Origin of the sequence: Shewanella aestuarii (assembly GCF_014647215.1) — a bacterium.
Classification (GTDB): domain Bacteria; phylum Pseudomonadota; class Gammaproteobacteria; order Enterobacterales; family Shewanellaceae; genus Shewanella; species Shewanella aestuarii.
In genome coordinates, this window is the sequence record NZ_BMOT01000007.1 from 57,672 (window position 1) to 173,014 (window position 115,343).

General features: G+C 41.8%; 95 protein-coding genes, 1 pseudogene and 1 riboswitch (2 of these 97 cut by a window edge). Of the genes and pseudogenes, 55 read left to right on the top strand and 41 right to left on the bottom strand.

The window, feature by feature from the left end; genetic code table 11:
- On the bottom strand, positions 1-148 hold the start of the coding sequence (locus IEY03_RS11375; RefSeq protein ID WP_188841702.1) for a 3-deoxy-D-manno-octulosonic acid kinase. The gene continues 587 nt to the left of window position 1, outside the view; 148 of the gene's 735 nt are visible here — the first part of the coding sequence; its start codon is at positions 146-148; the stop codon falls past the left edge of the window.
- Positions 149-250: 102 nt separating this feature from the next.
- Here IEY03_RS11375 and IEY03_RS11380 point away from each other — a divergent pair, with 102 nt between their 5' ends.
- From IEY03_RS11380 to IEY03_RS11390, 3 genes are all read left to right on the top strand, one after another.
- On the top strand, positions 251-1,303 hold the full coding sequence (locus tag IEY03_RS11380) for a glycosyltransferase family 9 protein (RefSeq protein WP_188841704.1): 1,053 nt from the start codon (positions 251-253) through the stop codon (positions 1,301-1,303).
- 114 nt (positions 1,304-1,417) lie between these two features.
- A complete protein-coding gene (locus tag IEY03_RS11385; protein WP_188841706.1) occupies positions 1,418-2,497 on the top strand; it encodes a glycosyltransferase family 9 protein in 1,080 nt (359 codons plus the stop codon).
- Positions 2,490-3,581 carry a glycosyltransferase gene (locus tag IEY03_RS11390; RefSeq protein WP_188841708.1) on the top strand — a complete coding sequence of 364 codons (1,092 nt, stop codon included), beginning with the start codon at positions 2,490-2,492 and terminating at the stop codon, positions 3,579-3,581. Before IEY03_RS11385 ends, IEY03_RS11390 begins: the two co-directional genes overlap by 8 nt.
- A 16-nt stretch (positions 3,582-3,597) precedes the next feature.
- On the opposite strand, the gene IEY03_RS11395 is transcribed toward IEY03_RS11390, so the two are convergent.
- Positions 3,598-4,404: a glycosyltransferase family 2 protein gene (locus IEY03_RS11395; RefSeq protein WP_188841710.1), complete on the bottom strand. Its 807-nt coding sequence runs from the start codon at positions 4,402-4,404 to the stop codon at positions 3,598-3,600.
- A 310-nt stretch (positions 4,405-4,714) separates the two neighbouring features.
- On the opposite strand from IEY03_RS11395, the gene coaD reads away from it, so the two are divergent.
- On the top strand, positions 4,715-5,221 hold the full coding sequence (gene coaD / locus IEY03_RS11400; RefSeq protein ID WP_188842048.1) for a pantetheine-phosphate adenylyltransferase: 507 nt from the start codon (positions 4,715-4,717) through the stop codon (positions 5,219-5,221).
- Between the two features lie 4 nt (positions 5,222-5,225).
- Positions 5,226-6,734, top strand: a complete 1,509-nt coding sequence (locus tag IEY03_RS11405) for a capsule assembly Wzi family protein (protein ID WP_188841712.1) — start codon at positions 5,226-5,228, stop codon at positions 6,732-6,734.
- 123 nt (positions 6,735-6,857) lie between these two features.
- Here IEY03_RS11405 and mutM read toward each other — a convergent pair whose 3' ends face one another.
- From mutM to IEY03_RS11445, 8 genes are all read right to left on the bottom strand, one after another.
- On the bottom strand, positions 6,858-7,673 hold the full coding sequence (mutM, locus tag IEY03_RS11410; protein WP_188841714.1) for a bifunctional DNA-formamidopyrimidine glycosylase/DNA-(apurinic or apyrimidinic site) lyase: 816 nt from the start codon (positions 7,671-7,673) through the stop codon (positions 6,858-6,860).
- Positions 7,674-7,745: 72 nt separating this feature from the next.
- On the bottom strand, positions 7,746-8,195 hold the full coding sequence (locus tag IEY03_RS11415; RefSeq protein WP_188841716.1) for a hypothetical protein: 450 nt from the start codon (positions 8,193-8,195) through the stop codon (positions 7,746-7,748).
- 59 nt (positions 8,196-8,254) lie between these two features.
- Positions 8,255-9,238, bottom strand: coding sequence for a GTP 3',8-cyclase MoaA (gene moaA / locus IEY03_RS11420; protein WP_188841718.1), 984 nt, complete (start codon positions 9,236-9,238; stop codon positions 8,255-8,257).
- 77 nt (positions 9,239-9,315) lie between these two features.
- On the bottom strand, positions 9,316-11,145 hold the full coding sequence (locus IEY03_RS11425; RefSeq protein WP_188841720.1) for a bifunctional molybdopterin-guanine dinucleotide biosynthesis adaptor protein MobB/molybdopterin molybdotransferase MoeA: 1,830 nt from the start codon (positions 11,143-11,145) through the stop codon (positions 9,316-9,318).
- Positions 11,146-11,164: 19 nt separating this feature from the next.
- Entirely contained in the window at positions 11,165-11,773 is a 609-nt protein-coding gene (gene mobA, locus IEY03_RS11430; protein ID WP_188841721.1) for a molybdenum cofactor guanylyltransferase MobA, read from the bottom strand.
- A complete protein-coding gene (locus tag IEY03_RS11435; protein ID WP_188841722.1) occupies positions 11,757-12,509 on the bottom strand; it encodes an ABC transporter ATP-binding protein in 753 nt (250 codons plus the stop codon). Before IEY03_RS11435 ends, mobA begins: the two co-directional genes overlap by 17 nt.
- Entirely contained in the window at positions 12,509-13,216 is a 708-nt protein-coding gene (locus IEY03_RS11440; protein WP_188841724.1) for an ABC transporter permease, read from the bottom strand. Before IEY03_RS11440 ends, IEY03_RS11435 begins: the two co-directional genes overlap by 1 nt.
- Positions 13,213-14,046, bottom strand: coding sequence for an ABC transporter substrate-binding protein (locus tag IEY03_RS11445; protein WP_188841726.1), 834 nt, complete (start codon positions 14,044-14,046; stop codon positions 13,213-13,215). Before IEY03_RS11445 ends, IEY03_RS11440 begins: the two co-directional genes overlap by 4 nt.
- Positions 14,047-14,338: 292 nt before the next feature.
- Here IEY03_RS11445 and IEY03_RS11450 point away from each other — a divergent pair, with 292 nt between their 5' ends.
- Positions 14,339-15,715 (top strand): sigma-54-dependent transcriptional regulator, encoded by a 1,377-nt coding sequence (locus IEY03_RS11450; RefSeq protein WP_188841728.1) that lies wholly within the window; start codon positions 14,339-14,341, stop codon positions 15,713-15,715.
- A gap of 44 nt (positions 15,716-15,759) precedes the next feature.
- On the top strand, positions 15,760-17,847 hold the full coding sequence (locus tag IEY03_RS11455) for a cache domain-containing protein (protein WP_283103399.1): 2,088 nt from the start codon (positions 15,760-15,762) through the stop codon (positions 17,845-17,847).
- 228 nt (positions 17,848-18,075) lie between these two features.
- Here the strand turns inward: IEY03_RS11455 and IEY03_RS11460 are convergent, their stop codons facing one another.
- From IEY03_RS11460 to IEY03_RS11475, 4 genes are all read right to left on the bottom strand, one after another.
- The gene (locus IEY03_RS11460) at positions 18,076-18,552 is read right to left on the bottom strand and encodes a GNAT family N-acetyltransferase (protein ID WP_188841732.1); all 477 of its coding nucleotides are present in this window, start codon (positions 18,550-18,552) and stop codon (positions 18,076-18,078) included.
- A gap of 301 nt (positions 18,553-18,853) precedes the next feature.
- Complete coding sequence (locus tag IEY03_RS11465; protein ID WP_188841734.1) at positions 18,854-19,516, bottom strand: 7-cyano-7-deazaguanine/7-aminomethyl-7-deazaguanine transporter; 663 nt, start codon at positions 19,514-19,516, stop codon at positions 18,854-18,856.
- Positions 19,517-19,748: 232 nt separating this feature from the next.
- The gene (locus IEY03_RS11470) at positions 19,749-22,916 is read right to left on the bottom strand and encodes an efflux RND transporter permease subunit (RefSeq protein WP_188841736.1); all 3,168 of its coding nucleotides are present in this window, start codon (positions 22,914-22,916) and stop codon (positions 19,749-19,751) included.
- A gap of 9 nt (positions 22,917-22,925) precedes the next feature.
- Positions 22,926-24,074, bottom strand: a complete 1,149-nt coding sequence (locus IEY03_RS11475; RefSeq protein ID WP_188841737.1) for an efflux RND transporter periplasmic adaptor subunit — start codon at positions 24,072-24,074, stop codon at positions 22,926-22,928.
- Positions 24,075-24,783: 709 nt separating this feature from the next.
- On the opposite strand from IEY03_RS11475, the gene IEY03_RS11480 reads away from it, so the two are divergent.
- A complete protein-coding gene (locus tag IEY03_RS11480) occupies positions 24,784-25,389 on the top strand; it encodes a TetR/AcrR family transcriptional regulator (protein ID WP_229778291.1) in 606 nt (201 codons plus the stop codon).
- A gap of 16 nt (positions 25,390-25,405) precedes the next feature.
- Here IEY03_RS11480 and IEY03_RS11485 read toward each other — a convergent pair whose 3' ends face one another.
- Positions 25,406-26,095, bottom strand: a complete 690-nt coding sequence (locus tag IEY03_RS11485; RefSeq protein WP_188841741.1) for a DNA-3-methyladenine glycosylase I — start codon at positions 26,093-26,095, stop codon at positions 25,406-25,408.
- Positions 26,096-26,631: 536 nt separating this feature from the next.
- The gene (locus tag IEY03_RS11490; protein ID WP_188841743.1) at positions 26,632-27,162 is read right to left on the bottom strand and encodes a thioesterase family protein; all 531 of its coding nucleotides are present in this window, start codon (positions 27,160-27,162) and stop codon (positions 26,632-26,634) included.
- A 148-nt stretch (positions 27,163-27,310) separates the two neighbouring features.
- A riboswitch (FMN riboswitch) is annotated at positions 27,311-27,509 on the top strand.
- A 93-nt stretch (positions 27,510-27,602) separates the two neighbouring features.
- Here IEY03_RS11490 and ribB point away from each other — a divergent pair.
- The gene (ribB, locus tag IEY03_RS11495) at positions 27,603-28,259 is read left to right on the top strand and encodes a 3,4-dihydroxy-2-butanone-4-phosphate synthase (RefSeq protein ID WP_188841745.1); all 657 of its coding nucleotides are present in this window, start codon (positions 27,603-27,605) and stop codon (positions 28,257-28,259) included.
- Between the two features lie 126 nt (positions 28,260-28,385).
- On the opposite strand, the gene IEY03_RS11500 is transcribed toward ribB, so the two are convergent.
- Positions 28,386-29,048 (bottom strand): PilZ domain-containing protein, encoded by a 663-nt coding sequence (locus IEY03_RS11500; RefSeq protein ID WP_188841747.1) that lies wholly within the window; start codon positions 29,046-29,048, stop codon positions 28,386-28,388.
- Positions 29,049-29,320: 272 nt separating this feature from the next.
- A complete protein-coding gene (gene prlC, locus IEY03_RS11505; protein WP_188841749.1) occupies positions 29,321-31,360 on the bottom strand; it encodes an oligopeptidase A in 2,040 nt (679 codons plus the stop codon).
- Positions 31,361-31,657: 297 nt separating this feature from the next.
- Between prlC and IEY03_RS11510 the strand changes: the two genes are divergently transcribed.
- The 4 genes and pseudogenes from IEY03_RS11510 to IEY03_RS11525 all read left to right on the top strand — a co-directional run bounded on the left by IEY03_RS11510 (position 31,658) and on the right by IEY03_RS11525 (position 35,709).
- Positions 31,658-32,422: a hypothetical protein gene (locus IEY03_RS11510; protein ID WP_188841751.1), complete on the top strand. Its 765-nt coding sequence runs from the start codon at positions 31,658-31,660 to the stop codon at positions 32,420-32,422.
- 100 nt (positions 32,423-32,522) lie between these two features.
- Positions 32,523-33,044, top strand: coding sequence for a hypothetical protein (locus tag IEY03_RS11515; RefSeq protein WP_188841753.1), 522 nt, complete (start codon positions 32,523-32,525; stop codon positions 33,042-33,044).
- A gap of 78 nt (positions 33,045-33,122) precedes the next feature.
- Positions 33,123-34,478 (top strand): glutathione-disulfide reductase, encoded by a 1,356-nt coding sequence (gorA, locus tag IEY03_RS11520; RefSeq protein ID WP_188841755.1) that lies wholly within the window; start codon positions 33,123-33,125, stop codon positions 34,476-34,478.
- A 592-nt stretch (positions 34,479-35,070) separates the two neighbouring features.
- Positions 35,071-35,709, top strand: a pseudogene (locus IEY03_RS11525) (DUF6445 family protein).
- Between the two features lie 55 nt (positions 35,710-35,764).
- Here IEY03_RS11525 and IEY03_RS11535 read toward each other — a convergent pair.
- Positions 35,765-36,259: a hypothetical protein gene (locus IEY03_RS11535; RefSeq protein WP_188841761.1), complete on the bottom strand. Its 495-nt coding sequence runs from the start codon at positions 36,257-36,259 to the stop codon at positions 35,765-35,767.
- 17 nt (positions 36,260-36,276) lie between these two features.
- Positions 36,277-37,086: a cytochrome c3 family protein gene (locus tag IEY03_RS11540; RefSeq protein ID WP_188841763.1), complete on the bottom strand. Its 810-nt coding sequence runs from the start codon at positions 37,084-37,086 to the stop codon at positions 36,277-36,279.
- Positions 37,087-37,616: 530 nt separating this feature from the next.
- Here IEY03_RS11540 and IEY03_RS11545 point away from each other — a divergent pair.
- From IEY03_RS11545 to IEY03_RS11555, 3 genes are all read left to right on the top strand, one after another.
- Positions 37,617-38,366, top strand: coding sequence for a winged helix-turn-helix domain-containing protein (locus tag IEY03_RS11545; RefSeq protein ID WP_188841765.1), 750 nt, complete (start codon positions 37,617-37,619; stop codon positions 38,364-38,366).
- On the top strand, positions 38,359-38,883 hold the full coding sequence (locus tag IEY03_RS11550) for a hypothetical protein (RefSeq protein WP_188841767.1): 525 nt from the start codon (positions 38,359-38,361) through the stop codon (positions 38,881-38,883). The genes IEY03_RS11545 and IEY03_RS11550 overlap by 8 nt, the downstream gene beginning before the upstream one ends.
- 233 nt (positions 38,884-39,116) lie before the next feature.
- Positions 39,117-39,593, top strand: coding sequence for a CYTH domain-containing protein (locus IEY03_RS11555; protein ID WP_229778292.1), 477 nt, complete (start codon positions 39,117-39,119; stop codon positions 39,591-39,593).
- 404 nt (positions 39,594-39,997) lie between these two features.
- Here the strand turns inward: IEY03_RS11555 and IEY03_RS11560 are convergent, their stop codons facing one another.
- On the bottom strand, positions 39,998-41,668 hold the full coding sequence (locus IEY03_RS11560) for a GGDEF domain-containing protein (protein WP_188841769.1): 1,671 nt from the start codon (positions 41,666-41,668) through the stop codon (positions 39,998-40,000).
- Between the two features lie 261 nt (positions 41,669-41,929).
- A complete protein-coding gene (locus IEY03_RS11565; protein WP_188841770.1) occupies positions 41,930-43,459 on the bottom strand; it encodes a DUF3612 domain-containing protein in 1,530 nt (509 codons plus the stop codon).
- 156 nt (positions 43,460-43,615) lie between these two features.
- On the opposite strand from IEY03_RS11565, the gene IEY03_RS11570 reads away from it, so the two are divergent.
- Positions 43,616-44,134 carry an aldolase/citrate lyase/malate synthase family protein gene (locus tag IEY03_RS11570; protein ID WP_188841772.1) on the top strand — a complete coding sequence of 173 codons (519 nt, stop codon included), beginning with the start codon at positions 43,616-43,618 and terminating at the stop codon, positions 44,132-44,134.
- Between the two features lie 448 nt (positions 44,135-44,582).
- Entirely contained in the window at positions 44,583-45,518 is a 936-nt protein-coding gene (locus IEY03_RS11575) for a YeiH family protein (RefSeq protein WP_373290861.1), read from the top strand.
- Between the two features lie 21 nt (positions 45,519-45,539).
- On the opposite strand, the gene IEY03_RS11580 is transcribed toward IEY03_RS11575, so the two are convergent.
- Positions 45,540-45,737 (bottom strand): hypothetical protein, encoded by a 198-nt coding sequence (locus tag IEY03_RS11580; RefSeq protein WP_188841792.1) that lies wholly within the window; start codon positions 45,735-45,737, stop codon positions 45,540-45,542.
- Positions 45,738-46,284: 547 nt separating this feature from the next.
- Here IEY03_RS11580 and IEY03_RS11585 point away from each other — a divergent pair.
- The 4 genes from IEY03_RS11585 to IEY03_RS11600 are packed head-to-tail and all read left to right on the top strand — an operon-like array spanning position 46,285 to position 50,554.
- Positions 46,285-46,962 carry a methylamine utilization protein gene (locus IEY03_RS11585; RefSeq protein ID WP_188841794.1) on the top strand — a complete coding sequence of 226 codons (678 nt, stop codon included), beginning with the start codon at positions 46,285-46,287 and terminating at the stop codon, positions 46,960-46,962.
- A complete protein-coding gene (locus tag IEY03_RS11590; protein WP_188841796.1) occupies positions 46,952-49,258 on the top strand; it encodes a putative bifunctional diguanylate cyclase/phosphodiesterase in 2,307 nt (768 codons plus the stop codon). The genes IEY03_RS11585 and IEY03_RS11590 overlap by 11 nt, the downstream gene beginning before the upstream one ends.
- 49 nt (positions 49,259-49,307) lie before the next feature.
- Positions 49,308-50,123: a DUF3034 family protein gene (locus tag IEY03_RS11595; RefSeq protein WP_373290864.1), complete on the top strand. Its 816-nt coding sequence runs from the start codon at positions 49,308-49,310 to the stop codon at positions 50,121-50,123.
- On the top strand, positions 50,120-50,554 hold the full coding sequence (locus IEY03_RS11600; protein WP_188841800.1) for a group I truncated hemoglobin: 435 nt from the start codon (positions 50,120-50,122) through the stop codon (positions 50,552-50,554). Before IEY03_RS11595 ends, IEY03_RS11600 begins: the two co-directional genes overlap by 4 nt.
- A gap of 11 nt (positions 50,555-50,565) precedes the next feature.
- On the opposite strand, the gene IEY03_RS11605 is transcribed toward IEY03_RS11600, so the two are convergent.
- Positions 50,566-51,759, bottom strand: a complete 1,194-nt coding sequence (locus tag IEY03_RS11605; RefSeq protein WP_188841802.1) for a cyclic di-GMP phosphodiesterase — start codon at positions 51,757-51,759, stop codon at positions 50,566-50,568.
- 281 nt (positions 51,760-52,040) lie between these two features.
- On the opposite strand from IEY03_RS11605, the gene IEY03_RS11610 reads away from it, so the two are divergent.
- Positions 52,041-53,399, top strand: a complete 1,359-nt coding sequence (locus IEY03_RS11610; protein ID WP_346056342.1) for an isochorismate synthase — start codon at positions 52,041-52,043, stop codon at positions 53,397-53,399.
- An 85-nt stretch (positions 53,400-53,484) separates the two neighbouring features.
- On the opposite strand, the gene IEY03_RS11615 is transcribed toward IEY03_RS11610, so the two are convergent.
- Complete coding sequence (locus IEY03_RS11615) at positions 53,485-55,086, bottom strand: AbgT family transporter (protein ID WP_188841804.1); 1,602 nt, start codon at positions 55,084-55,086, stop codon at positions 53,485-53,487.
- A 526-nt stretch (positions 55,087-55,612) separates the two neighbouring features.
- On the opposite strand from IEY03_RS11615, the gene IEY03_RS11620 reads away from it, so the two are divergent.
- The 3 genes from IEY03_RS11620 (at position 55,613) to IEY03_RS11630 (ending at position 58,707) form a co-directional block, all read left to right on the top strand.
- Entirely contained in the window at positions 55,613-56,131 is a 519-nt protein-coding gene (locus IEY03_RS11620) for a LemA family protein (protein ID WP_188841806.1), read from the top strand.
- A 265-nt stretch (positions 56,132-56,396) separates the two neighbouring features.
- Entirely contained in the window at positions 56,397-57,050 is a 654-nt protein-coding gene (locus IEY03_RS11625; RefSeq protein ID WP_373290865.1) for a lytic transglycosylase domain-containing protein, read from the top strand.
- A 268-nt stretch (positions 57,051-57,318) separates the two neighbouring features.
- On the top strand, positions 57,319-58,707 hold the full coding sequence (locus IEY03_RS11630) for a M28 family peptidase (RefSeq protein WP_188841810.1): 1,389 nt from the start codon (positions 57,319-57,321) through the stop codon (positions 58,705-58,707).
- 196 nt (positions 58,708-58,903) lie between these two features.
- Here IEY03_RS11630 and IEY03_RS11635 read toward each other — a convergent pair whose 3' ends face one another.
- On the bottom strand, positions 58,904-59,746 hold the full coding sequence (locus IEY03_RS11635; RefSeq protein WP_188841812.1) for a 23S rRNA (adenine(2030)-N(6))-methyltransferase RlmJ: 843 nt from the start codon (positions 59,744-59,746) through the stop codon (positions 58,904-58,906).
- Positions 59,747-59,879: 133 nt separating this feature from the next.
- Here IEY03_RS11635 and IEY03_RS11640 point away from each other — a divergent pair, with 133 nt between their 5' ends.
- The gene (locus IEY03_RS11640) at positions 59,880-60,641 is read left to right on the top strand and encodes a class I SAM-dependent methyltransferase (protein ID WP_188841814.1); all 762 of its coding nucleotides are present in this window, start codon (positions 59,880-59,882) and stop codon (positions 60,639-60,641) included.
- 100 nt (positions 60,642-60,741) lie between these two features.
- Here IEY03_RS11640 and IEY03_RS11645 read toward each other — a convergent pair whose 3' ends face one another.
- The gene (locus IEY03_RS11645; RefSeq protein WP_188841816.1) at positions 60,742-61,338 is read right to left on the bottom strand and encodes a HutD/Ves family protein; all 597 of its coding nucleotides are present in this window, start codon (positions 61,336-61,338) and stop codon (positions 60,742-60,744) included.
- Between the two features lie 228 nt (positions 61,339-61,566).
- Here IEY03_RS11645 and IEY03_RS11650 point away from each other — a divergent pair, with 228 nt between their 5' ends.
- Positions 61,567-62,079: a DUF2937 family protein gene (locus IEY03_RS11650; RefSeq protein ID WP_188841818.1), complete on the top strand. Its 513-nt coding sequence runs from the start codon at positions 61,567-61,569 to the stop codon at positions 62,077-62,079.
- 511 nt (positions 62,080-62,590) lie between these two features.
- Entirely contained in the window at positions 62,591-64,624 is a 2,034-nt protein-coding gene (locus IEY03_RS11655) for an EAL domain-containing protein (protein WP_188841820.1), read from the top strand.
- Positions 64,625-64,853: 229 nt separating this feature from the next.
- Here IEY03_RS11655 and IEY03_RS11660 read toward each other — a convergent pair whose 3' ends face one another.
- A complete protein-coding gene (locus tag IEY03_RS11660; protein ID WP_188841822.1) occupies positions 64,854-66,806 on the bottom strand; it encodes a methyl-accepting chemotaxis protein in 1,953 nt (650 codons plus the stop codon).
- Between the two features lie 947 nt (positions 66,807-67,753).
- On the opposite strand from IEY03_RS11660, the gene IEY03_RS11665 reads away from it, so the two are divergent.
- Positions 67,754-68,227: a MarR family winged helix-turn-helix transcriptional regulator gene (locus tag IEY03_RS11665; protein ID WP_188841823.1), complete on the top strand. Its 474-nt coding sequence runs from the start codon at positions 67,754-67,756 to the stop codon at positions 68,225-68,227.
- A gap of 62 nt (positions 68,228-68,289) precedes the next feature.
- Here IEY03_RS11665 and iadA read toward each other — a convergent pair whose 3' ends face one another.
- Positions 68,290-69,453 (bottom strand): beta-aspartyl-peptidase, encoded by a 1,164-nt coding sequence (gene iadA, locus IEY03_RS11670; RefSeq protein WP_188841825.1) that lies wholly within the window; start codon positions 69,451-69,453, stop codon positions 68,290-68,292.
- Positions 69,454-69,461: 8 nt separating this feature from the next.
- On the bottom strand, positions 69,462-70,910 hold the full coding sequence (gene yfcC / locus IEY03_RS11675; protein ID WP_188841827.1) for a putative basic amino acid antiporter YfcC: 1,449 nt from the start codon (positions 70,908-70,910) through the stop codon (positions 69,462-69,464).
- 119 nt (positions 70,911-71,029) lie between these two features.
- Between yfcC and IEY03_RS11680 the strand changes: the two genes are divergently transcribed.
- The 6 genes from IEY03_RS11680 (at position 71,030) to IEY03_RS11705 (ending at position 78,363) form a co-directional block, all read left to right on the top strand.
- Positions 71,030-71,311 (top strand): hypothetical protein, encoded by a 282-nt coding sequence (locus tag IEY03_RS11680; RefSeq protein ID WP_188841829.1) that lies wholly within the window; start codon positions 71,030-71,032, stop codon positions 71,309-71,311.
- A 79-nt stretch (positions 71,312-71,390) separates the two neighbouring features.
- A complete protein-coding gene (locus IEY03_RS11685) occupies positions 71,391-72,131 on the top strand; it encodes a PepSY domain-containing protein (protein ID WP_188841831.1) in 741 nt (246 codons plus the stop codon).
- Positions 72,131-72,856, top strand: a complete 726-nt coding sequence (locus tag IEY03_RS11690) for a PepSY-associated transmembrane domain-containing protein (protein ID WP_188841833.1) — start codon at positions 72,131-72,133, stop codon at positions 72,854-72,856. The genes IEY03_RS11685 and IEY03_RS11690 overlap by 1 nt, the downstream gene beginning before the upstream one ends.
- A 285-nt stretch (positions 72,857-73,141) precedes the next feature.
- Positions 73,142-73,579 carry a hypothetical protein gene (locus tag IEY03_RS11695; RefSeq protein WP_188841835.1) on the top strand — a complete coding sequence of 146 codons (438 nt, stop codon included), beginning with the start codon at positions 73,142-73,144 and terminating at the stop codon, positions 73,577-73,579.
- Positions 73,580-73,671: 92 nt separating this feature from the next.
- Entirely contained in the window at positions 73,672-75,216 is a 1,545-nt protein-coding gene (locus tag IEY03_RS11700) for an efflux RND transporter periplasmic adaptor subunit (RefSeq protein WP_188841837.1), read from the top strand.
- A 12-nt stretch (positions 75,217-75,228) separates the two neighbouring features.
- A complete protein-coding gene (locus IEY03_RS11705) occupies positions 75,229-78,363 on the top strand; it encodes an efflux RND transporter permease subunit (RefSeq protein WP_188841839.1) in 3,135 nt (1,044 codons plus the stop codon).
- A 75-nt stretch (positions 78,364-78,438) separates the two neighbouring features.
- On the opposite strand, the gene IEY03_RS11710 is transcribed toward IEY03_RS11705, so the two are convergent.
- The gene (locus IEY03_RS11710; RefSeq protein WP_188841840.1) at positions 78,439-79,422 is read right to left on the bottom strand and encodes a TerC family protein; all 984 of its coding nucleotides are present in this window, start codon (positions 79,420-79,422) and stop codon (positions 78,439-78,441) included.
- A 375-nt stretch (positions 79,423-79,797) separates the two neighbouring features.
- On the opposite strand from IEY03_RS11710, the gene IEY03_RS11715 reads away from it, so the two are divergent.
- On the top strand, positions 79,798-82,266 hold the full coding sequence (locus IEY03_RS11715) for an alpha/beta hydrolase family protein (protein ID WP_188841842.1): 2,469 nt from the start codon (positions 79,798-79,800) through the stop codon (positions 82,264-82,266).
- A 120-nt stretch (positions 82,267-82,386) separates the two neighbouring features.
- On the opposite strand, the gene IEY03_RS11720 is transcribed toward IEY03_RS11715, so the two are convergent.
- A complete protein-coding gene (locus IEY03_RS11720; protein WP_188841843.1) occupies positions 82,387-83,301 on the bottom strand; it encodes a LysR family transcriptional regulator in 915 nt (304 codons plus the stop codon).
- A gap of 170 nt (positions 83,302-83,471) precedes the next feature.
- Between IEY03_RS11720 and IEY03_RS11725 the strand changes: the two genes are divergently transcribed.
- Entirely contained in the window at positions 83,472-85,583 is a 2,112-nt protein-coding gene (locus IEY03_RS11725; protein ID WP_188841845.1) for an alkyl/aryl-sulfatase, read from the top strand.
- A 58-nt stretch (positions 85,584-85,641) separates the two neighbouring features.
- Here the strand turns inward: IEY03_RS11725 and IEY03_RS11730 are convergent, their stop codons facing one another.
- The gene (locus IEY03_RS11730; protein WP_188841847.1) at positions 85,642-86,535 is read right to left on the bottom strand and encodes a LysR substrate-binding domain-containing protein; all 894 of its coding nucleotides are present in this window, start codon (positions 86,533-86,535) and stop codon (positions 85,642-85,644) included.
- 198 nt (positions 86,536-86,733) lie between these two features.
- On the opposite strand from IEY03_RS11730, the gene IEY03_RS11735 reads away from it, so the two are divergent.
- Positions 86,734-87,702: a TDT family transporter gene (locus tag IEY03_RS11735; RefSeq protein WP_188841849.1), complete on the top strand. Its 969-nt coding sequence runs from the start codon at positions 86,734-86,736 to the stop codon at positions 87,700-87,702.
- A gap of 291 nt (positions 87,703-87,993) precedes the next feature.
- Complete coding sequence (locus tag IEY03_RS11740) at positions 87,994-89,022, top strand: substrate-binding domain-containing protein (RefSeq protein ID WP_188841851.1); 1,029 nt, start codon at positions 87,994-87,996, stop codon at positions 89,020-89,022.
- A 753-nt stretch (positions 89,023-89,775) separates the two neighbouring features.
- On the opposite strand, the gene ppiC is transcribed toward IEY03_RS11740, so the two are convergent.
- Positions 89,776-90,054 carry a peptidylprolyl isomerase PpiC gene (gene ppiC / locus IEY03_RS11745; RefSeq protein WP_188841853.1) on the bottom strand — a complete coding sequence of 93 codons (279 nt, stop codon included), beginning with the start codon at positions 90,052-90,054 and terminating at the stop codon, positions 89,776-89,778.
- A gap of 242 nt (positions 90,055-90,296) precedes the next feature.
- Between ppiC and IEY03_RS11750 the strand changes: the two genes are divergently transcribed.
- The 7 genes from IEY03_RS11750 to IEY03_RS11780 all read left to right on the top strand — a co-directional run bounded on the left by IEY03_RS11750 (position 90,297) and on the right by IEY03_RS11780 (position 96,236).
- Positions 90,297-90,827: a TlpA family protein disulfide reductase gene (locus tag IEY03_RS11750; protein ID WP_188841855.1), complete on the top strand. Its 531-nt coding sequence runs from the start codon at positions 90,297-90,299 to the stop codon at positions 90,825-90,827.
- A gap of 54 nt (positions 90,828-90,881) precedes the next feature.
- Complete coding sequence (locus tag IEY03_RS11755; RefSeq protein ID WP_188842053.1) at positions 90,882-91,070, top strand: DUF4266 domain-containing protein; 189 nt, start codon at positions 90,882-90,884, stop codon at positions 91,068-91,070.
- Entirely contained in the window at positions 91,061-92,365 is a 1,305-nt protein-coding gene (locus IEY03_RS11760; RefSeq protein WP_188841857.1) for a DUF3570 domain-containing protein, read from the top strand. Before IEY03_RS11755 ends, IEY03_RS11760 begins: the two co-directional genes overlap by 10 nt.
- A 35-nt stretch (positions 92,366-92,400) precedes the next feature.
- On the top strand, positions 92,401-93,315 hold the full coding sequence (locus IEY03_RS11765; protein ID WP_188841859.1) for an FAD:protein FMN transferase: 915 nt from the start codon (positions 92,401-92,403) through the stop codon (positions 93,313-93,315).
- Positions 93,316-93,339: 24 nt separating this feature from the next.
- Positions 93,340-93,999 carry a response regulator transcription factor gene (locus IEY03_RS11770; RefSeq protein WP_188841861.1) on the top strand — a complete coding sequence of 220 codons (660 nt, stop codon included), beginning with the start codon at positions 93,340-93,342 and terminating at the stop codon, positions 93,997-93,999.
- Entirely contained in the window at positions 93,999-95,459 is a 1,461-nt protein-coding gene (locus tag IEY03_RS11775) for an ATP-binding protein (RefSeq protein ID WP_229778296.1), read from the top strand. Before IEY03_RS11770 ends, IEY03_RS11775 begins: the two co-directional genes overlap by 1 nt.
- Before the next feature lie 303 nt (positions 95,460-95,762).
- On the top strand, positions 95,763-96,236 hold the full coding sequence (locus IEY03_RS11780) for a peroxiredoxin (RefSeq protein WP_188841863.1): 474 nt from the start codon (positions 95,763-95,765) through the stop codon (positions 96,234-96,236).
- Positions 96,237-96,294: 58 nt separating this feature from the next.
- Here IEY03_RS11780 and envZ read toward each other — a convergent pair whose 3' ends face one another.
- The 3 genes from envZ to IEY03_RS11795 form a co-directional block, all read right to left on the bottom strand.
- The gene (envZ, locus tag IEY03_RS11785) at positions 96,295-97,629 is read right to left on the bottom strand and encodes a two-component system sensor histidine kinase EnvZ (protein WP_188841872.1); all 1,335 of its coding nucleotides are present in this window, start codon (positions 97,627-97,629) and stop codon (positions 96,295-96,297) included.
- Positions 97,630-97,631: 2 nt separating this feature from the next.
- Positions 97,632-98,357, bottom strand: a complete 726-nt coding sequence (ompR, locus tag IEY03_RS11790) for an osmolarity response regulator transcription factor OmpR (RefSeq protein ID WP_188841882.1) — start codon at positions 98,355-98,357, stop codon at positions 97,632-97,634.
- 244 nt (positions 98,358-98,601) lie between these two features.
- Positions 98,602-99,255, bottom strand: a complete 654-nt coding sequence (locus tag IEY03_RS11795) for a hypothetical protein (protein ID WP_188841884.1) — start codon at positions 99,253-99,255, stop codon at positions 98,602-98,604.
- A 182-nt stretch (positions 99,256-99,437) separates the two neighbouring features.
- On the opposite strand from IEY03_RS11795, the gene greB reads away from it, so the two are divergent.
- Positions 99,438-99,917 (top strand): transcription elongation factor GreB, encoded by a 480-nt coding sequence (gene greB, locus IEY03_RS11800; protein ID WP_188841886.1) that lies wholly within the window; start codon positions 99,438-99,440, stop codon positions 99,915-99,917.
- 310 nt (positions 99,918-100,227) lie between these two features.
- Positions 100,228-100,797 carry a cytochrome b/b6 domain-containing protein gene (locus IEY03_RS11805; protein ID WP_188841888.1) on the top strand — a complete coding sequence of 190 codons (570 nt, stop codon included), beginning with the start codon at positions 100,228-100,230 and terminating at the stop codon, positions 100,795-100,797.
- A gap of 54 nt (positions 100,798-100,851) precedes the next feature.
- Here IEY03_RS11805 and IEY03_RS11810 read toward each other — a convergent pair whose 3' ends face one another.
- Positions 100,852-103,884 carry a bacteriohemerythrin gene (locus tag IEY03_RS11810; RefSeq protein ID WP_188841898.1) on the bottom strand — a complete coding sequence of 1,011 codons (3,033 nt, stop codon included), beginning with the start codon at positions 103,882-103,884 and terminating at the stop codon, positions 100,852-100,854.
- Between the two features lie 191 nt (positions 103,885-104,075).
- On the opposite strand from IEY03_RS11810, the gene IEY03_RS11815 reads away from it, so the two are divergent.
- The 5 genes from IEY03_RS11815 to IEY03_RS11835 all read left to right on the top strand — a co-directional run bounded on the left by IEY03_RS11815 (position 104,076) and on the right by IEY03_RS11835 (position 112,862).
- Positions 104,076-106,436, top strand: coding sequence for a Tex family protein (locus IEY03_RS11815; RefSeq protein ID WP_188841900.1), 2,361 nt, complete (start codon positions 104,076-104,078; stop codon positions 106,434-106,436).
- A gap of 169 nt (positions 106,437-106,605) precedes the next feature.
- Positions 106,606-108,267: a phosphoethanolamine transferase gene (locus tag IEY03_RS11820; RefSeq protein WP_229778298.1), complete on the top strand. Its 1,662-nt coding sequence runs from the start codon at positions 106,606-106,608 to the stop codon at positions 108,265-108,267.
- 85 nt (positions 108,268-108,352) lie between these two features.
- Positions 108,353-109,027 carry a response regulator transcription factor gene (locus tag IEY03_RS11825; RefSeq protein ID WP_188841902.1) on the top strand — a complete coding sequence of 225 codons (675 nt, stop codon included), beginning with the start codon at positions 108,353-108,355 and terminating at the stop codon, positions 109,025-109,027.
- Positions 109,027-110,478: a sensor histidine kinase gene (locus tag IEY03_RS11830; protein WP_188841904.1), complete on the top strand. Its 1,452-nt coding sequence runs from the start codon at positions 109,027-109,029 to the stop codon at positions 110,476-110,478. Before IEY03_RS11825 ends, IEY03_RS11830 begins: the two co-directional genes overlap by 1 nt.
- Before the next feature lie 374 nt (positions 110,479-110,852).
- Entirely contained in the window at positions 110,853-112,862 is a 2,010-nt protein-coding gene (locus IEY03_RS11835; RefSeq protein ID WP_188841906.1) for an LTA synthase family protein, read from the top strand.
- Between the two features lie 43 nt (positions 112,863-112,905).
- Here the strand turns inward: IEY03_RS11835 and IEY03_RS11840 are convergent, their stop codons facing one another.
- Together IEY03_RS11840 and bioH are read right to left on the bottom strand one after the other, a co-directional pair.
- Positions 112,906-113,352, bottom strand: a complete 447-nt coding sequence (locus IEY03_RS11840; RefSeq protein ID WP_188841908.1) for a hypothetical protein — start codon at positions 113,350-113,352, stop codon at positions 112,906-112,908.
- A 129-nt stretch (positions 113,353-113,481) separates the two neighbouring features.
- Positions 113,482-114,267 (bottom strand): pimeloyl-ACP methyl ester esterase BioH, encoded by a 786-nt coding sequence (gene bioH, locus IEY03_RS11845; protein ID WP_188841910.1) that lies wholly within the window; start codon positions 114,265-114,267, stop codon positions 113,482-113,484.
- Between the two features lie 36 nt (positions 114,268-114,303).
- On the opposite strand from bioH, the gene IEY03_RS11850 reads away from it, so the two are divergent.
- Positions 114,304-115,164: a ComF family protein gene (locus IEY03_RS11850; protein ID WP_229778310.1), complete on the top strand. Its 861-nt coding sequence runs from the start codon at positions 114,304-114,306 to the stop codon at positions 115,162-115,164.
- Positions 115,165-115,173: 9 nt separating this feature from the next.
- On the opposite strand, the gene IEY03_RS11855 is transcribed toward IEY03_RS11850, so the two are convergent.
- Positions 115,174-115,343, bottom strand: partial view of a M14 family zinc carboxypeptidase gene (locus tag IEY03_RS11855; RefSeq protein ID WP_229778300.1) — the end only. The gene runs 2,446 nt beyond the window's last position; the window shows 170 of its 2,616 coding nt (coding positions 2,447-2,616); the start codon falls outside the window, past its right edge — the gene reads right to left on this strand; the stop codon is at positions 115,174-115,176.

Sequence of the window (115,343 nt, forward strand, 5' to 3'; positions counted from 1 at the left end):
CAAACCAAGTGGTATAACGTCCCTTTGATTGACCTACAACGGCATTTTGGCTTTGCCAATATTCAACCGTGAAGCTATCGGCAGTTAATTGTTTGGCCGATGGTGGGCACCAAGCGATGACGCCATTGGAGATAAATTTTACCTGCATGAATACTTGATAACCCTGCTAGATCAAAAACACATTATACCTTAAGATCGCAGACTTGCATTCACTGGCAACGTAGCTTGCTTAACCTAATGTTGGATACCGATGACGTTTGACCCTAAGAACATGAAATCCTTATGCCTTTTAAGGTTGTCTGCCATTGGGGACGTGTGCCATGCCGTGGCTATGGTTCAGGCTATTCAGCGTGAATATCCTCAGTTACCCATTACCTGGGTGATAGGTAAAGTTGAATACCAGTTACTAAAACATCTGCCAGGGATTACTTTTGTTATTTTCGATAAATCAAAAGGCTGGCGAAGTTATACCGCTTTGCGCAAAGCATTGGCTGGGCAAAATTTTGATGTGTTACTGCATATGCAGGTAGCATTAAGGGCAACAATCGCCTCATTAATGATTAAGGCTAAAGTGCGCATTGGTTTTGATAAAAAACGCGCCAAAGAAGGCCAGTGGTTAGTAACAAACCATGCCATTTCTGCGCAGGAAAAACCCCATGTTTTAGATGGTTTTATGGGTTTTGCCAAACGTATTGGCGTGAAGGATATTACCCCTCGTTGGCATATTCCGGTACCACAAGCTGACCAGGATTATGCTCAAGCAATGATCGCCGATAACGAAAACGTTTTAGTTATCTGTCCTGCAGCCAGTAAAGCTGAGCGTAATTGGTTACCTGAACGGTATGCTGCAATGGCTGAGCACGCCGTACTTAAGGGATACCGTGTGATCTTGTGTGGTGGACCTAGTGAGTTAGAGCGCAATTTAGCGGCAAGTATTATTGAACATGCACAATGTAATATTGATAATATTATAGGTAAAACCACCTTAACCCAGCTACTTGCGGTATTAAAGCGCGCAAAAATTGTCGTGGCTCCTGATACTGGCCCCTTGCATATGGCAGTTACCCAGGGCACTGCCGTGATTGGCTTGTATGCTCACTCTAACCCTGGCAGAACCGGCCCCTATTTTTATCGTGAAAACACCGTCAGTGTTTACCCGCAAGCGATAGCTCCGCAAGTTCAGGGTGATATTCCTTGGGGAAAAAGGGCAAAAGGGGAAAATTTAATGGAAATGATAGCGCTAGATAGCGTTATTCAAGCGTTCGATCGCATTTCATCTTCAGCATATAAATGGTATAAATAGCCTCTTCGTTTGTTTATCTTAGTGCATTAATACTCGCTTTATGGATGAGTATCGAGTTGTGTTAATTATGGAAAATTGTAATTGCCTACTTTATGTAGCAATGGGAAATGTTTAATGCCAAAAGCGCCTGTAATTTTGTTTGTGCCAGTTTCTTCAGAAGAAGGAATTGGGGAATATATGCGCTCAAAAATTGTGGCTGATGCAATTGTTGCGCGCTGGCCAGATGCCCATATTGAGTTTGTGCTAAACAGTTTTGCACCGTATGCCAATGCTTGCCCTTATCCCGCTCACTTAGTCAATGACACACCGACAAAGCGTATCAAAGAAGTTAATCAACTTGTCACGCGTCTTAAACCAGATTTAGTTATTTTTGATGCTGCGGGGAGAAAAGCACAATTAAAACATGCGTATAACTGTGGTGCTAAAGTGGTTTTTGTCAGTCAGCATAGACGCAAGCGTGCTCGCGGAATGAAAATTGAGCGAGCTTTAGTGACCCATAGTCACTGGGTGGTACAGCCTGAATTTGTTATCGGTGACATTACCGCATTTGATAAATTTAAACTCAACCTTATCAAGCGACCTTTACCTATTTTTACCGGTTCTATTTTTGCTAAGCCTGATCAACAACGTTTGCAGCAATTACAAACACACTATGGCATTAAGCCTGGGCAGTATTTAGTGTATAGCTCGGGATCAGGAGGCCATAAAGTGGGAGGCGATTATGCTGCTGATATTTTTGCTCACACCGCAGCCAATGTTTTCAAGCTAACCGGTATACCCAGTTTAATGGTTTTTGGGCCTAACTATCCTAAAGCGTTACCTGAAATGGAAGGCGTGATTGCGATCCCGGCATTATCGAGCATCGACTTTATCAGTTTACTGAGTCAAGCTCAGGCGGCGGTGCTCAGTGGTGGTGATACGCTATTACAGGCGATTGCCTTAAATATCCCCACGCTTGCGGTTGCAGTATCAAAGGATCAACCCAGCCGAATCAAACAGTGTGTCCAGCATCAATTAGTGTTGGGCTGCGATATCAATGTAAAAGATATGAGCCTCACGGCAAGCTTATTAGTCGACGTCGGAACTAGACAAAAACTGATTGATGAAATGCAGCAACAGGGTGATGCTGAGGGGTTGGATATTTGCATGGCTGAGATCACTCGTTTATTAGGCGAGACAGTTAACAATGTCTAAAAGAATTGCACTGGCCATTGATAGTTTGGCGGGTGGTGGCGCTGAAAAAATTGTTCTCACGCTTGCCCGCGAATTTAAACGCCTAGGACATGAGCCGCATATTTTAGTGTTAAGCCCGCATTGTGATTACGCTTTGCCTGCTGATATTCCGGTGCACTTTTGTTTTGATAAAGGCCAACGTCATATTGATGGGCTGTTGACACAACATCTAGCGGTGAAAAAGGTTAAACAATGGATAGCCAGTTTATCGAGCCTGTTAGGAGCGTTTGATGTTTTTTTCTCCAACCTAGATAGAACAAATTTATTATTGACCAAAGCTCAAGTACAGCCACTGTATTGCGTTATTCACAATGCCATTGAAGAAGAGCTCAAGCGTGAGTTAAAACTCGGACCTTTGGCATATTTGGCAATGTGGCGCGCAAAAAAAGCATTAAATCACCAGCAGTTAATTACAGTGTCAAAAGGCATTGAAAACGACATTATCCAGCGAAAGCGTATTCAACCAGCATCGATTCAAACCATATATAACCCGTTCGATATTGATGCTATTCGTCACAGTGCTGAATTACCGAATATTGAGATCCCAGACGGAGATTACATTATTCATGTGGGCCGGGTGGCCAAGCAAAAGCGCCACGATGTGCTTTTAAGTGCATTTGCTAAGATGCAGACTCAATTACCCTTAGTCTTGTTATGTAATAAGCCTCGTAAAGCTTTGGCGTTAGCCAAAAAATACGGCGTTGCAGACAGGGTAATTTGTCCAGGATTTCAGGATAATCCATTTCCGTGGATTAAAAATGCGCGTTTATTAGTATTAAGCTCTGATTATGAAGGCTTTGGCAATGTCATTATGGAAAGCTTGATCTGTAATACACCAGTTGTCAGTACCGATTGTCCGTTCGGCCCCAATGAAATACTCACCCAGGCCTTTGCGCAGTTTTTAGTGCCTAGGCGTGAGCCTGCTACTTTAGCGGATAAAATGGAACAAGCATTAGTGGCTTATCCTCCTATTGGTGACACAGACATATTCAGAAAGATTGATATTGAATATAGCGCCACTCAGTACTTAAAACTGATTCCCTAACTCATTTCAAGTCAGCTTATTTTTGCACAAACTCATTCAGACCTAAGGTGCAGGCAATGCTTTTACTCATCTGAATATGTTTGAGTCGCTTTTCATTTCGACCGAGATTTTTTCGGCAGTTTTCTTGGTGGGCTAAATGATAGGCTACAGCATAAAACTTCGCTGTTTTACGACGCCTGCCTAAATTGATAAGGCGTTGAGCAAACTCTTGGTCTTCTGGTCCCCAGCCTTCAAATTCTGCATTAAAGCCATTAATATCAATAGCATCTTGTCGCCAAAAAGCCATGTTACACCCATGAATACCTGTTATTGAATCAGGCGATTTCATGCTAAGCTTTTTATGCAACCATAAACATCGAATGCTGAGTTCTCTGCCACGCGTTATACCTTGGCTAAAAAATGATAGTGGTTTTGAGGTTGTTTTGTGAGTCTGTAAAAGTTGCTCGCTAAGAGGGTAACCCAGTTTGACCCTTTTCCCGGTAACGAAATAACCCGGTTGAGCAATCTTAAGATGATCGGCGATAAAATGTTTATCTAGTACCATGTCACCATCGATTAAAATAAGGTAGTCATGACTCGCTAAGGCAATGGCTTTGTTTCGACTACGGGAGAGTCTGAAACCTATATCTTCTTGCCAGCTATGAATTATTGGTATTGAAAACTGAGGACGCAATAAGGCAATTAATATGGCGGTTTCTTCAGTTGAACCATCATCGGCAATGATAATTTCATCGGGCAAGTGTTGCTGGGTTAATACGCTAAGTAATACGGTTTTTAATGCAGCAGTCCAATTATAAGTCGTTATGATTAAGGTTGTTTTCATGTTTAAACTGGCTCGTTTTTGGGTACTGTGTGCAGAATAATTTGTTTTAATGATTTGGCAATTTTTTCACCATTTAGGGTTAATAGGCTGTTGCTCGATGCCTTTTTTATGTTCAAAAGTGAATAAAATTCGTTAAAAAGTAGCTTAAATGTTGTGCAAATAACAGGCTGCGACAAAGAGGCTGAACGCTGCTTTAACGTGCAAGTTATACGTTAATCATTATTGAAAATATGCTATGTTACGCTTATTAAAAATGGCAGATGCTATTGTCGGTTTATTTCCACATCTATTGCTTAATAGCAGAGGATTTATGCACAGAAGAGCGATTTACCCTGGGACGTTTGATCCTGTCACTAATGGACACGCTGATTTAATTGAGCGCGCGGCTCGTTTGTTCAAACATGTGATTATTGGCATCGCATCTAATCCCTCTAAACAGCCCAGATTCACCCTAGAAGAACGAGTCCAGCAAGTTAATTTAGTCACAGCGCACCTAGATAATGTTGAAGTGGTGGGTTTTACTGGATTGCTGGTGGATTTTGCCAAGGAGCAAAAAGCCAGTGTTTTAGTGCGTGGGTTAAGAGCTGTGTCTGACTTTGAGTATGAATTTCAACTCGCCAATATGAATCGTCGTCTGAGCCCTAATTTAGAAAGTGTATTTTTAACCCCGGCAGAAGAAAACTCTTTTATCTCTTCTACGCTGGTTAAAGAAGTGGCTTTACATGGTGGTGATGTTTCTCAATTTGTTCATCCACAGGTGGCAACTGCACTTGCGGCTAAAATTGCGCAAATAAAAGCGCAGCAACAAGGTAAATAACGTTATGTTAAATGGATTTAAACCCTCTTTATTGGCGATGGCTTTATCAATGTTAGCCGTATCCCAAAGTGATCAAGTACAAGCCGCCCCTTGGGTTGATACGTCAGATATTTATTTAAGAGCCGATATTCAAGCATTGGCTGATGCAGGTGTGATCACTGTGCCTGTGAACACTTATCCACTAATGTGGTCTGGGATTGGTGCTGATTTAAACAAAGCTGAACCGTCATTGATGTCAGCTGATCTTGTTGATGCTTTTGCGCGAGTGAATTTTTATTACCAAAATGCCATGAATAATCGTGGTAATACCAAGGTAAAAGCGATTGCTGCGACCGACTCTGCACGTTTTCAACATTTTGGTTCTGATTACCGTGAAAAAGGTGAGTTAATCGGTAGCCATGAATATATGGGCGAACGCTTCGCTTATAAGGTCAGTGCCTCTGCGAATTACGATCCATTAGACGATAAAGAAGTCCGTTTAGACGACTCTTATTTTGCCATGGTAATGGGAAACTGGATTGTAACTGCTGGTACCTTGAACCAGTGGTGGGGACCTGGATTTGATTCAGGGCTCATTAAGTCAAATAATGCCCGACCTACACCGTCTTTGATGCTCAGTCGTAATAATGCTGCAGCATTCGAAACGCCGTGGTTATCTTGGGTGGGCCCTTGGACATTAACCGCAGGTTTAAGTTTGCTTGAAAAAGAGCGTGCTGTGCCTAAGCCATTATTGTGGAATTTTCGCGGTACTATCAGACCTCTTAAACAGCTAGAATTAGGTGTGTCATGGACCACTATGTTTTGTGGTGAAGGCGAAGAGTGTGGTTTTTCAACCTTCTTTGATGCTATCAGTGGCGGTACTGAATGTGCTACCGGCGATGCAACCTGTGATCCATCGCTTGATACGAAAATTGGTAATCAGATGGCGGGTTTTGATGCACGTTATTCAGATACTTGGTTTAATGTTCCAGTTGGTTTGTACTTGGAGCGTACCTGTGAAGATTCAAGTGGTCCAGCACCATGGGATCTCGCTGACTGCGCTATGATGATTGGCGCAGATACTCGTTTTGCATTTGACAGCCAGCAATACAAATTATTTTTTGAATATACTGATACTATGGTGGCGTGTGGTACAGATCAAAACGCATTTAATTGTTTTTACGAGCACGGCACTTATCAAAGTGGTTCACGTTATTATGGGCGAGCGTTAGGCAGTACCTATGACAGCGATGCCAAAGTGTATGCGTTAGGATTAGTAGGTCAGTTTAAAGACAGCCACGGCTTGAGCTCTATTTTACGCTACGCACAGTTAAATAATGACGGCCAAAACAGAGGGGGTGAGTGGACGCCGCAACCCCCTAAAGAAGATTTATTGATGCTTGAAGTGTCTTATCGTATGCCGATGTTATCGGGAATGGTGACCTTTGGTGGCACAGTTTCTAATTCGAAGTTTGAAGTGGAAGACAATAAAACCGATGGTTCGGTATTTGGTAGTTATGAATATCGTTTTTAAAGGCCAAACAGCTTAGCGATAGGTTATTTGATAAAAGGGAGCTGTGGCTCCCTTTTTTAATAATCACCACAACTAAGGTGCTATTGGTTCATCAGGATCGTGTTTAATGTCATCAGATTAACTTTAGCGAGTTTGGCATAGGCCACAAAAAACCGTAGTCCGTTGACCTAATTTTATTTCAGATAACAAGTTGCCACAGGTTGTACAGGTTTCGCCGCCACGACCATATACATGCAGTTTTTGGGCAAAATAACCGGGTTTGCCATCAGCGTTAGTAAAATCTTTTAGCGTAGTACCACCTTGAGTGATCGCGTTTGCTAAAATGGTTTTCACTTCACTTACCAACACAGTTAATTTTTCTATATCAATGCTACCAGCCGCTGCTTGGGGGTGGATACCTGCAGCAAATAGCGCTTCATTAGCATAAATATTGCCCACACCGACCACAATATGATTATCCATCAAGCATAGCTTTACGGCCTTTTTTTTCCCAGATAACGCGGCTTGTAATTGATTCGGGTTAAAGGCATCGGTCAGTGGCTCTGGGCCTAACTTTGACAGTAATGGATGAGCCTCTTCAGGAAGTTCATACCATAACCACGCACCGAAACGACGTGGGTCGTTATAACGAAGAATGCGGCCATTTTGCAGCACTAAATCAATATGATCATGTTTCTCTGCTGGAGTGCCACGCGGCAAAATTCGTAAACTGCCCGACATCCCTAAATGCACGATAGTGATGCCTGCATCAGTGTCTATCAGTAAATATTTGGCTCTGCGGCGGACACATTTGATCGTTTGCCCGACAATGTTTTGCGCCACATCGGGAACAGGCCAGCGGAGTGAAGCATTGCGAACTATCAACTGTTCAACGGTTTGGTCAACAAGATAAGGGGCAACGCCTTGGCGGGTAACTTCAACTTCTGGTAATTCAGGCATGGGTTATTGTTTCACTGTTGGGTTGATGAATTATCTTGGACGATTGATGTTGAGTGTTTTTCAATGGCAACACTAAGGTTGTACGTTAACTATGGGTAATAGATCAGTACGTAAGCTCGGGGGGATTTGGTACCAATTAAAGCTAGGTGACTGCAGTAAGCCTTCTTCCGCAAACAATAACCATACCTGGGCTTGATCGATGTTTTCTATGGATAAGATGATTTTTATTGCCGAAGATGTATGATCAGGCTCTGTTTTCAAAGCAGATATGGCGATGTTTTCCCAGGCAGCAACCCATTGCTTACAGTTAAGCACGTCATCTGAACATTGCCATAGGCCTTGGTTATTGACAAAAGATTGGGTATTAATTTGCAATTGCTTTAATGGTAATTCGCTATCAAATAGTGGCATAGCCTCAGCTGGCAGTTGTGTGGTTTTACTATCTATAAAGGTTAATACTGCAATCATCATTGCGCTGGCAAGAATAATAATCGTATTCCATTTTTTACGTGATAAAGCCATAGACTCAACTTAGTGATTGATGATAAGTGAAGTTTATCATCGATCACGAAAAATACGAATTACCCCCCTGTTGCATTCATAAACCGTAGAATTTGCACGCCTTGCTGATCGAAATGATGCGACTGAGGTTTAAATTTGATACCCGATAAAATGGCGGTTTTTAAGCGTTCAATATCAGCGGGAAACGCTCTTACTATGGCTTTTAAATCAATAGAGTTCTCATTGCCTAAACATAACAATAATCGACCTTCTACCGTCACCCTGACACGATTACACTCATGGCAAAAATTATTACTGTGTGGCGAAATAAAGCCAATATGAATGTGACTGTCAGCCATTTTAAAATATTTTGCCGGTCCACCGGTACGTTTGCTGGAGGGCACTAAAGCATAATGTTGCTCAATCAATTGACGCACTTCAGCGCTTGAACAATGTCTGCTGCGTTTACGCTCATCCATTACACCCAGAGGCATTTCTTCAATAAAGGCGATGTCTAAATGCCGTTCTCGGCAGAAGTTGACTAAATCAATGACCTCATGGTCATTTTGACCACGCAAGATAACCGCATTGATTTTTATGTTGTTAAATCCCGCAGCAATAGCGGCATCGATACCCGCGATCACTCGGTCTAACTTGCCATTTCGCGTCAGTTGGGTAAATAACCTTGGGTTAAGCGTGTCTAAACTGATATTTAAACGAGATAAGCCATTGTCATGTAATGGTTTTGCTAGTTTAGATAAGCGAGATCCGTTGGTGGTCATCGACAAGTCTTCTAAGCCGGGTAATTTACCGAGTAATTTCACCAGTTGGTCGCAATCGGTTCGCATTAACGGCTCGCCACCGGTTAAGCGGATTTTTTTCACACCTAATTCAGTAAATGCTTGTGCCACCCATGAAAGCTCTTCTAAAGAGAGCACTTGTTCGCGTGGTAAAAACTCGGGGTCTTCACTCATGCAATATACACAGCGAAAATCACAGCGATCGGTTACCGATAATCGCAGGTATTCAACCTGCCGATTAAACCCATCTACAATTTGGCTCATATTTTACCTACTTCGTTTGCCTATACGTTCGGCTGTGTTGACAATATTTAAACATGTTCACCACCGCTTAAATCGTGTTAAAGCACATCGGCAAAGGGTTGAATGAACACTGGCTGACCTTGAACGATATGATCATCCTTTTCAGCAATCACGATGAGGCAATTTCCCGATACCATAGAGCTCAACATGCCAGAGCCTTGCGCTCCCGTTGAACGCACATGCACTTGTCCATCGGCTGCAATATGATAGATGCCACGTAAAAACTCAGAGCGACCGGTTTTACTGCGCAAAAACTCATCCGCAATGGCGGGGATGTAACGTGGTTGCCATGGTTGCTCGCCTGTTGGTGATTGCTCGCCTGCCATTTTACGTAAAGCAGGTTGCACAAACTGTAAAAAAGACACCATTACAGCAACAGGATTTCCAGGTAATCCAAAAAACAGGCTGTCATTAATTTTGCCTACAGCCAGGGGCCTGCCAGGGCGCATATTGATCCGCCAAAAGTTTATTTGGCCGATCTTAGCTAACACCGCTTTGATGTAGTCGGCATTGCCAACAGACACTCCGCCTGAGCTAATGACAATATCGGCTTGCGCAGATGCTTGAAGTAAAGCGGCGGTTAAGGCAGCCTCATTATCTTCAATAATACCTAAATCGATAATGTTACAGCCTAATTTACGAGCCATGGCTTTGATGGTGTAGCGGTTTGAATCATAAATACAGTTAGGTTTTAAAGTCTCGCCAGGCTGGCTGACCTCATCACCGGTAGAGAACACCGCCACGGTTGGCGCATTAACCACTTCGGCTTGGTAACAGCCTAATGAAGCCAATAAGCCTAACTCTGCAGCGCCTAAACGGGTCCCTTTACTTAAAGCAACATCATTTACGGCAATGTCTTCACCGGCTAGACGTACATGCTGTCCTAGTTTAATGCTGGCAGTGTCTAATAGGGTAACCTGATTATTTTGAGTGTCGCATAACTCGCGCGGCTGAATAGTATCAACGCCTTGCGGCACAGGTGCGCCCGTCATAATGCGAACGGCTTCACCAGGTTGTACGACTTTGTCATAACCGTGTCCCGCTAATACTTCTGCAACTACATAAAATGGCGTAGCTGCGGCAACATCGCTATATGCAAAACCGTAACCATCCATCGCTGAGTTGGTGTGTTGCGGGACATTAACCGGAGAAATACAATCACGGGCTAATACACGATTATCGAGTAGATCTAAGTCAACCATTTCAGTTTCTGTGATCGCAGAAACTTGATTTAAAATATGATTGATACCCTGGGCCACAGATAAACCTTGTTGGCCAGGCTGTGGTGTTTCTGCTGATGCTAAATCAATGGGTAATGTCACCTTAGGTGCTTGCCAACTTTGTTGATATTGCACCACGAAATCGGCAATTTGACCGACATTGTTAAGGTCTAATCGAGTAAGCTCAGCAGGTGTTTGGGTTTCATCACAGCAGGCTATTGCTACAATATTGTCATCATGGGTATGAATAAAAGGTTTACCGTGTGAGGCGCGATGAAGTTCAATTTTAGGTAATGCTAACTTTTTAAAGCCTTCCACTAATACAATATCAACCTTGTCGGCTTCAATTTGTTTTAGCAAATGTGGCAAGCTGGGATCCGAATCTAACGCATCTTCAGTCATTAATGCCCAACGAACATGCGAGGCTACCAACATTTGTTTGGCACCTGCTTTACGCATTTCATAGCTATCTTTGCCGGGAATATCGACATCAAAATTATGGTGAGCATGTTTTATCACCGCTAGGCGAAGGCCGCGACGATTGAGCTCTGGAATGAGTTGCTTTAATAATGTGGTTTTGCCTGTGCCACTGTATGCACAAAAGCCAAGAACGGGGATCGACAGTGGATTGTTAAACACACAAGACATAATTACCTCTATTTTTTAATTACTGCGCTATTTGATCGGCGAGTTGTTGTTTTTGTTCTGGTGTATTGACGTTAATAAATGCGTTGGGTTGATCGGCAAAACTGGTCACTTCATAGTGATGTTTAGCATACCAAAAATCGATTTTGCGCTCGCCTGCATCTAAAAATGCTTTCATTGAGTCACGTAAACTCGGTTTAAGTAATAACACCACAGGTTGCTCGCGTTTACCGTCGCTAGCCACCACCAGTTCAGCACCTGTTTGCTGCATAGTGGCAAGCATTCTGCTGGCTAGATCATGGGGCAGCAGTGGACAGTCGCAGGGTACTACCAGCAAGAGCTCTGCTTGAGTGTGTCCCATGGCGGTGATCATGCCCGCTAGTGGGCCTAAGTAACCGGAATCAATATCACTCATTACTTGATAACCAAACTCGCTATAACGCTGTTGATTACGATTAGCGTTAATCATGATGCGCTGCACTTGAGGTGCTAAGCGGTTAATTGTATGACTGATCATAGGTTGGTTATTTAGCTCGACTAAACCTTTATCTTCACCACCCATACGTCTGGCCATACCGCCTGCAAGAATAACGGCTTCAATTGTTGGTGAGTGTTCATTTGGCGATGACATAGCGAGATTCCATTACTGAGTTATCTTGTTGGGTATCTAAATTAGGGACATGTTGACTGGGATGAATGACCTGATCTTTGATATGCCAATGCTGCAGGCATAAAGCGGTTAAACCACAGGTTTGATGGCTGCTGATCAATAAACCTGTACCTTCAATTTTAAGTTGATTAATCATTGCAAGCACCAGTCGTTGTGAATGCTTGTCCATGTTAGAAATGGGCTCATCCAACATCAGCAGCTTTGGCTGACAAATCCATGCCCTTGCAATGGCAAGGCGTTGGCGTTCACCGCCGGATAAGTCAGTGGCTGAGTGTTGAAGTAAATCTGATAATTGTGCCATGTTGATGGCCTGCTCAAGACGTTGCTTTAGCGCCTTGGTGCGGATTTTTCTTGCCGACAATCCATAGGTTAGATTGTATTTTACCGTGCCATCAAAAAGATAAGGATGTTGATGTAAATAGACTGCTTTACCTAATAACGAAGCAGACTGCCACCATGCAGGCTGGCTAAAACCTTGGCAGATCACATGACCTTGCGAGGGTTTGATTAATCCGGCCAATATTTTCATTAGGGTAGATTTACCAGAGCCATTATCACCCTGTAAATAGATTACATCGCCTTCTTCAAAACGCAGTTTTTTAGCACTGAATAGCCTACGTGCGTCAAATTGCATCACTAAATCAGTGGCTTCTATCGCTGCTTTTATCTGAGTTGGTATTAGTGCCGATTGGCTCATTAGTGGCTCCTTGGCAGGGCTTTACCCCGTAATGAGCCCAGTGCGAAATTAAGCACTAATGCTAAAATCAACAATACCAACCCCAGTGCAATCGCCTGAGCAAAATCACCCTTGCTGGTTTCTAATGCAATCGCGGTAGGAATATTGCGGGTCACATTCATGATATTCCCGCCAACCATCATAGAGCAACCGACCTCGGTTAAAATACGGCTGAATGCGGCAACAATGGCCAGTAATAAGGCGACCCGTAATTCGCGACAGACGGTCCAAATAGCCATTAACCAGTTGGCGCCTAAGGTACGCGATGTTTCCCATGCACGGCGATCAACACTGGCAAATGCCGCTTGTGATAAGGCTACTAACACTGGCGCGCAAATTAACATTTGCCCGAATATCATGCCATTTTGGCTAAATAGCCACTTTAAATCACCCATAGCACCATTACGGGTGAGCAATAAATACACCAGTAAACCAATCACCACAGTAGGGATGGATTGTAAGGTTTGAATTAAATTGGTGATGATCCAGCGGCCAGGGAAATGGGTAAATGCCAGAAAAAAACCCAACATAATTGAAGGAATTAAGGTGATAAAAAGTGCCGCAAACGAGACGGAGAAAGACACATTAATGATTGACCATACATCGGGGTCAAAGGATAGCAGCAAGCGAAAAGCTTGCTGCAATAGGGCTAACCAGCCTTCACTCATTTTTGATAAGTTGCCTTAAACAATTGCTCTCCTTGCACTGTGAATTGGTTAATCATTTTTTGTGCTTTGGGACTGATTAACCAGTCGCTTAATGCTTGAGCACCCTGATGATTTAGTTCTGGGTATTTTGTGGGATTGATTAGCATCACTTGATAAGGATTGGCTAATTCTTTGCCGCCTTCAAAACGAATGCTTAAATCCAGTTTCGCTTTAAATGCCACAAAAGTACCACGGTCGGTTAAGGTGTATGCTTGTAACTCGTCAGCCATTAATAAAGTTTTACCCATGCCTTGGCCAACTGAAGTATAGCCTGCAAAATCAGTTTTTACGTTAGCTTGTTGCCATATCTCTAACTCTTTCATGTGAGTGCCAGAGTTATCACCGCGAGAGATAAAGGTACTTGGTTTTGCAGCAATACGTGCAAATGCTTCAAGCACACTTTTTGCGTCATGGGCGCCGGCTGGATCACTCTTCGGACCAAGTAGCACAAAATCATTTTCCATTAAGCCACGTGGCTGCACGCCATAGCCATCAGCTACAAACTTAGCTTCAGCAGCCGGAGCATGGGTCATAACGATATCAACATCGCCTTGGCTAGCAAGCTTAATCGCTTGCCCTGTGCCTGTTGCGATAACTTGCACCGAATAACCAGACTCTTTTTCAAAAGTCGGTAATAACGCACTTAATAAACCTGAGTTTTCAGTACTGGTGGTGGTGGCTAATTTAATCACACTATGAGCGTCATGCTCATGCGCTTGTAAAAACGGACTAAAAGCCAAGCTGCTTAATATACTAAATGACGCAGTGATACAGGCGATTTGTTTAAACATCAGTCAATCCTTTTATAGAATGTGTGTGGCAATATTTAATGTAAAGAGCATCAGGCTGAGGTGAATAACGTTCAGATACCCCACACAGTTAAGCAAGTTAAATGCCAACCGCATTAAGTGCAAATTCAGTTCACGACAAATCCTTAATTTGTGAAGCAGATCCCACGGTGGTTAAAAACACCTAAGACAAATTGTCCCAAGGTCACTTTTCAGTGGTTCATACTGACCTAACGAGTATCATTAGGTGCCAAAGAGAGTTCAAATTGAGTCAAAATGTCCAACCGGAGCGCTAATGAGTATGTCTGCCAGTGTTAATACCAGTATGTCTGTGCTGATTGTTGATGATGAACCCGGTATGCGTAGTTTTTTAACCAAAGCGATGTTAAAAAAATTCGCCTTTGTTGAAACCGCATCAACGATTGCTGAAGCAGAGCAGCTTAGAAGCCAAGGGCATTTTGATGTGTTAATTGTCGACATACGATTACCCGACCGCTCGGGTATTGAGTGGCATGAAGCGTTAGATGATACTGACCGACAATCCGATATTATTTTCATGACGGGTTACGCAGATATGGATGTTGCGATTAAGGCCTTACGCGCTGGCGCATCCGATTTTATTATGAAGCCGTTTCATCTTGAGCAGATGATGACAGCGGTTGACCGGTGTATTGAAAAACGTCTACTAAAACGTGAAAATTTTATGCTTAGACGCGAGTTATCACACGGTCAATCGTCAACAATTATCGGCAGCAGTGATGCTATTCATGAAGTTAAACAAGTTATTGAACGTGTCGCACCTACCAATGCTGTGGTATTGATTGAGGGTGAATCTGGCACGGGTAAAGAGCTTGTCGCAAGGCAATTACATCAGTTGAGTGGTCGAACGGGTCCGTTTGTTCCGGTTAACTGTGGTGCTATTGCGCCAGAACTGCTAGCCAGTGAATTGTTTGGTCACATTGCCGGCTCATTTACTGGCGCTAAAACTTCACGGGAAGGGTTATTTAATTTTGCATCTGGTGGCACCATCTTTTTAGATGAGATAGGTGAAATGCCAATGAACATGCAAACGGCCTTACTTAGGGTGTTGGAGCAGCGAGCTATTCGACCTGTTGGCAGTGAAAAAGAAGTCAATATTGATGTGCGAGTGGTGGCTGCGACGAATCGTTTGCTGGTGGATGAAGTCGAAAAAGGGCTCTTCCGTCGTGATCTGTATTATCGTTTAAATGTATTGAATATTCTAATCCCACCTTTACGAGCAAGACCTGAAGATGTTGTTGAATTAACCCATCATTTTACCGTGCAAATCTCCAAGGATTTAGGCATTAAACCTGTGTTGTGGAGCCATGAAGATCTACAAGTGCTAAAACAACACGAGTGGCCGGGTAATATTCGTGAATTGAAAAACATGATTGAGCGCTGCATTTTGCTGGGTAAGCCGCCAGCTGAATATTGGAAAAAAACAGCTGTGATAGAAACCATTGAAAACTATGGTTATCCCCTTGATTGGCCCTTAAAAGCGGTTGAGAAAGAACATGTTACCAAGGTTGTCGATGCTCATGATGGTAACAAATCCGCGGCAGCACGGGATTTAGGTGTGTCACGTAAAACGCTCGATAGAAAATATAAAGATTGGCTTGGACAGACTTCTGATGAGCAAGAGGAAGTATAATCGTGTCTTTTTTTAAGCGAATTTTTAACATCAGCTGGCAGCAAATGCAGGCAAAAGTGCGCTATCGGCTATTGATTTTAACCTTATTACCGATTCTATTAACGCTTGTTAGCTTGGTTTTTATTACCATCTATTGGAATATTAGTTACACCAGCCAGCAATTATTTATGAAGGTTAAGGCTGATTTAACCGTTGCTGAAAATACCTTAGAGCAAGTGCAAAATCGTCAAGAGCAGCAATTGGTGCATGTGGCAAATTCATGGGCATTTCAAACCGCTTTTAAACAGCTACTTCAAGATAAAAATAATCAACAGGCACGAAAAACCATTTCACAGGTTCTTAATCAAACTAAACAACAACTTAGTTTAGATTTTTTACGTGTGGTCAGCGCTGATCAAGTTAATAATGATACTGATTTAAGTGCTTTGTTACGAAAAAAAACTAAGTCACCCTCTTCAGGAATGATGGTGTTGTCGCCTAAACGCTTAAAAGAAATCGACTCGCAATTAGCCCAATATGCCATCATAGATTTAAAAACAACTCAAAGGGCGCTTGAACCGACAAAAGCGCAGGAGAAACGTGGTTTAGTTAGCCGCAGTGTGTTGCCAATCATTAACCCAGATTCATCGGTAACTTGGTATCTTGACGGTGGAAACCTGCTCAATAGAGATACTGCAATTGTCGATTACATACGTAATTTGGTATATGACAAAGGTACGCTACCTGAATTATCTATTGGCACAGTGACGGTGTTTTTAGACAACGTTAGAGTCAGTACCAATGTCCCTATGAATGCTTCTTCTTCACAATACTCAGATCAAAATCGAGCCCTAGGCACATTAGTGTCAGAAGAGGTAAGGCAGAAAGTGCTATTAGAAGGTCAACCTTGGATAGACAGGGCATTTGTATTTAACGATTGGTATATTTCAGCCTATGCCCCTTTACTTGATATCTACGGCAAGCGCATTGGGATGGTTTATACCGGATTTTCTGAAGGCCCCTTTATCAATAACTACCTATTAAATATTATCGAGCTTGGCAGTATTTTAATGTTGGTGCTGTTTATTTCGGGGTTATTGGTTTATCGCGGCGCCTACAGTTTATTAAAACCGATTGAGCGCATTCATCACGTTGTTAAAGCCGTGCAGTCTGGACGTAATGTACGAATTGGTGAGTTAGGTTTAGACCGTGATAATGAGCTGGCAAACTTGGCAGAACAATTTGATAGTATGTTGGATTTATTGCAACGCCGTAATCTGCAAATTCAAGCTGCTGCAGAGCAACTTGAAGTCAAAGTCGAACAAAGAACCAAAAGTCTGCAAGATAAAACTGAAGAGTTACAGCGTAATGTGGCGTTATTGAATGAGACCCGTCAGCAGCTAGTGACCAATGAAAAACTTACCGCTTTAGGTGAGTTGACCGCAGGTATTGCACATGAGATTAATAATCCTACAGCAGTTATTTTGGGTAACATGGAGTTATTGAAGTTCGAGCTGGGTGATCAAGCAGAGCTGGTTGCGGAGGAAATTGAACTGGTCATTCAGCAAGTCGGGCGGATCAGCACTATTATTCGCAGTTTATTGCAGTACAGTCGCCCAGGTGAATTTAATGCCCCGATAGAAATGCATCAAGTGACACCGATAGTCGAAGAGGTGTTAGTGCTGGTGCGTCACTCAATTCAAAAGCAACAAGTCGTGTTAGTCAAAGAACTCAATGCAAGCTGTCCTGTTGAGGTGAATCGCCCCCAACTGCAGCAAGTATTGATTAACCTTGTGATAAATGCCGCCCATGCGATAGAAGCCAAAAAAGAGCCTGATCGGGATCGTATCTGGATCCGAACCCAAGATTGGCTGCAAAACGATGAACCTATAGGGGTAAAAATAGAAGTGGAAGATGAAGGTGTCGGGATCAGTGCTGAGCAACTGAGCCGTATTTTCGATCCTTTCTATACCACCCGCAAAGATGGTACCGGTTTAGGGCTATCATTAAGTTACGGGATTATTAAGCGCTTAGGCGGCACGATAGAAGTGAAATCAACCGAAGGCAAGGGTACAGTTTTCACTATTGGTCTGTACTATAAAGCCAAAGATGAGCATACCAACAACCCTTACGATGGCTTACATTTTAGTTAATTTCGGTCATTTTTAGGCAAAAAAAAGCCGGATGATTAATCCGGCCACAAAGAGTGTGTGAGCAATGTCGTGCTTGCGAACTCAGCGTAAAAATAAAGGTGATGAAGCTTTAAAATTGAAACTGAGCTTTGGAACGCACATAAATAGTAATCATTCTCATTATCGTTTGCAAGTTTTATTCGCAATCTTATTTCAGCTTTACATTCTTACTGCATAAAGTCTGCTAGGTTATTGGGTTGCAGAAAGATTAAGCTGTTTTTGTAAATGCAGTTTATGCTGACTAATGTTACTTTGATCCGCTTCAACCGCAGTAATCTGATACTGACGACTGACCAACATATTCAACATGGCATTAAAATGGTTACGAGTTTTGACAGATAAAGTGACATACCCTTTATGGGCAACCCATTTCTCCTGATATTTCAACATCGATTTAGCTAACCCTAACTGTCGAAAATCCGGTAATACACCACCTAACCAGCTATAAAACTCAGTGTCGTGTTTGGCATAGCCTAATTTGAATCCAGCGGCTTCGCCTTCAACGTAAGCAATTAAGATTAAGCAGGGAGCTAAGCTTAATCGCTGTTGGATATCCGCTTGAGTTTGTGGACTGTCTAATTCAGGGATTTGTTGGGTCAATTTGGCAATGAGTTGGCAAACCGTGTCGGTTGCATCGGTAAATTCACGAATTGCTAAAGTGTACATCTAAGCGCTCCACAAGCGGTGTTTTAGGTATATAAAGGCCGATATTATAACAGGTCTGTTCAGTTGAGTTTATGATTAGTTTAAGCCTATAGATGAACGGAAACTCTGCTGAATCTTCAATTGCTTAACTAATCATGGGAGGTAAGACAAATACAGGTGTGGGCTGGATTTCAATTTTTGGACATAACAAAGCGTGATAGCTGCAGCTACCACGCGATGTTTGTTCGGTTAATTAAATTCACTCATTTCAATCAAAAGGGACAGGTTAGTTTCAAAATATCCCAATGAATGACAAATCATGTTATAAAATTCTAACCGAGTGTTGATGAGTGCTAAGCAACTTATCTTGGAGCACTCTTAATAACACCCCGTAAGCAGGTAAAAATAATCCCAAGCTCACAATCAATTTGAAACCATAGTCTATGGTGGCGATTTCTGGCCAGTGTGCTGCCATAAAGACATCTGTTGAAGCGTAAAAAGCCACGCTGAAAAAGACCAATGTATCGACAAAATTACCGATTAAGGTCGATGCCGCAGGTGCAATCCACCACGCACGCGCCTTTCTTAATTGAGCAAATACGGTAATGTCCATTAACTGTCCGATAAGGTAGGCAATGAAGCTGGCAAAAGCGATGCGAAACACAAAAGTATTGATGTCTAATAAGGCATTTAACTGTTGAAATTGTCCTTGATGGAACAATACACCAATTAAATACGACACAACTAAAGCGGGTAGCATAGCTTTAAAGATAATCTGCCTAGCAGCTTGTTGACCAAAAATACGTACAGTGAGATCTGTGGCTAAATACACAAATGGAAAGCTAAATGCTCCCCAGGTAGTGTGATAACCAAATACTTGAAAGGGTAATTGAACCAGATAATTACTGGCACAAATAATCAGTATATGAAAGCTGACTAAAAATAGCAGCGCACGACGCGTTTGCGTCTGAGTAAGTTTTAACATCTTGTGGCCTTTTTATTTGTGGTAGGCGGGGTGAGGGAACCCGCAATTTTATTAGCTTTAAGTATATTGATACTCAAAGTCTGTACAGAGATTTTTTATGATTATATCTTGCTGATTAATCACCATCACCAGCTAAATGATAGTGGATGCCAACAAGGGGCGGCGATAATAACATCGTCGATAAAAAAAGCCCAGCATAAGCTGGGCTGATTTTTACACAACTTATTAGCGCTTAGACATCAGACTTATGTGTTGTTTCAGCTAGTGTATCAGCGGTTTGTTCCACGTCAGCTTTATTCTTCTTGCGGCTAAAGATACTTTCTACCACCACGAAGAATAATGGAATGAGGAAGATACCTAAGAAGGTTGAGCTCATCATACCGCCAAGTACACCGGTACCAATGGCATTTTTACTGCCTGAGCCGACACCGGTACTGATCGCTAATGGTACAACACCAAAGCCAAATGCTAATGAAGTCATTAAGATAGGGCGTAAACGCACTCGCACAGCATGTAGCGTGGCTTCGATTAATCCAGCACCTTTATCATAGAAGTCTTTGGCGAATTCTACGATTAAGATGGCATTTTTAGTTGCTAGCCCCACAGTGGTTAATAAGCCAACCTGGAAGAATACGTCATTAGGTAAACCTCGACCATTCATAGCAAGCAAGGCCCCAATTACCCCAAGTGGCACAACTAATACTACCGCAAAGGGTACTGACCAGCTTTCATAAAGCGCGGCAAGAACTAAAAATACTACCAGAATTGATAAGGCATATAATGCTGGTGCTTGGTTGCCAGATAGACGTTCCTCATATGATAAACCGTTCCATTCAACCCCAAATCCAGGCGGTAATTGCTCAACCATTTTTTCAATAGCCGCCATTGCATCACCGGTACTGTAGCCTGGAAGTGTAGCGCCTTGAATGTTTACCGCAGGTAACCCGTTAAAGCGCTGTAACTGTGGCGAACCATAGTTCCATGAACCTGTTGCAAAAGCAGAGAAAGGCACCATTTCACCGTTAGCATTACGTACATACCAAGTGTCCAAATCACTAGGTTGCATGCGGTATTTTGCATCACCCTGCACGTAAACCTTTTTAACACGGCCTCGATCAATAAAGTCATTGGCATACGAGCCACCCCATGCAGTCGCTAATACGCTGTTGGCATTATTGATATCTATGCCTAATGCGCGAACTTTTGCATGATCTATGTGAATTTCGTACATTGGCGCATCTTCTTGGCCGTTAGGGCGGACACCAACTAAGTTAGGGTTTTGAGCCGCCATGCCCAGTAACTGATTACGTGCTGCAATTAACGCATCATGCCCTTGACCTCCTCGGTCTTGAAGGTACAAATCAAAACCATTGGCTGTGCCCAGCTCAATTACCGCTGGCGGCACGAACGCAAATACCATGGCTTCCTTAATTTGCATAAAGTAACCCATCGCGCGTCCAGAAATCGATTTAACATCTTGCCCTGGAGCTTCACGTTCTGCCCAATCTTTTAAGCCAACAAATGACATACCCATGTTTTGGCCCATACCAGCAAAACTGAATCCCGCGACACTGAAAACAGATTTAACTGTGTCGGCTTCTTGGGTGAGGTAGTAATCACTGATATTTTCTAGCACTTTAACTGTGCTTTCTTGGGTTGAGTTAGTTGGCAAAATAGCTTGGGTAAACAAAATACCTTGATCTTCATCAGGTAAGAATGCCGTCGGCATGCGCATGAAAATCCAAGCCGTTGCAATAACTAGCACAAGATAAATGCCCATCATACGGAAACTACGCTTTAAAATTTTTGCTACGTTGGCTTCATAACGTGATGTCATGCTGTCAAACATACGGTTAAACCAACCAAAAAAGCCGGTGTTAATGTGTGTATGGCCTTTTGGCAATGGCTTTAACATAGTGGCACAAAGTGCGGGTGTTAAAATCAAAGCGACTAATACTGACAATGCCATTGCTGACACAATCGTAATAGAGAACTGACGGTAAATTACCCCCGTTGAACCCGACATAAAGGCCATTGGCACGAAGACCGCAGAAAGCGTTAAACCAATACCCACTAGTGCGCCAGTGATTTGATCCATCGACTTTCGCGTTGCTTCAAGTGGACTTAAGCCTTCTTCAGACATCACACGTTCAACGTTTTCTACCACAACGATAGCATCATCTACCAACAGACCAATTGCCAGTACCATAGCAAACATGGTTAGCGAATTAATCGAAAAGCCTGTCGCTGATAAAATCGCAAAGGTACCAAGTAATACCACAGGTACCGCAATTGTTGGGATCAGTGTTGCTCTGAAGTTCTGTAAAAACAGATACATGATCAAGAACACTAATACGATAGCTTCAATTAAGGTGTGGACTACGCCTTCAATCGATTTTTCAACGAAAGGTGTAGTGTCGTAGGGATAATAAATTTCTAAACCATTAGGGAAATAGGTTTTTAATTCGCCCAAACGCTCACGAATGTTGTTGGCGGTATCCAGTGCGTTAGCTCCGGTTGCCAGTTTAAATGCTAAGCCCGCAGCAGGCTTACCATTGTAAAATGATTCAACAGCATAGCTTTCAGCGCCAAGTTCAATACGGGCAACATCTTCAAGATACACGTTAGCACCTGAAGAATCTGACTTTAGGATAATACGTTTGAACTGCTCAGGCGTCTGTAAGCGGCTTTGAGCGGTAACCGTAGCGTTAAGCTCTTGACCTGCCATTGCAGGAGCGCCGCCAAGCTGACCAGCTGAAACTTGAGCGTTTTGCTCACGAATCGCTGCCATTATGTCGATACTGGTTAAGTTGTATTGGGTTAATTTTAATGGTTCAAGCCATATACGCATGGCATATTGCGCACCAAATAATTGTATTTCACCCACGCCCGGCACACGGCTCATTGGGTCTTGAATGTTTGCGGCAACATAATCTGAAATATCGTTTTTCGCTAGCGATCCATCTTCAGATACAAATGCAGCAACCATTAAAAATCCCGCACTGGATTTGTTAACGTCAACACCCTGCGACTGCACTTCTTGAGGCAATAAGGTCATTGCCGCTTGCAGTTTGTTTTGCACTTGCACTTGGGCAATATCGGGATCAGCTTCGGCGTTAAAAGTTAACGTCACAGTGGCGTTACCAAAACTGTCGCTGCTTGATGAAATATAACGCAGATGGTCAATACCCGTCATTCGTTGCTCAATCACCTGAGTCACTGTGTCTTCCATGGTTTTGGCCGATGCACCAGGGTAAAACGCAGTAATGACTACGGTTGGTGGTGCGATACTTGGGTATTGCGCTACTGGGAGGCCTTTAATGGCCAATATTCCAGCTAACATGATAAGTATTGAGATCACCCATGCAAAAATAGGGCGATCGATAAAAAAGCGAGCCATAGTCTTGTCCTATTTTTGTGGAGTGTCTTCAGTTAATACTTGTGGAGCAACTTTAGCGCCAGGACGAATTTTTTGTAACCCTTCAACAATTAACTTATCACCAGGTGTTAGTCCATCTACGATACGCCAGTTGTTATTAATTACTTCAGCTGTGGTAACAATCCGCACTTCAACGTTGTTATCTTGATTGACCACCATCGCCATGGCCTGTCCTTTTGTATTACGAGTTATAGCGCGTTGCGGCACTAATATCGCTTGTGGATCTTTACCTGTATCTAGGCGAGCACGCACATACATGCCAGGTAATAGCACACCGTCAGGATTTGGGAACTCTGCACGCAATGTCACTGAACCCGTGGTTTCATCAACGCTGACTTCAGCAAATTGCATAGTGCCCTGCTGATCGTAAGTAGAACCATCTTCTAAAATAAGCGTAACGGCGGCATTGTCACTTTTAAGCAATTTACCGGCTTTAAGCTTACTTTTTAGGCGTAATAATTGCGCGCTAGACTGTGCGATATCAACATTAATAGGGTCTAGCTGTTGAATGGTGGCTAACGTATTACTTTGATTGGCAGTCACTAAAGCGCCCGCAGTAACAGATGATTTACCGATGCGGCCAGAAATTGGCGCCTTTACTTCGGTGTATTCAAGATTGATTTTTGCAGTATTGATTGCCGCTTCTGCGACCGTCACTGAGGCTAGGGCTTCTTTATAAGCCGCTTTGGCTTCATCAAAATCCTGTACGCTGACAGCATTAGTTTTTACTAAGGTTTGATAACGAGCCGCTTTGGCTTTTGCTGATTCTAAGGCGGCGTTAGCACGCGCTAAATCGGCTTCGGCGCTGACTAAAGCTGCTTTGTAGGTGGCCGAATCAATCTGATAAAGAGACTGACCTTTAGTCACTTCTTTACCTTCAACAAACCCGCGTTCAGTGATAATACCTGAGACTTGAGGACGAACTTCTGCTTCAAGAAACGATTTGCTACGACCAGGTAATTCAACTTGAATAGCTTGCGATTGGGCTTCTACAATCATGACACCAACCGGAGTAGGTGGGCGCTCTTGTTGAGCTTGCGCTCCATCGTCTTGTTTGCCACAGGCTGTTAACCACAAAGACGCAGTAATGACTGCGGCAATTTTCAATGCTTTGTGCATGAGAGCTCCTACTCCTAATGTTTCTCACCCAAATTTCATTGTGTGTGAGAAGTTGTGCCATTTAATTCGAACTGTCTATTTTGCTCGGTTATTGTCTTTACGCATAGTGACTATGGGTAAAGCCGAAGCGTAAAATTGTAAATAAATACGTTAACTAGCTTGATTGATACCAAGTTGTTAATGGTTTTAGGTTGAATTATCGATTTGTCGGTAATTTCAGTAAAAAAGTGTCTAAAGAGTATAGTTAACTTAACAGTGTTATATTGCAGATTCATTAGTTAATTGAATCGACTACTCGGGTTTGTTGCTCTTCGCTCGTTAAATTTAGTTCGAGCGAAATGTTGCAATTCGAACCCTTAGTAGTATTTCATTTTTGAATTAATTTGTCTGTTATATGTTCTACTGACTTTTCATTTTAAAACAGGTGTTTGTTATCGTGTCACAGCAGCGCCATCAAGTGCATTATTTGAGTCTGTAAGTTTTCAGCCAAGGTGAGGTCAGGCTCACGCATCAATCAACAAGTTGTTCTACCTGAGTCAGGTTTTAAATTGATCTCCCCACGCGATTTTCTTGCGGTTAGAGAATATCAAAATTCACTCTAAAGTAAACTATACGGTGTAGTTTATGAGGGTTAGGTTGAAAAGTAAACTGTTCAGTGTAAAATAAGTTGGAATAAATTTTATCAATATACGAAGTGATGACGACTGAAATGAAAAGCCGTAGCCAGTTAAAACGACAAGCGATTATTGAAGCCGCCAAACGTATTTTTAAAGAGCTTGGTGTTGCAGCAAGTAGCATGGATAAACTGGCCGAGGAAGCGCAGGTTTCAAAGCGTACTGTGTATAATCATTTTGCGACTAAAGAAGCTTTGGTAATGCATTTAGTCAGTGAATTATGGCAAGAAGCCATGACTAAAAACCAAGGTCGTTATCAAGTAGGCGTCGCTTTAGAAGGGCAGTTTGCTGCCATAATCTTAACCGAAATTGAGTTTATTAATTCACAAGAACATATCGATTTAGCACGAGTCGCGATTGGTCACCTGTTTTATAACAGTGATGAAATGACCCGAGAAATTGAAAAAATGAAACAGCAAGAAACGGCGCTGATCCGTTGGATAAAAGCGGCCGAGGCAGACCATAAGTTACAACTCGATGATGCTAATTTTGCCAATGATCAATTGATGTCATTAATTAAAGGCCATTGCTTTTGGCCCCAGGTATTGGCCTGCAAACCTCTACTCACCGAGATTGAACGTCAACATTTGGCCATTGAAACAGCGAAAATGTTTTTAAGTCGATACCAGGTTGTCAGTTAGCGTTAACCCATTCTCATTAAAGATGATTATCGCCCACACCTAAAGAGATAATACGGCTAATTTCGGCTAAATTGAGTCCACTCTCCTGTTGCCAGGCATTAAATGCCGCTTGCGTTTGTTTCAAGCCTGTTTGTGAACTAAAGCCTGCATCAACCACTTTTTTAGCCTTTAAATATCCCTGCACATCATTCGACAGCAAAAACGTATCCTTACCAATCGAACGTAAAAAATAAGGTCCTGTATTACCGCCTAAACGGGCGCCTTTTTTTTTCAGCAATTGCCATAAACTAATAATGTCATCAGTTGGCCAGTTAGCGATAAGTTGTGCAAAGTTGCCGTGTTTTGCAGATAAGGCTTGCACCATATAGGCGTTATCAACTATGGCTTGGGTTTTCTTTTGGTGACGGATTAAGGTGGCGTCAGTTGCACGTTGCTGAATTTGCTCGGGTGACAGCATTAAGACTTTTTGTGGCTCAAAATCAAAGAACGCCTTTTCGTAAGCCGGCCATTTATTTTCGACTACACGCCATACAAATCCACTTTGAAATACCCGCTTTGACATAGCAGATAATAACTGTGCATCGCTATATTGAGCTATTTCACCGCTGGGTAAAGTATCGGGTAATAACGCCTCAACATTTGCTAAACCACCTTTGCGCTCACATGCACGCGATAGAATATCGGCAAATTTTTCAAGCTTAGCCACGTTATGCTCCTTTCTTTTAGCATTTATCCATTTGAGTAACATAAAAACAAAACAGCCATCTATACGATGGCTGTTTGGGTTTAGATTAGCTTTTATACCCAAACAACCTGAAGATGCTCGATTTCAGCAAGAATTTACACGCGTTTAGGCAAGGCATTGATTGCGGGTAATGGTATTCCCTTTTCAAAAACAATAACGCAGCATAAACGCGTGTAAAACTTGCCCTCAGGGAGTTTCACCGTGTTCCCCTGATTTTTAAATCAAGAGCGTTGTTGCGCTAATTTATAAGGTACCTACATTACCACATTAACGCGCCTAGTATTGAAAACACGGTGAAGCTCTGAAACACATATCTTCAAGTTGTTTGGGTATATAACAATAACTGTCAGCCGAATATTTATCACCGGTGCTAATTATTGGTCTGGATGCTGGAGGGTTTAGCTGCATGATTATTATCTCTGTCATGGCAGGATGTCTAATTCTGCAGTAACCCTGTGTTGATACATCAAAACGTTTTAGTGCTAAATACTTTTAGCTTAGCTATTGCGATCTTTTTTAAGCTGTAAAAATTGCTTCCACTTTACGACTTCTGGCGGCAGTTCAGGTATTTCACCCTGGTAACCAGCTTCAGAAACTAAGGTTTCAATTGGCACTTGTTTGCGATTACACACAAAAACACCGCGCACATGGACGATGCAATGTAGGCCTCTTGCCGTGATAAAGCGTTGTTCAATATAAAAGTATTTTTCATCCCAACCGACTACTTTGGTTTCAATTTCAAACTTTTCGAAAGGCTTAATGTCACGGATATAAGTAAATTCGGAAGCATTGACAATAGGCATCCATTTCATTTTCAGAAACTTGTTCATCAAACCCATGTCGGCGATCATATAAGTGCGTGCTAAATCCATAAACGCAGGGTAGCGCGAATTAGTGAGGTGCAAATTCACATCACAATCAAATGGCAAAGCACGATAGCTAATTCGGCTGGTATCTAAAAAGCCAATACCCGGACATTGGCGAATACGCCACAAAAATAACCACACTAATCTAAAATACAGATTCATTTTTACCACTCCTTTGTGAGCGCAACAGGCTAGCAGAGGTCATACCAGCTATCAAGCAGAGTTTATGTGATTTATACACACGTTTGTTGCACCACTTGATTGAACTTAGCTTGTTTGGGCTTTACTATAGCCGGGCTGAATTTCCAGCATGAATTCTCAGGGCGGGGCGAAATTCCCCACCGGCGGTAAGTTGTTATACTAATTTGATTTTAGTGATTGCTAACAACAAAGCCCGCGAGCGCTCGATTCGTCGAGGTCAGCAGATTTGGTGACTTAGTGCATTATTTGTAAAGTAATCACTGATATTCCAGAGCCGACGGTTACAGTCCGGATGAGAGAGAATAGCAACATCACCAGCAGACATTTTCTGCTGGTGCGATTCTATTTGGTGTAAAACCCCTCTTCAAAGCCCTGATTCTGGTCAATTTTTAGGAGTAACCATGAATCAGTTATCTTTACTTTCACCTTTTGGTGAGCCACTTATCCGTGTTGAAAAAGCCATTGAAGCGCTTAAACAAGGCAAGGGTATCTTATTACTTGATGATGAAGATCGTGAAAACGAAGGCGATTTGATTTATTCTGTTGAGCATTTAACCGCAGCACAAATGGCATTAATGATCCGTGAATGCAGCGGCATTGTGTGTCTGTGTTTGACCGATGCACAAGCAAATAAGCTCGAGTTACCGCCTATGGTGGCAGACAACAATAGTGCCAATCAAACCGCGTTTACTGTGTCGATAGAAGCCAAGGTTGGCGTAACAACCGGTGTTTCAGCACAGGACAGAGTCACCACTGTCAAAACCGCAACGGCTGCCAATGCCAAAGCCAGTGATTTAGCAAGACCAGGTCACGTATTTCCACTTCGCGCTCGCGCTGGTGGAGTACTAACGCGTCGCGGCCATACTGAAGGTACGGTTGATTTAATGCAAATGGCCGGCTTAGGCGAGTCAGGGGTGTTGTGTGAAGTGACCAATGAAGACGGCACTATGGCGAAAACGCCCGAAATTGTCGCCTTTGCGTTAAAGTATAATATGCCAGTATTAACCATTGAAGACATGGTGATATATCGCCAGCATCATGCGTTGAAATTAGCTTAAAGCGTGGTGATGGATTTGCAATGCACTTACATTGCAATGTGTAAAATGAAAGCCTAAAACAGAGTCCTGTTTTAGGCTTTCATTTTTGCAAAGATATTTAGCAAGATATTGTTTAGTTATTTAAAATTACAAATCAATGAATAATTGATTGAGTAGTTTTTTAATTTGCTCGTCATCTTCTTCAAATTGTACACCTACGTTGACCTTGCCATGTTCAAAACGGCTATTACAAACTTTTGCCGGAATCGTCATTTCGACATCGTTGGGGGTGCGGATCACGACAAAAATATTTTTTTGATTCACTTTAATATTGGCGTTGTCACTTTTAAAAACAAAGCCACAGCCCTTGGCGGAAATATCTGAAATTATTCCCTTGAGTTGCGCGGCTTTTTTTCCTTCGCGTTCTTCCTTTGCTTGAATGATCGCAGGTAAATGAGTAGTAAATCTTTGATGTGTACGTAATTGCCGGTTTTCAATTCTTTCAGGGTAAGTTAAAAAAATAAACTTTTCAGGCAGTTTAGTGACATTTCTAATGGTCGATTTAAAGGCGTAACATTCACCTTGTTGACCTTCCAGTAGGTAACGCACCACAACGACATTGCCTTCAACAAGTACATCGTTGTAATTGCTCATATTCTGCGGCGCTGGGTGTTTTAAGATAATGTATTGCCCTAAATCATACCCAACCAATATGGCTTTGATGCGTAATTTAACGGGATGATCTATCTGTAAGTCCACCGTCTTACCGGGTGTTAACTCAAAGAAAATCTTTTTAACATGGCTGCTCAACGTGTAGACCTATTGTTATTATTTATTCACTATTGAGGTTCAAATGTAGGGTGAGTGAGCGTGTAAGGCAACTGTTTTGCTTAAATTTTGCGAAAATTTTCTCAATGTTTAAAATGGCAGAGGTTGCTAGCTGTGATTGTTAACTGTGTAATTGGGACATTAGGGTGACAGATAGCAGGTTACTGTTTTGGGAAAGTATTTTTGGGCTTAAAGAATAATAAAGGCGCTAAATAGCGCCTTTGAGTAACAGCATTATATTAACGTTAGAGAAATTAAGCCGCGATTCCGCTGTGACGTAATAATGCATCAGTGTTTGGCTCGCGCCCCATAAAGCGCTTAAATAGTGTCATCGGCTCTTCACTGCCGCCCATTTCTAAGATGTTATTTAAGAAGCTTTGTCCCGTTTCGGGATTGAAAATCCCTTCCTCTTCAAAGCGTGAAAAGGCATCGGCAGATAATACTTCAGCCCATTTATAACTGTAATAACCCGCCGCATACCCACCCGCAAAGATGTGGGCAAATCCGTGTTGGAAACGGTTGAAGCTAGGCGGTGTTAATACGGCAATTTGGCTGCGTACTTCATCAAGAATTCCCTGAATATTAACCCCTTTTGCTGGGTCAAATTCATGGTGCATTCTGAAGTCGAATAATGAAAATTCCAACTGGCGCAACATCATCATGCCTGATTGGAAATTCTTTGCGGCAAGCATTTTATCAAGCAATGCTTTGGGTAAAGGTTCACCTGTTTCAAAATGGCCTGAAATTTCAGCTAAGGCTTCTTCTTGCCAACACCAGTTTTCTAAAAACTGACTTGGTAACTCAACGGCATCCCAAGGCACACCATTAATGCCCGATACACCGCCAACATCTACCTTGGTTAGCATGTGATGAATACCATGGCCAAATTCATGGAATAAGGTCACTACTTCATCATGGGTAAATAATGCCGGTTTGCCATTTACTGGGCCATTAAAATTACAGGTTAAATACGCAACCGGCTTTTGCAAGCCTGTCGACGTAATGCGTCGGCCACGGCAATCATCCATCCACGCGCCGCCACGTTTGCCTGTACGGGCATACAAATCTAGATAAAAGCTACCTCTGTGGGTGTTTTCGGCATCAAAAATATGGAAGAAACGCACATCTTTGTGCCATGAATCAAATTCTTTCTCTTCTTTAATCGTTAAGCCAAATAGTTTGTTAACGGTAAAGAATAAACCCGATAGCGCTTTGTTTTCAGGGAAATAAGGCCGTAATAATTCTTGAGACACTTCATATTTATGTTGTTGTAGTTTTTCGGCGTAAAAACTTAAATCCCACGAGGCCATTTCAGTGACATGGTAATGTTCTTTGGCAAAGGCGCGCAGTTCAGCGAGTTCATTGGCGGCTTGATGTTTTGAGCGTTCACCCAGTTCGTTTAAAAAGCCAAGCACTTGTTCTGGCGTTTCGGCCATTTTGGTTGCCAATGACTCATGGGCATAACTGTCAAAACCTAATAGGTTGGCAATTTCATGGCGTAAAACGACAATTTCATTCATGTTGTCTGTGTTATCAAATTCACCCGCATTCGGGCCTTGATCCGATGCGCGAGTCACAAAAGCGCGATAACACTCTTCACGTAGCGAGCGATTTTCACTGTAAGTCATTACAGGTAAATATGATGGGAAGTCTAAGGTAAATAACCAACCTGTTTGCTCGTTTGCTTCTGCCATCGCTTTAGCGGCGCCAAGTGCGGATTCCGGTAAGCCGGCAAGTTCTGCTTCGTCAGTAATCAGTTTGGTCCATGCTTGAGTTGCATCTAGCAATTGGTTCGAAAAGTTACTGGTCAGTTCTGAAAGGCGTTTAACTATTTCACCATAACGTACTTTATCGGCATCACATAAGCCAATACCTGATAATTCAAAGTCACGTAGGCTGTGTTCAATAACGGTTTTTTGAGCTTGAGTCAGTTGCGCGAAATTGGCGGATTGATGAATCGATTTATAGGCTTGATAAAGTCCCTGGTGTTGGCCAACGTATGTGCCGTAATCAGATAACAGCGGTAAACAATCATCATGGGCTTCACGAAGTTCATCACTGCTGATGACTGAATTCATGTGTGATACTGGCGACCATACTTTGCTGAGTTCATCATCAACGTCTTCAAGCGGGGCAATCAAATTATCCCAAGTGTAAACACTATTCTTAGCAAGGAGATCGTCAATACAGCTACGACAGTTTTCAATGGCTTGTTCCACTGCTGGCTTAATATGTTCTGGCTTGATTTGTGAAAAAAGCGGTAGTTCTGCACCACTTTGCAATGGATTGCTCATGTTGTGTCCTCGAAGAATAAGCGTATGAGTACTTTATGAGGGCATGATGGCTTAAAATCAAGTCAAGATGGATTATCCCTCGGTCATCAATAGATAAATAGGTTGGGTTGTGAGTTGCCTAACTTAAAAATTGTCGCAAGAAAGTGATGCTGATCTCGATTTTAATTTACACGCTATTTACACTTCGAATATTGACAATTAGATCGCAAATGCAACTCGTTATCATTTCTCTTTGCTATTTTGTTGGTTAATATAGCTAAAAATTGTCAATCGCTCTTAACCGATAGAGTTATCACTATGATCAAACCCGCTTTTTTATCAGCAAGTTTACCTAAATCTCTTGTTACTTTGATTGTGTGGGGTGCCATGCTGTCTGTCAGTGGCGGGATAACAGCAAATGCACAAGCTCTGACTGAGGCCGAGTTTGCATTCGACCTCGCATGGGATAGCCAATATATTTCCGAAGGGCGGGATAATTTAGACAAGGGCGGTATTGCTTGGGGAGTTGCCAGTATTACAGATGGTGATTTAGTCACTTTTGTGGCTTTAGGTCGCGGCGACCAAACGCATTATATCGAGTGGAATTTTGGACTCGAATACACATTGCATTTAAGCGATCACTTTGATGCAACCATAGGTTATCAGCGTTTGGAGTTTTATGGCGAAGAGCGCGACTCAGATAATGAAGTGTTCGGCTCATTAACCTACACTGGAGTTGACTGGCTAATACCTGCTATTAATTATACCTATTCAACAGAAGCTGGCGGCTACTTTGTTGAAGTGAGTTTGCATAGCCCATGGGATATAACAGAGACATTATCTATCACACCCTATGTGCTACAGGGGTTTGACTTTCAATATGTGACTGAAGATTATGATGGCGCCAACCATATACAACTCGGTATTGAAGCTGCTTATACCATATCCAATCACATCGCACTAAGTGGGCACCTGAGTGTCACCCAGGCCATGGGCGATATTAAACGCGAGGCTTCGGATAACCACATTTCGAGTCATTTAAATGAAGCTTACGCTGGAGTGCATTTGAACTGGGTATTCTAAATGCTTGAACCTGCTTTGTGTCTGATAAAAATTAGACTACACTTTAAGGCGCGACAGGATGGTTGCGCTTTTTTATTGTTTACACTTGCAAGGATGCATTATGAAACCTATTCAACAGATTTTACCCACTCTATTTCTTATTGCTTGTATCAGTATTCAACATAGTACTATTGCTAGTGATAAATTGAGTGCGATTACTCCTCAAACATCATCAACACTTAACACCTTAAGTAATGAGAATATTGCCCAGCTTGGCAGTGATGGTGTTTTTGATAGTGAAGGCCAGCCTGTCACGATTAACCCGCCTTCATTAGCATTAGAGTATCATGCAGATGAAGCCTTAGTTGATCGAGCATGGGGCTCAAAAGGCAAAGTTAGTCAGCCCTATAAATCAAAAGCAAAAGTCTCAGCCCTTAAAGCCCCTAAAGTGGCGAATGACCCCAGCTGTCGCTGGTTAGATAACCGTATTAGTTATTTGCAACGTAAACTAAGACCAGGTGCGCAAAATCAACAGCATTTTGAGAATGAAATGAACGTCAGATTAGATGAGTGGAAGTGCTTGAAATGTGAGACTAAGGGACCGTCCGAAGGCGATCATTCTCTGTGCCAATATAAGCGCTAGTAGGAGTTTTTGAATACCATCTAGCATCGAAGTCGATTCCTCCCTACAATGGCAGCATCAATTGTAGCGGAGATTATCATGGCTCAACATTTTGACTATATTGCTTTGGGTGCCGGCAGTGGCGGTATCGCATCAGCAAATCGTGCAGCAATGCGCGGCGCAAAAGTATTAATTATTGAAGCAAAGCACGTTGGTGGTACCTGTGTAAACGTAGGCTGTGTGCCCAAAAAAGTGATGTGGTATGGCGCGCACGTCGCTGAAGCTATGAACCTTTATGCTAAAGACTATGGTTTTGATGTTACCGTCAACAAATTTGACTGGAATACCTTAGTTGATAATCGCGAAGCTTATATTGGCCGCATTCATGAAGCCTATGGTCGTGGTTTTGCCAGCAATAAGGTGACCTTACTAAATGGTTATGGCAAGTTTGTAAATAACAACACCATAGAAGTCAACGGTGAGCATTACACGGCTGATCATATTCTTATCGCTACTGGCGGTGCACCGACTATTCCCGATATTCCCGGCGCAGAATATGGAATTGATTCAAATGGTTTCTTTGAATTGCGAGAACAACCTAAGCGTGTTGCTGTTATTGGGGCAGGTTATATTGCCGTTGAGTTAGCGGGTGTTTTACATGCGCTTGGTAGTGAAACCCATTTATTGGTTCGTAAACATGCCCCTTTGCGTAATTTTGACCCTATTTTGGTTGATGCCCTAGTTGAAGCTATGGCAACCGATGGCCCTACCTTGCATACCAATAGTGTGCCAAAGCAAGTGGTTAAAAATGCTGATGGTAGCCTAACACTTGAGCTTGAAAGCGGAAACAGCGTGACTGTCGACACCCTGATTTGGGCGATTGGCCGCTCACCAGCTACAGCGAATATTGGCCTTGAAAATACTGATGTCACCTTGAACACAAAAGGTTATGTGGTAACCGATGAGCAGCAAAATACCACGGCTAAAGGTATTTATTGTGTCGGTGATATTATGGAAGGTGGCGTAGAGCTAACCCCTGTTGCCGTTAAAGCAGGTCGCTTGTTGTCCGAGCGCTTATTTGGTCAAATGCCTAATGCCAAAATGGATTACTCATTAATTCCTACTGTGGTATTTAGTCATCCGCCAATTGGCACTATGGGTCTCACTGAACCAGAAGCCGTTGAGCAATATGGGGCAGATAATATCAAAGTGTACACATCAGGGTTTACCTCTATGTACACAGCCGTAACTGCTCACCGTCAAGCCTGTAAGATGAAATTAGTTTGTGCTGGTGACAATCAAGTGGTTGTAGGTATTCATGGCATCGGTTTTGGAATGGATGAAATTCTTCAAGGTTTTGGTGTCGCCATGAAAATGGGGGCCACCAAAGCAGACTTTGACGCGGTTGTCGCCATACATCCTACAGGTGCCGAAGAGTTTGTTACTATGAGATAATGGCATTGCGATAGCTAGCGAGACCGTTATTCTCAATAAGAGTTCTAAAAAGCAAACCTCAGTGTTTGCTTTTTTGTTGGCTATTGTTTGTTAATCAGTGAGGTAATCACTCACCTCAATTGAAGCTGAACGGCTGATTTAGTTAAATGGCTTATTAACAGAAAATGATGAGTTTTCGATTAACGCTTTACCCAACAAAAACTTTGCATTTTATACTAAATTTGACTGTTAAAGTGATTTAAAATCAATATCATGTTCTTATGGTGGCGAGTAAGATTAATGTGGTTTTGTGTCATTATTTTCTAAATAAATGTAGCTGTTGGATATGCGTTGGGAGTGTTTTTATTCGCCCAAAGCCATCATCAAATCATGTTATTTTAGATATCGCTGAAATAGATAAGCATTCACATAAAAATAAGAACTTAATCTATGCTGCGCTCGTATACCCTTTATAAGCTTATTTAATTGCTCATCTTAACTACTCTGATGTAGTAGTGATAATACCGATATAAAGGACATCGTATTTCACATGTTTTTGTTAAACCCCAATCTTCACATACAGCTAACTTACATCCCTGATTCAAATGCCTGAGTGTGGATTATTGATGATCTGGTCGACGATTTTCATGAAATGTTAAATTATTGCCGTAAAACGGCTTATTTTAATCCGATAGGTGCCGAGGGAACATTGTTTCCTGGTGTTCGTGATGAGATGCCAAAACCATACTATCAATTAATTAACGCACTGCTAAACCGTTTAGCAAAGCACTCACAGGGGCGTTTATTTAAACAGTCGCAACTGCTCAAAAATTGGTTATCAAAAGTGACGCTATTGCCAGAAAACTTGGATGTAATGCAAACCATGCCTCACTTTGATTCCTTGTCTGAAAATCATATGGCAGCAGTACATTACTTGAATGACAATCATCTAGGTGGAACCCTTTTTTATCGCTACAAAGGCACCTCTAAAATACATTTGTCGCATGATGACAAAGATACCATTATACAGATGGTGGAATAGGTAAAGCAGTCTGCAAATGAACGAGCTGGTTATATGAATGATAGCGATGCATTATTCGAAAAAGTGTTTTCAGTTGATGCCAAGCCCAACCGCTTAATCATTTATGCGGGGAACATTATGCATAGTGCCAACATTACCTCTGCAGTGGATTTTGATAAGTCATCCCCAAATAATCGTACAACCATTAATTCATTTTTCACCATAGGTTAAAAAACTCGCGATGTGAATTAAACCATCGCGAGTCAATAATGGGGATGTGAGTGGGTTAATTTAAAAATGCCATTGGGAAGTGAGCGTTTTCGCCTTTCACTTCCAAAGCTGCCCGATATCTTATGATACCGTTTTTCCAAGCAAGATCATCTAACGTGAGCTGGTACATGCCTGCCTTTAACTCTTCCATTGCTATGGCGCATTCCTCAGTATCAATACAGCTGGTGTGCTGCGCTTGATGCCAAGCTAACTTATATTTACTGGAGTAAGGTCCAGGTTTAGGATATCCCATAAACAATAAGTTAAATGCGTTGGCTCCGATCACCGCTTTATCATCATCACCAGTTAAGTTAATAATCATGGTGCCATTTTCTGGTTCACTACTGACAAGGGCAACTTCGATAACGGAAGTATCATTAATACTAATGGTGGTTGCAGGTGGCTCAGGAGGCTCAGGTGGCGCAGTAACATTATCATCGTCAGAGCTGTTGCATCCAAAGAGCAAAACGAAACTGACTCCCATCATTAGGCTGAGTGTTGTTTTTTTCATGTCTTGGCTCCTATTAATTAGTGACCGCCATGACAGGTGTCACAAGCCATGTTGGTTTTCACACTCGGTGCAAAAGTTGAGTCAGCCGTATGGCAAGATTGGCAACTTTCAACCGTTGTAGATACGGGGTGATCATTAACAGTTTCGCCATCAAATGCTTTGTTTAACATCACGACTAACTCATAAACGACAGAGGCTGATAACTGTTTACAGCGCATGCCTTTTTCATTGAACGTCTTACCATTCTTACTGGCCCACAAGCTAATAGAAGAGTGGCATAAAATAGTATTTGCAGCGGTTGGGCTGCCCACTTTAGCTAATGTCTCAGCTTTATCAGCCCCGATACCATCTAGAAAACTGTCAGTTTGAAGAGGTAGGGCTTCGTTTTCATAAAAGCGCATAACCTGGCTTAAAAAACTGTTTGCAGGAGATCCATTAATAGAAAGAAGATTCACTAACATACCCGCAGCATTGATATTGCCGCATACGGTTCCTTCCCCTAACATGCCGGCATAACCATAGTGCGCCATCGCAGTCGGTACTTGAGCAAATTTCTCGGCATCAGGGGAACTTGATTCGGCTAAGCTTTTAATAATGCTGTCAAATACCTGATACATACAGCCATTACCGGTTTCATAAGCACGTTTTGCAACAATCATAGGGTCTAGTTTTACATAAGCTAAGCGAGTGCCTACTTCTAGTTTCCAATCGCCAGTTTCTGTGGCAATTGCCGCTAATACGGGATTAGCAATTAACGCTCCACCTACCGCCGCAGATGAAACACCAATAATGCGTCCAATCGCTTGTCTTCTGTTTAATGTGTTCATAAATACCCTCATCTTTTCTATTATTTTCATCACAAGTAACATTGAAGGGATCTAGGATGATTAACATAACGGCCTTTGTAAGGGCGTGGTATGCCAAACCATTCGTTAGCATATGCAACAAAAAACAACTGCAAATGAAACGAGCTCAACCTTGTTACTGGGTTAACTCAATGATGACGTTTAATAAAAAAACAAATGAGGTGAGGATCAAAGTAATTTAGCCCTCAGAAATACCACTAAGAATAGGCTTAAGTCATAATGATGATGTACTGTTTAATTGTCATTTTTTGGCGTAACTACCTAAAATGTTGCAATTAACAGTGTGTAATACTGATTACTAAGTATTTTTTTATATATTATCGCCAATAAAATGTGATGATCATCACGATGACGCAAAAGACTGCTTTTGGGCGGCGAGTCATTGTCAAAATACAGCGGGTGGCAACGGCAACCAAAGTGTGAGTTGTGAGGCGGTTTAATCTAGACAATTATCGTAACATTAACGATATCGCTAACAGACAAGACACATTATGAGGCTAAAAGCATTTGAGTTTGATATAAGCAACAGTTTGTTGATTAATACCGAAACTCAAACTCAACATCATCTCACGCGTACTGAAGCGCAAGTGCTCGAGCAGCTAGTTAATCATCCCAATCAAGTTATGTCGAAAGGGCAATTATCCTGTGCGGGTTCACAACAAGCGGTAATGAGTGAATCGGCCGTCGCAAAGGCGGTATTCACTTTACGTAAATATTTTGGTGAGCCCAATATTGATTTAATCGAGACGCTGCCCAAAAAAGGTTACCGTTTAAATATATCCACACCTTCACCAGAATGGCAGCAACAGCTCGCAAGACGAAAAAAACACCTAGTGTTGGCCTGCAGTATTATGTTGTTGGTTGTGATGCTATTGATCACCGCCATGCATCAGTATATTTGGTTCAAGACCGCGGAGTCTCCGGTACGAGAAAGCCGTATCGTCACATTAAATAATCATCAACAAATTGATTTAATATGGTTACAGTCACCTAAAAAATCATCGCAACAAGTCTCCAATATGGAGCTAAAAATAATTGCCGCGCTTAATTTGTGCCCCAAAGTTAAATGGCGAGATGTGTATTTAGCGCTGTCCAATGATATGCAAGTGCTAAATATTTCGATGGAAGGCTATTCAAGCAATGGTGAGTTACTGGTGAGAAACATTAAAACCAGTGATTTTACTCTGCGGCCAAATTTTATTTCTCAAAATTGGCTGCAGGAGGTATCACTCTGTGACTAAAAAAATGCAGTGGTTTGGCGCGTTTGGTATTAGCTTTTTGCTATGTAGTTTAGTGATTTATCAGCATCTTAAAGCGTCTGAAGTGAGCATCGTTTTATCATGTCAAAATGAGCTGGTGGCCGCCAATCCTCAAACCCAAGCCATTGAAAAAAATATAATGATTGCTGATTTTAGTTTGCAAAAACGTTCAGCCAGTATTAGCTATCGCTATTTTTCTGAAGACGGTGAGTCAATTGCCACGCTACATCTTAAAGGGGGTATTTTAAGTGCTTATAAAGAAAAGGATATTTACATTCTTAATCTGACCCAAAGCGAGCTTATTCGCCATAATCAGCAATTGTCATTACCGCAACATGCTACTCATGTGCAAGCATTCGCCTTACGTAATATTGCTAAAGAGGGCGTTCATAATCTTACCATTCAGATAGTTAAAACTAATTCAGACAAAAACTTAGCACTGCTGTACTTTTTACCTAGTACCAATATTTGTGCCTGTAGTTTGGTTACAATGAATTAACGCATGTTGTTACCTGTCACTATGGGCAGGCAAATATCTCTAGTGGGACTTGAATGAAAATCATCTAGGATGAAATTCCATATACAGCATGGAAGTTGTGTTGGTCATGTTAAGTCATCATAGTGTCGTTTATACGGCTTTAACGACTCAGTGAAATGAATTGCTTGTGATTAACTATACAAACACCAGCGAAGCTTGAATAATACGATTATTATTTTTAAATAAGAATGTGAATGATGGCAGTTGAAATTGAACGTAAGTATCTGGTTAATAGTGATCAATTTAAAGCTTTATCTCATAAGGCTACAAGGATTACCCAAGGCTATTTGAATTCAGATAAAGCCCGAACTGTGAGGGTTAGAATTATGGGTAATCAAGGCTTCTTAACCATTAAAGGGTTAAGTGATCAGGCGGGATTATCACGCTTTGAGTGGGAAAAAGAAATCAGTGTGTCAGAGGCACAAGCGTTACTTAAATTGTGTGAGTCTGGGGTTATAGATAAAACCCGTTATTTAGTGGAATTTCAGCAGCAGGTTTTTGAAGTGGATGAGTTTTATGGTGATAATCAGGGGTTGATTGTGGCCGAGTTGGAGCTCGCCACAGAGCAGCAAGCTGTGTCTAAACCCGATTGGTTAGGTGACGAGGTCACTGGCGATAATCGATATTACAACTCTACTTTGATGAAAATACCCTACAGCCAATGGGCTTAGGCGAGATCATTGTTATTGGCTGTTAAAAGTTGTTAAATTTCTCCGTTAAGTCACCCAGAAAGCCCGTTCTCGTTTGTGTTAATGATTCATTATTGATAAGCGAAACGGGAGCCGATTTAAGTCGGTTTGATTGCATGAGTATATACCCAAACAACTTGAAGATACGTGTTTCAGAGCTTCACCGTGTTTTCAATACTAGGCGCGTTAATGCGGTAATGTAGGTACCTTATAAATTAGCGCAACAACGCTCTTGATTTAAAAATCAGGGGAACACGGTGAAACTCCCTGAGGGCAAGTTTTACACGCGTTTATGCTGCGTTATTGGTTTTGAAAAGGGAATAACCATTACCCGCAATCAATGCCTTGCCTAAACGCGTGTAAATTCTTGCTGAAATCGAGCATCTTCAGGTTGTTTGGGTATAAGCATGGCGTGCATTCTTTTTATCTTGTTTATGTTGGTACATGCGTTGGTCGGCGAGTGCTAAGCAATCAGATTGGCTATCGGTTTCAAAACTGCTGGCAATTCCAAAACTAAAGCCAATACCTTGCCATTTTGTTTGCTGTAATGCTTTGTCTGCGTTTAATAATGCTGTGGAAATTGTTTTAACGAGTCGCTTTGAGTGTTCCACATCCGCAACATCGGTCACTAAAATAAACTCATCACCGCCGGAACGGAAAATCACTCCAAGCCTGTCTAAGTGATTCTGGATCACGTCAACCGTATCAATCAAACATTTATCGCCCATGTCATGGCCATGCTTATCATTAATCGCCTTAAAACCATCAAGATCTATAAACGTCAGACAATAACCGCCAGTTAAGCTTGCTAACTTTTCTGTTTGCGCAAAACGGTTACCAATTTGGGTTAGCGGGTCAATACGTGAAACCGCATAGCTATGGCGATATTCTTTTTGCTGTATTTGTAACCATTCGGCTAAAGACATTAAAATGCAGGCACAATCAATAGTTAATGCAATTTGCACAATAAGCTCTGGATAAATATTGCCGTTCAACTTCAACAGGTGGGATACAATATAAAAGCTTAATGATAAGCCATATACCAGATTACCAATGAGATAATATTTGGCTCTAAAATCGTTTTTACTCAGCATAAATAAGCCTGTGCCAATACAGAGCGGAGTCCAGACCGCGGCAACCACATGTGAAAGTATAAAGGCATCATTAAAGGACATAAAAAGCATTAATATGCCCACAATAATACTGGCAAGCGCAAGCGCGTTAAATGCAGTTGCTAATCTTGGGTGATCTTGCTGGCAGTTAAACAACAATTTAGTGAATTGACATGCACAGGCAATGGCAAATGGAAAAATAAGCATGCCAAGGTAAACCGGATTAAACGGCAGTCCATTAAACAAATGCCCAAAGCTACCAGAGGCGACAAACCAACCTAAACCATGTAACCCAATATATCCCGCACAGGCTAGAGTAACTAAATATTGGGTTCTGAAATAAATGAAACAGGCAATTAACCCCAGCGTTAACATCACTGAAAACGTTATCGTGCTGATACTGTTAGTTGCAAACTGGTCTTGGTAAAAAGCGGGTTCAGAGTAAATCGTTACCGTAACGGGTGTGGCAAATTGTTTAGCTTGTATGTATATCCACAGCGTCCCGTTTGCCTGGTTGTTTAAGGCGATTGAAAATGCCTGAGAATGGGCTAATTTGGGATTTGTGCCATCCATTTGGCCAAAACTTTTTAAATCGATTGCTTCACCTTGTTCCGGTTGCCAATAGGCCGTGCCGATATCTAAGTAGTTTGAATGCAGTTTAACAAAGCGGGCTTGTTGGCTGGAAAAAGTATTGCTGATGTTAATTTTGGTGACATATGCACCTGTACCGCCGATGGTGGACGAAACGGGTTCCGCTCGGGCAAATAAATGACTGATCTGTTCAAAACTTGGGGTGGAATTTTGAGGTTGGGTTTTTAACCAGAGATTATCTTCAACTAGCTTAATGGTTTCGCTGCCATCTATTTCAATATAGGGGGTCGCACCTGCCGCGATTGCAACAAGAGAACACAGAAAGCAAAAGAAACGCACGATAGATTTTGCCATGGTCGTGTTGAGTTAAGGTCCCTTTTAATACATTTTCGTGAAGTATAACACCAAGTTAAGTGTAGTATTAAAATTTGCTTTTTGTCTTTAAGAGTAAATAGATGATTAATCTATTGTGATGATGGGCATGTCTTGCCTCGCTAAAATGATGTTTGTTCAGTGTCGTTGGACGAAGTGTCGCTGTTAGGTGCCTGTTATCTTGCCAAGTCGTTGTGAGAGCTTCGACTTGGCAAGTACTTTTGGATTAGTTGGGACTCAAAATTAGTTATCTTCACATAAATTTTTACCGGCAGAGTAACAGCTGGGCTGCCGTGGGCAGACGGCACCGCGTGAGCAAATTAAGCGGGCATCATTTTTAATTCCCCGTTCAATCCAATTAATATTAAGGATTTTTGCCACGCTGGTAAGGTCTTTTTTAATGTGTTTTGGGATCTCAATCGAGCCGCCATTGGATGCACAAGCCTGTTTTAAATCATGGGCAATGGACAGTGAATCTTTACCTTGTGCATCAATGGCAGGATTTAAATCTATGCCGGCACATAACACATGGGGATTTCCTGCGGAGTCTTCTACTTTAATAGATTCACAACAGTATATCCGCGGTTGATTACCCACATTTAAGATTGAAATTTGTGCCGATGTACCCGATGACGGCTCGTTGATCATCCTAAATACCGCCCAGTGCTGACAGGGATCTTCTACTAAGCGCATATTACCCCACGGCAGCGGGATCCCATTACCACGATAAACCGCCTTGAGCTTACCAGGGGCGTAGGCATCAAAGAAATGCCAATGCGGATAAGGCGACACAACCGTCATTCGGCGCATCGCAACCGATGCCGATACCTGTAACTGTTTGTGGACACTAATTTCATAACCATGACGGTCGAGTAATTGCCTAAAAGGTACTTTAGGACACAGCAGGGCGCCAGCAAAAAAGCTCGACTCAAAATCACGCCAGGCATGCAAAATATCTTGCGCATTTAAGGTGTTTGATTGCGGAATACTATTATCATCACCTTCTTCTTTACGACCTGAGGTCATCACCGATTTCAAGCCATCTTTATTGTGTAAAACACAGTGGCCAATATGCACAGCTAAGTCATATTTCAGACGGTGAGGACGATTTTTGAGGGTGTTGTTCAAATAAATCGTGCTAGGCGGCTCAAAAAATGAGGTCACTAACTGGCGAGAGCTGGCCCCCATTTCATCGCGTATCTCTTGTGGTGTGCGGTCAATCCATTTAATCACTAAGCCCATTCTTGCGGCAATGGTTAGCATGTCGTCGGCCATTAATGGCATACGCTTTAATCCCACATCTTCAGCGGCACGCTCCAAATCAGGAAAGTGATTTTGATGATGTTCTTGGTGGGCGCGGATCAACAAATGGGCAAACTGTCTACCCGAAGTGCCTGTTTGTGACAGCATCTCAGGGATCGCAATTTGTAAAATATCATTCGAAAATAAAAAGCTTGGCTCAAGTGGCATACCGCTAATACCACCTTTACTGCCTTTTTCTGGTGTAATGGCATGCTCTTCGGGCACATCGTCAAGAAACCATTCAACTTCTTTTTGAAAAACAGCGGCGATAACAGCCAACATATCCGCACTTGGCACCCGTTTTCCGCGCTCAATCATGGATAAGTATGACACCGAAGGTGAATTGCTTGAGTCCACTCGCATGCAGCGGGCAGAGAGATCTTCCATGGTTAAGTTATTGCGTTTACGCAAGTTTCTTATCTTGGTGCCCAGAAAGTGGGTCTTTCGCATTAAGCTTTTTTCATTTCTCATTTGTATAATTCACACTGTAAAATTTTTATTGTGAAATTGTTTGTAAAAATAGCATAGACTAAAAATCAAGCTGTGAACAAGGCTTAATTCAAAACCATTTTGAATGACTATAAATAAATTAATGTGACCTACTATTGAAAAGAAGAGGATAAGGCTATGAATATGTCTACTCAAGCAAATACCAAAGCGACCCAAAACCTTAACCACTTCATTGGTGAGCAATTTGTGGCAACAACTAATAAATTAGATCGCTCGATTAATGCGAAAGAATTGTTAGACGCCCAGTTCCCATTAGCAACAGGTTCGCATCAAGATGTGACAAGCTATGTTGTTTATTACACTCATCTTTTAGCATTCTTAAAAGATGGTACTCAATGTGGATTGCAAAATCCTTGTCAATTTGTGGCATTAACAGGCCATAAGAGTGAGCCATCATCGGTAGTGTTAAAAAACAATGATACCCATGTTGAGATATGTTTTGACCGTCAAGGTGAAATGGGTAGTCATGATTTAGCTAACATTGAAGATATTCAAATTGAAATGCCGATTAAAAACTTACCAACACCTTACAAACAGTGGATCAGCTTATTACATTCAAGCTGCAAACCAACAGACGGCCGTTGTAAAGTGTTCACTGCGAAAGATGGTAGCGATTATGCTATGCATCAGCGCTAAGCTTACTCGATGAGCCGCGACAACTGAAAAGCCAGTAGGTAATGCCACTGGCTTTTTGATGTAACAAAACTTACATCACTTAATATTTTGTCAGTATAATTCATCCGCAAAGAAGGAGTTGAAACGCGCTATGTTTCAGCCTGTTTAAGTAAGGTTTCATTAGTATTTTTTAACCTAACTCTTAGTTAGTGTTGGATGTTAATTTTTTCTGAGTTATCGGTTATTTTACCTCAACGGGTTAAGAGATTACCCAATGAGATTTAAGAGCAAATATTCAATTGCTGTAAATTCACTTCCATAGGTCAACAGCATCTAAATGTCTTTCAGTGTATTAAACGTTGCCTATGGTTGAATAATTTGTTGATGAATTGCAAATCTCGACGTTAAACATCGTTTGATAAGATTCAAATTGCTACAATAGCGCACTGCTTTTTAAATGAGTTTTCTTATGCTCAACTCACCTGTTAAAAATTATAAATTATGGCTATTCATTTTAATGGGCCTGTTTTGCTTAACGCCCTTGATATCCTCCCCTGTGGCTTTACTGATGGGATTTACCCTGGCCAGTATTGGGCTTGTGCCTGAAAATATTGATCTGGGTAAATGGACCAAAAAATTGCTCGCTTATTCTATTGTTGGATTAGGTTTTGGTATCAATCTGCCTGAAGCCATAGAAGCCAGCAGCAGTAACCTTGGATTAATTGTCGGTTCTATTTTTTTCACCTTGGTTTTGGGTTATGGCCTAACCCGCATAATGGGGCTAGATAGTAAAACCGGGCATTTAATCAGCTGTGGTACAGCTATTTGTGGTGGCAGTGCAATTGCAGCTGTTGCTCCGGCAATTAATGCCAAAAACGATCAAATTGCAGTGTCATTAGCCTGCGTATTTTTACTCAATTCAATTGCGCTTTTTGTGTTCCCTACCATAGGCCATGCATTGCAATTATCGCAATATGATTTTGGTGTGTGGAGTGCGATTGCTATTCACGACACTTCTTCTGTAGTTGGTGCCGCATCGGCTTATGGCGATGAAGCATTGAAAACTGCGACCACAGTAAAACTGGCCCGTGCACTGTGGATTATTCCTGTAGCATTATTAAGTGCGATTGCATTTGGCGGCGATAAGAGCAAAATTACCATTCCATTTTTTATTATCTTTTATTGTGTGGCAATTTTAGTGGCTTATTTTGTGCCACAAGGCCAGGCTCTTTACAGCTTACTATTTAGTGTTTCAAAGCAAGTGTTAGTGCTGTGCTTATTCTTAATTGGGGCAGCCATTACCGTGAAGAAAATGCGTGCTAATGGACCTAAGCCATTGTTATTAGGCGTGCTACTCTGGTTTGCTATCGGCGGGGCATCATTGTTTTATATTGTGAGGTTTTAACTGTTGCAGCTAGCGGTGATATTACTCACCGCGTAAGTGACAATCGTGCTGCTTGATATCTGGCTTTGATAAAGCCAGCCAAATCAGACTAACAAAGGCAACTAGCTCTATTAGCGCACGCGTTAAACCAGTGGTTTGCACTGAAGCTATCACTGCGATAATACACAAGGTAATAATCGCAGTGGTTTTTAATTTATGAGATAACCATAATTGTGCCATTTCCCCTCCATATAATCGTCAATATCAGAATTATATTATCGAAGAAACTGGCAATTTTACGCCAATATCAATTTTAACTATGTCATAACCGATTGCAGCTCTTGATATTAAACCGTCAGGCATAATTATTGGAGATTGATGTGATGCACTATGATGTGGTCAATACCATGAAACCATCCAGTGCGATTATTTCGGTATCGAGAACATAGCGTGAAAATGTTTCCCATTCGAGTTATCTAATGAAAACTAGATAGTATTGCTAATACAATGATGTTTCTAATAAATTGACTCTTACTTTAGGTATGTCAGATACATTTTAGGCTACTATTAAGCGAGTGAAGTGTGGTTTATATTTTTAGCAGAACTATTTTCATGCCAATAACGTAGTAAGGTGGTTGTTTTTAGTTAAAATACTTTAGCTAAATACAATAATAACGGTGGTGTAAATGGATGTGACTTATTCACTAGGATTGAGCAGGTTAGGCTTAACTTTTATACACATACCTAGTTTTACGCTACATGATTTATTAACAGAATCGAGATTCAGATGCTAATTTGTCGTTTTCAGGTACTTATTGTGACAGCCTACTTTTTGTTATCGCTTCCTCTTTATGCTGCTTCTGTGCGGTTTCATTTGAGCGATACAAGCTTGGCAGGGGTTAGTGATGCTGTCGTGGAGTTAGTGGCTGAAAATCCTGTCTCTTCACCTGCTGTTAATATTCATGAAATGAAGCAATCAAATCGTATATTTTCTCCCTTTGTGCTGGCAGTACAGCAAGGGGATAAGGTCGAGTTTCCTAACTTTGATCGCACACGTCATCATGTTTATTCTTTCTCACCGGCCAAAACCTTTGAGTTAAAGCTATATGTTGGCAAGCTAGAGGCGCCAATAGAGTTTGAACAGCCAGGTGTCGTGGCAATAGGCTGTAATATTCATGATTATATGCAAGCATTTATCTATGTTGCTCAAAGTCCGTTCTATGCCGTGAGTAATGCACAAGGGGAAGTTGTGTTTAATGATTTATTACCGGGTAAATATACCGTAAAAGTATGGCATCCTTGGCTGACTAAGCCTTTTGACGACAGCGCTTTTGACTTAATTGAAGAAGAGAGGGTGATTGATTTAAAGGTAGATGTGCATTATCAGGAGAAGCCTAGCTCTCCACCATCAGGTTTTACATTAAACTCCACGTCAAATGAAAGTGAAAATATTCATGCGGACTAGTTTTCGGCATCGGATCATTCTAGTGCTCTTAGCTGTATTGACAGTTATACAGTTGTTGACGGCACTGTTTGTATTGAACGCAACGCAAAATGCTAGCCGGCAGCAACAAATTCAGCGTTTAAAGGTTGGTATTAATGTTTTTAGTGACATGCTGGCTAATCGTAATTTACAACTAAATCAGAGCCTTTTATTGCTTAGCGCTGATTTTGGTTTCAAGCGGGCTGTGGCAACAAAAGAACAAGAAACCATCTCTTCTGTTTTATCTAATCATGGTAAAAGAATTAATGCTAATGCTGCAATATTATTATCCCCGCAAGGTAAGCTCTTATCATCAAGCTTATCTGGTTTAACGGAAGATGATGTTAATGACTTATTTATTCAGCACAACAATGCTGAAAACAATTTTGTAATTTTGAATTTTAATCACGCAAGCTATCAGTTCGTGTTTCAACCAGTTAAAGCCCCTACATTAATTGCATGGGTAGGAATGGGCTTTTTGTTGGATGAGAAAGTCGCCAAACAAGCAAAAGCAATGACAGGTATTGATATCAGTTTTATTAATTCAACATCGCAAAGAATAGAAATTGTATCAACCTTACCGAGAGCGTTATCCGAGCAGTTAGCTCAAGCTTCTGTCAATTTCACCGATACAACTCTCGCCGTACAAGATAACTACCCTGAGAATTATTTGTCTCAGGTGATTCAACTTGATTTAAAAAGTGAATCGCAATGGGTTGTCCTGCATCAATCTAATCAACGCTGGCAAGCAAGCTATCAACAGCTACGTAATAATATGTTGATGATATTTGCATTGACCTCAATTTTAGCTTTTATTGTTGCGATGTGGGTAACAAGTGGACTCACCAAACCGATAGATGCGCTTGTTCATTTCGCTAAAAAAGTGGGTCAGGGCGAAAACCCATCTAAAATAGAGGGGGCACCAGCAGAGTTACAAACACTGGCTGATACCTTATCAACAATGCGAAACAATATTGAGCAACGCGAACAAGATCTACTTTATCAATCTGAACATGACTCTTTAACAGGATTGCTAAATCGTTTTGCTGCAGAGACGAAAATAAGCCAACAGATCATCGGGTTAACAGGTACTTTGCTGTTGATCGACATCAAGCATTTTAGACAAGTAAACGACATCATTGGTTTTGCTAATGGTGATCAGTTACTTGTTAGTTTTGCTGAACGATTAAGTCGCTTGGCCTTAGATGTCACCTTATTGGCAAGACTAGACGGCGATGCTTTTTTATTACTATTAGCGGATGAGATAGAAAAAGCTGAACTTGCTCACCATCTTTATGGTGTTGTGATGCCATTTAATGTGGCAGGTTCAAAAATTACTCTAGCTATCAGAGCGGGAATAGTGCAATTAAACGGGCTGTACCTGCACACTGATACCCTATTTAGGCACGTTGAAATTGCGTTAAACCATGCTTGTAATCAAGGTGAAGATGCATACGTTTATCAGGAAGGAGATGATGCTAAATATCAGCGTGAATTGTCCTTGGTGCGCGATTTGCCTCTAGCATTAACCCAAGGGCAGCTGCATTTAGTTTATCAACCTAAAGTCAATATACAAAAAAATACCTGTTATGCCGCAGAAGCCCTTATTCGTTGGCAACACCCTGAGCTCGGTTTTATCCCTCCGGATGAGTTTATTAAATTGGCAGAAAATTCAGGCAACATATCAATGATAAGTGAATGGGTTATCGCGGAGGCTATAGCACAAGCAAGTGCTTGGCACCAGCAAGGACTAGATATCACCGTGGCAATTAATTTATCCGCGCATGATTTAATGGATGATACATTGCCTATGCGCCTTGCCGAGCAAATGAATACCATTAACCTACCGACCTATACGCTTGCTATTGAAGTTACCGAAGGTGCGGTGATGACAGACACTGAAACAACCATTCATGTGCTTAATCAGTTTGAAGCGAAGGGTTTTCATATTGCCATCGATGACTTTGGTACTGGACATTCGTCATTAGCTTATTTAAAACTATTACCCGTTAATGAAGTCAAAATTGACCGCAGTTTTATTAAAGATATTCATCAAAATGCAACAGACCACATGATTGTCGATACCAGCATAAAGCTAATAAAGGGCCTGCATTTATCCGTTGTGGCAGAGGGGGTTGAAACCCCGTTAGGAATCGATATTTTACAAAAAATGGGGTGCGATATTATTCAAGGCTATGTCTACTCAAAACCTATCAAAGCGGTTGAGTTTCAGGCGTGGGTGACTAACTTTAACCATAAAGCAGATCAATCAGCATAGCATGGAAGTCAAAATGCAGAGTATTCGACCAGTCGTTGTCCTAATCTCCATGCTTATGGGGATGATTTTGTCGCCCCATAGTAATGCACAGACAACGAAGATAATTGCAACCGGAGGAGCTACTCAAATAGAAGGTGCTGGTGGCGGAGGTATTGTTCCGTGGGCTGTGGTAAATGGTTACGGTAGCAGTGATGAATGGGCAGCTACTGCGGTGGCAACATCAGTAGCTGTTGATGACTTTACCTTACGTGTGCTTGGTGCTTCTGTTAGCTATGACAATCGATTAGAGTTGAGCTTCGCAAGACAAACATTTGATTTAGATACATTAGGTGGCTCATTAGGGCAGGATGTTTGGGGGATAAAGTATAAATTGGTCGGAGAGTTACTTTATACCAGCATACCGCAGATCAGTGTTGGGTTGCAGTATAAAAAGGTGGCTGATTTTGGTTTGCCCTCAGCGGTTGGTGCTGCAAATGATGCCGGGTTAGATATTTACATTGCCTCAAGCAAGGTCTTTTTCGACGCCATCGCAGGGAGAAACATTTTACTCAACGGCACGCTTCGAGCCACCGAAGCTAACCAAATAGGTTTGCTTGGATTTGGGAGTACTCATTCAAGCGATTATCAAGTAATGCTAGAAGGGTCAGTCGCTGTGTTGCTAAGGGATGACATCGCTTTGGGATATGAATATAGGCAAAAACCAAATCAGCTAGATTTTGCAAAAGAAGATGATTGGCAAGATATTTTTTTAGCTTGGTTTGTAAATAAACACCTCTCGGTTACAGCCGCATATACCGATTTAGGTGGTATTGCCGGTTTCGCTCATCAAAATGGTTGGTACTTGTCTGTTGAGGGGGCATTATGAAAAAGGAGTACGTTTTTTTACTAAATGTAATTTTACTTCTAACCTGCATAGGTTGTGCAACTCCGCCCGCATCAACTAATCTACTTTATCAGCGATTGGGCGGGTATCATGGACTCGAACTCATTACCAATGATTTTCTGCTACTGATTTCTCGAGATAAGCGCATAGTTGACCACTTTAATGAAACAGATATCAGTATTTTTAGACAGCGCTTAATCGAGCATTTATGTGTTGTTGCAGGCGGTGAGTGTGACTATCAAGGTGAAAGTATGCTAAATGCTCATCAAGGTCTTAATATCACTCAAGCTGATTTTGATGTACTAGTTGGCCACTTAATTACGGCTATGAAGCAAAACGATATTCCAATGGCAACCCGCAATGCTTTGTTAGCAAGACTTGCCCCCATGTATGGTGATATTACTTATCAGTAAAACCCACAAGGTTAATAAAAAGGGCTTGGGTCGACATCTAAGCTGCTGGGTGAAATACCGCGTTCAATATTCAGATCTGATTTTAATAAATCAACCATGATGACTTCGGTATAGCGTCGGTGTTTTAAAGAATAAAAACACTTCACAATTGGGTGTAAAGCATCGCGGTTTTTAGCTTCCCACACAATACCGACACGCTCATCGGATAACTGTACTAATGAGCCAACGGGATACACACCGACACAACGAATAAATTCATATACCAAAGACTGATCTAAATGAAATGGCGTTAAACTAATGAGAATTTTGAATGCCGCGGCGGGGCTCATTGCTTCTTTATAACAACGCGTGGCGGTTAAGGCATCAAAAATATCGACGATACAGCTCATTCTTCCGTGAATCGGAATTTCATCATCTTTGAGCCCCTTGGGGTATCCTCTGCCGTCTAATTTTTCATGATGCATTAAACACACATCTTTACTGATTTGCGATAACCCTTGAGTATCATCCATAATTTCAACCGCATAAGTTTGATGCAATTTCATGTGCTCAAACTCTTCAGGGGTTAACTTACCGGGTTTGTGTAAAATCTTATTATCAACTTTCACTTTACCTATATCATGCAAAATGCCGCCAACAGCCATTTGGCGAAGCACATCAATATCCAACTTTAAATGTTTACCAAAGGTAACCAGTAAGAAAGCCACGTTAATAGAGTGTTCGAGTAAATATGCATCTTTGGTGCGTAATGCCGAAATACATTTAAACGCATCGGCATCATCCATTACCGATTCAATCATTTTGTCAGCAACCGCTTCAAAAGGGGCAACCTCTACAGCTTTGCCTTCAAAGGTCTCTGACAGCACTTTCTTAATTAAACCCTTTGCTTCATTTAATAGCTGCTTGGCTTGAGCCTGCTGAGCATCGCGGCTAAGGTTAGCTTTTTTTGCTAAAGGTTTGCCGGGTACCTCATGTGGTTTAGCTTTTTTCAGACCGCAGGTATCCGATGAGCGGTCGATATCTACCCAGACATGTTTGATATTATTTTTGACTAATTGTGCAACAGATTCACGGCTTTTTATTTGACCGGCATTGGCAATGGCAACTGTGCTGTTGTTGCGATCTATTGCCGTAACAAACATTCCCAAGTTTAATTTGGAAACAGGGAGTTTTATGATGTTTGAAGATTCAACAGAATCACTCATTTGTCTAGCGCCCTCAAGGTCAAAATGCACTTAACGAAATTTCGAATTATTATTGTGTCATTTAAAGATAAGCCGTCCTTGGGGGGTTAAATTTACTGCATAGGTAATCGATGTAGTAAGTAACAGTTTATAACACAAGTTATAGTATATAACATAAGTAATCGTTATATCAGCTTATGAATATTAGCTAAGTATAGATCACAGCCTAGGCTACGGATGATTGACAGTAAATGATTGGTTGATTAACGTTAAGCGCTTATTGCCATAGATCGGAGTCGACATTGTCTGGCCACTTTTTTAGTTCACAATTTAATGAGTTAAAGCAAAAGCTTGAACAAGTTATGCAGGCGTCTGATATGACGCCCATTGTGCAATTATCAGTAGAAGCTCCCGCAGTGCCCCTATTGTCGTGGTTAAGTGCCCAAACACAATATCCGCGAATTTATTGGCATGGCCGCGACAAAATCGAAGAAGTTGCGGCCATTGGAATTTGTAAGCAGTTTTATTATCAAGATCAGGTCGATGATCATCAACTTGCCGCAGATTACCAAGCCCAACGAGGCAAAGGAACTAGCCAAGACTTACGTTATTATGGTGGGGTTGCATTTGACCGCACGGTAGCATGTTGGCCGGAGTTCGGCCGAGCGCGATTTGTATTGCCACGCATTGAGCTTAGGCGCAGTGGCCAGAAAATAAAAATTTTGCTAAATCTCAATTTTGATAACCAAAATCGTGATTTAGAGTATCAGCTGGCGTTAGATGCCATCGCCAAGATAGAAAAACCTAAGCCGTTATCACCGCCGAATAAAACGCGTTTGATGAGCCGCAGTGACTTACCTGATAAAGATAGATGGCGAGAGCTAGTTGAGCAGGTAACGCAACACAACTTCAATAAGACCACTCCAAAAGTGGTGTTGTCTCGTCAAACTCAAATTGAAATAACCGAGCAACTTGATCCTTGGACAGTATTGGCGTGCTGGCAAGGTCGCAATCCTAATAGTTTTCAGTTTGGGTTCCAATTTAGCCCAGAACGCACATTTATTTCCTGTTCACCCGAACGCCTCTATTTGCGTCGCCAGAACGAGTTATTCACTGAGGCATTAGCGGGCACAACTATCCGTGGACTAAACCAAGAACAAGATGATTTACTGGCACAACAACTACTCGATGATGTTAAAAATAGCCATGAAAACCAGTTAGTAAGACAACATATTGTCGATGTACTTAAGCCGTTAAGCCAATATGTCGGCGCAGATGAAAAAGCGAAAATATTCAAATTAACCCACATTCAGCATTTACACAGATCGATCCGTGCCGAATTAAAGGCGGGTGTTAACGATTTTGATTTATTACGTGCATTACACCCCACGCCAGCCGTAGGAGGACTGCCTCGAAATAGTGCTATGAACTTTATTCGCCAGCGAGAAGGTTACGCGCGGGGATGGTACGCAGGGGCATGCGGTTATTTTAATCATTATGAGTCAGAGTTTTCAGTGGCCATCCGTAGTGCGCTAATTGAACCTAGAAGAATTAGTTTATATGCGGGGGCGGGAGTGGTTGCGGGATCGGACCCCGATGCAGAGTGGCAAGAGTTAGAAAATAAATTGGCGACGATTTTATCTATTCTTATCGATTTTTAATACTTGGCCAATGGTTATATCACCCACATACTAGCCACAAAAAACGCATCCCAAGGGATGCGTTTTGTATGCACTAAAGCTGGGGCTATGGTGTGTAATACGTGGCCGCATTCGGCCCTACAGGTAAGCCTAAAACAAATACCCATAGGAAGAAAAACAGCGTCCAGCCAATAAAGAAAACTATGGTGTACGGCAACATAGTGGCAATCAAGGTGCCTATGCCTAAGTCCTTTTTATAACGACAAGCCACTGCTAAAATTAGGCCGAAATAACTCATCATAGGGGTGATCAAGTTAGTTACAGAATCACCAATTCGATAAGCCGCTTGAATCGTTTCTGGTGCATAACCTACCAACATCAACATAGGCACAAAAATCGGTGCAGTTACGGCCCATTGTGCCGAAGCACTGCCAAGCATCAGGTTGATAAAGCCACACAGCATAATAAATAATACAAACACTAGCGGGCCCGTTAAGCCAATGGCATTTAAGGCTTGAGCACCACCAACAGCTAAAACCGCGCCTAAGTTTGTCCAATTGAAAAAGGCCACAAACTGAGCGGCAAAAAATACTAGAACTATGTACATGCCCATAGTACTCATGCTGTGCGACATGGCATTAATTACATCGACATCTTTTTTCATGGTGCCAACCACTTTACCGTAAACCAGCCCTGGAATCGCAAAGCCAATAAAGATAAAGGCGACAATGCCTTTTAAGAAAGGCGAACCTGCCACAAGACCTGTTTCAGGGTGTCGTAAAGGCCCATTCTCAGGAATAATGGTCAGCGCTAAAAGAGCTGAAAAAGCTATGGCTGCAAACGCCGCCATTTTTAGGCCGCGCTTTTCAATATCATTCACCTTATCCATGGTTTGAACGTCTAAATCGCTGGCTTCACTGGCATCATATTTACCCAGTTTAGGCTCAACAATTTTTTCAGTGACTAGGCCACCCAGTAAGGTAATTAAAAACGTCGAAGCAAACATAAAGTACCAATTAACCTCAGGGCCAACGGTATATTCTGGGTCAATCATTTGCGCTGCGGCTTCAGTAATGCCTGACAATAAAGGGTCAACTGTACCGAGTAATAAGTTAGCACTGTAACCGCCCGATACCCCCGCAAACGCAGCAGCCAAACCCGCTAAAGGGTGACGTCCTAATGAATGGAAAATCATTGCCGCCATTGGGATAAGCACCACATAGCCAAGTTCAGCAGCTGTGTTAGAGATAATGCCTGCGAAAACGATGGTATAGGTGACTAATCTTTTTGATGATCCCATTACCAATAAGCGCATCGCGGCGGATAATAGGCCCGAACGCTCCGCAATACCCACACCAAGTAATGCAACCAATACAGTACCTAACGGTGTAAAGCCAGTAAAGTTAGTTACCAGCCCTGATACAATGCGCTGTAATCCTTCAGCACTGAGTAAACTCACTACATGAATTAAACCATCAGGGCTTCTACCCGTTGTGCCCTCAGGACGAGGATCAATTACCGACAATTCAAAATAGCCGGCTATGCCACTGGCAAGGATCACCGCTACACAAAATAGAGCAAATAAAGTAATGGGGTGAGGTAGCAAGTTACCTAAGCGCTCGACTATGTTCAAAAAGCGAACAAATGCGCCGCTAGAGGCGATATCTGAAGGGCTTCCCTTGCTAATTGTTTGATGAGGTTGCGTCATTATTTTCCTTCGTTCGGCTTTTTCCTGATACCTATCAATATATTAATGATTTTTATTTTATGGGGTATCAGAGCTGTTTGTAAGATTTGGCCAATTTACAAGCTTACAGAGCGAGGGTTAACTGAAACTTAATTTATATTGAGTCAATATGTGATGTTGGCAGTGAAAGTTTGCTTAAGGTTGGATATCTTACGGTTAAGTGCAAGTAATGTTAGCTAAATTAGCGGGATAAATTGATGAGTGGATTAAAAAGTGCTCATTGTGATTTTATGTTTATTTTGCTGTTTATTATGCTTTTTTTATTAAATGTTAATTGCTGGATTCAAAAAAAACGCTATATTTTTGGCTAAGATATGAATTTAAATCAAATTCGATAAAATTGCTTGTTTTGTCACGTAAATGTTATGGTGAGTTAATTGGTGCCAATAAATATAGTCGGTACTTCACTGAGATTTAAGTGAAATATCGGTTAATTTATGCTTATTATTAGACATAAAAACAAAAAACCATCATTAAGGAAAACATCATGCAAGCCTTGCTGCTGAGTGTGAGCTTAGCCGTTATTCTCTGTTACCTTTGGTACGCCAGCCTGATTAAAAAGCGTCAGTCGGCTATTGATTCTCTTAGCGTGTTAAACCAAAAAATCGATGCTCGACTTTTGCTGTTAACGCAACTTTCTAACGTTAGCCAACAACATCAACCGCTTGATGCTGAACAAACCGCTCAATGGCAACAATTGCACCAGCTGAGTGCTAAAAGTGTCTGGTCACAACAAATAGATCAATACTTACCCCAGATTTTAATGATTTGGTCTGACATGGATAGCTTACAAAAAATGCTATTTTCAAACTTGCATGGTGATGAGTTAAACGAGCAACAAGTCAACGAGTATTTACAATTAGAGCTGGATTACCAAAACGCCAGCGAGTTTTATAACCAAGCCGTGACCGACTTAAACCAGGGCGTAAAAATGTTCCCCGGTTCAGTGGTGGCCAAATTAGCCAAAGTGGCCGCTATGCCCCTACTTGTTGTTGCCACTGAGTAATATCGTGAAAACCTTTGCACTAACAATCGTGAAGCAGATAAAACATCGCCAGATGCTGATAAGGCTCGGCTATGGGTTTTGTCTGTTATACACGCCTATCTGTCTGGCCGCAGAGGTGCCTGCTAAAAAACCTGTCATTAAAGCTATTTATAAAGCTGAAACTACTGCCATTGCTGAAGACAAACCACAACTGAGTTTGTTTCCAGATTTAAATAAGCTCGCTGTGACAGCAACAAATCGTGCCGATGCAGCGATTGAGTCGTCTGTGGTGTTGGATAATGGTTATTCATTACCTAAACCTGAGCTGAAAAAACCGGCCAAAAAGCATGTTAAGGCAAGTTATTCTGAGCATGGGATTTTGTCGGATTTGGGGGTTGAAAAACGCAAGGTATACCAGTATGAAGAAAACGGCATTATGGTTTTTAGTGACAGCCAGCCAACCCAGGGGGACTATCGCATCCACTTATATGAATGCTTTGCCTGTCGCCCAGACTCAACCATTGACTGGTACCATATTCCACTCTTTACTAAAGAATACTCAGCCGTGATAAGCAATGCAGCCAAACGTTATCAACTTGAACCCGCCCTCATTCGAGCAGTGATCCATGCTGAATCGGCATTTCGTACTAATGTGGTGTCTAAAGCGGGAGCTATGGGGTTAATGCAATTAATGCCAGGTACCGCCAAAGATATGCAGGTGACAAATGCCTTTCATGCTGAACAAAATATTAATGGTGGCAGCCGTTATTTGGCCAAGTTATTAGGGCAGTTTAATGGCGATATTGATTTAGCTTGTGCAGCCTATAATGCTGGCCCAACCAACGTTGATCAGTATCAAGGTATTCCGCCTTTTCCTGAAACACAAGCTTACGTGCAAAGGGTAAAAATTCTTTACAGCCGTTACCGCAAGGCCAGTTAATAAATGCTTGAAGTGATTCAGGACGATTAGCTTCATATTCAACAGCCAACAAGATTAAGCAAGCACTGAAAGTAATACCAATCAGCATAAGAATGTGATTATTCTTACTGGTTAAAATCGCTTATAACTTCGTTAGAAATTTTGTAGGTAGAGCAACTAGCTAGCTGCAATTCCTGCCTTGTTCTAAGCGATTTTTCCTACGCAATATTTGATCACTTATGTATCCCGATTGGTATAAAACAGCTTTGCGCTAATAATAGGAATGTTTATGATTTTATTACGTCCCAAGTTATCACTCGCGTTAACCCTTGCCAGTCTATTTCTGGCCTCAACCGGGCAGGCTAATCCCGCTTTAATTTCCGCTGCGCCGTCCCAAGAAGACATGCGCTTATATGACATCGCTACTGCGCCACAAGCAAAGCGTTTAGAGGACGATGTGCGTAAGTTGGTTAATTTTGGTACCCGTCACACCTTGTCAGACACTGCATCGACTACCAAAGGTATAGGCGCAGCAAGACGCTGGATAGAAGCCGAATTTAATCGTATTTCAACAGCTTGTGGTGGTTGCCTTGAGGTCATTACCGTAAGTGACACAGTACAAGGAAAACGCATTGCTAATCCCACAGAAGTGGTCAATGTGATCGCCATTCAGCGCGGTAAAACCGATCCCAAACGCGTAGTGATGATGAGCGGAGATATCGACTCTAGAGTGACAGACGTATTAGATGCGACCTCTATTTCCCCTGGTGCAAACGATAATGCCTCAGGCGTTGCTGGAGCAATTGAAGCTGCCCGCGTGCTGTCTAAATATCAGTTTAATGGCACCATTGTTTATGCTGCTTTGTCAGGGGAAGAGCAGGGGCTTTATGGTGGTGATATTTTGGCGAATTATGCTAAAAGTCAGGGCTGGAAAGTACAGGCGGTATTGAATAACGACATGATAGGCAATATCTCGGGTATTAATGGCGTGGTGAACAACTCCACTGTACGGGTATTCTCTGAGGGCGTGCGTTTTGTTGAAACCGTCGAGGAAGCCAAAGAACGTTATTTTAGTGGTGGTGAAAATGATTCTGCCTCGCGCAACTTAGCTCGTAATATTAAAGCGTTAGTTGATCAATACATGACCAACTTAGATGTGATGTTAGTGTATCGCCTAGACAGGTTTGGTCGCGGCGGGCATCATCTTCCTTTTAACAAAGCCGGTTTTCCAGCTGTGCGGGTGATGGAAACCAACGAGCATTATGATCGCCAGCATCAAGACATTCGCACTGAAAATGGCGTTGACTATGGTGATGTGATTGAAGGTGTCGATTTTGATTTTAATGCCAAGTTAACCGCACTCAATGCCATAAGCTTAGCCTCAATGGCATGGGCTCCCGCGCCACCGTCAAATGTGACCATAAAAGGTCAAGTGTTACCCAGTACCACGCTTAATTGGGCCAAAACAGCAGATAAAGATGTAGTTGGCTATCGTGTTTATTGGCGATTAACGACAGAGCCAGAATGGACTCACAGCCGTTATGTTGGCAATGTAAATGAATTTATGCTGAAAAATATGGTCATAGATAATTATCTCTTTGGTGTGGCAAGTGTGGCAGCAAATGGTAATACTAGCCCTGTGGTGTTTCCGGGGGCGGCAGGGGCATTTTTTAACTGACACGCCCAATTATGTCCTGTGAATAAATGACACATATCACACGGGATGTGATGTGCATTTAGAATCTCGAGCAGAAGGAGATTTCCCTTTTTAATGCCAATTAGTCATCGTTATTCAAGCCAGTATAACCATTGTTTTGTGGCGGTATAAAGCAAATGCCCTGACATTCAATCAGGGCATTTTATTTTAGCGCTGTCTATTCTCCAACTTCCCACTTTACGGTTACTGAACCATCGGCACGGCCTAAAATTGGCGCTAGGTAGTCAAGCGCAGCTTTGGCTAGCTCGTCGGTTTGCCAAGGTGGATTAATTATCCATAATCCAGCGGCGGTCATGCCAAATTCATCACTGTCAGCACTTATGGCTTGCTCAATGCGCAGCTGTTTTTTTATGCCGCTATTTTTAAGTAAGTTAAGCATAGCTTCCGTTTGCTCACGCTTAACCACCGGATACCACAACATAAATACCCCTGTCGCAAATCGCTTATGGGCTTTTATAATGGTTTGGGCAACATCAATATAATCCGATTTAATCTCATAGCTTGGGTCGATTAATATCACTCCACGGCGCTCTGGTGGCGGTACTGCTGCCATTAAGCCCTGTAGCCCATCGCCTTTAATCACTCTGACTTGTTTATCCTGATCAAAATATTCTTCAAGTAACTGATGATCAGTGCCATGTAGCTCATGCAGTACCATGCGGTCTTTGGGGCGCAATTCTGCGTCGACAAAGCTAGGGGAGCCTGGATATACAGTGAGTTGGTCAAACTCGCCGTTAAAAATTTTTACCGCTTCCACATAGTCCGCTAAAGCTGTCGGTAAATTGTTGGCTTCCCATAATTTAGCTACGCCATCTAGGTACTCCCCGGTTTTTTGGGCAAATTCATCATTTAATGAGTAAGCCCCCGCTCCAGCATGAGTATCAATGTACACATAAGGCTTGTCTTTTTTCTGCATGGCCTTGAGCACTTGCAGCAACATTGAATGTTTAAGTACATCGGCATAATTGCCGGCATGATATCCGTGGCGGTAACTTAGCATGAGATATTCCAAAAAGTGGCAGCGTTGACTGCAAGATAGCCGCATTATAAGTTTTCTTGCAGGTAAGGTATAGGTATTCACTGCCTTGGCGTTTTGGCATAATAGTCATATTGCCCTTTAAGTAGATAACAAAGTGACCGCGATTTATTTCAATCAACAGTATCCAAGCCTTGTCGATATTTGCCAACGATGGTCACTTCATTATGATCAAAACGCCCCGTTTGAGCTGCGTTTTGAGCAAAACCAATTAACCCTACATAAACGCGACGAGCCAAAGCTGGACGGTATCATAGTGGATTTTGTTACTGGCGCAGTGGCGCACAGGCGGAAATTTGGTGGCGGCAGAGGGCAATCAATTGCTAAAGCTGTGGGGCTAAAACAAGGTGTATCTCCAACTGTTGTTGATGGTACTGCCGGTTTAGGGCGCGATGCATTTGTGTTGGCTAGCTTAGGCTGCAAGGTGATTATGGTTGAGCGTCACCCCGTTGTTGCCGCGTTATTAGAAGACGGTTTACGCCGGGCTTATGATGATGCTGAAATTGGCCAGTGGATGAATGAGCGTATGAGCCTGTTCCATGGTTCAAGTTTAAGTGCACTCGCAGATGCGGCTAAAGGTAGCGGCACTGAAATAGACGTAGTCTATCTTGACCCTATGTACCCACATCGCGAAAAATCGGCGTTAGTTAAAAAAGAAATGCGCGTTTTTCAAACCTTAGTTGGCGCCGACCTAGATGCCGATGGCTTGTTAAATCCCGCAATACAGTTAGCCACAAAACGGGTGGTGGTGAAGCGTCCTGACTATGCCGAAGATCTTGATGGCGCCAAGCCAAGCATGGTTATTGCCAGTAAGAAAAATCGTTTTGATGTTTATGTTAAATCTGCAATGAAGTCATGATAGCCCATCAGCGCCCTTATTCGCGCTTACTATAACCTCACTCACTTATACTACTAGTGAGTTGTATTCTTCTGGGCATTTATCTGTTTGCGATGTCTACTTATCCGAGTGTTGGCGTTGATTCAATAACCTTTTGAATTTGAATCAGCAAAACGGGTGTCGGACTGATGTAATGCCAATGGTTTATCTCGTCGCCAGTTGTGGCTAATAAGTCGTATTGAGTGATTGGGTGCGATTCGGTGGTTTCATCTTGGTATGTTGCATTGGCTAAAAATAGCACCATTAACTCGCCTGGTAATGCGGGTAAGTTGCCAGTAGCAAGCTGATGTCGGCTAACTTTGGCCTGAAACACCCCTCTGCGAACCATAACGTTAAAATCTAACACGGTGGAATTAATCAGTTGGCTGTTAATCGACAGCTCACCTTTAAATGAAAAAGGGGCGCTACTACTATTGATTAAAAGCGTTTCAGGATCATCATCTTGCATTAATCGAAGCCCATCGCCTTCCAGTATCACTAGATGGCGGTCAATTTGACTAAACAATGAAAACGGACCATGGGTTTGCACTTTTGCCATGCTAATACGAATATCGAAGTTTTCTAAGTTTGCTTCAAGTGGATAAATATAGCGTTGAAACGTACTTCCATGACCATTTTTCCATGGTGTTTCTGTGCATTGGCAAAACTTGTATAGCATCAGCGATTACTTTTTTGTGGTGAAACCTAAATTTTAAAAGTAAGCGGAAATAGATGAAATAACAAGTGAATTTCTGTCTAAATCGTTTGCAAATTTCCCGCCTTATTGGTGCCTGATTTTTATCAGGCCACAGTGATAATACACACAACTATGACACTGAATGCTATGTGGTGCTAATCGGCATCATTGGTGATATTGTGAGGTTTTTAAATGGGTTGAATATTGATCATGATTAAGTATTTAATGGATTATTTTCGCTTGGCTCTATTTGTATGTGGCGTGCTCATAGGTATTCAAGTGCCTGCTTTTATGGATCAATATGAACAACGTCTTGAGGCTCATCAATTAGAAGCTAAGCTTAATTTGGCTGAGTTTCAACGCGATGCCGATCGATTTTTTGACGGCGATATTGGTCAGTTAATTAGGCATTATCGACAAAATAATGATCCGGTCGTGAATGCGGGTAGTGATAGCATTGAATCGATTTATCAGCGTTATTTATTGTTAACAGAGGCGATCACTCAGTATCGTTTAAATAGTTATAGCCCCTACCAACAGCTAGTGCTTAATCCACAAAAAGATATCCAAACAGAAACGTGGAATAACTACTCACATGTTATTTTATTAAAGCCTGAAGCGATAGCGATAGGAGTGCTGCTAGGATTTCTGATCGCGGCATTATGCGAGTCTGTTTTATCTATTTTATATCTAGGTTGTCGCAAAGTGATTGCCGCCATTTAAGCTTTTATTACTGCTGCCACGAGCTTTCTTGCCAAGTGGGTGCGAGCTCTTCGACTTGGCAAAAACTCATACCGCTCATTTATTATCAAAAGGTGACTGTTTCAGTCATGCCTCATCTTTATGTTTAACATTTTTGGCAAGAAGCACAAAAAATACCGATAAAGGAGCTTTAGGGCATGTATATCGGTTTTTGGAAGATATTTTGTGAACAATATTTAGTCACTTGATAGTGTTGATTAAATTAATATATCGACGTTATAAAATAACCCGAAGAGGTGTGGCGTTATCGAGTAATAAAAGTAATCAATTCGTAAGTCTTTAGTTGTATTGGATTTAATTTATCTTGTTGAAATTCATGCTGTTGATCAAAGAACATGTGCAGTAAAAATATTGTGCTAGATAACCATCTAATCAATCATTTTTGGCGGCAAATGTTACGGGGTTGTTATTGATAAATCAGGGATCTGGGTTATTATCAAATAACTGCCTTAATGTAAAAAAGGTGCTCTATTTGTCGCAAGCCTACTTTGCTCCTCGCCGCTGGTTTCACCATTTGGCTAGTTTGAATCAAACGCCTCTTATTTTATCGATGCGTGAGGGCTTTATTGCGTTAATTCCTTTTTTTGTTATCTCTTCATTGGCATTTATGTTGATTGGCTTACAGCCTTTTTGGCCTGATTTTGACAGTAAATCGACAATTTTCTCATTACTAAATCAAAGTCATCGATTGATTATGGCGATATCACCATTAGCAATTGTGATTTCATTAAGCTATCACCTTTCAAAAAATTTACGCGTAAACACCATTGTTGGCAGTATTTTGGCGTGTTTATGTTTTATTACCCACAGTAATTATTTGATAAAAATGGAAGCGGGCTACATGCTTAGTTCTGTCTGGCCAAATTTTTATTCCATCCTGATTCCACTACTTGTGCCTTATATGGTGCGGTTTTTTCGCCAGTTTACATGGTTAAAATTAGTTAAATCTACCATTGTTAGTTCATTTTTAATGAAGCACATAAACCTGATTGTCCCCTTTGTGCTGGTGTATTTAACGTTATTTTTATTGCTTCCCATACTGGATTTGTTAATCGGCGATGCAGCACAAGCTTTAGTGGCAAGTGTCACGAGTTTATCTATTGAAGTACAAGGCTTCTTACGGATGATTATCATTCATTGCTTCTGGTTTATTGGTATTCATGGTGACAACACCTATTTTAGTTTGTTTTCCGATCACATTATGACTGAGCCATTTATTGCCGGGTTGTCACTTAATAGTTTTTATAACCAATTTGTGATCGTGGGTGGTTCAGGATGTTTGTTGTCGTTGATTATCGCTACCATGTGGAAAGGACGATCATTGCAGGAACTGGCTTTAATGAAGGTGTCGTTACCTTTTAACATATTTAATTTTTGTGAGCTGATCGTTTACGCACTGCCTATTGTGTTCAATCCGGTGTATTTAGTGCCATTTATTTTAGCGCCTTCGGTTAATTTTTTGATTTCGTATTGGGTGCTAGGTACTGGAATATTTGAGTTTTCATCGCAAGAAATTTCATGGATGACCCCCGTTTTATTGAATAGTTGGCTGATCAGTGGCGATGTCAAAGTGGTGCTTTATCAGGCTCTGTTAATTACCTTGAATGTGTTTATTTATTTACCTTTTGTGCAGTTCTCCAGTCGCTTTGCTAATAACTCCAATTTGATTGAAAAACTCAGCCATAAGTTAAAATTTACTGAAATTCATCAGCTTGATGCAGAAGCCCGTTATACCTCAAAACAACAGGTGTCAATTAACCGAATTGAAGAGCTCAATGAGGTGTTGAATCATATTGATAACGGTCAGTTGATTTTGCATTACCAGCCCAAAGTGGATATTAGTCTTAAAACAGTGATCGGATTTGAAGCACTTTTACGCTTAGAAGAGGCTAATGGCAAAGTGTCAGGCCCATGGTTTATGGATATTCTTGATCGCAATAACCTAGTACCCATGATTGATTTTTGGGTGATCAATAAAGTGAAGCATGATCTGAATTTACTGGCTTCACGGCAACAATTTCCATTTTTCTCTATCAACATTCACCCTATGTCTTTACTCGAACCGAGCATAATGCATGCGTTAGCTGAGCTGAATGCTAAACATCCTGCGCAAGTGCAAATAGAAGTGCTGGAAGTGAGTTTTGATGATGATAGTGAACAAGCATGGGTTAACTTGGCGCTGCTGCAACAAAGTGGTTTTAGCGTGGCGATTGATGACTTTGGTCGTGGATTTTCAAACCTATCAAGGTTAATTAAGTTATCACCTAACGATATTAAACTCGATCGTTCCATGCTATTGGCTGCAAGCACAACTGATGGCTTGCTGTTGTTTCAACATATGTCGGCTTTGTGTTCCGCCTTAGGCTACCGTCTGGTTGCGGAGGGTGTTGAGACACAGACTGAACTGGCGATAGTAAAAGACGCCGGAGTGCATTGCGTTCAAGGTTGGTTATTTGCTAAAGCGATGCCGATTGGAGACGCCATGGCTTATCGGTTTCCAACCTAGTGAAAGGTGACCGTGCTAAGTAAGCTGACTGAGTTACTGTTGAGGTGGTTTGGATATATTGTTCAGGTTCTTCATGGTGAGCTTGGCGGATTAGATGGCTAAGCTAAGTTAAGTTTAGTTAAGTTGTTTGGCCGTGATAACTTACCAGAGTATAGCTTAAATATGCAGTGGCTAGATAAAGCAAGGTTAGCCGAAAGTAACGGCTAACCTTGTTATCAGACTAATACAACTAATCGACTTTAAATTGCGCACTACTTTCTTTCAATTTACGGGCTAACTCCTGAACAGCTTTGGCTGATGTCAAGCTGCTACGCGCACCACCTGCGGTATCTTTAGAGATTAAATGTACCTCGCCAATACTGCGGTTGATTTCTTCGGCAACCACATTTTGCTCCTCCGAGGCACTGGCAATTTGGTGGTTCATATCATTAATGGTTCCTACAGAGCTAATAATTAATGCTAATGCACTGTTGGTTTGTTCTGACGCTTCAGCCGTTTGGGCGGCTTCTAGCGTTGTGCTGGCCATAGATTCAACAGAGCGCTTTGTCTCGGCCTGTAACGTACCTAACATAGTTTGGATTTGTGAGGTTGATTCTTGGGTTCGGCTAGCAAGGGTTCTCACTTCATCCGCAACCACAGCGAAACCTCGCCCCTGTTCACCAGCTCTTGCCGCCTCAATAGCAGCGTTTAATGCCAGTAAATTGGTTTGCTCGGCAATACTGCCAATCACACCTAAAATATTACCTACATTATTGGTTTCTTTTTCAAGGTTGCCAATAATACTGCTGACATCATTAATTTTAGCGACCAAGCGGTTGATGTTATGCGTGTTGACTTGAACCACTTGTTGGCCTTTTTGCGCTTCCTGCTGTGCGGTGCGAGCTGAGTCGGCGGCGTTTTGGGCACTGCGATTTATCTCATGTACCGTTGATGTCATTTGTTCCATCGCGGTGGCGGTTTGCGACAGCATGTCCATTTGATTATCACTGGCATTTGCAGTGTGATCGGTAACATTTAATAATGCTCCCGCTTCATCAGTTAACTTATTGCTGGCTATATTAATTTGTTTAATCAAGGTGGAGACTTTATCTGCCATTAGCAGCATTGCGGCATAAATACCTGTGGCTTGTTGATCAGAATTGGCCTTGATGGTCAAATCACCCTCGGCAATTCTTTTTACTAGTGCTTCAATGTCCCTTGGCTCACCCCCAATGGGGCGCATGATGGTTTTGGTGACATAAAAGGTGAATGTTATCGCTGTGGCTAACGAAATCAATACCACAGTAATTAAGGTGACTTCCATTTTATTACTCTGCTCAACGGCATTATTACCAAGTGCAACTTGTTCTGCGTGCACTGAGTCCACTAACTTATTTAAGTTATTAAGAATAATCGGACCTAGGCTATTTAACTTGCTATCAACAATACTATTACGATTATTAATAGTATTAACTACTTCAATGTAGGTACCGTTGTACTGGTTTATTTCATTTGTGGCTTGAGTTAACCATTGACGGCGCTGTGGGTTTTGAAGTTCGGTATCAAGCTTACTCAATGCTTGCTTTAACAAGGCCATTTCAGAATTTGCACGGTCGGCATCGGAATCTTTATTGGCTAATAAAAACTTACCCGCATAAAGTCGAACCAGCATGAGTTTTTCAATGGCTTGTGACGTGTAAAATACCGCGTTAGCATCTTCATCTTCATGGGCAGAATCAATTATGTTAGACAGTAGAGCTCGTGCATCTGGGCCTAATGTATCCATTGTTTGCACCAATTGACTTCGCTTAGCAAACAATTTTTCGACTTCCTGAAAACCGGCACTGTACTTTTGTATGTCTTCGTCAATGGATTTTACAATGATTATACGGGCAGGGTTTTGAATTTCGACTTTTGCTTTATCGACTAAATCTTCTAATCCAGACATCGACTCAGTAAACTTAGTGATTAACTCTTGGCTAGGATCTTTTAAAAACTTGACCACAGCCAGGCGCGTTTCTAATAGTTGTGTCGACATTCTCAGTGTCAGGTCATTGTCCTGTGAGAATGCTTGGTATTCAGCCAGGTTATCTTGGCCTTCATCAATTGCAATACTCGCTATAGCAGCAATAACTAGTAGTAACACAATTAACAAAGTAAATGACAGCGCCAACTGCTGTTTAAGTTTGAGTGTAGAAAACATAATAAACCTTAAACACTTCACCTCAGCGGTGCTTTCCTTCGCTAAGGCTGCTGATTACTTGATCATCAAAGTTTTCCATTCAATGATGTATTATTTGGGGGGCGTATAAGTGATAGGTTATAGCGACGTCCATCGGTTACTGCGTGATACCGAAATTGTCAGGCAAGGTAATTAGTATCGATTAATTGACGTCATTTTCATGTTTCATCAGAGTCAATTACACCTATAAATCCATTTAAGATAATCATCATATAAAAGTATAAACAATATTTTTTAGGGTGCTTTTTTATTTTTAATGATTTTTTATTTAGTCAGGAATGCAGCTTTAGATGCTGACAATGGCAACCAAGATGTTCGCCTTTAGGTTGATACTCTTTGGTCATAAAGGTGATGTTTAAGTGCAAATGCATAAAGCCGCAAACCGCTTTATCAATGGCATATGCAATATTCAGGTATATCGTTTGCGTTTAGCAGGCCACAGATGGTGACAATTTTGTGCAGGTTGCTAATCAATTTTGTGCTTCGTCTTATCGATTTATAGCAATGGGTTAATCACCTGGTGTAAACCCTGAAGCAGGTAAGTAAGTGTTACTTGCTGCTATGATTGTTTGTGTTCGATTTATATATTGTATACAAAGGGCTAAAAATGTAAGTGCTTAACACTAGCCAGAAACATAGCTTTTCTATGGAAACTTTGGTGACTTTACGTAGGTTTTTCTTACTGGGAAGGACTTTTTTAAACGCTTTTTGATAGTTCATATGATCCATTACAAATAATTAGTGTTCGAACTATTATGATACGGGGTTAATCGTAAAGATCAACCCGAACACCCGAAATTAGGTGTAATAATGGCCTGATAGTGACAATAAATAGTCGGATGAGGCTATTTATGATCAACCTGCGCTTTGTTAGTATTGTAATTATTCGTGTTGTATTGAGTTTTTTGATGAAAAAATATGAAGAATTATTAGTTTCGTTGCGCCAAGTGATCCGCGCAATCGATTTGTATTCAAAGAAGTTATCGAAAGAGACAGGTTTAACAAGTCCGCAACTATTGGTTTTGCTGTCGATTGCTGAGCATGACGATGCCATGGTAAAAGAAGTGGCTAAAACCATTAACTTAAGCTCGGCAACTATCACAAGCATTGTCGATCGTTTAGAAAAGCGTGGATTAGTAACACGTACGCGTTCGACAACGGATAAACGTAAAGTGGGAATTAGTTTAACGGCTCAAGGTAAAGAGATAATTAAAGACTCCCCTAAGCCTTTGCAAGATCACTTCATTGCCCGTTTTGAGTCAATGCAAGAGTGGGAGCAATCGCAAATGTTGGCGACCATGCAACGTATTTCAACCATGATGGATGCTGAAGATTTAGATGCGTCACCTGTTTTAGAAGTTGGCCAAATAGATCAGCATTAAGATCATTAAAGAGCTAACTATTTAATGTTAAGTTAGCTCTGATTTTGCCATGTTAATTGTGATTAAAATGGCGTATTGATACAGGTTTTTCCTTCAGAGAATACTAACTTCCCTTTACTGTATACTGCCTCAATCGCCAGTGAGTGGGGATTTAATAAATTAATATCCGCATCCATACCAATGGCTATTCGACCCTTTTGAGCTAACCTTAATATGTTAGCGGGTGACTCAGTAATTGATGCTAAAGCAAGCTCAATCGGCACATTAAACAGTTTCACCGCATCCACCATAGCTTGATGTAGGCTACTGACGAGTCCCATTTGTAAATCAATTAAGTTACCTTTAGCATCAAATACTGGCAGGCTGGCATTACCATCTGAGCTCATGGTCAGTTGGCTAATGGGGGCATTTTTTTCTAGCGCTAATGCTAATGCTTCGGCCGCGGGAACTTCCCCTTGGGCAATAATTTGCGCTGTCGTGCTGGTAGTGAAATCAATAAAACCGCCCTTTAGGGCAAAATCAATTCCAGCCTCTAATAGTGATTTGCTACGGTTAATATGGGTTGGGTAATATTGGGTGATCGGAATATCAAATTCACTAATGACTTGCTCAAGTAACTCGAGTTTACTTGGCTCATCTCCCACATGAATACTGACAATACCCACTTTGCCAGCCAACATGCCAGCCACTCTCGCCTCAGATGTTAGGCGCGCCATTTCGTGTGAGGTGATTTGTGAGCTACGGTGATCGGCAATGGCCACTTCACCGACGCCAATAAACTTATCAATCAGCATAATGTCATGCTTTACCGACTGGGTAATGGTGACCATAGGCAAATGATAAGAGCCGGTATAGCAAAATACCGATAAGCCTTGTTCTTCCAACGCGTAGGCTTTGGCGAGAAGATTCTCTAAACTGCGGGTTTGAGCATCCGTCCCCAGTACGCCTATTACAGTAGTTACACCGCCTTTAATGGCATCGTTTATATGCATTTCAGGGGTGCGAGTCGTGTATCCACCCTCTCCACCGCCACCAGTAATGTGTACCAGTGAGTCAACAAACCCTGGCGTTAATAGCTTGTCAGTTGCATCAATAACGGTTGTAAATGAGTTGGCGACTAATTCAATACTGTTTTCAATGGCGATAATTTTACCGCCAGCTACCAGAACATCTTTTTTACCCAGATACATAGGAGCATGAACTTGTGCATTTTTAAATAATTGCATGAAAATCCTTAGCTAAAGTTGATGCTGACCGCAATGATAATAAACGTGATTGAAATGACGACCAGTAACAGCATAAATCGCCATATAAATTTAGCCCAAACAAACCAGTCTACTTTAGTGACACCAAGGCAGCCGATGAGTGCCGCAGAGGTTGGAATAATAATATTGGTTAGGCCGTCGCCGAGTTGAAAGGCTAATACAGCAATTTGGCGAGGTAAGCCCAAAATATCAGACAAAGGCGCCATTATCGGCATAGTTAACGCTGCCTGACCTGAACCCGATGCGATGAAGAAGTTAAATATGGATTGAAATAGGTACATGAAAATCGCTGAAGCGGTTTCAGGTAATTGCCCTAAAAATTGACCGGTATAGTGTAGTAGGGTGTTCAATACTGATGGAGTATCTGCTTGGTCGCCGCCTAATATAATCACAATACCTTTAGCCATGCCGACAATCATCGCCGCGGGCAATAATTCTTGTGCGCCTTTTTTAAAGGCATTGGCAACATCATTAATCTTAAGGCGATTGCTGAGTATAGCGATTAAGCCTATCGCACAACCTAAGGTAAAAAACTGACTTGCCAGTTCGGGAATATAATATCCTCTAGCAATCACGCCCCAAATAACCCACACAATACCCAGCATAAAAGTGGTCAGAATAAGGCCGTCGGCTAAAGTGAACTTAACTTTTACCTGTGGCTCAGTTGAAATAACTTCTTGGCTAAAGCAGGGAGATAATTGAGGATTTCGTTTTATTTTTTGGGCATAGTGCAGGGTAAATGCGACTCCGACAGAGGTAAATATAAACCACATGACCACTCTAAACTCTAACCCTGACATCAATGGAAGGTCAGCGATACCCTGAGCGATTGCAACACTAAAAGGGTTCATCCAAGATGCGGCAAAACCAATTTGAGTCGCGACATAAGTGACTAGAATGGTCACAATACCGTCGTAACCTATGGCGCGCATTAAAGGTAGCAGCACAATACAAAATGCAATGGCTTCTTCGCCCATACCAAATATTGCGCCGCCAGCGGAGAAGAGAACAAATAAAATAGGAATAAAAGCCAGTTCAAACTTTTGGGTTTTAGCAATTAACGCCAAAATCCCATTATCAACCGCTTTGGTTTGCATGATGATCCCAAAGGCGCCGCCAGTAATAATGATAAACATCATTACTCCAATAGCTGAGCCCCATTTGTCACCCGATACCATGCCTTCAAAGGCAAAGTTAAGAAAACCAATTTCACCATGTTCGGCAAATAAGGGCACTCCTTGATAGTCGGTAGCAAACTGAAAACTTCCTGCAATTAAGGCAGATTTATTGGTGTCAGGATTGATGGCAACTTCAAAAAAGCCAGCAGGCACAAAGTGGGTGGTAATTGCGGCAAATAACACCACAAAAAACAAGATGATGAAGGCATCTGGCATTTCTCGAGCTGTTTGTAACTTCATATTGTTATACTTTTATTTTAGTGAAAGAAAGGGTAGGCAGTACTAAGCACAGACTACAGAGCTTAAGTTTTTTAAAACTTAAAAGTATAACGTACATTCTAGCGGTGTCCGAGCCAATCATGGCAAAACGAATTCCTTCAGGCAGCCAAGCTGATATTGATGATAGCCATTGGCGATTGATGAATTTTGAATTAGCTAATCAAGCTGTTTCAGTTAATATAGCTGCCAATTCATCAGCGTATCAGCAATGGATTGGGCAAGCTTGCCGTGACGGACGATTATCGAACAAACTTATCGATGACTTTAAGCTTGTGGTTCACCCGAGTTCATTAGCGGGATGCCAGCAAGTGCTAAAAGGGCCGCTGGGCTATCAAGGCATTAAGCTGTTGTTACAGCAATAATATTATTAGAATCGAGTACCTAGCTAAGATGCTTCAAGTCATCCTATAACAGCGTTTTAGCTTAAATACAGAGAGCGTTATGCATAAAACGGCAAGAAAACTCCATCAATGGTTGATGTTATTTTTAGGACTGCAATTTGCAATCTGGTCGGTCACCGGCGCTTATATGGTCTATATGGATATCGATTTTATCCATGGTGACAATTTAGTGACTAACCCACAAACTAAAGTTCAGCCCGCTCAAATGCACTATTCCCTGCAACAGCTAACGCGTGCTTACCCCAATATTGACAATATTAGTGTTGATACCTTGCTAGGTGAAACCGTTTATCGGCTGACGCTAGCCGATGGTGAGTCATCAACAAAATTAGTCATTAGCGCCAATAGTGGCGAAGTGTTAACACCATTATCAGAGTCAGCGGCTATATCGGTAGCACGATATTTTTATACGGGTAAGGGTGAGGTTACTGAGGTGGCGTTGATTACTGACAATCCTCCATTTGAATTAAGCCCGCGCCATTTACCAGCATGGCGAGTTAACTTTGATGATTTTGGCGCTCCGTCGCTTTACGTGTCGGCACAAACGGGCATCTTGGTGGGCAAGCGCCATGAGTTTTGGCGTTGGTTTGATTGGATGTTCCGTTTTCATATTATGGACTATAGCAGCGGTGAAGATATTGATAATGCGTTGCTGTTTTGGGTGGCCTTGTTAGCCAGTTTTGGAACATTGACTGGCATGGTGTTGGTGTATTTCAGGGTGTTTAAGGTTCAGTTTACAGGCCGTAAAAAAAGCCGCTTACGACGCGGAGGAGTAGTCTAATGCGTTGGATCAGAAAATTGCACAAATGGGCTTCGGTTATTGTGGGGATTCAGTTTGTGCTATGGCTAGCCAGTGGCCTTTATTTCAATTTGATGGATCACACTAAAGCGGCTGGGCTAACCTATTTGAGTCAGCAGATGGTGTCGCATCAGCTTGATGTGTCTAAGTTGATTGAACCTAAAACCGTACTTCAACTGCATAATGATAGCGTGTCACTGGATACGGTTTTTTTATTGGGTAAACCCTATTATTTGCTCAGTCATCAGCAAGGTTTGTATGCGCACTCTTATCATCAATACACCTTGGTCGATGCTTATAGCGGTGATGCTGTTACATTTGATAAAAAGCTGGTGACAAGGTTAGCCCAAGCGTCTTACACAGGTGAAGGTAAGGTCATTCAACTCAGCTTACTTACGCCACCCATTAGTGATTTTCCCAAACAGCAAAACTCCACATGGCAGGTTAACTTTGCCGATGACATAAATACTCAAGTGTATGTTGAGGCGCAATCTGGGCGAATAGTGGGTCACAGTGATGATCATAAAAAGTTAGCTGATTTCTTTTTTATGCTGCATTTTATGGATTATTTTAATGAAGGTAGTTTCAATAATGTGCCCATGATGTTGATGGCCTTTTTCAGTTTGTGGTTAACCCTAACTGGCTGTTATTGGTGTATTGATTTACTTCGAAAAGGAAAATACCGCCGCAAACGTCGTGCCCGTTAATAAGCTACTGCGATAAAATTGTCATAGTTTTAGCTAAATTAGGCATTTATCACACTGTTGCCACAATAAAAACGTTATCATCAGCATGAGTTTAGCGTTATGATATTGGCCTTATCGACTTAATTGCCAACTGCGCTAACGATTTAAGTTGTTTAAAATTGAAAGCATTTGATGATTTACACGGTCAACTCTATTAGTTGATATTTTATGAGCCCATATTGAATTAATGCCCCCGTAACTGGTAGCAAAATTGATTCAGTCTGGCATTATTGGATTTTGAGTGCGATGCAAAAAACACTGAAAAACTACTGGCTAATGACTTTCACTTTGTTCGCACTTATCGGACAAGGTTTGTTAGCTAATGGTAGTTCTATGGTGCCGATGGATCATCAACAATCCCATATGATGACTCAAGCATTGGGTGACGGTTCAGCTAATACTGTGCCGATGAACTCAATGCAGCATGCCTTTGCAATGACAGATTGTCATGGCAATTTATCTGCGACGCAATCGCAGCAAGCCGATAACAGCAATAGCTGTTGTAATGGTTTAGGCGGTTGCAGTATCGATTGTAATCACTGCTTAACGATTTCCTTCACCGCTGATTTAAGTGATATCCAGTTAGATATTGCTCATGTTCCTGCTAATCCAGCGCCACTCACCGCGACATTGAACAGTTTCTCTGTCGACTTCCCGCCTGCATTTAGACCTCCTATTGCATAAGAAAATATTTCTGCCGTGAGTTAACGGTAATATTTTATTGTGTTTTTTAACGAGTATTGGCACAACTTTGTGTTAGACCGTTCGAGGTTTATATGAAAAATTCTGTATTTAAAAACAATGCTGTCGAGCGCGTTGTATTGGCTGTTTGCTTTTTGGTATCCACAAGTTTATTGGTGTCTCCTGTGACGTTAGCTGCGGGACATGAACACAGTGAACATACTGGTGAGGCTTCAACGATATCAGCAACCTATATTTGTCCTATGCACCCTGAGGTGACCAGTGATAAAGCGGGTCGCTGCCCTAAGTGCAATATGTTTTTAGTGGTCAAAGAAGAAGAGGAAGAGGCCAGCCCAAGTAACAATACTGAGGTTGAACATGCAGGGCATGATCATGCGGCGATGGACGCTTCCGCAACCCAAACGCCAGTCGCTAATCAGGCTGACAAGGTGTTTAGTCAGCCTCAAAATGACCTACTGCCTGGTAAAAGCGCACAGGCGGCATCTAATATTAAATATGTTTGTCCCATGCACCCACATGTGGTGTCTGATGCGCCCGGCACGTGTCCAATTTGTGGTATGAATTTAGAAAAAGTTACCTTAGGTGAAGTGGGCGAAGAAGTAGTTGTTGGGGTTTCTGGTGGCATGCAACAAGCTCTAGGCATGCGCAGTGAAACCGTTACCGAGGGTACGCTGTGGAAGCTAGTCAAAACCATAGGTACGGTGGAATACAACGAAAATGCCATAGGTCATGTGCATACCCGCGTGACGGGATGGATAGAAACCCTTAAGGTCCACACTGTGGGTCAGCAAGTTAAAAAAGGCCAATTATTGTATGAGCTTTATTCGCCTGAGCTGATAAATGCGCAAGATGATTACATGCAAGCCAGAGATTACCTTAAACAGGATAAAAACCGTGGAGCGGTATTGTTGAAAAAAGCCCGTCAGCGTCTTGAGTTACTTGGGGTGAGTTCGGCATCAATTCAACAATTAGAGCGCACAGGTGAAACCTTATACCGAGTGCCATTTTATGCCGAGCAAGATGGCTTAATTAGCCAGCTGACTGTGCGACATGGCATGTACGTGCAACCGGGTGATACCTTATTTGAAATTGTTGATTTAAGCAGTGTGTGGGTGATTGCCGATGTATTTGAAAATGAGCAAAGCTGGTTGCAACAAGGCCGCGCAGTAGAGGTCACCTCTGCGGCGCAAGGGTTATTTGATATTGAATCTAACATAGATTACATCTACCCAGAGTTAGACCCAGTAACAAGGGCAATGCGGGTAAGAATTCGCTTAGATAATCCCGATCAGCAATTAAAGCCAGGCACCTTAGTAGATGTAAAACTGTTTGGTGGTCCCAATCGTGGGGTTTTAGCCATTCCAACCGAAGCGTTAATTCTTACCGGACGTGAAAACCGTGTTGTCGTGCAACGCAGTGATAACCAATTTGCATCCGTCCCGGTTAAGGTTGGCATGATTGCCCAGGGCAAAGCTGAAATCACTGAAGGGTTAAAAGCAGGTGATAAAGTGATTGTGTCGGGGCAATTCTTGTTAGATTCAGAAGCCAGCATTCAAGGTAGCTTGCAGCGATTAAGTGGCAGCAACAGTGCTGCAGTAGATCCACACGCAAATCATTAATCGGAGTTCACTATGTTAGAAAGAATAATTAGTGCGTCGATTAAGCAGCGAGCCATGGTGTTGTTAATGACCGTGGTGATTGCGTTAATTGGCTATCAAGCCATGCGAATGACGCCGTTAGATGCCCTACCCGATTTATCGGATGTGCAGGTGATTGTTAAAACCTCTTACCCAGGGCAAACACCACAATTAGTTGAAGACCAAATCACCTACCCATTGTCGACGGCAATGCTAGCCGTACCAGGTGCGAAAACCGTGCGTGGTTTTTCGATGTTTGGCGATTCCTATGTGTATATCATTTTTGAAGATGGCACAGATATCTATTGGGCTAGATCACGAGTTTTAGAGTATTTATCGCAAACTCAGGGACAATTACCACCCAATGTTACACCTTCATTAGGGCCTGATGCCTCAGGTGTGGGTTGGGTATTTCAATACGCCCTTGTTGACCGTAAAGGTAAGCATGATTTGGCTCAGTTACGCTCGCTGCAGGACTGGTTTTTAAAATTAGAATTGCAAAGTGTTGAAGGTGTATCAGAAATAGCCACTATTGGCGGCATGGAGCAGTCGTACCAAATTATTGTCGACCCACACAAGTTGGCGCTGTATCAAATTGATTTGATGACGGTGAGGAGTGCACTAGATAACTCTAATAATTCTACCGGCGGCTCGGTAATTGAAATGGCCGAAGCTGAATACATGATCAGCTCGTCCGGTTATCGTCAAACCTTAGAAGACTTTGCCGAAATTCCCTTAGGCATAGTGGCGGAGTCAGGTACGCCAGTATTGATGAAAGATGTGGCGCAGCTACGCACAGGCCCAGCGGCTCGAAGAGGTATTGCCGAGCTTGATGGTCAAGGTGAAGTGGTTGGCGGTATAGTGGTAATGCGTTATGGTGAAAACGCCCTCGCCACCATCAATAACGTCAAAGCCAAACTGGCCGAAATTGAAAATGGCTTACCCGAGGGTGTGGAATTAGTTATTACCTATGATCGCTCGGAACTCATTTTAAACTCGGTGGATAACCTCAAGCATAAAGTGCTAGAAGAAATGCTGGTGGTTGGTTTTATCTGCCTGATTTTCTTACTGCATGCTCGCTCAACCTTGGTGGCGATCATTTCATTACCGATTTCAATTTTAGTCAGTTTTATTGTGATGAATATGATTGGCGTCAATGCCAATATTATGAGCCTAGGCGGTATTGCGATTGCGATTGGGGCTGTAGTAGATGCCGCCATCGTGATGGTGGAAAACGTCCATAAACATCTTGAGCATTACCGAGAGCAACATGATGGCGAAACGCCAACGGGTGAAGCCCATTGGGAACTAGTACGTCAAGCATCAGTTGAAGTCGGGCCAGCACTGTTTTTTAGTTTGTTGATTATTACCTTAAGTTTTGTGCCTGTGTTCGCACTTGAAGCGCAGGAAGGGCGGTTATTCCATCCGTTGGCCTTTACTAAAACCTTTGCTATGGCCGCATCGGCAATACTGGCTATCACCCTAATTCCAGTGTTAATGGGTTACCTTGTGCGCGGTAAAATTCCAGCGGAAAAGACAAACCCGCTAAGTCGCCTGCTCATTGCCATGTATGAACCCTTGTTACGCGTGGTTCTGCGCTTTCCCAAAATCACCATATTTGTGGCCATTATGGCGCTTGGTAGTGCGGTATACCCGATGACGAAAATGGGCAGTGAGTTTATGCCGTCACTCGAAGAGGGTGATTTACTCTACATGCCAACCACTTTGCCTGGCGTTAGTTCAGGTAAGGCGGCGGAAATATTACAGCAAACTGACAGACTGATTAAAACCGTCCCTGAAGTAAAACGGGTTTTTGGTAAGGTTGGCCGTGCTATTACCGCGACCGACCCCGCGCCATTAACTATGCTTGAAACCACCATCATGCTAAATCCACGAGATACCTGGCGTGAGGGCATGACACTGGAGGGAATTATCAGTGAGCTGCAAAAAACCGTAAAAGTGCCCGGTATCACTAATGCGTGGGTGCAACCAATTAAAACCCGTATTGATATGTTATCGACAGGGGTAAGAACCCCCGTCGGCATAAAAATATCAGGGGCAGATATTAATGAGCTTCAGCGTATCGGCACTGAAATTGAAGCGGTAGTCAGTAAATTACCAGGCACCTCGTCGGCCTTTGCTCAGCGCACCAGTGGTGGCCGTTACATTGATATTGAACCCGATCTTAAAAATGCGGCTCGTTATGGCATGACCTTAAAAGACATACAGGATGTGGTGCAAATGGCCATTGGCGGTATGCAAGTGGGTCAATCAATTCAAGGGCAAGAGCGCTATCCGATTAATATTCGTTATCCGCGCGAGCTGCGTGACAATATTGAAAAGCTAAAAGATTTACCTGTGTTAACTAAGACAGGTAAGTATTTGCCTTTGGGTAATTTAGCCAGTATTACCATCAGTGATGGCGCACCTATGTTGGCCAGTGAAAATGGTCGTTTAATCAGTTGGGTATTTATTGATTTACAGGACATTTCAATTGGTGAATACATCAAAATGGCGCGCACTGCATTAGATGAGCAAATTAACTTACCACCCCGTTACAGCTACACCTTTGCGGGGCAATATGAGTATATGCAGCGCGTTGAAGCGAAAATGAAGCTGGTGGTGCCATTGATGCTAATGGTGATCTTCATGTTGTTGATGATGACATTTAGTTCATTCATTCAGGCCTCGGTTATCATGCTCAGTTTGCCATTTTCATTAGTGGGCAGCGCATGGTTGTTGTACTTGCTCGACTTTAACTTCTCGGTTGCTGTGTCGGTGGGGATGATCGCCCTAGCTGGTGTTGCGGCAGAATTTGGCGTAGTGATGCAAGTTTACCTTAACAACAGTATCAAAGAACGCCAGACGGCAGGACAATACAATCATCGCTCAGATTTAACCGAAGCGTTAATTCATGGGGCGGTAATGCGTATACGTCCAAAAGCCATGACAGTAGCAACGATTTTCTTTGGATTATTGCCCATTATGTGGGGTAGCGGCACCGGCAATGAAGTGATGCAAAAAATCGCTGCCCCTATGGTTGGCGGTATGGTAACTGCGCCGTTGTTATCTTTGTTTGTGATCCCAGCTATTTACTTGTTGGTGTACGGCAGAAGAATGGCTAAGTAACCTCGTCTCGGACAAAGTGAATAAAAAAGCCCTCAATATGATAGAGGGCTTTTTACTTTTACAGTAGCAAGCGGCCTAGGTTGATGATTGATCTCGGGTTTTCCACAATGAGAACAACACCCCAGCCAGCAGTAAACCAAAAGTCACACCTAAAGAGAGCGCGGTGGGAATTTTAAAATCGATTAAGCCTGTTTGATTAAAATATACCAGCCCGACTTTGACACCAATAAATACCAATACCACAGATAAAGCGTATTTTAGGTAATAGAATCGATGCACCATTGCCGCTAAGGCAAAATACAAAGCACGTAAACCTAAAATGGCGAAAATATTTGAGGTATAAACAATAAAGGGATCTTGGGTTATCGCAAAAATTGCTGGAATACTGTCAACCGCAAAAACTAAATCTGCCGTCTCAACTAAAATCAGCGCTAAAAATAATGGCGTAGCCCACCACCCTTTTTTAAGTTGATGGTCTTCACCGCGTACCCAGAATTTTTGCTGATGTAACCCAGGAGTAAAGCGCATCTTACTTCTGAGCCACTTGTAAAACTTATTGTCCTCAATGCTGCCATGTTCATCATCAGAGAACAGCATTTTGATACCAGTGAAGATAAGGAATAAGCCAAACAATACCAATATGCCCTGGTATTGAGCCACTAACACTGCCCCCAGACCAATCATGATAGCGCGCAGTACAATTACGCCTAAAATGCCCCAGAATAACACCCTATGTTGATATATTCGTGGAATGCCTAAACTGCTAAATATCAGAGCAATAACAAAAACGTTGTCCATTGACAGCGACTTTTCAATTAAGTAACCCGTCAGGTATTCCATACCTGCGGTAGACCCTTTGTACCACCATAACCAGGCACCAAACAGCAAGCCCATCGTGATATAGAATGCTGACAGTTTTAGGCTTTCTGCGACTGAGATTTCATGCTGTTCTTTATGCAATACCCCAAGATCAAAGGCTAATAAACCAATGACAAAAGTAAAAAACATGACCCAGACCCAAATGGGATACCCAATAAACAGTGTTGCAAGCAATTCCATAAATTTCCTTAGTTATCGATAATCAAGGCCCTAATAAAAGGTCAATATAACCATTCCATTATTGCGCTATACGCCAGCAAGTTATACTGGCACGTTAGTTTAAATTATTGGTTTTAAATTTGGCTTAAGCTGAGGAGTGTATAAAATGGTTTTTGTTTCTTTAACAGTATTTTATGCTAGCCGATGCAATGTCAGTCTTTAAATGATGAATGCATTGGGAATATTTACATTGCCTTGCCAGTCAATGTTTAGCTTTAGTCCGAAAACAGATGCATTTTTAAGCCGTCTTTGTCAAAATGTCACAATTACATGACTGACTACACCTTATTTTTTCAACATATTAGTTCATAAAAATAACCTAAAAAAGGACTTTCTATGAAAGCTTTTACACTGGTTTTAACCAGTTTAGCCTTAGCCGTTGCGGGCATGGCGCATGGCGCCGAAATCGATCTTAACCATGTACAGCGATTAGGCCCGGTTACCCAAAAAAGCGCGGCACCGTTATCGAAAAGTGCTCATGCAGATGCGCTTCGTGCCAATCTTGTTGCCAAACTGACCCAAACCGATACTACCCAGCCTGTTATGGTTTTTAATCAGCCATTAACCTGGCAATCTGCGCTAGAAAAGGCTGAAGGTGAGGGCTGGTTAGCGTACCAGCTTCCGCTATCAACCCAGCGATTTACCCAGGGGACACTCAAAATAAAAGGGCTTGAAAACCCACAAGTGTATTTAAATGGTCAGTTAGTCAAATCAGCCGATGAAGTGCCGTTAGCGTTAGCCAATGGCGATTACCAATTGATTGTTTTGGCTGATAGCCAGCAAGCCGATGTGCCTTTCAGTTTAGATTGGCAGGGTAATAGTGAGGTTGATGTACTCAGTTTTGTCAAACAAGACACCCAGCGCGTGTCTGCCCAGCAGCTATTTGATGCCAAAACGATTAGCGGTATGCAGCTATCGCCAAATGGTAAATATTTACTGCAATCGACAGTTGAATATTCCCCTAATGCGGGCGATAAGGCTATTTCGGTTATCGAATTACGTGATGTTGCAGACAACGATGTTCTTTATCGTTGGCAAGATGGTTTACCTCAAAGCAGCGCATTTTCATCAGATAGCAAACAGTTAGCGTATGTGACAGGGCAGCAAATTATGCTGTTAAATATCGCAGATTTATCATTGAAGGTGGTCGCTGATAAAGTTGAAAATGTCTCTGGTTTACAGTGGTATGGCGATACCTTGTTATTTAGCTGGCAAAAAACCTTTAAAGCCGACGAAAAAGCCACCTCAAAGCGTTATCAAGCACTGGAAGATCGCTGGAGTTATTGGCGTAATAATAGCCAGATTTACCAGTTAGATGTGGCATCTGGCGCAATAAGACAGCTTACAGACGCTAAGCAAAGTAGCGATTTGTTAGACAGTGATATTGGCTTAGGTAAGCTGTTATTGACCCGTTCAGTGGTCGACTATGCTCAACCTGCCCATGGTTTGTCGCAATTAGTTGAGTTAGATATTGCCACTTTAACTGAAATCTTAATAGGCGAATACCGCACCTTTGGCAGTGCCTTGTATGGCGAAAATGGCATGTTTATTTTGGCGGGTCCTAACTTTATGGATGGTCTAGGTAAGCAAGACCCTGCTATGGAAGTCAATGACTATGATGGTCAATTATATTGGCGTGAAACGAAGAACCAGCAAGTAACAGCCTTAAGTAAAGAGTTTGACCCTGCAATTACCAGCATGACAGCGATTGCGGGCCGAGACTTGATTTTATCTGTGATCGAGGGTGATTTTGCCCCATTGTATTTCTTTGATAAAAGTCAAAATAAGTTCAATAAAATCGACACGGGTGTCGAAATGGTCAACAGCTTTGGTATTGCTACCGATCAAGCTTTGCCTACCATAGTTTATGCCGGAACATCAGCAACTGTGCCGCAACAAGCATACGTGATGAATATCAAATCAAACCGTAAACTGATGCTTTTTGATAGTAAAGTCGCCAGTTATGCCACCACACGTTTTGGTCAAATTGAAGATTTTGACTTTACCAATAAACAAGGTCAATTGATTGATGGTCGAGTGTATTTACCTGTGGATTATGACGCCACTAAAAAGTACCCCGCGTTAGTTTATTACTACGGTGGTACTTCACCTGTTGGGCGTCACTTTAGTGGACGCTGGCCATTTAATTTATGGGCGGCACAAGGCTATGTGGTGTATGTGCTTCAGCCAAACGGCACCACAGGTTATGGACAAGCGTTTAGTGGTCGTCACGTTAATGCCTGGGGTAAACACAGCGCGGATGACATTATTGAGGGAACTCAAGCGTTCTTGCAGGCTTATACCGCAGTTGATCCGAAAAAAGTGGGTAATATGGGAGCGTCTTATGGCGGCTTTATGACCATGTATTTAGCCACCCAAACGGATATTTTTGCCGCGTCTATGTCTCATGCCGGTATCAGTAACTTGTCTTCATATTGGGGACATGGCTGGTGGGGTTATGGTTACTCAGGTGTCGCAAGTCGAGGCAGTTTCCCATGGAATAACCGTGAGTTATATGTAGATCAAAGCCCGCTATACAACGCTGACAAGATTACTACGCCGCTATTACTGATCCACGGTGATGCCGATACCAACGTGCCTGTTGGCGAAAGTCATTACATGTATACCGCGCTAAAATTATTAAACAAAGACGTAGAATTAGTCGAGTTTGCCGGCCAAGATCACCATATTAACGCGCGCAACATACGTTTTGATTGGTGGGATACCACTATGGCATGGTTTGATTTACAGCTAAAAGGTGAACCAGAGTGGTGGAATACCCTTTATCCTGAAACCAAAAAATAAGTCAGGTGTTGCAGTAAGATAATTAAAGCCTCGCACAGCGAGGCTTTTTTGTTGGTGTTATAAACTGAGTTGAGTGGTTAAATAACTATTTCATCAATGGTGTGGCTTAACATTATCAAATCAATTTAAACGGATATGATGCTGATAAATTTCAACTATGGTGTCCCGCAGCCATTTGTGCGCAGGATTGTTGCGCTGCCGTCTATGCCAAATTAGTGATAATTGTACCGGTTTAATATTAACTGGCATGTCGATAATTTGGATATTAAAAGCCTGCTGGTATTTATGCGCAAATGATTTGCTGCAAGCCCCAATACAATCACTTTGAGCGACCAAAGAAATTAATGATAGTAATGAGTTGCACTCAGCCACGACTTTTCGGGTAGACAGATTATTCTCGGCATAGAAATCAACAATCGAGGTGTTTGCGCGGGTGAGATTGAGCTTAATGTGCTGCTCTGAAAAAAATTGTTCGGCACTTACATTGCCGTTAATGCGCGGATGATGATGACGGCAAACCAATACAATTTCATCAGTAGCTAAGGGTTGGTAAATTAAGGTGTTATCGCGGCTATCGGTAATATCAATGGCGAGATCGGCTTGTTGGGAAAATAGCGCCTCGTTGATTTGGGTCTCATTGGTGTTTTGATCTTTAAAGGTGATTAACGGATTGCCCAGCTTTTGCAAATGCAGAGTATGGGGCAGTAACTGATCTGTGATGGATTCAAAGGCCAGAACCGTGAATTGCTGATGAGAGTTCTTACTGTCAAATACCTTAGTGTCTTCGACTAGCCCTTCTAATACTTCAAGTGATGGCTGCAGTTGCTCCATCAGTTGATGGGCATATTGGGTTGCGATGATGCCGCGGCCATTACGAATAAACAGGTCTTGGCCGCATAATAGGGATAAGCGCTTAATCGAGCCACTCACCGCAGCTTGAGTCACTCTAAGTTGTTCTGCCGCTAAGGTTATCGACTGTCTATGGTATACCTGTGAAAACACTCTATAGAGATTTAAATCAATCTTTTCTGGCATAAGTTCTCATCATTTCGGTAGGTTTAATTCATAAGTATAACTTAATAATAAACCATAGTTACCTTTGTTTATCTAAATTGTTAACAGTTTATGATGAAGGTAATTCAGTCAGCGAGTGGTTTGATTATTCGCTAGGCATCAAGTAGCAAACTCAATATGGGTGATTATTTATGAACAAGTCAGTTATTGCTTCAATCGTTATTGCAAGTTTTTCATTGAGCTCTTCTGTTGTATCAGCAGCAGATCATGGCCATGGTCATGGTGCAGGTCAAGATGAACATACATTAACTACCTCATTTATGTACCAAGGTAAGCCAGCTACCCAGGCGACTAAAGCTTATAATGCTGAGTTTGCTAAAGGATTAAAGTTTGACGATACCAAATCGTTTCAAGAAGGTCGCGCCAACTTAATTGCTCCACTTGATGCCGCTACTTCGGCATTGTTAGCAGATGCTTATGAGTTTGTCGGTGAAAAAACGCCTGACACCATTAACCCATCGCTTTATCGTCAAGCGCAAATGAACAATGAAGCTTACGGTTTGTACCAAGTAAACGATAAAATTTTCCAAATTCGTGGTACTGACTTAGCCAATATGAGTTTAGTGCGTACCGATAATGGTTGGATTGTATTTGATCCATTGACTACGCGTGAAGCCGCTAAGGCATCGTTAACTTTTGCGTTGAAAAACCTACCATTTGGCAATAATGATCCTGTAGTCGCTATGGTTTACTCACACTCACATGCGGATCACTTTGGTGGCTCTCGTGGAGTGCAAGATCTGTTTCCTAATGTAAAAGTATATGGCTCAGCTCACATCACTAAAGAGATGATTGATGAAAACGTGTTAGCCGGTAATGCCATGTCTCGCCGTACGTCTTATCAGTATGGTGCAACAATGAAACCTTCAGAAACCACCATCGTTGATGCCGCGTTATCAAATGGTATCGCTAAAGGTGAGATTACTTATGTGTTGCCTGATCATGAAACTAACCTAGAAAACAAATTTGAAACCGTCATTATTGATGGTCTAGAGCTAGTCTTTATGGATGTATCTGGTACAGAGGCGCCATCAGAAGCGGTTGCTTATATCCCAAGCATGAAGGCCATTTGGGGAGCTGAAGTCACCTATAAAGGTATGCACAATATCTATACCTTACGTGGCGCAAAAGTGCGTGATGCACTGAAATGGTCAAAAGAAATCAATAACATCATCCAAGCATGGGGCGGTGAAGTAGAGTTTCTGTTTGCGGCACACAGTTCACCAGTGTGGAGTAATAATGACATTAGCGATTTCCTAAAGCTACAACGTGACAACTATGGTTTTGTCCACAATCAATCGCTTCGTTTAGCCAACAATGGCGTGGTAATGCAAGATATTGGCTGGGAAATTCAAAAGGTATTACCTAACTCAATCAAAGATGCATGGCACACCAATGGTTACCACGGTACTTATTCGCATAATTCACGTGCTGTGTATAACATGTACTTAGGTTACTTTGACATGAACCCTGCTAACCTAAATCCATTACCAACAAAAGCCGAAGCTACTAAGTTTGTTGAGTATATGGGTGGTGAAAAAGCCGTGCTTAAGCATGCTAAGGCCGATTTCGCAAAAGGCGAATACAACTTCGTTGCCACAGCGTTAAACAAAGTGGTCGTTAGCAATCCAAATAACAATGATGCTCGTTTGCTACTGGCTGATACTTATGAGCAGTTAGGTTATCAATCGGAAGGCGCGGGTTGGAGAAACGTGTATCTTTCAGGTGCTCAGGAGCTGCGTATTGGTCGTCAAGAGGGGGCTCTGAAATCGGCTTCTGCTGATGTTATTGCAGAAATGCCAGTGGGTTCTTTATTAGATTTTCTAGCGATTAAAGTCGACTCAATTAAAGCGCAAGATTATGCCTTTGAAGTTAACTTAGTCATCCCAGACGCTAAAGATATCTTCGTGGTTGAGTTGGCAAACGGTAACTTAAGTAACGCTAAGATTGATAAAGTAAAAGACACGGCAACAGCGACTTTCACTATCAATCAATCTGATATCGTTAAGCTGAACCTTAAGCAAACCACGGTTAAAGAGTTATTAGCAAGTCAGGCAGCTACCATTCAAGGTGATGCTTCGTTCCTAGAAACTTTAGCTAAAGTGATGACAGAGTTTGACCCAGCATTTGAAATTGTGCCTTTACCGTCAGAGAAAGTCATTGAAGCTAACAAAGCCATCTACATGAAAGATGTTGCCAAGCCAGCACACAATGACCGTCACCATGGCCATGATAGTAAGTAAATACTGATTAACTTACTCCGCAATAAAAAACCGCTCATTGAGCGGTTTTTTTATGGGCTTAGTTTCGCTCAGTTTGCCATTGCTGACAAAAAGCCATAAAGCTTTTAAGCAGTGGGTTTTGATATTTGTCTTTGTGGATTAAAAACCAAAAGCGACGAGGCATGCAAATCGGGGAAGTCAGTTGACAAACACGACCACTTTTTATGGCGTATTGTGCAGCTAAAGTAGATAAGCAACCTAGCCCAAGGCCGGCTGAAACACTGCTAATCAATGCCTCAGTGGTATTAATTTCAAAGGCGAACTGCCAATGGTTAAGTTTGGGGGCCAGAGTATTAATAAAACATTCGCGTGAACCTGAGCCGGGTTCTCTTAACACCCAATCGTTATGTTCTAAGTCAGCTAGCGTCAGCTTTTTGTGCTTGGCTAGCGGATGATCTATAGCGCTAATAATGCACATTTCATCGTGACTAAAAGGGATTGAAATCAAATCTGGGTGATGGGTTTGGCTTTCGATAAGGGCAATATCTAGTTCAAAATCTATTAGCTTTTGGCAAATAGAGGCAGAATTTGAAATAAATAAACTTTGCGATAAATGCTGATGTTGTTGCCTAAATTGGCTAAGTAAATACGGACTAATATGATTACCTATAGTGTCACTACTTCCCAGTCTGAGCTTGCCGTATAGGGCTGGGTTATCACCAAAAAGATGGCTAATCTGCTGAGCGCGATTAAGCAATTCATCTGCCAAAGGTAAAAGCTGAAGCCCCTCCTGATTAATAATAAGCCGATTGTTTACCCGATCAAATAACGGATGAGAGAGCTGCTTTTCAAGTTCCGCTAACGCCATGCTGATGGCGGCTTTTGATAAGCATAATTGTTCGGCGGCAGCCGTTAGGGTTTTGTGCTGCGTAATCGCATGAAATACATTCAGCTGCTTCAAAGATATGTGCATGACCTTAGTTATCATCCCTGCTTATGTTTGTTATCAACACCATCATTGATGGTGTTGATTGGTTTGTTATAGCCAAGTATAACGTTCAATATTTCTTAACTCATGTTCTTAATAATTGGATATATATAAACAATTAGCAAGCGTAACATCGCATTAAGAAACACATCCGCGAGTTAATCGAAATTGTTAGAGGTCTACATGATAAACATGGCTAAGGGTAAATTAATCGCAGCGCCAACACCTATGGCTGGCTTAGCCTTGGGGATTGCCAGTTTGGGTTGGTGTTGGGAAAACTTCGCCGATTTAGGGGGTTATGCTCAACTGGTCGGCGCCGCCATTGCCAGTGTGTTACTGATAGTGTTGGCGGTGAAATTTTTAGTCTTGTCAGATACCTTAAAAGAGGATTTAGCCCATCCTATAATTGGTAGTGTTGTTCCCACATTCGCCATGGCAACTATGGTGGTGTCTCACTCGATCGGACGATTTTACTTACAGGCGGGTGATGCGTTATGGTTATTTGCGGTTGGCTTACATATCGTATTTTTAATTAGCTTCTTATATCACCGCACAAAAGCATTTCAACTACACCACATGGTACCGAGCTGGTTTATCCCGCCGGTCGGGATCATCGTAGCCGATGTGTCATTTTCGGGCTCGCCACAATTAGCCTTAGTTGCGCATATTGCCTTAATATTCGGCATGGCGACCTATGCTGTGATGCTGCCGCTAATGATTTATCGTTTGCTGTTTAGCCATGAAGTTCCCGATGCGGCCAAGCCAACTTTAGCCGTTTTAGCGGCTCCCGCCAGCTTGTCATTAGCAGGTTACTTAACGGTATCAACTTCACCATCACCTATTATTATTGCCTTACTATTTGGTATTGCAGTGTTGATGACCAGTATTATTTACTTGGCATTTATTAAGTTACTTACTCTGCCTTTTAGTCCAGGCTACGCAGCCTTTACTTTTCCTATGGTGATAGGCTCAACGGCGTTATTCAAACTGATCACCTGGATGGAAACGGCCAATATAGCCGCACATTATATTGATCAAGTACGTCGATTAGCACAACTGGAACTGCTTATAGCAACCACGGTTGTCACCTATGTGGTTATTCGATATTTGTATTTCTATCAGCCGTTTAGAATGAAAGCGACGGTTAGTTAACCCGTGTTTAGGTTAGATTTTATGAACCTCAGGGTTTAACAAATTTGGGGGATATAGCTGTTTTAGATAAACAGCTAGTCTTGTGACAAATAAAGTGGCCAAAGCATGACAATTTACCAATAATAGGCTGCTTAGATTTATGGCGTTGCTATTCAGATGTATGGACGTTCATAACATAGCAACATCGACAAACTCACTCAGATATGTTCAGCCGCTAATATCTTTAAATACATTTCTTTGTTATGTTTTATTATAAGCAGGGTTGCACTATGAATTATTTCAGGAGGAAGTGTGGTGAGAACACTTGTATTGTTTGTTGCCCTTAGTCTAATACCCCTATCTTCAGTCTGTGGAAAAGAATTAAAACTTGCCGTGGTACCCAAGTTTCATAGTGTTTTTTTTGACCAAAGCAAAGCTGGCTGTATAGATGCTGCCGCGCAAATAAAAGGCGTGAAATGCCTATATCGGGGACCCGATATTAGTAATGTTAGGATGCAAGATCAGGTTATAAATCAACTGATTGATGAAGGTGTAGATGGTATCGCTATAGCCGTTACCCAATCAAATTATCTGGTTAAAAATAGCCTTAAGAGAGCTAAAGAAGCAGGCATACCGATTATAACCTATGACTCTGATGTTGATACGTCAATCAACGAGGACCCTAGTCATTTGCGTCTAGCCTATATAGGCACGGACAATTTTGAATTGGGTAAAACCCTAGGTGAAGAGTTAAAAAAAATTCGGCCCAATGGGGGAACACTAATAATGCAATCTGGGCGACCAGATTCTCCCAATCTGAATTTAAGGCTGATGGGTGTTCGTTCTGCACTCTCTGGCAGAAAGTATGCTACTCCTCCTGGTGAATTACTGAATAATGATTTGGGCTGGACTGAAGTTAGAGAGCCTTTTTTTAATTTTGATCAACTGGATCAATCTGTTAAACAAATGGAATCAGTAATGAAAGGTAAGCCTATAACAGCAGACTCTTTTATTGCTGTGGGAGGTTGGGCGCAAAATGATCAGGCACTTTACCGTACAATGATTGCACCGTACCAAGAAAAAATTAATAACAACAAGGTCATCATTATTATTACAGATACTTCCTCTGAACAATTAACTATGTTGGCAGATCAACTTGCTCATATCAATATTGGTCAAAATCCATATGAAATGGGAAGACAAGCCATCCAGACACTTTATAAGATTGTAACAAAGCAAAAATATGAGAAAACCATTTACACGCCAATCAGAGTTTGCACACCAGAAAATGTTGATACATGTACCAAGATTGCCGGATTGGAAATGGTTGGGTCAGAGTAAACTTTAGTGTGGAGCTTAGTGGTACATCACATTCTGCAACCTTTCGCCCCTAAATGGTTACTCGATGATAGTGTTCGAGCTAAGTTAACTTTGATATTGGTTTTTATCATTAAAATTCAAGCTTAAATGTTCGCGCATTAGGGTGGTTAAGTCTATTCATGGCTTTAATCTAGTCCAGTGCCTGCCGCAGGCTATCGTATATGCACGACCGTGACACGCTGCAAGTTCGTCCTTGAACGCTCGGCCATGACATCCAAGCCATAGAAGGTCACTGCCGCACTTATACCCACAATTTTCACTTCTTCGATTTAACGCTATTTGTAACTAATAGGGACAAACTCTTCCAGACTCAATTTGAATTGAGGTCATCGACAAATGAACGAAGTACGATATTGATTTTTTAATTGGAAACAAATAATGGGACAAACCAAGTTAGCTTTTAATAAAAAATGATACCCAATGAAGCTAAATCGAAGAGATAGGATGACTCAGTGCAGATACGGTTGAGGGTATCGAAAATAGGGATGTTTTCGTTAAGCGACCATGGATGGCGTACAGCGTCCCAACGCTGTATCTGCACATAGGTTTCGCTCTTTCACATCCATGTGATCACAAGATTCAGTTCATTTTGAACATCTTAGTGGTAAGTAATTGATAAGCATGAAGCTCAAGGTTCAAACTTTTAAGTTTACTCTTATGTTCTATACAAGGACCTTAGTTACATAATCATTACCAGTAACTTAGCTGGCTAATTTATGTACGGTACAACACCTTTACCACATGCCAGCCAAATTTGGTTTTGACTAAATGCGGGGTGATGAGCTCGCCACTAAAGCAGACTTTATCAAACGGTGGTACCATTTGCCCTTGTTTAAACTCCCCTAAACTACCGCCTTTTTTGCCAGACGGACAGGTGGAGTGTTGCTTTGCAAGGACATCAAATTTAGCGCCTTTTTTAAGTTTAGCGATAATATCATCGGCCAACTCTTTGTGTTTTACCAAAATGTGTAATGCGCTAGCTGTGCGTGCCATGATGAGAGCCTTTTATAAAATGTCGCTAATGGCAGCATTATATCATTGCTAATGTCTGTTGCTAACCTAACAAATTGAATGGCATGTATCTGATGAATTCAGCCGAATAAGCAATAATAGTGTTAGCGAACTCTGTGGTGCTAACGACTGATTTCACGAAATAAATACTTATCATTTTTCCTTAAGAAAACCTTAAGATTGACTCGATAGATTGCCAGTATGGGGTTTATCTAGGATTCATCATGCCAGCCATTCATTATCAAGTTTCGTTACTGTCGTTTCAAAAAGCCGTCAATGCACTGTGTTTATGCTTTAGTGCGTTGTGGTTTATCACGTTTGCCCACACTAGCATTGCGGCACCGGGGTTAAATTACACCGTGCAAAATGCTCAGGGTGAAACCGTTAACCTATCAGAGTTTGCTGGCAAAGTGGTTTATGTCGACTTTTGGTCGTCTTGGTGCGGACCTTGCCGTAAATCATTCCCTTGGATGAATGAAATGCATACCAAATATGCAGCCAAAGGTTTCGCTGTAGTGGCGATTAATTTGGATGTTGAACCTGAGCTGGCTGCACAGTTTTTAACAAAGTTACCCGCGAGTTTTCCTGTACGTTATAACCCCGAAGGTGATGTTGCTAAATCATTTGAGTTACAGGGCATGCCGAGCAGCTTCTTGTTCAATCGTCAGGGTGAGTTAGTGCAACAGCATGTGGGTTTTTATGATGATAAAAAAGCCCTGTATGAGCAAGAAATTCTACAGTTGTTGGTGGAGTAGTTTATGAAAAACAATTTGATTAAATTCAATGTCAAAGCTGGACTCGCTATTGTTATGTTAACTGGTTTATCAGCTTGCTCAACCTTGGGTGTTGAGCCTTGGGAAAAAGATCAGCTTGCTAGAGCTGACATGGCTTTAGACAGTGAAAAGCTTGATATGGCCTTAGATGATCATATTTATTTTAGTAAAGAAGGTACAAGTGGTGGTCGTTCATTAGCGGGCGGAGGTTGCGGATGCAATTAACTCAAAAACGCAACATAGCAGGGGCCTTAGCCATGGCGAGTTGCAGTTTAATCAATCCTAATGCGCAAGCGACAGACATTAACGAAATTGTAAAATCAGATGATTGGAAAGTGGATGCCGCCATTATGTACTATGGCGAGCAAGATAGAGTACAAGCCGCTGAAGTCATTGGTAATGTGCAGAAATCCTTTGGTGATAGCTCGCTATTAGACATGAAACTGGTCGTAGACAGCTTAACCGGTGCATCGGCATCTGGGGCGGTGGCGCAAGACAGTAGCCAAACTTTTACTCGACCCTCTGGTCATGGTGAATATACCGTTAATGCCGGAGAAACACCGCTGGATGATACTTTTCATGATACCCGGGTGCAATTAAGCGCTAACTGGATGGAAGTGCTTAATCCAGATTGGACCTTAAATGTGGGTTTAAATGGTTCAACCGAATTTGACTATTTATCTCTAGGTTTAAATGCGGGTCTTGAGCGTAGCTTTAATAAAAACAATACCATAGTTGCGTTATCCGGGGCGTTTACTCAAGACACCATAGATGCGGTTGGTGGCAGACCTGTTGCGCTATCTGAAATGGCGCTTAGGGCTAAATATGATACCGAAGCGGCGTTTCAAGCGGCATTTGACGACACTCGTCAAGCGGGTACCGATGATAAGCAAACCATTGACCTTATGCTTGGAGTAACCCAAAACATTAATCGTTATTGGTTAATGCAAGCTAACTACGGTATTTCGAATGTCTCGGGTTACATGACTGACCCATACAAGGTGTTATCTCAAGTTGATAGCAGTGGCACAACTCAGGCTTACCTTTATGAAAATCGTCCAGAAGAACGCTTAAAACACAGCGCGTTTGTTATGGCGAAAGGTGCATTAGATTCAGGTGTGGTTGATTTTTCTTATCGCTATAGTACTGATGATTGGGATATTTCATCACACACACTGGAAACTCATTATCGTTATTATTTGAGCCCACAGTTTTATGCTCAGATACACCTACGTTACTATCAACAACAGGCAGGAAATTTTTATCAGCCGTTTTTATTGGCGAATGAACCCTTACCTGAATTTGCCAGTGCCGATTATCGTATAGGCGATATGACCGCGTATACGGTGGGGATAAAGTTTGGCCAGCGCTTATCTGGCGGGCATGAATTAAGCTATCGTTTAGAGTATTACCAGCAGGCGCCAGAGAATAATGGTACTGAGTTAATTGGCCAGTTGAGTCAATTTGAACAATTCCCTGAGGTGAAAGCTATCGTAGCGCAAGTGAGTTATTCGTTTTAAGATGAACACTTTAAGTGAGCAGAGAGCATCCGCGAATGCGTTCATCAAATGTGCTAAATAATGCCTCAACGTCGACTTTACAAGCTCGGAGTTGGGGTTTTTTAGCTTGCTTTCGTGCGATGGCAAGCCCGTGTGAACTGCTGATTGCGACCAATGACCAAGCCGTTGCAAAAGCAATGTTAGAGATTGCGTATAAAGAAGCGGCGCGAATTGAGCAAAAATACAGTCGCTTTATTGATGGCAATCCGCTGTGGCAAATTAATCATGCACAAGGCAAGGCTACCGTAATCGACAGTGAAACTTTGCAGCTTTTGCGCTTTGCTCAGCAGTGTTACCAGTTAAGTGATGGCGCCTTTGATATTAGTGCAGGCTCATTAATGCGTTTGTGGCGCTTTGATGCCAACGCTAAAGTGCCGGCAGATGCCGACATTATGCTGGCAAAAGAGCAGGTAAACTTTGCTGCGGTGAAGTTTGATGAGCAGCAGATCACTATGCCTGCGCAAATGAGTCTTGATTTTGGCGGTATAGGTAAAGAATATGCCGTCGATAAAGTGGCTTATTTGTTAGCGGAAAAATGGCCTAGTATTTCTGTATTGGTTAACTTTGGTGGTGATATTAGCTGCTTAGTGCCTAAAGCTGGCGACCCATGGCAAATTGGCATCGAAAATCCCGATGCATTAGATAATGCCGCCGCCCTTTTAAGTGTGCATCAAGGGGCTTTGGCTACCAGCGGTGATACACGGCGATTTATTGAGGTTAATGGCCGTCGTTATGGGCATATTATTAATCCAGACACAGGTTATCCTGTGCTTGATGCTCCTCGCTCGGTTACGGTACTTGGGCCTAATTGTGTTACTGCGGGTATGTTGGCGACTATGGCAATGCTGCAGGGAGAAGATGCTGAGTTTTTTCTACAACAACAATCAGTAAACTTTAAAGTATTCAGATAGTTTATAACGTAAGGCGAAATTAACATGCGGGTATTACTGGTTGAAGACAATGCATTATTGGCGCAGGGCGTGTACCTCAGTTTAACTAAATTGGGCATGCAAGTGGATCATCTTTCAACCTATCAGCAGGCATTAACTGCGTTAGATTATGAAGATTTTAGCGCGATCATTCTCGACCTTGGCTTGCCCGACGGTAATGGTGCTGACTTACTAAAACAGTGGCGTAAAAAAGGGATTTCAGTGCCGACAATCGTGCTGACGGCGAACACAGATTTTGATACTCGTCTGGCGTGCTTAGACATGGGCGCTGATGATTACCTTAGTAAGCCTTTTGATGTGCGCGAGCTGGCAGCAAGATTACGCGCTATTGTCAGACGACAATATGGTTTAGACCATAATCAATTTACATATGGTGCGTTAAGTATTGATTTTTCAAAATGCGAAGTACATTTCAAAGGCGAACTTGTTCAGCTTTCAAGACGAGAATACCAATTGCTGCTGGAGTTTGCCCAATCTGCTGGGCGGGTGTTAACTCGCAGCCAGCTGGAACAATTAACCTATGGTTGGGAAGAGGTCGGCAGTAATTCAATTGAAGTGCATATTCATCATTTACGGAAGAAAATGGCCAATGAATTAATCAAAACCGTGCGTGGCATTGGTTACACTTTGGTAGAGATTGCTTAATGTTCAAAATGTTGCGACAAAAATTGCGCTCAATGTATTCATTACGCAAGCTGATGAGCGTACTGATCACGATTGCGATGATCATCACTGTGGTGATTACCAACGCCTTAAGTCGTGAAGATGCCAAAGAGCAAATTGAAGAGTTGTTTGATGCGCAGATGCTGCAAACTGCCAAAGTGCTTGAGCTATTTTACGTCAATCAATTTACTCAAACTAAGGTTGAACAGCTAGCTCTGCAACCGATTAAATTGCATGTGCATGCTACAGATGTGGAAACCTTCGCCGAACAATCAACCGCACTGAATTTAATGTATGAACATAAATTGTCGTTTCAGTTATTAAATTCAATGGGGGATTTATTAGTTTATTCAGACAGCTCAGGTGATAAACCTTTAACCTCGTTTACCCAGGGGTATGAGCTGCGCAATATTGATGATGTGTCGTGGCACGTGTTTAGCTACTTCTCTCAAGCGCATAAGGTGTGGATTGTCACAGCTCAATCTGAAGATGTACGTAAAGAATTACTTGAAAAAATGATGTCTAACGCTTGGACTGTCCCCTTAATTGTGACCCCCATAGTGTTATTAATATTACTATTGATAACGTATTCTTTATTTAAGCCCCTTAAAGCGTTAGAAGCCAGTTTGTTGAGCCGCACCCCCCAAGATTTATCATCTTTGCACATTGATCTCCCCAGCGAGTTAGTGCCCGTTCAGGATGCGATAAATGATTATTTATCGCGGATTTCACAAGCAATGCAGCGTGAAAGGCGCTTTAGTGCAGATGCTGCACACGAGCTAAAAACACCTTTAGCTATCGTTAAACTTCACCATGATGGTTTGCAAGAAGTGCTAAATGAAGTGCCAGAATCATTAGCCCCCCAATTACATGATGCTCATATTCATTTAAATGCGATTGATCAGGGGGTTGAGCGCATGAGCCATATGGTGGAACAGCTACTGTTATTATCTAGAGTTGACGCCTTAAATGCCTTGAACTTAGCGCCTACTCGGGTGGGCGAGCTTATTGAAACGTCAATTAATCAATTGATTACGATAATCACCGACTATGAATGGCAGATTAATATTGCCGATGATTTAACGGTCAATGTCGACCCTTTTTATATGGCATTAGTGTGTAAAAACTTAATTGAAAATGCCTGTAAATACAGCCCGAAAGAATCGATCATTTGTATTGATGCCGCAGAGGTGAATGGTCAAATTGTGCTGCGCTTTTCTGATAACGGTAAAGGCATGACTGATACCCAAATTCTGCGCGCCAAGGAACGTTTTTATCGTGTAGATGAAAATGCAAACCAAGGTGCTGGATTAGGTTTATCTATTTGTCAGCATATTGTTAGCCTGCACTGTGGCACCATCCATCTGCATTCAAATCTTCCAAACGGATTGACCGTGGTGGTGAGTTTACCTATTGCGCCTAAGACGATAGGCCGTGCGTAAGACCAGTACAGATAAACATAGCAATAGCTTAAGTGTGATGGTTAATCACAGTATCTAGGCAAGCCTAAAACAAGCCTTGATAGCCTGATAAGTGGCCTATTTTAAAAACCACGGCGGGCTTTCGATAAAAGGTGGCGCTTTTAAAAATGATGCAGAATTATCTTATCTGTTAAGCTAAATTGTGGTGAATTAGTTTGGGCTAATTTATGCTAACCCGCGTACAATATTGATATTTCTGCCTTAATGTCACTTGCAATTTAGCTTGCGATATTCAGGCTTCATAACACTGTTAAGGATTTAAATATGATCGCACAAGGACAAGCTTTACCTGCAGGCTCTTTAGGCCAGTTAACCAAAGACGGTATGGTAAATCACAATGTTGCTGAGTTATTTGCGGGTAAAAAAGTGGTACTTTTTGCAGTACCAGGTGCATTTACCCCAACTTGCTCAGAAGCGCATTTGCCAGGCTATGTGGTATTGGCAGATCAACTTAAAGCCAAGGGCGTAGATGTCATTGCCTGCGTTTCGGTGAACGATGCCTTTGTCATGAAAGCCTGGGGCGAAGCACAAAATGCGTCAGAACTCATGATGCTTGCCGATGGTGATGCCAGTTTTACTAAAGCGCTAGGCTTAGAGATGGATACCGCAGGCTTTGGTGGTGTGCGCTCACAACGCTATGCCATGGTGGTCGATAATGGTGTGGTAACGGTATTAAATGTTGAAGCACCAAAAGCCTTTGAAGTCAGTACTGCTGAAGCGATATTAGCCACTTTATAAGCTTCTTTTAACGTTTGTGAACTTGAATGGACGCATTGAGCGTCCATTTTTATGTGTTTCATTTTTTTGGTAATAATACCCGCGCAATTAATCCACCTTCAGCACGATTGGCTAAGCTTACTTTACCATTGTGCCTATCAATAATACGCTTAATAATGGCCAATCCTAAGCCCGATCCTACACTTCCTCTGGCTGTATCTCCTTGAGTAAAGGGTTGAAATAAATCGTCTACTTTACTCATGTCGATGCCGGGGCCGTTATCTTCAACGCTAAAACCGACATAGCGTCCCTGTTCAAAAGAACATATTTTTACCCATCCGTGACCATAGCGAAAAGCATTTTCCACTAAGTTACTGAGTACCCGTTTGATAGCCACATGTTGGATGGGGATGTCAGGACAATGGGCTAACACGATTTCTATCTCGCCCTGTCGGTTACTTTCCTGTTGCTGGATTTCTTGGATTAACTGATTTATCTGAAAGGGCTCTCTAATTGCCTCTTGATCATGACGGACATAGGCAATAAATTGTTTAATGATGGCATCCATGTCTTCAATGTCAGTAACAATGCCCTCTTTGAGATATTGATCATCCTCAACCATCATTTCAGATGCCAGTCTAATGCGGGTAAGAGGGGTACGTAAATCGTGGGAGATACCAGCCATCAGTAACGCTCGGTCTTGTTCAAGTTGTTTCATGCTCTGAGCCATCTGATTAAATGCATGAGTTACTTCAACAATTTCAGTTGATCCACTTAAAGGTAAAGGATCGGGGAATTTTCCTTTAGATACAGTGACGGCGGCTTTTTGTAAGCGTTTTAACGGTTTATTTTGTTTACGAGCAAATAGCCAGCCACCGGCGACACTGAGTGCGCCAATAACCAGTAAATATAAGGTCAATGGGGATAAATCAGATTCATTAATGCCGCTAAGGGGGACTTTAATCCATATTGATGGCGCTTGCGGGGGCCGGATCCATACATCCAAATTTTCACCCTGAGAAAACCTCACTTCCGCTTCGCCGCCCAGATACACAGACATTTGGTCAGACAGAAAACCATAATAAGTGGCGTTGTCTAACCCTGCCTCTTGAGCTTGTTTGAGGTTATAAACCGTCATACCGTCGTCGCGTACTTTGGCATTCAACGCGTCGACAATCGACAAGTGTTCGCGGCCAACATCCACACCATCAACAAATAAAATGTTGATTTGACGTGCAATAAGCTGATTTATTTGCTCATAACTGGGTTTAATAAAATACACCGCGACCGACCAATAAGAAACCAGCTGATTGATCAGCAGCAAGCTACCAATCAATACCACGGTTTGACTAAAGGCGTTGCGTGGTAAAAGGTGCTGCCACCATTTTAGTGTTAATTTGACAGGTTCTGGCACGGTTATTTTCGAGTTGAGCCATCAGGAACAAACACATAACCTAACCCCCACACGGTTTGAATATAACGTGGGTTGGCGGCATCTTTTTCAATTAAGCGGCGTAAGCGTGACACTTGCACATCGATAGAACGCTCTAGTGCTGAATAATCACGTCCCCTTGCTAGATTCATTAATTTATCACGCGATAATGGCTCACGAGGGTGAGAAACCAACACTTTCAACACTGCAAATTCGCCACTGGTTAACGCAATACTTTCTTCACCATGAAACATTTCACGGGTGGCTAAGTTAAGTGAAAAATCACCAAAAGTGATCTCGGCTTCTTGTTGGGCTGGCGCGCCTGGTACATCATTGGTTTGCCTGCGCATGACTGCTTTGATACGCGCTAATAGTTCTCTTGGGTTAAAGGGTTTAGGTAAGTAATCATCTGCGCCGAGTTCTAGGCCGATAATCCGGTCTACTTCATCACCTTTAGCCGTTAGCATTACAATAGGGATAGGATTTTCCTGTTGGCGTAAACGACGGCAAATTGATAAACCATCCTCGCCCGGAAGCATTAAATCCAATACTAATAAATGAAAGTTTTCACGCTCAAGCAATCTGTCCATTTGTTCGGCATTGGCTGCGCTACGTACTTGATAACCTTGCTCCATTAAATAGCGTTCTAATAATGAACGCAGTCGCATATCGTCATCAACAACGAGAATTTTAGACGTTTCTTGGCCCATGAAAATATCCTTTTATCTTTAGCATTTTGACTCAATATAACCAGTTTAGCGCTTGGCTAATAGTGTCTGAAAAGTAAGTTTTATTATTTTATGAATTAACTAATGAAATTGGTAGTTAATGCCATTGATTATTATACTTTTTTTGCTTTTTGTTCTGCCTTTGCAGAAATTGTAACAAAAGCCACAATGCGGCTATGTTTATGGCGAATGGAGGTTAATTTTGCTTGGCCTCAAGTCATTTTGTTTAAAATAATTGCCCAAAAACAAATTGGGCAGCCGTAGTTTGTGCTAGGTCACTGTAAATATGAGCATAATAACCACTTGGAAAAATGACTAAGTAACTCATATCAATAGATTGCTTATCAGGCCAGTAACCAAAAGTGTGGTGTGACTCAAAGGTTTGATACAAGATCTCATTTTCGTGGCTGCTATGCGAAGTTGTGGATAAGGTTAACCACCGAGTATTGTCCGATGAAGTGTAGTGAATCGTCTGAAATAACAGCGCATCGATAAAAACACTTTGCGTTTGATTTGGCACCTGTTTGAGCTCAACCGTTGCGTGAGTTTGAGTCGCAAGTGCGATTTCACTAGGGCGAAATACGAGTGCTTGGTGACTTATTGAAACTTGCCCCCAATGATGAAAACTACTTTGGGGGTTAGCCAAGTCAATGACGACATGGCTGTAACTGTTGTCATGATTAATATGGATAAAGCCCAGTTTAGAATCAGATTCGTGCAACCAGTCGCCTTGAATTAACCGCGAATTTACTATGAGCTCATCATCCAGACCATAGGCGTGAGCGGGCGCAGCAATACTCAATAAGAAAATAAATAGCCATAAACCAAGGCTGTTGGCACGGGTGAAAAAATCAATGGAGTGATCCGCAGGCCAGTACATATAATTCCCTTTATGTGTACAAGTGAAGCGCTAAGTATAGTCGATGAAATGGTCTTTTACAGACGATTGTATTGAGGGTGTTTATGTCAAATCTGTCTATGACAATGTGACTGCAAAAACCAGAAGTCGTGATATATTAGTGACCGAATTTTTTATCTTCCAATTGTCATTGTAAGCAGATTATGAGAACGGCTATTGTTACCCGTGAAGGGTTTGAAAAACTACAACAAGAACTCAATTTTTTGTGGCGTGAAGAGCGCCCTGAAATCACTAAAAAAGTGGCTTGGGCTGCCAGTTTAGGCGATCGCAGTGAGAACGCGGATTATCAGTACAACAAAAAGCGACTTCGTGAAATTGACCGCAGGGTCAGATATTTACGTAAGTCTATCGAGAACCTAAAAATTGTTGATTATTCGCCTGAACAAGAGGGAAAGGTCTTTTTTGGTGCTTGGGTTGAAGTTGAAAATGATGACGGACAACAGCTCACGTTTCGCATTGTTGGCTATGATGAAATTTTTGGTCGCAAAGGTTACATTTCAATTGATTCGCCGATGGCGCGCGCATTATTGAAAAAAGAAGTCGATGATGAGGCGGTCGTTAACACGCCAGATGGCGATAAGTGTTGGTATATTAATAAGATATATTATCACTTACCTCAATAGTTTTGTGTCTAATGTATTGGCATCATTAATGATGTCTTCATTGTTGGCTATTCAATATCATTTATATTTTTAGAAAATCTGCAGGCTAGGGTTAATTGTTTACTGGAGCATTTAAAATACTTTTGCCTTGCAAAGTTCACGTTAATACAGTTGAGGTCGCTTTTTTCCAACAAGTTATTTTATGGTTTAGTGACTTTAATCTCCATGTCATAAGCGTTACTTAAGTTTCAGATATCAAAATACTTAAAAATGATCGTTAATTGATATCAAATTACGAGTTAACCATACTTGCACCACTTCGAGGTTGATTATGAAAACATCACCAGATTTCCCTATTGTTCATCGACTCATTCATTGGGGGTTAGCCTTTGCCATGTTAGTGATGTTGCTGACAATATTTTTGCGCCTTGGTTGGATGGAAAAAAACCACATGGCGGCCATTATTCAGCAAGGTTTAACCAAAATTTCGGTGACTATTGATAATAAGCAGGCGGTGAGTATTGCCAAAATGATCCGTGGTGAGATGTTCCAGTGGCACATTTATTTTGGCTATGCTGTTGGGGTATTTTTGTCGGCGCGGTTTATCTACATGGCGAAATGTGGCTTACACTATTTGTCGCCATTTAATCCACAGGCAAACTTACAGCAAAAAATTCAAGCTGGAGTGTATTGGTTATTCTATGCTGGGGTGACTTTTTCAATGATCACTGGGTTATTACTTAAGTTTGGCCCTGAATCTGTCGAGGAGGTGGCTGAAACTATTCATAAGTTAGCCTTGTGGTATTTCATTCCGTTTATTGTGCTGCATTTAGCCGGTATTGTGTTGGCTGAAACTGGGCATGATAAAGGGCTTGTATCAAAAATGATCGGTGGCAAATAAGTCATACTCCCTCATTTTTAATCGCATGGGATGAATGACCATGCGATGAGATTACTAGGCTTGATTACTCCTTTTTAGAGGTTTATCAAGCCCCAGCATTTCATCAAAAAGATTTTCAAATTCGTCAATCGGAATAGGTTTCCCAAATAAGTAACCTTGGTAATTTAAGCACCCTTCACCTTGTAAAAATTGCTGTTGATCAAGCGTTTCTACGCCTTCGGCGATCACTGAAAAACCCAGACTTTGCGCCATTGAAATAATGGTTTTTACAATAGATTGGTCACTTTTGTCAGTGAGTAATTCATCTATAAATGAACGGTCAATTTTCAATTGATACAAGGGTAACTTTTTTAGGTACTGCAACGATGAATAACCTGTGCCAAAATCATCCAACGAAAACTGAATCCCCAATCTTCCTAGGGCATGCATTTGGGTAATCGTATTATTAATATCATCTAGCAATAATGACTCCGTTAGCTCCATTTTTAATTTAGCCGGATTAATACCATGTCGTTTGATAGTGTCGGTCACTTGTTCTACAAATTTAGACTGACGGAATTGTTTGGCGCTGACATTAATTGAAATGGTTAAATCTTGGGTTGTTGGATTTTGTCGCCATTGTTTTAGCTGTTGGCAAGCGGTATCCATTATCCATTGACCCAAAGGAATAATGAGTCCTGATTCTTCTGCTGAGGGAATAAATTCAATGGGAGGAATGATACCTTTTTGTGGATGTAACCAACGAATAAGTGCTTCCGCGCCCACAGGTTGTTGTAGGTGGTTAACTTGTATTTGGTAAAATAACTGAAAATGATTATGTTTAACGGCATCAAATAATTCAATTTCAAGTTTGGCACGATTTGAGATGTCTTCCTGCATTGCTGGGTCGAAAAAACACATGGTATTACGGCCCGCAACTTTGGCTTGATACATAGCTATGTCAGCTTGTTTCATTATTTCGGAGGTCGTAGTTAAGGGGTCATTGAAAAGCACCACGCCAATGCTGGCACTGCAATTATATTGAATATTTTTGAGCTGAAAAACATCGCTCATAGCTGCTAATATTTTATGGCAAACCTCAGTAGTTTGCGATGCAGCGGTAATACTCTGTTCACTTAATCCCTCTAAAATAATGACAAACTCATCTCCACCAATTCTTGAAAGGGTATCTTCTTCTCGAATACATTGACTTAATCGTTCAGCAATTGACATCAGTAATAAGTCTCCCATGTCATGCCCATGGGTGTCATTGAGCATTTTGAAGCGATCTATATCTAAAAATAATAAGGCATTATTTTTGTTTAGCCGTTTACTAGAAATAATCACTCTATTTAATCTATCAAGTAATAAACGCCTATTGGGTAGTTGAGTGAGGTGATCATAAAAGGCCAGTTGTTGGATCTTTTGCTCATTTTTTTTACGAATAGAAATATCATTAATGGTAACGATGTAATTTGTAATGCAGTGCTGATCATTGCGTACAACATCTATACAGACATAGGCCGGAAAGGTAGAACCATTTTCATGTAGATGCCACATTTCGCCTTCCCAGCTATCTTGTCGCTTTAGTTTGTCCCAAATAAGGTTATAAAATTGCTCATCATAAAGATCGGAGTTAAACAAATTGAGCGACTTGCCAATAATGTCTTGTTCTCGATAACCGGTAATGTTGCTAAAGGCGGTATTGGATTGCAAAATGATTTTATTTGAGTCAGTGATAAAAATACCTTCTTGTGACTCAAACACCTTTGCCGCAAGACTGAGTTTTTGTTCAAGCTGTTTACGTTCGGTGATATCAGAAATACCCGCAATGAAGCCAACAACATTTTTATCAACATCAAATTCAGGTACATATTGCACCAGTAATTCTTTTGAAAATAAATGTAAATCGTAAGATGTAGGTATGCCAGATAACACCTGATCGATATGGTGACTTACCTCGCTATAGGCTATTTCGCCCAATGTATCTTTAACCGTTCGATCTAAAATATCCTCCGGCTGTAAACCAAATAAGGCCGAGTAAGGTTTAGATACATAGATATAGCGCTGCATATCATCACACCTTGCAATATAAAAAGGCGAGTTGTCTGAGATAAATTGTAATTGCTGTTGTTGCTCGATAAGCTTTATTTCTGCTTGTTTGAACTTAGTAATATCTTGCGCAAAACCGGCAATAGAGAAACTGCCATTGTCGGCCACAACACGCTTTCCTCTACATTCAACCCACCGAATTTGACCATTATCTGGTCGAGTTATTTGATATTGCACATGATGTTCAGTGCCTGTGTCATAACAGGACTGCATAGATGCCATTAAGTTAGCGCGGTATTTGGGCAGAATAATACTGGATAATAAAGTAAGTGTTGGTGAGGTATCTTTTTGTATGCCCATTAAGCTATGCATTTGCGGCGACCACTTAATGGACCCGTTTAAATCTGTAAGATCCCAATGTCCTACCTGAGCATAATACATTGCTGTTTCGAAGCGCTTTTCGCTAAGGATCAGCTTTTGCTGGATCTCATTACTTAATCTAGTTTTACGCATCAGGTGCAAAGTATTAGTCGATAAACTGGCATAAATTGACAGAATAACTTTAACCAAGTGGCGGGTTGAACCTTGCATTTTCTGTTTGGTAAAGTCTCGGGCTGCTTGCTTTTCCATGCCGCTTTCGAGTGCTAAAACATAAACCACCATATAGCGGTCGCTTTCTAAAATGTGTGATGCTAGCCACTGGGTTAAAAACGCAATCGTTTTTTCAAGCAAGGCATCGGATGGTGTGGATGTGAGTTCAGCTTGCAGATGAAGGACTTGTTGAATGAAGTTGTCGTGGCTGAGTTTATGATCGATTACAGTATCGTCATCAGATAAATACTGATGCCAGATATCTTCTTCAGTTTTGAAATGGTAAACCGTGTATTCAACCAGCTCTTTAAATACGGTTTTTAGCTGCAGTTGTTGCTGCCCAAATACCGCGTGATTGGCTAGGCGGTTCAAAATGGCGACTAATTTTTTATGCTGATGATCAATTTTTACTAATCCGGTGCAAAAATTATCATCCCAAGGAAAAATGTCTATTGATTCAGTCATAAATCATCCATGCTTATTTTTCATCCCTAAGGCATGAGTATAGTTGCTGACATAAATCTTTGTAGCGAATTGTTAAATCATTTTCATTTGTTATCTAAAGATGGTCTGAATGGCGACAAGCGATATCACGTTTTCGATGGTTTGTGGTATTGTGGGCCAATGTTAAAATTTAAGTTTATATAACTCCTGCTATGCAAAATATTGCCCAACTGATTGCTCAAGAATTGAATGTTCGCCAACAACAAGTCGACGCCACCATAGCCCTGCTTAATGATGGCGCCACAGTGCCCTTTATTGCACGATATCGCAAAGAAGCAACCGGTGGTTTAGACGATACTCAATTACGCCAGCTGTATTCTCGTTTATCTTACCTAACTGAAATGAGCGATCGCCGCCAAGTTATTTTATCTAGCATTGATGCTCAAGGTAAGTTAACTCCGTCTTTAGCCCAAGCAATTAATGATGCTGATAGTAAAACACGTCTGGAGGATTTGTATTTACCTTATAAGCCTAAACGCAGAACCAAAGGTCAAATTGCCATTGAGGCGGGTATCGAACCTTTGGTTGATACTTTGCTGGCAGATCGCACCCTTGATATTGATGCCAAAGCGGCAGAGTTTATTAACCCAGATGCGGGGTTTGTTGATGCTAAAGCGGTGCAAGATGGCGCGCGATATATTCTGATGGAGCGTTTTGCTGAAGACGCTGAGTTACTACTAAAAATTCGCCAGCACTTAACGCAGCAGGCCGTGCTTGAAAGTAAAGTTGTCAAAGGCAAAGAGAAAGAAGGTGCTAAATTTCGCGATTACTTTGAACAAAGTGAAGCCATTACCAAAGTACCCTCTCATCGAGCTTTGGCAATGTTACGCGGCCGTAATGAAGGCATTCTAAGTTTAAGTATTAATGCTGATCCAGAGACTGAAGCAAGTCAGGGAAGTTACTGCGAAGTGATCATTAGTGATCATTTCAACCTTAAATTAACTGATTCGAGCGTTGATCAATGGTTAAAAACGGTAGTCACGTCCACATGGCGAATTAAAATTGCCTTACAGATGGAAACCGAATTTATCGCCAAAATGCGTGAAAGCGCAGAAGAAGAAGCCATTAAAGTGTTTGCTCGTAACTTAGGTGATTTATTGATGGCAGCCCCTGCTGGCGCGAAAGCTACCATGGGGTTAGACCCTGGTATTCGCACTGGCGTAAAAGTGGCGATTGTTGATAACACGGGCAAGTTAGTCGCCCACACCACTATTTTCCCCCATGCACCGCAAAACCTGTGGGATAAATCGATTAAAACTTTATCAAACCTGATTGGTATGCATAAGGTGGAAATTATTGCCATAGGTAACGGCACTGGTTCGCGTGAGACCGACAAGTTAGCGGGCGAGTTAATCGCCATGGTCAAAGAAAGTCATCCACGCCTAACTAAAGTCATGGTCAGTGAAGCGGGGGCATCAGTATATTCCGCATCGGAATTTGCCGCGAATGAGTTTCCTGATCTAGACGTATCTATTCGTGGCGCGGTTTCCATCGCTCGCCGCTTACAAGACCCATTAGCTGAATTAGTGAAGATTGAACCTAAAGCGATTGGTGTTGGGCAATATCAACACGATGTGAGTCAAAGCCAGCTGTCACAATCGTTGGAAGCTGTAGTTGAAGATTGTGTAAACAGTGTTGGCGTTGATTTAAACATGGCGTCAGCGCCATTATTAGCGCAAGTGGCAGGATTAAATAAAACCCTTGCCAAAAATGTAGTGGATTATCGTGATGAACATGGTCAATTTACTAACCGCAAGCAATTGTTGAAAGTCGCTCGTCTAGGGCCTAAAGCGTTTGAACAAGCCGCGGGGTTCTTGCGTATTCGTCAAGGTGATAACCCATTAGATAGCTCCGCCGTGCATCCAGAAGCTTATTCGATAGTCGAAGCTATGGCGGCAACCTCAAAACACGATGTCGGCCAACTCATTGGCAATAGTGAACTGTTAAAGGGTATCAATGCGGCGCAATTTGTTACGGCATCATTTGGTTTACCAACGATCACCGATATTCTGGCGGAACTGGATAAACCAGGTCGTGATCCTCGTGGTGAGTTTAAAACGGCTAATTTCAAAGATGGCGTAGAAGAGCTGAAAGATCTTAAGGTTGAGATGATCCTTGAAGGCGTTGTCACCAATGTGACTAACTTTGGTGCCTTTGTTGATATTGGGGTGCATCAGGATGGTTTAGTGCATATCTCATCGTTAACCGACAAGTTTGTTAGCGATCCACATACCGTAGTCAAAGCGGGCGATGTGGTGAAGGTGAAAGTGATGGAAGTGGATATTGAGCGCCGCAGAGTCAGTTTAAGTATGCGCCTTGATGAAACGCCGCAACCTGCTAGTACTGACAGCAAATCACAATATACGGGTCAGGCTAAACATAGTAAGTCAACTAATCAAGGCCATAAATCGGCACATGCCGGCAGAAATTCTGCGCCACCTAAGGCTAAAGCACCTGCTAATGCTGCGATGGGCAATGCGTTCGCAGATGCATTGGCTAAAATGAAAAAGTAAACTAGTTGGTATATACCATCAAAAAGCGCTTATTATTAAGCGCTTTTTTTGTTTTCGTCTGTCATCAACTGAAGTTTTACTGAATAAGTGATTATTCAGCTTTTCTTCAGCACTTCTTAAGTTTTATTGCGCATAATTCATCTAAGTTAGTTTACCTTAGGCGAAAAAATTGAAATTAATATCACAAATAAAGGCATATTGGCGAACCGTCGTACTGACTAAAGAGGCGATGATTGTGCTAATAGCGATGTATTTCGCCATCGTGATTAATTTTCCGATAGTTGAACGTATATATCAGCTATCTACAGCCGGACATTTGATTTTTTCACTCACCCCAGTCTTAGTGTTAACCGGTTTTTTTATTATTATATTTAGTCTATTGTCATCACGATTTATTTTTAAGCCACTGCTGACGCTATTGCTTATCTCTTCTGCTGCAGCCATGTATGCCATGCTGCAATATAATGTGCTATTTGATTACTCGATGATTGAAAACATTTTCGAAACAAACTCATCAGAAGCGATTTCCTATCTTAGTTCCCGTTCTATTTTATATGTCGTTGTCTTTGGCGTGCTACCGAGTATTTTTCTATGGTGTACGCCGATGGCACCATCAGGTGGAATGTTTCGGACATTACTGCGTCGTATAGCGCTAGGTGTTATTGGCTTTGCATTAGTTGGCATTGTGACACTGTTTTTTTATAAAGATTACGCCTCAGTTGGTCGCAATAATCACTATCTTAATAAAATGATTATCCCTGCCCATATCTTCAATACTGTTAAATATCTCAATAATACTTATTTTACTCAGCACTTGCCCTATGCCGAACGCGGACAAGATGCAGCTTTGTTGGATAGCAAAAATAATAAGCCCACCTTATTTGTACTTGTAGTTGGCGAAACTGCCCGAGCTGAAAATATGGCTTATTATGGCTATGGACGTAATACCAATCCTTACACCGAAGACCTAGGTTTAATTGCTGTTAATGACGTATCGTCATGTGGCACGGCTACAGCACATTCATTGCCTTGTATGTTCTCTGACTTTACCCATGATAATTACAATCGAGAACAAGCCAATGCTCAGGATAACGTGCTTGATGTAATGAAAGAAGCGGGTGTAGAAGTCGTGTGGTTTGATAATGACGGCGGCGATAAAGAAGTGGCGGCTCGTATAATTAAACACGAGATACCCGCATCTTTAGATAATGCTTTATGTGATGGGCAAAGTTGTTTTGATGAAATACTAGTACAGCAGTTATCTGCTTATTTAAGTGAGAAAGTCGCTAACAAAAATCAGCATGCGTTAACCAATCAAATGGTCGCTTTACACACTATAGGTAGTCATGGTCCAACTTATTACAATCGTTATCCTAAAAAATTACAACGATTTGAGCCAGCTTGTGAACGCAGTGATATTGAGAACTGTAGCGATACAGAAATTATTAACGTTTATGATAATACTTTGGTGTATACCGACTATGTATTAGCACAAACAATTGAATTGCTAGAGCAATATTCATCTGAATATAATGTCGCCATGGTGTATTTATCGGATCACGGTGAATCATTAGGTGAAAATGGGCTTTATCTGCATGGTACACCTTATGCTATAGCCCCAAGTCAACAAACTCACGTACCTTGGTTAATGTGGTTACCTGAAAGCTATACAGAGTCAAAAATGCTTGATCGAAGCTGTATTGTTAAACAAGCAACTCAAGGAGAACACTCACATGACAATCTTTTTCATACCTTGTTGGGCTTATATGGAGTACAAACTCACTTAAGAAATAGCCAACTTGATATCAGCCAGAATTGCAGAATAAAGTAGCTTTTATTAATGGATTATCCGAGAAATAATGATAGTCATAGATAGTCGATCTGGTGAATGCGTTAATGGAATAGCAGGAAGATAAATGAAAGTGTTACTAATTGAAGATTCTGAGGCACTGCGCAGAGGGATCAGAGTCGGGCTAGATCACTTAGGCTATACGGTAGATGAAACTGGTGATGGTTCTGAGGGCCTGAGCATGGCACTGACCAATCACTATGACTTTATTATTTTAGACTTAATGCTGCCGAATGTGGATGGCATTAGCTTGCTAAAAAGTATCCGTAAATTGGGTAATCAAGCTAAGGTGATTATTTTATCTGCCAAATCGTTAACAGAAGATCGGGTTGCAGGTTTGCTGGCTGGCGCTGACGATTATCTCACCAAACCTTTTTCATTTGACGAGCTTCAAGCGCGTTTAGTCACTTTAGGGCGTCGTGGTGAGCTTACCTCACACTCACAAAATGTACGCATGGGTGAATTGTTGCTTGATGATAATCAGAAAGTACTGATTTATAAACAAACTACAATTGAGCTGACTAAAAATGAATACAAAATTATCGAGTATTTATTTAACAACCCTAATCAAGTGCTTAATCCTGAACAAATAAGTGAGGCTGTTGTTGGCTCATTTAGCCATTTATCGAAAAATACTATCGAAGCCCATTTATCGGCGGTGCGTAAAAAAGCAAAATTAGTGGGCGCAAGCTTACCGATAAAAAATAAACGCGGTTTTGGTTACTTTGTTGGTGAAGATTAATGAAATCGTTAGCAAGCAGTTTAGTTAATCGTATGACCTGGGCAGTATTAATTATTGTGATACTGATATTTTTAGTGGTTGATATCATTATCGATAACTGGATTGACACTGAATTTGATAATGCGCTAATGCTTAAGTCTAATTACCTTAAAACCTTAATCAAAGTGTCGCCTGCTGGGGTTGAATTTGATTTTGCCGGTGAGTTTATGCCTGAGTTTACTTTACCTGCCAAGGGAGAGTATTTTCAGCTGTGGCAAGATGGCGCTGTGTTTGAACGGTCTGAGTCATTAGTACATTTTGGCCAAACCAACCTCATTAAAGTTGATTTACCGATTAATGGGCAGCAATTTTTTGATGTGACTTTGCCCGACGGGCGTTCTGGGCGAGCAATGGTGTCTGTTTTTGAACCACAGGTGCCTGATAAATATCAAAGTGTCATCACTGGAAATATTGCCCCCATGGTGCTCACTGTGGCACTGTCAGAAGAAGAGTTAAATCATATTCTGATTATTATCGACTCCAGCCTAGCTGTGGGTTTATTGCTGGTGATTTTATTTATGCGTTGGGCCGTGGTGAAGTTAATTCATCGAGGTTTACAACCATTAAATGAGTTAAACCAAGCCCTCAAAAACATTGATTTTCAGCAAACTGAGTTACAACTGCCTAACAGTTTTAAAGCGTTCATCGAAATTGAGCCGGTAAAAAATGAGCTGAATAAATTCATCAGGCTTAATCACCAACATCTGCAAAATGAAAAACGGATCACCGCAGATATCGCCCATGAACTGAAAACTCCAATTAGTGAGCTAATTAGTTTAAGTGAAATCTATATTCGCTATCCCCAAGATGAACGTATTGGTGTGAGTTACAAGCAAGATGTGTTGGCGATTAGTTTAAAAATGAAAGACATAGTTAATAATTTATTGTTATTGCAAAAGGCGTCTTCAGAAGGGTTGCAATTAAACCAAACTGTCATTGATATTGAAGCGTGTATTGCCAAAATAGTCGCAGAATTAAATGCCTCCCGAGCTGGTACGTTAGCCAGAGTGAATATTATCAGTGAGTTGGTTGGGGCGAATTGCCAAACAGATGAATTTTCATTGCACACGGTATTGTATAATTTGATTGATAATGCCCTGTTTTATAGCCCGCAGCAGTCAAAGGTAGTTATTCGTTTAGTGGAACAAAAACAGCCTGGCCATAACAACAAATCAGAGGTAGGGATCACAATTGAAAATGAGTTGCTCAATAGCATAAGCCAAGATGATTTAGAGCGATTAACGCTGCCATTATTTCAAACCGAAAAATCTCGTCAACATCAAAACAGACATGGGCTGGGTTTAGCTATTGTGGATAACATCGCCCAGGTGAATCAATATCACTTTTCGTTCGGCCTAGTCGATAGCAATCGAATCGCGTTTACTTTTTCGTTACCTAAAATAACCTCTTAATTGAATAGCTAAAAACAAACCGTTAAGAGAATGTCATTAAAATGAACTAATGGTTATTTTTAGCGTCCAACTGGCAACAAATTACTATCATAGAGAGGTTTTTATGATATGGATTGTTGCCAGTATACTGTAATCATAGAGCAATACTGCACCAATCAATGTTTGACTCATGTTGGTATTCTGTTAACGTGCTCGCCGCAGTTTGCCATAATTTATATCACTTACAGGTATAATTGTTAAAAATAAGTACGATAAAAACAAGTGTGGTTAAAACTCAATGTTATTAGAACTGAGTTTATTAACAGAAAGTGTTGCTAATACAAAACGCCCTAAAAATATCGTAAAAATAATAGCATAAAAAATTGGAGTTATTTATGGGAGTATTTTCCCTAGGGTCGAATAAAGACTACATAAAATCTGCACGTTATTCTAAACCTCACCATAGTTTTAAAGCTATTTTAGTGTTCGCGTTAATCATGCTAGCGGTAACCACCTTGAGTCGTTTCGGCATGTCGTTATGGCAAATCGAGCGAGTAAATGATGCCCAAGGTTGGTCTCATATTATTCTGCAAGGCTTGCGTGTTGATATTGCAACTCTATGTTGGTTATTAGGCATTGCAGGCCTAGGGACAGCCTTGTTATCAGGCAAGCATGCAATCGGCCAATTGTGGACTGTGTTATTACGTGTTTGGTTAACACTTGGCTTATGGCTCATCGTTTTTCTCGAAATATCGACACCGTCATTTATTCAAGAATATGGATTAAGACCTAACCGTTTATATGTCGAGTATCTGATTTATCCTAAAGAAGTATTATCGATGTTGTGGGCGGGCAGAAAATTAGAGCTGCTACTAGCTCTAGTGGTTTCGATGGCTACCCTATATGGCGGCTGGCGTTTATCTGGCTATTTAACCCGTAATGTTAGATTTCCCCGTTGGTATTGGCGTCCGGTGTTTGCGGTTATTGTTATTTGCATCACCATTTTAGGCGCACGTTCAGCACTGGGACATCGTCCATTAAATCCATCATTGGTGGCGTTTTCGGACGATCCATTGGTCAATTCTTTACTGCTAAATTCAAGTTACTCATTAACATTTGCGATTAAGCAAATGGGCAACGAGCAAGATGCCTCTAAGGTCTACGGTAAGTTAGAACAGCAAAAAATAATCGATATCATTCGCCAGCAAAGTGGTCGTTCTCCTGAGGAATTTACTTCTAGTGAATTTCCAAGCTTGACCTATAACCAAGCGAGTTATCAGGGTAAACCGAAAAACTTGGTGATTATTCTACAGGAGAGCTTAGGGGCAAGGTTTGTAGGCAGCTTAGGTGGATTACCTTTAACGCCAAGTATCGATGAGCTGTCTGCTCAAGGTTGGTTTTTTGAAAATCTGTATGCCACAGGTACCCGCTCAGTTCGCGGCATTGAAGCAATTACTACGGGCTTTACGCCTACGCCGGCACGTGCTGTGGTTAAGTTAGGTAAAAGCCAAACTAACTTTTTTACTATTGCTGAATTATTGAAACGTCAAGGCTACTCAACCCAGTTTATTTATGGTGGCGAAAGTCATTTTGATAATATGCGTAGTTTCTTTTTAGGGAATGGTTTTAGCCAAATCATTGACCAAAACGACTATAAAGACCCTGCGTTTGTAGCATCTTGGGGGGTTTCTGATGAAGATTTATTATTCAGAGCTCATGATGAATTTACTGAGATGCATAAACAGGGCAAGCCGTTTTTTAGCTTAGTGTTTAGCTCAAGTAACCATGATCCATACGAGTTTCCTGATAACCGAATTGAGCTGTATGAACAGCCACAATATACCATGCACAATGCGGTGAAATATGCCGATTACGCCGTGGGTGAGTTTTTCAAGAAAGCTCAAAATGCTGACTATTGGAACGATACTCTGTTTTTGGTAGTGGCGGATCATGACAGTCGTGTTGGTGGCGCCAGCTTAGTGCCGATTTCACGCTTTAGAATACCTGGGTTAATCTTGGGTGGTGGAGTCGAAGCCAAGCGCGATCCTCGAGTGGTTAGCCAAATAGATATGGCGCCGACGTTATTATCTATGATTGGAATATCTGGTAGTTACCCTATGTTGGGGCGAGATTTAACCCAACAATCGCCAGGTTGGCAGGGCAGAGCGCTAATGCAATATGATAAAAACTTTGCTCTTTTAGAGGGTAAAGACGTCACCATATTACAACCTGAACAAGCTGCAAAAAGCTTTGTGTATGATTTCAGTAACGAGACATTAACGTCACGTGAGCTTGATACTCAGCAGGCAGAAAAGGCTTTAGGTTGGGCGTTGTGGGGCAGCGCGGCTTATAACCAGCACTGGTTTAGTTTACCCAAACAAGAGGTTGAAACCCAAGCTCGTTAAAAGCTTTTTTGTAACCTGCTTGGTGAGTGATTGGATAGTCTAATTAAGTTTTGTGTTGGCCATAGTATTGGCTAACATGCTGACGCACCAATTGAAAATAAGCAGCATCTTGTGTTGAAGCATGAGTTGCTGCTTTTTTATTATCCGGCGTCGTGGTTTCTGCCTGTGCCGAGGTAGACAGCTTAATACGAATGTCTTTACGCTGAATTGTCGGTGAATTGCTTGCAGTCACTTTAACAGGTTGGTTAAGCGCCGCTTGTTGGGAGGTTTGTTGTTGATTGCTAGAACGTTGTTGCTGCTGTTTTTGTTCAACAATTTTATATGCTGGTGCGCGCTCATTTTGTGGATTAAAGGCGCGTTCAGGATGATTTTTTGTCGGTTGCTGCGGAGGAATAATGGGCGGTTTTTGTTGATTATCCACTCGAGCAAGATCCGTCGCAACATTGCTGGTTGCTAAAGGCACTTGTGGATAGTGGGAATTAATCAACATAGTCAATCACCTCAGTCGGTGTTTAGGCATAAATACAACATCACTAGATGTTTGCTTTACCGACAATATGTTTGAATTATAGCCAATTGTATCGAGTTGTGAAAGTGTTACTAGAGACCATATACGGCCCTAAGCTTTAAGCGTGTTAAGCCAGTGATTTATGTGCTCGATAAACAGATTCGTGTGTGAAATAAACGGCGAATGTGAGGCTTTTGCTAAAATAACATCTTCCATATTTGTATTTTTAGTCAGCATGTTTATTGATCTACGGGGCACTAAGCCATCTAATTTTCCCCAAACTCTTAACCAAGGGCGTGTGATATTGGGCAGTTGATCGCGTAAATCAACTTCGGCCAGCATATCTAAACCCTGTTGCAAACTCGCCTCGCAGGGTAACGGCTTGGCCAATACCAGTGACTTGATTTTGAGGATATCGGCTTTAGCGGTTTCACTGCCCATGGCCTGAATCGCCAAGAAGCGCTCAACGGTTTTAGGCAGGTTTTGATGTAGCTGAGTGGAAAACTGCCCTATCACCTCCGATGCAATTCCCGGCCATGGTTGAGGTATTTCAGTGGTCTGCGCCATGAAACAAGGCGATGAGGCTACCGTGATCAGGGCTTTTATTTTATCGGGGAATCGTAATGCGATTTGGGTGGCCACAAGACCACCGAGTGACCAGCCCAACCAAATGGCGTTATTTGGCAGCTGTTGGCTTAGCGCAGTAGCCCAGTCATTAATATCACCTTCAATCATAGGGCTGTCGCCAAAACCGGGCAAATCAACGTAATGCGCTCTATACTGACTTAGTGCCTGTTTTAACGGTTCAAATACCGCACCATTTACCCCCCAACCGTGCAGTAACACGATATCTTGGCCATCACCTATGGTATTGATATGCAGTCTAGGGTAGGTCAAATACTTTGCCTCTATTTAATGGAATGAATAGTGAAAATGCGTAAAAAAGTCTTAAATTACAACAAAAATGACAAGGATGTTGATGTTGCTTCCATGGCTTGGTTGGCAAAAATAAGCCAGTGGTTGCATCATTTTATCTTCGAATTGCGTTGCAGTTTACCTAACCGCTGCTTGCTGTGCCAGCAAAGGATTGAGCAACAAGGCTATCAACAGTCATTTCCAAATAGGGTTTTAACAGGCATTTGCCAAACGTGTTTAGTCAGTGGTTTGTATCAAACAGAAGTGTGCCTGGGGTGCGCTAAACCTTTAACAAGGCTGCAAGAGTTCTGCGGTCAATGTATGGCAAGTCTTCCTATCAAGGTGATAGCCCCGTGCAGTTACCATCAGGGGTTTGGCCCCTTGGTGAGTGCGATTAAATATCATCGCCAAATGGCGGCCCTGAATGTGTTGTCACAGCAATTAGCATATCGCATACAACAACTTGTAAATTATGGTTTAATTGACTTGCCGCAGGTTATTATTCCAGTGCCTTTGCATGCGAACCGTTTAGGTCAGCGAGGCTTTAATCAGGCCTGGTTGATTGCAAAGCAGTTGAGCGAGCTGCTAGATATCCCTATGGATGATCAATTTATTTTTCGATGCCAAGATACTAGCCCGCAAGCTGGACTTGATGGAAAACAGCGACGGGATAATTGCCATCAGGCGTTTGCGCTTAAGGCGCAGCAACAGTATTTCAATGCAAAGGGATCCATTGCCCGATATCAACATGTTGCGCTTGTTGATGATGTGGTGACTACTGGCACCACAATTAATGAGATTGCCCTATTATTAAAGCAACACCAGATTGCCAGTCAGGCATGGTGCCTAGCGCGAGCGGAAGCACCAGAGTTACGTTAATTCGTGGGTTTAAGGTGCAGCCTGAATAAAGTACAAGGCGTTGGCGTAGACTTTTTCGCTCCCTAACCAAATATTTCTGAACATCATATTATCTGCTAAACCCACAATCGCCCCTTTGCCTTTTCGTTCTACCATCATGGCGGGCTTGTTGGCAAAGGCGCGTTGATATTCCTGTGCCA

Coding starts and splice junctions, on each gene's coding strand:
- IEY03_RS11380 (WP_188841704.1), top strand. CDS start 251: ATGACGTTTGACCCTAAGAACATGAAATCCTTATGCCTTTTAAGGTTG.
- IEY03_RS11385 (WP_188841706.1), top strand. CDS start 1,418: ATGCCAAAAGCGCCTGTAATTTTGTTTGTGCCAGTTTCTTCAGAAGAA.
- IEY03_RS11390 (WP_188841708.1), top strand. CDS start 2,490: ATGTCTAAAAGAATTGCACTGGCCATTGATAGTTTGGCGGGTGGTGGC.
- IEY03_RS11395 (WP_188841710.1), bottom strand. CDS start 4,404: ATGAAAACAACCTTAATCATAACGACTTATAATTGGACTGCTGCATTA.
- coaD (WP_188842048.1), top strand. CDS start 4,715: ATGCACAGAAGAGCGATTTACCCTGGGACGTTTGATCCTGTCACTAAT.
- IEY03_RS11405 (WP_188841712.1), top strand. CDS start 5,226: ATGTTAAATGGATTTAAACCCTCTTTATTGGCGATGGCTTTATCAATG.
- mutM (WP_188841714.1), bottom strand. CDS start 7,673: ATGCCTGAATTACCAGAAGTTGAAGTTACCCGCCAAGGCGTTGCCCCT.
- IEY03_RS11415 (WP_188841716.1), bottom strand. CDS start 8,195: ATGGCTTTATCACGTAAAAAATGGAATACGATTATTATTCTTGCCAGC.
- moaA (WP_188841718.1), bottom strand. CDS start 9,238: ATGAGCCAAATTGTAGATGGGTTTAATCGGCAGGTTGAATACCTGCGA.
- IEY03_RS11425 (WP_188841720.1), bottom strand. CDS start 11,145: ATGTCTTGTGTGTTTAACAATCCACTGTCGATCCCCGTTCTTGGCTTT.
- mobA (WP_188841721.1), bottom strand. CDS start 11,773: ATGTCATCGCCAAATGAACACTCACCAACAATTGAAGCCGTTATTCTT.
- IEY03_RS11435 (WP_188841722.1), bottom strand. CDS start 12,509: ATGAGCCAATCGGCACTAATACCAACTCAGATAAAAGCAGCGATAGAA.
- IEY03_RS11440 (WP_188841724.1), bottom strand. CDS start 13,216: ATGAGTGAAGGCTGGTTAGCCCTATTGCAGCAAGCTTTTCGCTTGCTG.
- IEY03_RS11445 (WP_188841726.1), bottom strand. CDS start 14,046: ATGTTTAAACAAATCGCCTGTATCACTGCGTCATTTAGTATATTAAGC.
- IEY03_RS11450 (WP_188841728.1), top strand. CDS start 14,339: ATGAGTATGTCTGCCAGTGTTAATACCAGTATGTCTGTGCTGATTGTT.
- IEY03_RS11455 (WP_283103399.1), top strand. CDS start 15,760: ATGCAGGCAAAAGTGCGCTATCGGCTATTGATTTTAACCTTATTACCG.
- IEY03_RS11460 (WP_188841732.1), bottom strand. CDS start 18,552: ATGTACACTTTAGCAATTCGTGAATTTACCGATGCAACCGACACGGTT.
- IEY03_RS11465 (WP_188841734.1), bottom strand. CDS start 19,516: ATGTTAAAACTTACTCAGACGCAAACGCGTCGTGCGCTGCTATTTTTA.
- IEY03_RS11470 (WP_188841736.1), bottom strand. CDS start 22,916: ATGGCTCGCTTTTTTATCGATCGCCCTATTTTTGCATGGGTGATCTCA.
- IEY03_RS11475 (WP_188841737.1), bottom strand. CDS start 24,074: ATGCACAAAGCATTGAAAATTGCCGCAGTCATTACTGCGTCTTTGTGG.
- IEY03_RS11480 (WP_229778291.1), top strand. CDS start 24,784: ATGAAAAGCCGTAGCCAGTTAAAACGACAAGCGATTATTGAAGCCGCC.
- IEY03_RS11490 (WP_188841743.1), bottom strand. CDS start 27,162: ATGAATCTGTATTTTAGATTAGTGTGGTTATTTTTGTGGCGTATTCGC.
- ribB (WP_188841745.1), top strand. CDS start 27,603: ATGAATCAGTTATCTTTACTTTCACCTTTTGGTGAGCCACTTATCCGT.
- prlC (WP_188841749.1), bottom strand. CDS start 31,360: ATGAGCAATCCATTGCAAAGTGGTGCAGAACTACCGCTTTTTTCACAA.
- IEY03_RS11510 (WP_188841751.1), top strand. CDS start 31,658: ATGATCAAACCCGCTTTTTTATCAGCAAGTTTACCTAAATCTCTTGTT.
- IEY03_RS11515 (WP_188841753.1), top strand. CDS start 32,523: ATGAAACCTATTCAACAGATTTTACCCACTCTATTTCTTATTGCTTGT.
- gorA (WP_188841755.1), top strand. CDS start 33,123: ATGGCTCAACATTTTGACTATATTGCTTTGGGTGCCGGCAGTGGCGGT.
- IEY03_RS11535 (WP_188841761.1), bottom strand. CDS start 36,259: ATGAAAAAAACAACACTCAGCCTAATGATGGGAGTCAGTTTCGTTTTG.
- IEY03_RS11540 (WP_188841763.1), bottom strand. CDS start 37,086: ATGAACACATTAAACAGAAGACAAGCGATTGGACGCATTATTGGTGTT.
- IEY03_RS11545 (WP_188841765.1), top strand. CDS start 37,617: ATGAGGCTAAAAGCATTTGAGTTTGATATAAGCAACAGTTTGTTGATT.
- IEY03_RS11555 (WP_229778292.1), top strand. CDS start 39,117: ATGATGGCAGTTGAAATTGAACGTAAGTATCTGGTTAATAGTGATCAA.
- IEY03_RS11560 (WP_188841769.1), bottom strand. CDS start 41,668: ATGGCAAAATCTATCGTGCGTTTCTTTTGCTTTCTGTGTTCTCTTGTT.
- IEY03_RS11565 (WP_188841770.1), bottom strand. CDS start 43,459: ATGAGAAATGAAAAAAGCTTAATGCGAAAGACCCACTTTCTGGGCACC.
- IEY03_RS11570 (WP_188841772.1), top strand. CDS start 43,616: ATGAATATGTCTACTCAAGCAAATACCAAAGCGACCCAAAACCTTAAC.
- IEY03_RS11575 (WP_373290861.1), top strand. CDS start 44,583: ATGCTCAACTCACCTGTTAAAAATTATAAATTATGGCTATTCATTTTA.
- IEY03_RS11580 (WP_188841792.1), bottom strand. CDS start 45,737: ATGGCACAATTATGGTTATCTCATAAATTAAAAACCACTGCGATTATT.
- IEY03_RS11585 (WP_188841794.1), top strand. CDS start 46,285: ATGCTAATTTGTCGTTTTCAGGTACTTATTGTGACAGCCTACTTTTTG.
- IEY03_RS11590 (WP_188841796.1), top strand. CDS start 46,952: ATGCGGACTAGTTTTCGGCATCGGATCATTCTAGTGCTCTTAGCTGTA.
- IEY03_RS11595 (WP_373290864.1), top strand. CDS start 49,308: ATGCTTATGGGGATGATTTTGTCGCCCCATAGTAATGCACAGACAACG.
- IEY03_RS11600 (WP_188841800.1), top strand. CDS start 50,120: ATGAAAAAGGAGTACGTTTTTTTACTAAATGTAATTTTACTTCTAACC.
- IEY03_RS11605 (WP_188841802.1), bottom strand. CDS start 51,759: ATGAGTGATTCTGTTGAATCTTCAAACATCATAAAACTCCCTGTTTCC.
- IEY03_RS11615 (WP_188841804.1), bottom strand. CDS start 55,086: ATGACGCAACCTCATCAAACAATTAGCAAGGGAAGCCCTTCAGATATC.
- IEY03_RS11620 (WP_188841806.1), top strand. CDS start 55,613: ATGCAAGCCTTGCTGCTGAGTGTGAGCTTAGCCGTTATTCTCTGTTAC.
- IEY03_RS11630 (WP_188841810.1), top strand. CDS start 57,319: ATGATTTTATTACGTCCCAAGTTATCACTCGCGTTAACCCTTGCCAGT.
- IEY03_RS11635 (WP_188841812.1), bottom strand. CDS start 59,746: ATGCTAAGTTACCGCCACGGATATCATGCCGGCAATTATGCCGATGTA.
- IEY03_RS11645 (WP_188841816.1), bottom strand. CDS start 61,338: ATGCTATACAAGTTTTGCCAATGCACAGAAACACCATGGAAAAATGGT.
- IEY03_RS11650 (WP_188841818.1), top strand. CDS start 61,567: ATGATTAAGTATTTAATGGATTATTTTCGCTTGGCTCTATTTGTATGT.
- IEY03_RS11660 (WP_188841822.1), bottom strand. CDS start 66,806: ATGTTTTCTACACTCAAACTTAAACAGCAGTTGGCGCTGTCATTTACT.
- IEY03_RS11665 (WP_188841823.1), top strand. CDS start 67,754: ATGAAAAAATATGAAGAATTATTAGTTTCGTTGCGCCAAGTGATCCGC.
- iadA (WP_188841825.1), bottom strand. CDS start 69,453: ATGCAATTATTTAAAAATGCACAAGTTCATGCTCCTATGTATCTGGGT.
- yfcC (WP_188841827.1), bottom strand. CDS start 70,910: ATGAAGTTACAAACAGCTCGAGAAATGCCAGATGCCTTCATCATCTTG.
- IEY03_RS11680 (WP_188841829.1), top strand. CDS start 71,030: ATGGCAAAACGAATTCCTTCAGGCAGCCAAGCTGATATTGATGATAGC.
- IEY03_RS11685 (WP_188841831.1), top strand. CDS start 71,391: ATGCATAAAACGGCAAGAAAACTCCATCAATGGTTGATGTTATTTTTA.
- IEY03_RS11690 (WP_188841833.1), top strand. CDS start 72,131: ATGCGTTGGATCAGAAAATTGCACAAATGGGCTTCGGTTATTGTGGGG.
- IEY03_RS11695 (WP_188841835.1), top strand. CDS start 73,142: ATGCAAAAAACACTGAAAAACTACTGGCTAATGACTTTCACTTTGTTC.
- IEY03_RS11700 (WP_188841837.1), top strand. CDS start 73,672: ATGAAAAATTCTGTATTTAAAAACAATGCTGTCGAGCGCGTTGTATTG.
- IEY03_RS11705 (WP_188841839.1), top strand. CDS start 75,229: ATGTTAGAAAGAATAATTAGTGCGTCGATTAAGCAGCGAGCCATGGTG.
- IEY03_RS11710 (WP_188841840.1), bottom strand. CDS start 79,422: ATGGAATTGCTTGCAACACTGTTTATTGGGTATCCCATTTGGGTCTGG.
- IEY03_RS11715 (WP_188841842.1), top strand. CDS start 79,798: ATGAAAGCTTTTACACTGGTTTTAACCAGTTTAGCCTTAGCCGTTGCG.
- IEY03_RS11720 (WP_188841843.1), bottom strand. CDS start 83,301: ATGCCAGAAAAGATTGATTTAAATCTCTATAGAGTGTTTTCACAGGTA.
- IEY03_RS11725 (WP_188841845.1), top strand. CDS start 83,472: ATGAACAAGTCAGTTATTGCTTCAATCGTTATTGCAAGTTTTTCATTG.
- IEY03_RS11730 (WP_188841847.1), bottom strand. CDS start 86,535: ATGCACATATCTTTGAAGCAGCTGAATGTATTTCATGCGATTACGCAG.
- IEY03_RS11735 (WP_188841849.1), top strand. CDS start 86,734: ATGATAAACATGGCTAAGGGTAAATTAATCGCAGCGCCAACACCTATG.
- ppiC (WP_188841853.1), bottom strand. CDS start 90,054: ATGGCACGCACAGCTAGCGCATTACACATTTTGGTAAAACACAAAGAG.
- IEY03_RS11750 (WP_188841855.1), top strand. CDS start 90,297: ATGCCAGCCATTCATTATCAAGTTTCGTTACTGTCGTTTCAAAAAGCC.
- IEY03_RS11755 (WP_188842053.1), top strand. CDS start 90,882: ATGTTAACTGGTTTATCAGCTTGCTCAACCTTGGGTGTTGAGCCTTGG.
- IEY03_RS11760 (WP_188841857.1), top strand. CDS start 91,061: ATGCAATTAACTCAAAAACGCAACATAGCAGGGGCCTTAGCCATGGCG.
- IEY03_RS11765 (WP_188841859.1), top strand. CDS start 92,401: ATGCGTTCATCAAATGTGCTAAATAATGCCTCAACGTCGACTTTACAA.
- IEY03_RS11770 (WP_188841861.1), top strand. CDS start 93,340: ATGCGGGTATTACTGGTTGAAGACAATGCATTATTGGCGCAGGGCGTG.
- IEY03_RS11775 (WP_229778296.1), top strand. CDS start 93,999: ATGTTCAAAATGTTGCGACAAAAATTGCGCTCAATGTATTCATTACGC.
- IEY03_RS11780 (WP_188841863.1), top strand. CDS start 95,763: ATGATCGCACAAGGACAAGCTTTACCTGCAGGCTCTTTAGGCCAGTTA.
- ompR (WP_188841882.1), bottom strand. CDS start 98,357: ATGGGCCAAGAAACGTCTAAAATTCTCGTTGTTGATGACGATATGCGA.
- IEY03_RS11795 (WP_188841884.1), bottom strand. CDS start 99,255: ATGTACTGGCCTGCGGATCACTCCATTGATTTTTTCACCCGTGCCAAC.
- greB (WP_188841886.1), top strand. CDS start 99,438: ATGAGAACGGCTATTGTTACCCGTGAAGGGTTTGAAAAACTACAACAA.
- IEY03_RS11805 (WP_188841888.1), top strand. CDS start 100,228: ATGAAAACATCACCAGATTTCCCTATTGTTCATCGACTCATTCATTGG.
- IEY03_RS11810 (WP_188841898.1), bottom strand. CDS start 103,884: ATGACTGAATCAATAGACATTTTTCCTTGGGATGATAATTTTTGCACC.
- IEY03_RS11815 (WP_188841900.1), top strand. CDS start 104,076: ATGCAAAATATTGCCCAACTGATTGCTCAAGAATTGAATGTTCGCCAA.
- IEY03_RS11825 (WP_188841902.1), top strand. CDS start 108,353: ATGAAAGTGTTACTAATTGAAGATTCTGAGGCACTGCGCAGAGGGATC.
- IEY03_RS11830 (WP_188841904.1), top strand. CDS start 109,027: ATGAAATCGTTAGCAAGCAGTTTAGTTAATCGTATGACCTGGGCAGTA.
- IEY03_RS11835 (WP_188841906.1), top strand. CDS start 110,853: ATGGGAGTATTTTCCCTAGGGTCGAATAAAGACTACATAAAATCTGCA.
- IEY03_RS11840 (WP_188841908.1), bottom strand. CDS start 113,352: ATGTTGATTAATTCCCACTATCCACAAGTGCCTTTAGCAACCAGCAAT.
- IEY03_RS11850 (WP_229778310.1), top strand. CDS start 114,304: ATGCGTAAAAAAGTCTTAAATTACAACAAAAATGACAAGGATGTTGAT.